Genomic DNA, 115,343 nt, shown 5'->3' on the forward strand with positions numbered 1-115,343 from the left:
GGCAGAAAAAGAGGTAGAGTAAGAGTTCAACCAGGAAACTCCCCTTGGTTTCGAGTTTTGGTTTTGCATTCGTGCCGCACGTTTCACAGATAAAAGGCTTCTTAGGAAACGGAATACCGCGCTTGACGGTCGCAGGCGCAAAGACAACTGGTGGCGCGGAAGGAATCTGGGGAGCCCCGCAACTAGGACAGGCAGTTGCGAGATCACTGATTTGCTTTTTACATTCGCGGCATTGAATGAGAGCCATGATGATTTTTAATAGCTGGTGGTACTGTCTGAGAAGGACCAACTCGGAAAAAGGCTAGTTTTGAGAGCTGTTGTCTCCAGGCGCGAATGGAAGCAATCCTTCCCCACGAATATCAAAGCAGTCGCCACACAGACGAGTAGTTGCCACTGCATCTTTTTCCAACTCTTGACCCACGACCTGATAATCGCGGGTCGGAGTCTCGCCGCACACGGAGCAGACTTCCGTCGAACCAGCGGCCTCAATGACTGCTTTGGTGTGGGCTGCCTGTTGAGGATTGAATCTGGCAAGCGCGGCAAACCATTCCTTAGTGTGGGGCTTCGGATAAAGTGGCATAACAGGGGCTGACTTTAGTCACGCGCTTTCCCAGCGTCAAGAATACTGCGAATTTGCCGAACGGTCAGGCGGCAACGAAACGAATACGTTCAAATTCAAGGTGTTTTTTCCATCACCCGGTGAACTATTACTTGAGCCAGAAGACCCTCTTAGGGATGGACCGTTTCTTTTGAAACTAAGCTCACTCATTGAACGAGATCAACTTTATATAGAGGGAACTTATTTTTTGGATCGTATTCTGTGTAAACTTGACGAAGGTTGCTTTGATACCCGAATACCAGTGGCTGTGCGGCTCCTCCTGCGTTCAACGTAATGGTTTCACTATTGGTAGCCGAAGTATGGAAATCCAGCCCCAAAGCAGCTTTCAGCTTTGGAATCAAATACGAAACGACAGTGGAGGCTGACGTTCCCCCTCCCGTTTTCACTACCATTGTGAAGTTCGTTGAGTAATACAGGCGTTCCGGAATTCTAATGTATATACTATTCTGAAGCTCCTTTTGATTTTTAGACCATCCTGGTTTCTTAAGACCGCTGATCCCATCAATCCTATTTCGATATTCAGGATTGACAATTCGGTAGTTCGTTTCTGGACGGCGAGGCGCAAAGGATGCGATGAAATCAGCATCTGCCATTACCTCAAATCCATCTGCTTTAATATCCACAGAGCTTGCAGTGCTATAGTTTGCACTAAGATTATAACCTGCGTCTGCTGTTATTTTGAAACTCGTTCCAGCGAATTCAGTCCTTGAAATGACAGGGTGCCTAATATCATTAGTTCTTATTTCAAGGTCTTTTGGAATATGAAGCGGAATTAGAGACCAGACATTTCCTGGGCCATCATTGTGGTATGGCCCAGGTTTTGATGGATAGGAGTATGCATCACCGATTCTTAATCCACCTTCAAGTGGAATAACCGGGATAAACTGAAGCTCGTTGCCGACGACCTTCTGAACGTCTGGCGTTCCGCCTGACTTACACCCACTGATCAAAAGGGAAAGAAGCAGAAATGAATACGAAAGTTTTTTCATATTACTTGGCATCAGCACTGAAGTGGGAGAAATCCTTTTGGAGCCATTCAAAGGCTTGCCAATCTGTACGGCGCTGGAATCGTTTGTCGAATTTGTTTATCAAAGTCTTTCGCCACTTTGCGATCAAAAATTCCTCGGCCTCTTTCCTTCCAATTGGGAGTTGAACAAATGATACATGAATACCATTGATCTCCGGACGCTCCAAAATGGAGACGTTGCGTATGGGTGTCTCTCCTTCTTTATCGACGAGCTTCTGAATCGCGTTATGTCTTCCGAGACAGGTCATTTCATAGAGTCGATCCCACAGATTTGAGCTTTCACCAACGTAAATCGGTATCCAATCGCCGACCTGATTGCGCCATAGAACATAAACGCCCCCGAGATACGGCACATGCTTAAGCCAGTCTGGATTCCTGATAATTGGACGTTTCTGGGCCATCGACGCTTGTTGAACGACGAGTTCCCCGTGTGTAAGAAGGATCTGGTTCATCTGCCTAGATGTCGCGCCAGTTCCGCTTTGTTTGGTCTGGCCGGTCGTAGTATCCATCTTGGTAATCCTTGCTCTTCAATTTCGTTAATGTTTTTTCACATTTTTCCGGGTGAAAAAAGGTATTCAGCTAAAAAAGAATTGTTTATTATAGCCTCTGAATCTCTAGCAGGTAGAGGATATGTTCTGCTAGATCGGACTGTCTATGAAATTCTGTAGAGTTCTGGTTTGAAGTTAGGTAAAAAAACGGACGGCAAATGCCGTCCGTAAAACCTTGGGGGCTTCAAGCGTATTCTATAACTCGGCTTCGTGAGGCCGTTTCGTGAAAAAAACTGAAACCTTATCCAAGTTGTTTAACATCAACTGTGGATTACGATCTGTCAACTAGCAGCTTGCAATTTCATCGCAAAGTAGCTGTGGGAAAATTGGCACCCGCTTTTATGCGTTTACGGGTGCAGGCACCACTCCCGTTACTATCAACGGTCGATCATTGGTCGATAGCCTCAAGTGCTGGTTTCCAGTATGTATCGACAACGTGGAAACTGAGAGCAACCCCAGAAGGTTCCACCGGTATTGCAACCCTTTTGTGCTGTCCTGAGCACCATCTCGGCTTCGCACTTAGGGCAGAACTTTCGCGTGTCATTGAAAATGGCAAGCAGATCAAGGTCAAGTCGAGCGTTGGTCTGATCGAGCAGGGTTGATAGGTCACTTTCGTTTAAAATCTCGATGCTATGTTGTTCAGCCAATTGTTTTGCATCACCCGTATAGCCGCGCAAGGTGATGAAGATGCCTCGCTGAATACCTGCATGGGTCAGTGCGCCAAGGAACTCACGTATGCCTCGGACGTTCACATTCCAACTCTTCCAGTGTTTGCACTGAATCGCAGTTTGCTGGCCGTCCTTTTCGATGATGAGATCGATGCCGCCATCAGGATTGGCACCACCGCGCCGTGTCACCTGATAGCCGAGTTTCCAATAAATGACCTCAATAGCTTTCTCAAACTGGAACCAGTCGATGGTCCGCAGTTTTTCAACCAAGTCCTTTGTCGTCAGAGGTGGCGGCGGGGTAGGGGACGCCTTGAGAGTGCTGGTTTGAGTTGCTGTCGTAAGTTGGTTGGGAGCCAACGAATCGCCATCACTTGGGAAGAATCTGGTATTAAGGCGTGCGTCTTCGCGCTGCCTCGAACGCATTATCAACCAGACAAGCAAGGCGACCAAGCCCATGCCTGCCGCGATCAGGGCCAGTCCTTGGAGCATCTGCCTTACCTTTGGCACGAACATGGCTCCAATAATTACTAGTCCAACCAGTTTTGCCACCGGTTCAATCCAGTCATCCTCGCGCTTTCTTCTCCGTCCCATATAGCCTTCTTTGACAGCAAGGAGGGTGCCATGTTTTTCCGACGGCAACTGGCCTTGGAAGATGCCAAAAAGAGATTAGCCTCCTCTTGACCGCCATTTAGGGAGGCCATCAGTTCACTGAGTCCTGAATGGTGACAGCGAAAAGCTTGGGGAAAATGTTGACATCTCCATGCTTTAAACCTCAGATTCGGTCAATTCAGTTCCCAATCAAGATGAAGACATTACGCCTTATCTTAGTCACATGTTTCGGGTTGTCGGCAATCATAGCTCATGCCGCAGATAAGATTGAGGGAGCCTTTGGCAAAAAGCTCGGTGATGTGTTTGATGTATCCACAGCCGTCGGAACCTCAAAACTCACAGATGGCACACCAATGTACGAATTTGCCACCACTAACGGCTTTCGTTCATTCAATCGATATTATGTTTTGGTGACGCCCAGGACAAAGAAGATTTACAGCGTTTGGGGAATTGGTCAGGCCGAGAGTACAGCGGCGGCGCAGAAGGAACAAGCTCTTGTGATGGAGATTCTCCAACAGAAGTACGGCAACAAAGAGAAGGAGGGAATACTTGATGCACTCGGTGATGCCAAGAGGATTGACCAAGGTAGCCGATATATTGTCACCAAAATTAGCGGTTTCACGGACGTTACTCTCGATATTCGTTACCATGACCGCGATTTAGACAAGCTCGCGGAGAGGGAGCGGCTGGAAGATGAGTCTAAAAAGGTGGATAAATCGGGACTTTAAGGAGTTTGAATTCTTGATTTTTATCTCGCATGGTCGCGTAAAATGACCGCTCTTGGCCAGAATTTGCGAATCGAGTCGCTTGGAGTCACGGTTAGCGAGGTTTCTCCGCTTCATTCGGAAAGCATGGCTCCTATAAAAGAAAGTCCATGTGATTACATTGACTGCTGCATTAACCTTGCTGTCCGCCTTCAAAGCAAAGTGGGTTGGAACTTCGTGATTTTCACCGCAAGTTCGCAATGGTTAAGTAGTGCGATTACACCTCCATCATTCTGGATTGCCAAATAGTATGAGCGAAATGACTTCTTGGGCCAGAGGGCAGAAAGCTCATTGTCGCCGCCGCTTACGTTCTGTAGGATGCGCCTCAGGTTAACACATGGATATATTCGAGGTCCATCGCAGGATTGTAAGCGACTACGCGAGTTATATTCGCAGTTTCGTTTCTATTTCTGACGAGGATTTGCGCCAGCACGTCGAACAACACCTCAACGGTGGTCGTCTTTGGCCAGAGCCTCTGTTGTCATTCAACCCAGCATTTGCGTCTGCTGGCCGAATCGAAAACCTCGTTGCTTCAGGGGCGCTCTCCTCACCTTTGGGTGACGCATTTCGTGGCTACGAACTTTTCGAGCATCAATTAAAGGCGATAAAGCTTGGGGCGGCAGGAGTTGATTTCGTGGTTACATCGGGGACAGGGTCTGGCAAGTCACTCACGTACATTGCGGCGATATTCGACCATCTTTTCAAGGCTGGCAACCCCTTGCCATCAGGAGTCACTGCCGTAGTAGTTTACCCGTTAAACGCGCTGGTGAATTCACAGGAGGAGGAATTGCGACGCTATGCAGAGAATTACCGCCAGGCACGTGGCGAAGAATTCCCAATCCGCTTTGCGAAGTTTACTGGTCAGGAAGACCTTAGCCGCAGGCAGGCACTTGAAGCTGACCCGCCGCACATCCTGTTGACTAACTATATGATGCTGGAATTGCTCCTTACGCGCGGCGGCCAGCGAACTCTCCGACAGGCCATTTACGATGGACTGCGTTTTTTGGTCTTCGACGAATTACATACGTACCGTGGTCGCCAGGGAGCGGATGTCGGACTTTTGATTCGACGCATCCGTTCGCGCGCGAAGCATCCGGTGGTCTGCATCGGCACATCGGCGACGATGATTTCCGGAGGAACACTGGCTGACCAAAAGCAACAAGTTGCCAAAGTAGCTGAACAGCTCTTCGGAAAACCGTTCCAGCCGGATGCGGTTATTCGAGAAAAGCTCGTGGGGCGCTTCCCTGGCGCACCTGCAAGCGAAGTGCTCAAATCGGCGGTCGCCACGCCGGTGATTCAAGATGCTCCAGAAGCCGCGTTGTTGTCGCATCCAACGGCAGCTTGGCTTGAAGCGCGTATCGCGCTCGCGGAGCGCGAAGGGGAACTGGTTCGCGGCAAACCGTTAACCTTCTCCGAAGTTGCAGATTTGCTGGCGAAGGAAACTGGGTGCTCGCTGGCCCAATGCGCTACCCATTTGCGTGAAGTATTAATTTGGCTTGGGCGAGTAAACAAGCAACTGCTGGACGCAGGTAAGCATTACACGTTTCTGCCATTCAAGCTCCATCAGTTTTTCTCCCAGACCGGGGCTGTTTATTTGACGCTGGACCGGGGCAAGCAAGAGCACAATATTCTGCAAGCTGGCTACCACATTCCGGGCGAGCCTGATCGCCCATTGTTCCCCGCCGTCTTCAGCCGCTATTCGGGCGAGACGTTCCTTTGTGTGTCAAAAGATCCAGCGGGAAGGAAGTTGATGCCGCGTGAATTCTACCCCTCGGAGGATGAGGAGGATGATCTCACGCGTGGTTATCTCATCACAAACGTGGACGTTTGGAATCAGGAGACGGATCTCGAATTGTTGCCCGATTCCTGGCTCGACGTGAATTCCGCAGGGCAAGTCCGGGTTCAGAAGAAATATCGAGGCCGGATGCCGCAGTGCATTTACTACGACACGCAGGGACATTGTTCTGACGAGCCGCGTGAAGGTTGGATGCAGGGCTGGTTCATGACTGCTCCACTCCTGTTCGATCCAACCTCGGGCTTGATGCCGGATCGGCAGACGAGAGATTCCACCAAGCTCAGCCAACTCGGCACGGAAGGCCGCAGCACGGCTACGAGTATTTCTGCCTTCGCCATTCTCACACGCATGGCGGAAAGCGGCTATCGCTTGCGCGATCAAAAACTCCTGAGCTTCACCGACAATCGCCAGGATGCTGCGCTCCAGGCGGGGCACTTCAACGATTTCATGGATGTCGTTCGACTGCGCTCGGCCATTCGCAAGGCGGTCGAAACTGCCGACGGCCAACAACTCCGACTCACGACGCTTGGTCGGGCGGTGCGCGTGGCCAGTGGTCTTCAGTTCGCGGATTATGCAACGGGGGGCTCAGACCTTCCGGAATTCCGCAAACGTATTTACGAAGAAACGCTCGAAGCCTACTTCGCTTTCCGTTCGATTCACGACCTCCGTCGCGGTTGGCGGGTGGTGTTGCCGAACCTTGAGCAATGCGCCCTGCTTGAAATTGACTATGACCATCTCGCAGAAGTCGCATCATTGGACAACTTGTGGACCGAAGTTCCACTCCTCAGTCAATTAAGCGCAACCGACCGCCGCACAGTGATTCGCGTAACGCTCGATTTCTTCCGACATGAATTCGCGCTTCACAGCGAGACGTATCTAACGGAAGCGAAAATCAAAGAACACTCAACCAGCTTCCGTGAACGACTTCGCGCACCCTGGCGGTATGAAGACGAGGACGACATACCGACGCCCACTTCCGTGCGCACCGAATCCCTCGCTCGATACAGCCGTCGCGAAACGCGCAGCATTGGGCCGCAAAGCGGCTATGGACGATTCGTCCGGCGATTTGTTCAAGAGAAACTGAGTCATGAACTCAAAGCTTCACCCTATCAGGACTTCATTGAGAAACTGCTAGCGGCGCTGGAAAACAAGGCTGGTTATCTAAACAGCGTCGAGGCGCGAAATCGCGACGGTAAACCAACCCGAATCTATCAACTCAAACTCACGGAAATACTGTGGAAGTCCGGCGACGGTATAACCGTGCGCGCCGATGCCGTGAAGTTACGTGCCTACAAAGCACTGGCACTGCGACCGAATCCCTTCTTCCAAGAGGTTTACCGCCGTGACTATGGCACGGGGAAGCTGTTGCTTGCTGCCGACCACACCGGCCAACTCAACTACAAGGACAAGCAGGATCGCGAGGAACGATTCCGAGCCGAATGGAAAACCAAAGATGGTCGCGATGACGAAGCCGAGATCCGCCGCCGCTCCATCAGTTCGCTGTTCTGCTCACCAACGATGGAGTTGGGTATCGACATTGGTGGCCTCAGCGTTGTCCACATGCGCAACGCGCCGCCGAATCCGGCTAACTACGCGCAACGTAGCGGACGTGCTGGCCGCAGTGGACAGCCCGCGCTGGTATTCACATTCTGCGGGTCGCAGTCGAACCACGACCGACACTATTTCAACCAACAAAGCGACTTGGTCGCAGGGCAGGTTGTGCCACCGCGCCTCGACTTATTGAACGAGGAATTGCTTCGCTCCCATCTTCACGCAGTGTTCCTGTCCGAAATTGGGCTGCCAGGATTGAAGGATTCAGTTCCGGACTTGCTGGATTTGAACCAGACCTCACTGCCGTTGCGAGAAGATGTCATCGCCGCGTTGAATCTGAAACCAGCGGAAGTCGCCCGTGTCCGCAACGCCTTTGAGCGCGCGATTGCTGATTTCCGAGATAAGCTTGCCAGCCAGCCGACCGCCTGGTTTTCAAGCGGCTGGATTGAGACCGAACTCGGTTGTCTCCACCAAAGACTCAACGAATCAATCGAGCGTTGGCGCGGTCTCTACCGCAGTGCGCAAACGCAGCTCAACTCCGCCTCGCAGCGCATCAATAGCGGTCTGTATCCGGCCAACAGCCCAGACTTTAAGGATGCACAGCTTGAACAGCGGCTTTCCCAGCGACAGCTTGACCTTCTCAGGAACGAAGTCACCAGCGGTGAAATGTCGGAGTTCTACGTTTATCGCTACCTGGCCGCCGAAGGTTTCCTGCCTGGTTACAATTTCACCCGCCTACCGCTCCGCGTGATGCTCCCCGGCAGTGACGCAAGCGTGGAGTTCATCTCCCGCCCGCGACATATCGCCTTGCGCGAATTCGGTCCGAACAATGTCATTTATCACAAGGGCCAGAAGTTCGAGATTACTCAGCTACTCGGCGATCCACCTGGCAACCGATTCGAGAATGCCGTAGTGAGCGTCAAACCGGGCTATTTCCTGCGTGGGGAAGAAGGCAAACGTGACCGTTGCCCGTTCTCAGGAGAAGATCTCACGACGCAGGTGAACAAGGAACATCTACATTACCTGCTTCAACTCGGCGAAACTCGCGCGACGCTGCGTTCGCGCATAACCTGTGAGGAGGAGGAGCGGGTCACGAAGGGCTATGATGTCAGCACCTACTTCACACTCGACGAGCTTACACAACTCGGCCCGACCGGATTGGTGAAGGCCAGTGGTGAAGTTTTGCTGCGACTACGTTACCTGCCCACAGCGCGGCTTGTCTGGGTGAATCGCAAGTGGCGCATCGCCCGCGAGGATAAGAACGGTTTTGCAATAGACGTGAAAACAGGTGCATTTGTGAGCGACCGGCATCGTGCAGAGCTCAAAGACAAAGGTGAGTCCACGGATCATATTCGGGATGTGATGTTCTACACCACGAACATCTCCGACGCCCTTTACGTTGAGCCTGTGCCCGCTCTCGGTTTGGATGAAGACGGCGTGCTTACGCTTCAGTTTGCATTGAAGCGTGCGATGGAACGAGTTTTCCAAGTCGAACCCGCCGAGCTTGGAGTGACTGCGATTGGCGACCCGGAAAACCCGAACATTCTCTATTACGAGGCCGCTGAGGGAACGCTTGGCGTTTTGAGCCAGTTGGCTGAACAAACTGGCCCGTGGCGGCGTGTTTTGGAGGAGGCTTGGAAAGTTTGCCAGTTCGACACCGATACCACGCTCAGTCCCGCGTCCTATGACAATCTCCTCGACTACTATAACCAGCGTCATCATCCGCGTCTTAATCGGTGGCTTATAAAAGGCGCACTTGAACGTCTCACCGCCTGTTCGTTTGAATCAGTACAGAGCCCACAGTATGCGGATTACGAGGACCACTATCAACGGCTGCTTCGTCAAATTGACGGGAGTTCCTCAACTGAGCGGGAGTTCCTCGACCATCTATACGCTGGGGGCCTGCGTCTGCCGGATGCAGCGCAAAAGCCGTATCCCGGCATTTACGTCCAACCAGATTTCTTCTATGCGCCAAATATTTGGATGTTCTGTGACGGCACGCCCCATGACGATTCATCGGTCCACAAGGACGACGAGGCGAAACGTCAGGCTATCATTAATGCAGGTGGAGAGGTCCTGGTCTGGTATTACCGCGACAGCTTGAACGAACTTGTCCATCGACGCGGCGACATTTTCCGAAAAGTCCGAGAATAGAAATTGCCCCATGCCTTCCACCCTCACATCTCCCGGTCGTCTCGTTAGCCTTCGTGGACGGGAATGGGTCGTGTTGCCTTCCGATGACGCCGAGACCCTGTTGTTGAAACCGCTTGGCGGCTCGGATGATGAAATCACCGGGATATATCTCCCACTGGGTTTCAAGGAAGACCAGCCTGGAGAGGCAAAGTTTCCCGACCCAAAGAAGGAAGATTTGGGCGCGTTCTCCTCAGCACGACTGTTGCTTGAGTCTGCGCGTCTCGCCTTCCGCAACGGCGCGGGCCCGTTCCGTTGCCTAGCGAAACTTTCTTTTCGTGCTCGTGCCTATCAGATGGTCCCGCTCATCATGGCTTTGCGGCACGAGCCCGTTCGTTTGCTTGTGGCAGATGACGTGGGCGTGGGCAAAACAATTGAGGCTTTGCTGATTGTGCGCGAGTTGCTGGAACGTCGCATCATTCGCCGCTTTGCTGTTCTTTGCTTGCCACACCTCTGTGACCAGTGGCAGGAGGAAATCCGTTCTAAGATTGGTATCGAGGCCGTAGTCATCCGCTCAAACACTCAGGCACGTCTCGACCGTGAAATCCACGGTGACGCCAGCGTGTTCCAACACTTCCCATTTCAAGTTCTTAGCATTGATTACATAAAGAGCGATGCCCGTCGCGATGTTTTCGTAAGCCAGTGTCCGGAACTGGTCATTCTGGACGAGGCGCATACCTGCGCCCGTCCCAGCGGAGCAAGTCCAGGCCAACAGCAACGCCATGATCTGGTGCGACGTATCACCGAGAAAGCCGAGCAACATTTCGTGATGCTCACGGCCACGCCCCACAGTGGTAAGCCGGACGAATTTCAGTCGCTGCTCGGGTTGCTTCATCGCGATTTCGCAGCTCTCGATTTGCCTGCCGCCACGCCTGAGCAGCGAAAGCGCCTTGCGAAGCATTTTGTCCAACGTCGGCGTGGTGACGTCTTGAAATGGATGGGCGAGGACACCCCGTTCGCGAAGCGAGAGGCTGGAGAAATTTCCTACGAACTCGGGACGGGTTACGCCACGTTTTTCGACCAAGTTCTGGGTTTCGCGCGAAAACTGGTGGCCGTGCAATCCGGCCCTGAACGGCAAAAGCGCGTCCATTACTGGACCGCACTCGGCCTGCTGCGTGGCATTATGTCTAGCCCGGCTGCCGGAATTGAGATGCTACGAAATCGTTTGGAATCTCCCGAAGTTGAATCTGACAGCCCTGAGTCCGAGGAAAATCCGGTTCTCGATTCATCCGATGGCTTCTTGTTGGATGTAACGCCGAGCCAGATGGTAGGACAAATTTTGTGGAGCGATCCGGAGAAGCGTCAGCTTGCGAACTTCGCCCGTCAACTCGAATCACTCTCTGGTGCTCAGCACGACGGCAAACTTGAAGCCGCTGCCAAGACACTCGCGGAATGGCTTCGAGATGGTTTTCAGCCCGTAGTTTTCTGTCGCTACCTTGCAACCGCGCGCTATGTTGGCGAGCAGCTTCGTTCACTGCTGAAAGCCAAGTTCAAAGACCTGCGAGTTGAGGTTGTGACCAGTGAAGACCCCGACGACGTTCGCCGCCAGCGCGTGAACGACTTGGGCAAAGTCCCGCGCCGCCTGCTGGTTGCTACAGACTGCCTCTCTGAAGGCATCAATCTCCAGGAGTCCTTCACCGCAGTATTGCATTATGATTTGCCGTGGAATCCAAACCGCCTGGAACAGCGCGAAGGCCGCGTTGACCGTTTCGGTCAGACTGCGGAATACGTGAAGGCTTACCTGCTTTTCGGTCGAGATAATCCTGTGGACGGCCTTGTGCTGGGTGTAATCCTGGAAAAGATCCGCCAGATTCGGCGCGACCGTGGAATCACCGTGCCATTCCCGGAAGACAGCAGCACCGTGCTTGATACTGTGGCGAAGGCACTCCTTTTCAACCCCGACCGCACGGTCAAAGCCAGTTCCGACAAAAGCCAACTCAAGCTCGGACTCGAAGATTTTGCTGAGGCCCGTGAAGCCGAACTTCGTATTACCCACAAAATCGAGGATGCTGCGAAGCGCGAGGATGCCACACGCTCACTGTTCGCGCAGCACTCCATCAAATCGGAAGAACTTGAAACCGACCTCCACGAAGCCGATACCGCCATTGGTGACGTATCCGCTGTGGAACGCTTCGTTACAGGAACGCTCACCGAACTGCTCGGCGTGCAGATTGACCGCACCAAAACTGACTGGAGACTCCATGCGGGTAACATTTCAGCCTCACTTCGAGCACATCTCCCAGATGAAGCGTTTCTAGATGTGAGTTTCCGTTCCCCGACGCCTAAGAAGCATGTTTACCTCGGTCGCAATCATCCTTTTGTCGAAGCACTCTGCCAATACGTCATGGCACACGCATTGAGTCGGCAAGTGCGCCCAGGAGAAACACATGCAGCCCGTTCCGCCGTGATGCGTAGCCAAACGGTCAGCACCAAGACCACGCTCCTACTGTTCCGCTGCCGTAATGTCATCGGCGAGAGAAATGGGCCGGCACGAATCGTCGCTGAGGAGATGCTCGTGTGGGGTTATCGCGGCTCACCAATTGATGGCGATTTCCTTAGCAACGATGAGGCAATGAGTCTGCTCAACCAGGCATGTCCTGCTGGCGACATCACACCGCAGTCTCGCGAAAACTTTTTCGACAACGAAATTAAACTTCTAGGCCAGCTTCGCAAACAGTTTGACGCTGCGGCCGAGGAGCGCAACAAGCATCTCGTCGAAGCGCATGAACGGTTCAGCCGTTTCTTCCGAGCGGGACGCTACGAAGTTGTCTATCCAGTCCTGCCAATGGATATCATGGGGCTTTACATTCTCTTGCCGGAGGCCAGCCGATGACATTCCCCTCCATCCGCATCGAAGGCACGATTCTCTCCGGCGAACTGCTGGCGAAGCTCGATTCTGCCGACACGCTCGGTCAGCGGCCTGCTGATTTCGGCTTCGATTCGCAAAGCAAATTGAAGGACGAAATCGTCCGTTCCTGGACGGCGGGACAGGCGTTCTACACAGCATTTCAGCACAAGCTCACCAGTGTCAAGGAAGGCGCAGCCGCCACGTCCGAGACGCGAAATCAATGGATCATCCCGCTTCTCGGTTTACTTGGCTACGCGGAACTTGAATTCCAATCGCAGTCCGAACCCGTTGGCGACAAGCCCTTCCGTATCTCGCACCACCTGCGTAGTCACGGCGGATTTCATGTCCATATTGTCGGTGCACGTGAGTCGCTAGACAAAAAAGCGACCACTGGCCCACGCGTCAGTCCGCACTCGCATTTGCAGGAATACCTTAACCTCACCGAGCACCTATACGGCGTTGTCACCAACGGCAAACTTCTGCGGTTGCTTCGTGATTCCACACGGCTCATCAAACTATCCTACGTCGAGTTCGATCTCGACCGGATGTTCAGTGAGGAACTGTTCGCCGACTTCGCGGTTCTTTACCGCCTCCTGCACGTCACGCGTCTGCCGCGCTCGCCGGAGAAATCCGTCGAGTCCCTGCTCGAACGTTATCATCAGGACGCTCTCGAATCCGGCGCACGTATCCGCGATGGCTTAAGCATAGCCGTTGAGCAAGTCATTCAGGAGCTTGGCTCTGGCTTCCTCGCCCGAAACGAAAGTCTGCAAGCCGCTATTGCCAATAATTCCGTCACCGCCCGCGATCTGTATTACGCGCTGCTCCGGCTCATCTACCGGTTGCTCTTCTTGATGGTAGCGGAAGAACGCGGCCTCCTATTCAGCGAAGCCGCCACGCAGCGCCAGCGCCGCCTTTACACCGACCATTACAGCATCGGTCGCTTGCGCCGTATTGCCGAACGTCGCTCGCTCGCTGATTCCACCAAGCACGACCTCTGGCGCGGACTGCGAAGCAGCTTCCGCCTGTTCGAGACCGACGGCCCTGGCGCTCCACTCGGACTGACTGGACTCGGCGGACAACTTTTCTCCGCCGCCGCGCTCGGTCCGCTCCAAGCCGCCGAGATCGACAACGGAACGCTCCTCTCCGCGCTTGCCAAGCTCTCGCTCTTTCGCCAGCCGGACACCGGGCAGTTTTCGCGCGTGAACTACGGTGCGCTCGCCACGGAAGAGTTCGGCTCGGTGTATGAACGCCTGCTGGAACTCCACCCCGTCATTCATCCCGCCACAAACACGCTCCCGTCGCACTTCGCCTTCAAGCAAGCCGCTGGCAACGAGCGCAAGACCAGCGGCAGCTATTATACGCCCTCCAGCCTGGTCGAATGCTTGCTCGACTCCGCGCTGGACCCAGTGCTCGAAGACCGCCTGAAGAACTTTGCCAGGCTCGGCTTCAAATCCGCCGACCAAGCTGTAATCGCCTTGAAAGTCTGCGACCCAGCCTGCGGTAGCGGCCATTTCCTCATCGCCGCTGCGCAACGAATCGCCCGCCGCCTTGCACTTCTCCGCTCCAATGGCGATGAGCCAAGTGTGAGTGAACTTCGCCACACCCTTCGTGAAGTCATCAGCCATTGCATCTATGGCGTGGACATCAATCCTATGTCCGTCGAGTTGTGCAAAGTCGGCCTCTGGCTCGAAGCGATGGAGGCGGGCAAACCACTCTCCTTCCTCGACCATCACGTCCGGTGCGGCAACAGTCTCCTCGGCGCGACGCCTGCGCTCATTGCCGAAGGCGTTCCCGACGACGCCTTCACCGCCATCGAGGGAGACGACAAGAAAGCATGCGCTGTTCTCAAGAAACTAAACGCCCGCGAACGTCGCGGCTTTGGCGAACTCTTCGCGCTCGAAGACCGCGCCACGTTCGAGCAACTGCAACAAGCCGCCGTGGCCGTCGAAAACCTGCCTGACGATTCCGTACGCGCCGTCGAGCAAAAGTCCGCTGCCTTCGAGCAACTCCAGCACAACTGCGATTTTGAAAAGGCCACGGACCTCGCCAATCTCTGGTGCGCCGCATTCGTCATCCGCAAACGAATGGCCGATGGTGAACCGCCTCTCGCGCCCGCCGCACCCTCCGCCGCCACCGAGGCTCAAACTGCCGCAACGCAAACCGGACTGTTCGGTGAGACGTTTCAGGAATCAGCCGGGAAGGCCAAGACTCCCGCGAAAGCGACCACCCAGCCCTCCGGTCTGGCCGAAGCCGTCGGTATCACCAGCGGCCATCTCCGCGATTTTGCCAAAAGCGTGGCCTTGCCGGATGACATGATGAAGGAAGTCCAGCAACTCGCCAGACAATACAACTTCTTCCATTGGCATCTCGCGTTCCCGGAAGTTTTCCAGCGTGGCGGGTTTGGCGTGATTTTGGGTAATCCACCTTGGGAGCGCGTAAAGTTGCAGGAAAAGGAATGGTTCGCTGAACGCCGACCGGAGATTGCTGAAGCGCCCAATACCGCCGCGCGCAAACGGCTCATTGAATCACTCAAAACGGAAACGCCCGCACTGCACACAGAGTTCCAAAACGCACTCCGCCAGGCTGAGGGCGAAAGTCATGTCATGCGGACCAGCGGCCTCTACCCGCTTTGCGGACGAGGTGACATCAACCTCTATGCAGTGTTCGCCGAACGAATGAGGAACAGTCTTGGAGAAGCAGGCCGGTTGGGCGCGGTTTTGCCCAGCGGTATTGCCACCGATGACACGACTAAGTTCTTCTTTCAGGATGTAGTCGAGCGCCGATCTCTCGTGAGTCTCTTTGACTTCGAGAATCGTCTGGGGCTCTTCGCGGCCGTGGATAGCCGGATGAAGTTCTGCCTTTTTACAAGTGGTAGCCCGGTTGGTGGGCTAGTTCACGCAGCCGAGTTCGTATTCTTCGCCCATGACGTGGCAGACTTGCGCGACCAGCAGCGGCGGTTCTCTCTCACTGCTGAGGACATTGCTCGACTCAATCCCAACACGCGCACTTGCCCCATCTTTCGCTCTCGCCGTGACGCTGATCTGACCAAAGTAATCTACTTTCGCGTGGCCGTGCTGTTCCGCGAAGAACCAAAAGAGGAAAACCCTTGGAGCATCCGTTTCAACACGATGTTTCACATGTCGAGCGATTCACATCTGTTCCGCACACGGGAGCAGTTGGAAGTTGAAGGTTGGAAATTGGAAAAAAACATTTTCTTCCGTGCTGGAGCAGAATATTTACCTCTTTACGAAGCGAAGATGACAGCGCCATTTGACCACCGTGCCGCCGATGTGGTTCTAAGCGAGACAGCGTTAGTTCGGCAAGGACAGAGCGAGGCTTTGGATAAAGCGGCGCACATTAATCCCGCGAGGCTTCCTCTGCCGCGTTACTGGGTAGCGAAGCAAGCAGTCCTTGAGGCGCTGAGCAGCGAAAAACCAAATTCATTGCTCGGTTTCACGGACGTTACCAGCCCAACCAATGAGCGGACGATGCTGGCGACGGTTTTACCGATTGCAGGTGTCGGACACACGAAGCCTCTGATTTTCTCGCCACTACATCCGACGCTGATGGCGTGTCTGATGTCAAACTTGAACAGTTTTGCTTTCGACTATTGCGCGAGACAAAAGGTTGGCGGAATCCATTTCACCTACTTTTATTTGAAGCAGCTTCCTGTTCTCACACCAACCATCTACACCCAACAGTGCGCATGGAGCGGTGGCGCGCGGACCCTCAAGGACTGGCTGATGCCGCGCGTGCTGGAGCTGATCTACACGGCGTGGGACCTGGAGGCGTTCGCGCAGGACTGCGGTTGGTCTGGCCCTCCGTTCCGGTGGGACGAGGAGCGCCGCTTCCGACTCCGGTGCGAACTCGACGCCGCCTTCTTCCACCTCTACGGCCTGAACCGCGACGATACCGCGTACATCCTCGATACCTTCCCCATCGTGAAGCGGATGACGAGAAAAGCACGGCCACTACCGCACCAAGACCGCATCTCGACTCTACGATGCTTCGCCGATAGCCAGCGGCACTGGCAGGCGTTTGTCAGTCGTGGAATCCGCCGCCAGCAGATGCGCAGTGCCTGCCATCCGCCAATGGAAACTGCCTCTGCCAAGCCGCAGACTTCTCCCGAGTTTGCATCGTTCGCAGAAGCCTATCCTTCAAACGCGGCCGACAAGCTTGTTTGTGCCCTCACATTGGAAATCGTCGCATGGCGAGAAAACATACCGAGCAGCGATCATCTCGACGCGCTGATTCTTGCGACTCATCCGGATTTGTGCCGAGTCTTCATGAGCAGTGGTAGCAAATCCCAATTGGATTCATGGACCGCATCCATAAAAGCCGAACTCAAGGCGATCCACTCCAAAGGTTTGAAGTGGGTTCAATGTCTCAGTTATTTGGAGGAGCACCGGAGTGCACTCAAGATCGGAAGAACTGAAACTGGTCGTCCCATTCATCAAGGGGTGCATTTTGATTCGACCCACCAGTCGTTTCCATGTCAGCACGGGGCGCTGGCTGTCTTTGCCCTCAGTCTCCTGGATTCTTTAAGGGAAAGGCGGCAAAAGAATTCGCTGTCCCCAGAACAAACCGCAGCTGTTGAAACCTTTGACCAATTGCACAGCAAATATGCCCTGGCATAAAAATTGGCTATGAACATTCTCAAATCACTGTCAAGGCAACTGACTCGAAGCACACCCGATGTTTGGGTAAGCCGAATTGCGATTTATAGAAAATTGGCAGATGCGCCGATCCGAGACGTTTCCCTGAAGAAAGGGCTGAACATTGTTTGGGCTGAAGAGCCCGAGGGTGAAGATGACAAACGCGACATTGCCGGGCATAGCGCAGGCAAGACAACATTCTGCCGATTGCTCCGATACGTGCTTGGAGAGAAATCATTCGCCAACAAAAGTAATACCGGGTTAATCAAAAAGGCGTTTCCAAATGGCTATGTTGGCGCAGAGCTATTTGTGAAGGGGGTTAAGTGGGCGGTTTTACGTCCGTTGGGTGAGAATCGGAACTCCTACGTGCTCAAGGAATCGACTATCGAAGTACTGATTGAAAAAAAGGGCGATGCCGCATATCAGGATACTTATCCGGCAAAAATTGGACTGGATGCTCTGCTTGACCCGCTTGAATCCGCCACGGTCGTCCGCACGAATGAACCCATCAAATGGGGGCACCTTTTGGCGTGGTGCACCAGGGATCAAGAAGCCCGATTCCAAAATATTCATGACTGGCGGTCTCCGCGAAGTGATTCAGATTGGCCAGCATTCAGATTCCCGAAATCGGACCCGCTTTTCGTCATGCGGGTCGTTCTCGGCCTCTTTCTTCCCGATGAGCTTGTCGGTGAAGAAGCTCTATCTAAACTCCAACAATCGCTAGAGAGGGCGGAGGCCGCGCTGGAAGTGGCCAAAAAGGAACCAGCCTACTGGCGCGAGCACTACGACACCAAGGCTCGGCAACAGCTTAAGCAAATATTACCGAAGGACGGTGGAGCAATCGAGAGTGCCCCGCTATCCTCGGACGAAATGCTTCCAGATCTTAAGCGTTACACAGATAAAGCGAAATATGAGTTGGGCGAGCAGATCGGGAAGTTGGAAAAATCCGAGCTTGCACTCCAAATTGAAATTAACTCCCTGAACGAAACAATTGCCGCCAACAAAACCGAATTGCAGCAATTGGCCGGTCTTTTCACCCTCGAATCCACGGCAGAATGCGAGGCAAGCGCTGGATTGAAAAGAAATGAAGACTTCAGACAAAAGACGCAAGAGAACAAGGATAAAACCTGTCCCTTCGGAGATGTTTTAATCGGTCAGTGCAGTTATGTCTTGGAAAGACAGGAGCTAGTTAAACGCAATGCAGTCCAAGACGCTCACACGCTCGAGCAAATGGAAGCCAAACGAGCCAGTGCACGAGCAAAGGTCGCCTCACAACAAAAGGCTTTGAAGCACGGCATCCAATCCAACGAACTGAAGCGGACGAATCTCACAAAGCAGCAGAGCAAGCTAGTGGTTGATATAGCACAGAAAAAGGTCATCCAAACCGAATTGGATGCTGACTTGGAGAATTTAACATTGTGGAAATTGCGCCACGAAGCTCCAGACAAATATGCAAAATTACAGGAACACTTTGGAATCATCGAAGGTTTGCGGAAACAAGTTGAAGCGAAAGAAACTGATTTGAATCGCCTCCTTGCCGAACACGACACCAATCGCGATCTTCTCAACACCATCTTTTCAGCAGCGGCAAAGAGAGTGCTGCCATCAACAAATTACGACGGCCGGGTTATGTTGGAGGATCGCGAGTTGCATTTTCAAATCACCCACGGCGGAACGATGACGGGCGAGGCGATGGAAACGCTTGCGGTCTTGTTAGCCGACATCAGCTGCCTCATATACAACTCATTTTCGTCGCGGTCCTATCTTCCGGGATTTCTGTTGCACGACAGCCCGCGCGAGGCGGACTTGGGCTTGCGTCTTTATCGTGGCTTTTTCCGATTTGCGGCGCAGTTGGAATCTGACTTCCAAGAGCTTGGAGGCTGTCCGTTTCAATACATCATAACTACAACCACTCCGCCGCCCAAAGTCCTCATCAACGATACCTACGTTGCGCTTCAACTGGACGCATCCAAAGAGGCAGAATTGTTGTTTCGTCGCGATCTTTCAAAATCTCCGGAAAAGGAACAGCTCGACTTAATCCAATGAAAACTCCTCCGAATCACGTTCGATTGAGTGGACATCGTTTTTTGATCCATTCTCAATTCCCAAGACAAGGCCAACAGACTGCGCAATGAGGAACTCATTCCCAATTGACGATGAAAAAGTCTAAGAAAGCGAAACTTAATATCATTCAGCAGGGCGAACTCACAAACATCCGTGGCGAACGAGGTGAGAAAATTGCTTATCTAGCCCTTACCGATTACGCGGGGGGGAACAAACCACTCATTCGTCCGGCGTTCCTCGGCGAGAAGTGGCCAACGCTTGATTACTACGCTGAGCTTGAAGGTGACGGAAAGCAAACGCCCGTAGCATTGTTTCAGGTTAAAACTTCGGGCAAGGGTGTAAACAATGCGAAGAAATCCCTCCCGGTTCAACTCACGAAGAAGGATGTCGAGCGTTTGGCACTGCTTCCAATTCCTGCATATGTAATTGGTGTCTGCGAGTCAACGTGGAGGGTGTTTGTGCGCGCGATTGCGAAAGGGAGCAAGGGCATGGCGACGATACCTGCCCACTACGAGTTGACTCCAACCAATCTCAGAGCCTTGCACGCGGAGATCGCCGCGCACTGGAAGGCGAACACGCCGAAATCCCCTCAATCAAAATTTGTGTGAGCTTACCCGATTACGTTCAGCGACGAGCCGAGATTCTTGCGGAATTGTTCCTCCGCGAATTGAATCCCAAGTTTCTAGCTCAGGCAACTTTCCAAGGTGCCACCTGGGACTACATGGCTGCTTTCCAGACAAAAGCAGGGCGGCTAATCAACATCACGGTGAAAGTCATTGCGACAGAGAAGCCGATTCCTGAAGAAATGATTTTTGTAATGTCCAACAAACAAGCAAATGAGATTCTAAATTCTAACTTACCCATTCTTATCGTTGTCGTGGACGTAAAGACTAACTCAATCGCGTGTAACTGGGTTTCTAAAGCGACAGTTTCACACTCGTCGCGGCTTAACGGAGATGCCCGAATTCGATTCCCAGCTTTGAAGGTGGATCAAGGGACAGTTGGGAAACTCATCTTTGATATTGAGAAGATGTAAACCACAACCTTTGGAATTTCGCGATTAGTTACATGACATGACTACGGGACCCAAATTCAGAATCATTGTCACATGAACACAGTTTCAGACGCTTTGAAAAGCCTCCTAAATCGAATCCAGCCGACTGGCGGGGAGGTTCAGGCAGCGGCAAAACATTTTGAGACGATCAAGACGCGGCTCGAAACGGTTTTCGCGGCGAGGAAATTCCCCAAAGCCGGGAGCTTTAGCCGAGGGACTTTCATCCGGGGACGGAGCGATGTTGATGTGTTCGCCCAAATACCACTCGACGAGGTTTGGTGGGGCAGTGAATGGAAGTCATCCTTCACGATACTCGACAGGTTCCGGAAGGAGATCGCCGCGCGTCTGCCGAGCACCAAGGTTGGGCGAGACGTTCACGCAATCGTCGTTGAGTTCTGGGACATGGATATTGATGTCGTGCCCGCAGCTTGGGGCGGTTTTTCCAAGGAATACAAACGTCCGCTCTATTACGTTCCCGATGGAAATGGGCGTTGGATGCTCACTAGCCCGGATATTCATAACGGCTACATCGCGTTAAAGAATCAGGAGAGTGGCGGGAAACTTCGGGCGGTAGCACAGCTTTTCAAATTCTGGCGCGTCTGCCGTGATCCCGCGATTCCGATTTCATCATTTCACATCGAAATGGTTTTGGCGAGTGAAGGAATTTGCAACGGAGTCAAGAGTTACGCCGAGTGCATGACCGAGTTGCTTCAAAGGATGGCGGAGCGGGATTGCGCTGGCATTCTTGATCCCTATCGCATCAACGGCAACATTGCGGCGACCAAGTCTGAGGCGCAACGCGCGATGGCCTTGGCGTCGGTGAAAAACTCCCGCGATCATGCGAAGGCGGCGCTTATTGCAGAGCGCAACGGAAAAGTGGATGAGGCGCTGGGTCAGTGGAACTACGTTTTCAACTACAAGTTGTTCAGATGAACCAACCTGAAACCCTCTGTGATATTCCCGAAAAGCAGAACATCGAGCGTTCGCTGAAGCACATTGCTGCTTGGTCGCATCTCTACGGGCACGCGAAGGTCGTGGCTGGCTGGCAGTTGATCCTGTCCGTTCCGTGTGCCTTGGTGATGTCGTTGGTTGCTTTACGATGGCCAGAGGCGAAGACCGTGACCACGCCGTTCTCCCTCCTCTTTGGGTGGATTGATGTTTTGTGGCTGGACCGAATCCAAAGCGACCGCAAGAAAGTTGCTGCAAAAATGCAGGAGCAATTCGATTGCGAGTTATTCGGTCTAGGTTGGAATGAAATCCGTTGTTCTAGTCCACCGGAAACGGAGGAACTGAACGAAGCTGCTGACGCTTTCAGACGAAAAGACCCCAAGGCGAATCACCGAGATTGGTATCCCGTGGAAGTTGGTCGCCTTCCGTCTTCTCTCGCACGCCTCATTTGCCAGAGGGCGGCAGTCTGGTGGGACATGTCGCAGCGGCGCAAATATGCTCGCTGGCTTGTTGCTGCCGTCGCCACGCTTGTGGTTGGCGTCGTGGCGATTTCCTTTACCGCTGACCAGCGGGTTCGTGACATGGTGCTTTCAGTTTATGTGCCGATTGCCCCGGCTGTAGTTTGGGCCGTTAGGGAGTGTATTCGACAGAGGGATGCCGTCTCAGCGTTGGAGAAATTGAAAGGTCAGATTGAGAAGGTTTTCGCCAGGGCAATTTCCGGAAAGCAAAATTTCGGCGAAATCGATCGGCTTGCCAGACACATCCAGGATATGATTTGTGACGGCAGATCACGGAATCCATTGTTCTTCAATTTCATTTACCGCCGTCTTCGTCCAGACCACGAGTTGCGAATGAACGAAAAGGCCGAGGAGATGGTTGAGGAAGCTTTGGCAAAGCAGGAGCACTGGAAATGAATCTCCCGATTTTTAGCGATACAATACTTCGTCAGATCGGGAACGTGCTCGAAGGCACGGCCACACATCGCGAATTCTCTTCCTTGTTCTCGGAGTGCAGGATTGTGGAACAAGGGGGAACTCCGAAGTGGGAGCGCATCACGCTCGCGCTAACGGTTCGACAGAAGCAAGACGGTTGCGGGAATAATGTTATGGCATTCATTCAGCGGTTATGAACCCTGTTCGCTTCGTGGGCCAGACAAGCCGGTTTGAGGAAGTTCGTCACCGTCTGAATGTGGTGATTTCATTCGTGGGGCTTCAACTTGGCGAAGATGGGAGAATCCGTGTCGCAACAGCAGCTCGAACTTTGAGCGAAGCAGCCCAGCGAGCCGGTCGGTTGCGGAAGCTTTTGGAGCAAAGGCAGGTTCATGGGGACGTGCTGGCATTCTGTCGGGAAGAACTCTTAAAAGATAATTACTTTCATGCGGTTTTTGAAGCGACCAAGAGTGTTGCAGATAAGATTCGGACCAAGAGCGGACTGTTGTCAGACGGCGCAGAATTGGTGGATCAAGCATTCTCCTTAAAGAATCCAGTATTGGCGATTAATAGCCTGCGCATCGAAACCGAACAATCCGAGCACAAAGGTTTCGCAAATCTACTGAAAGGTGTGTTTGGCACGTTTCGGAATGTGACTGCCCACGCACCCAAGATTCACTGGACGATTGAGGAGCAAGATGCATTGGACCTACTCACGATGGTTTCATATCTGCATCGTCGACTGGACCGTTCAGCCAAGGTGATCAAGTCGTGAGGAGATTCGTTATGCCGCTCGCACCCGAACAGGAGCGTATCAAGAACGCCTTGGCGAAGTGGATGACGGGATTCTCGCATCTGGCCCCACCCAAAGCCATATCACCTATTAGCCAAGCTTTCGATATATGGCTTCAACAATTTTCTCGAACTGAAACCAATTAGCGGTGTGGAGTTTTCAAGCAGGTCCTTGTCGTCAAGGGTGCTGGAGAGGCAGGGGACATGGTCAGATTGCTACCAAGAGCAACAAAGTGACCTGTGAAACTGCCATGGGTATGCACCTGGCGGTATGCACCCTTGGCAAAAATGAAAAGCCAACCATTACGAAACACCCGCAAACATTGGTGAGTTGGGAAAGCCTTTTTGTGAGACAACTTGGTCCCAAACCAAGTGCCCTCAGCCTCCCAAACTCCCTTGAGTTCAGATTTTGTGGACATAACCCTCAGTCGTTCTCGTGCTGCTGTGGCCCATGTCACTGGCGATCTGTGTCAATGATCTGCCTTCCGCATTTGACTCAGTAGCAAAGGTATGCCGCAGGCAATGGAAGGACTTGCCTTTGAGGCCCAGCCGAGCACAGATACGTGTGAAGCTGACCGAGAGATAAGCTCTTCGCGTCGGATCATTGATGATGTCTCGCTCTTCAGGGAAGACATATCTGGCATGAGCAACCGGCTGGAGCGTAGCCGCCTGTGCCAGACCATCACTCATCTTTAGCGACACCCGTTTATCCCGCTTGTCCGTCCAAACAGTGATATACCCCGGTTGCCTGAAACAATCCCATTCCAACTGGCAAATATCACCCAGGCGCAAACCCAGCTCCCGGCTGGCTTGGATGGCGAACCTCCAGAAGCCGTCGGTGGCTTTAACCAGCCCATCATACTCCGCTGCCGTGAAGACGCGCTTAACCGTGGTTTCCTTCTGAACATGGCTCAGAATCTTGTAATTCACACTCACCAGCTTGGACGGGTCATTCGGAGTCCAGCCTTTGCCTGCAATGAAGAAGAAGAAGGAACGGATTGCAGCCAGCATGATGGTACGGCTATTGGCTTTGGTCTGCGACTCCCGGTTATTAATCCAGTCCGAGATGTGTTTCTCCGTGATCGCCGCTGGTGGGAGAGCTTCAACCTGAGCCGCAGTGATCCAGGAGCGGATGTAGTGCACATTGTTCATGATCGTCCGAGGTGACTTGCCCCGCGTCTCCATCCATTCCTGGTAGTCCTCCAGGGCTTTCTGGAGCGTGAGCTTCCTGCCACTGATCAGATACCCGATGGCCTCCTGCGTCAGGCGTCCGGCCCTGGCAGCCAATTCCAGGTCTTTTAATCCGCTTTCCTTGACGACACGCTCGGCATCGGCGCGGTTGGTGCAACGGGTGGTAATGGTCTTGGTTGTGCCTTGGGTGGTTTTGAACTGGGCATGGAATATGCCCTTTTTGTTTACTAGTTTCATAGGATTGTTTCTGAGAAGCACTACACTGACGCTTTATCCGACAAAGCATCCAGGCTGGAGGGCAGGGGAGGTGAAGGTTAATTGCGGGACGGATTGAATCCATCCCCGGCGTTGTTCTGCCAATGGTCTTTGCGGGTTTCGTAAATTGAATCCGCGCTCTTGCTCTGGCCGGTAATTAATTCACTCTGGCTGGAGCATTGGCTGATGCCTGCAATCAGTTGGTGAATGTCACTGTTTACCAACTCCCCGGCTTGTTGTTCTAAGTCGGTGGTGTCCTGATCGGAAATGGGCTTGGCTTTGAAAGCCAGCATTCCTGGTTTGAGTTCTTCGATGGTAATTTGGATTTGATACATAGGTTTGAGGATTTATGACTGAAGGGGTTGGGGAGGGCACCGTGAACGATTTGGGTTGACTAAACTAGCGAAGGGTGAAAACCCGGATTATATGAATGAACACAACTCCTGGAGCTTGGAAGACGGGGTAATCACCATAAGGGTTCGTCAGCGTATTGTTGCAAGGATGAAGTCACAGTTAGAACTGCATCTTCACCAGCAAATACAATTTGAGTGTTTCGGAGGCGGCTGCTATGAGCTAAAGCTGTCAGCTTCGTTTCATTTGGAAATGTTTTGCAGGTATTCGTTTCCACAACTGCTTGGCGGAAGTAGCATTTTATCTATTGAGCAGTAGTGACCAACAAACTGTCCTTGATGGCTGATCTAAGTTTTGGCCAGGCAAGTTCGCACTCTGACTCAGGCGATGCACCACTCACGTCGAAACGGGATATGGAGTTTGCCAATACTTCCGACATGTCAACCGGCTTGAAGCCTCGCGGGACTCGCTTGCCCATGAGGCAGATCGTAGCCGCGTCCTGCTTGGTTGCCACGACATCGAACTGTGTTTCTTCGATGCTGCGAGCGTGAAGGATGACGTAGATGGTTACACCTGGCCTGCTGTTCACACGGTCCACTCGGCCCTTAGCCTGGTCCAATGGTCCGTTGCTGTATTCGAGTGAGCCAATGATTTCGTATTTGCACTGGCTGAACGAATGCGCTGCCGCGCACTTGATACCCATGAGCATCACCTGTGTCTTTCCTTTCTTGAACAGGTTTGCCTGATAGCTGTGCTGGCTGGCTGGCACCTTTGAGTCGATGCGCGAAACCTTGACGCCGGCCTCTGTCAGCAGCCTCATCAAAGTATCCGTCTGACCGACGCGAGCGCTGATGATTACCACTTGCTCGCCTTGTCCCATGATTTCCCTGACCAGCTCCATGATGGCAACGGTCTTGGGATTCATGTTGCTCTTGACCTTCATCCCAGGCGGTGACTTCTCAAACCCAGCAGGGTCCGCACAGATGGCGCGAAGGTAGGCGGTCTGTCTCCTTGCGCGGATCAAAGGATGCCGACCCGGTACGTTGCTCCGGTTCAGGAAGTGACCATACAGACGGGATTGCTCCACACCCATTGGAACACGCACGTCGATTACCTTCGCGTCCTGGTAGTTCGGGTTGCATTCCTTCTTGCTGATGTAGGCCATGATTGGCTTGAGCAGCTTGAGCAGTCGCGCTGGGCTGGAGATGATGGGCGATGTCTTGACGCATTTGCCCTTCCATTTCTTGTCAGCCGCCCTGTTCATTTGCTCCTGTGTCTCGTCGCGTTCCTCGCTCAGGAATGTCTCGTTGAACCTGCCCAGCTCGTGACGTGCATACGGCCATGCCGCGTTACGCCTGTTACCCATGAACCAATGCGACACTGCCAACCAACCGCACAACGAGAACAGGTTGCTCACGATGTTGGGGATGGGTGTGGCAGTGAGTGCGTAGCGATACCTGGGCTGCAAGCGGATCATGATTTGCGTCACGTTCGCAGACAGGTTGGTGCAAAGGTGAGCTTCATCCAGCATCACCATGTCGAACTCATGCCCGATAATGGTGGACAGGGATGGTTGCAGCACGCAACGAATGCCGTGGTGTTCCTTGCCAATGGTATTGCACCAGTGCGCTTCATTGCCACGACCTTCAATCAATGGCAGCTTGGCGTAGCCTTCGTCTGGGAACATCGCGTTCAGCTTCTCATCGTCCCACTTGTCAGCCGCGCTCTCCCTGGCTCCGTTCTGGAACATGGCTTGATAGTAGGTGACATACACGCCGGACGGTAGCTCTCCACCGTTCTGCGCCTTGATCCGCTGGTAATCCTCCAGACAGAAGATTTCCCAGATTTGCAGGAAGGGTGCGAACTGCGCAATCTCGCTCACCCACTGGGAGGCGTTGTATTCCTGGGACTCCTCATCTTCCTCTTCGCCCATTTCGCTTGAGCGCATGGTGCCTTGAGGTGCCACAATGAGCGCACGCTTTGGTCCCTTCATGGCGAGCAGGCTGATTGCCATTAGCGTTTTGCCGGTGTTATGAGTGACTGTGAAATCACCCATCACGTAGCGGCCATCTCCGGTAATGGTGAAGCCGTAATAATCATCACGGCCCAGTCGCTCCACCTTAAAGCCAGTTCGTAGGACGTCCTTTTTTTGCTTTCGCACTGGAGCCTTTCTTCGAGCGATGCGACACGGTATCATATTGCAATTACCAGAAATACTGACTCGGTAATACGTGCCGCAAAATCCACCCTGACAGCTTTTGACGCACGGTTTGATATAAGCGGCCAGACCAACGCTACGGGCAACAAATGCCACGTCTTCAGCAAGTTGCCTAGACTTGGATATGTAGTCGTATCCCCCGCAGGACAAGCTCCCATCTGTGTCCATTAAGCCAGCCAATACTTCCAGGCGCTGATTTATGCTGCATACCTTAAAGACTTCGGGAATGAACTTGTTTCCTGAATGCTTTCCAGCCAACCCCAATCGAAATAGGGAACGACGTAGACTGTCGCATTTGGTGAAGTGAAACGTCGGGTTTCCTGGTCCTCGTTGACTCTTCCTGATACCCCAGCCGTTACGCCTCGAGTGGAGACGAACGAACTGCTCTGTTTCGGGGTCGGGTTTGCTGAAACTGAGTTGCCCTTCTTTTAAGAAACCATCGCCAAGCAACAAGCCGAGGAAATAAGGAGTGATCGGTTGTCTTACTTCCGGCCATTGGACTGGCACTCGAAATAATTTGTGGATGTGTTTCTGGGTTGTATTCCAACTCAGCCAATCCTTCACGCTTACGTCAATTACGGTGGCCTTGCTGGCCTCATTACGGCTTTTGTTTGTGCGAACAAGGGTAAGGATGTGATTAATGTTTACAACGAACGGTTCGCCCTTGGTTGGAACAATACGCATCATTTCATCTTGCCCACGTCGCAATTCCAAAACTCGGCGTGGTGTTCCATCCCAGCCTTGAAGCTCGTCACCAACGCGCACATCTTCCACTTTCTTAACTGAACCGTCTGCAAGAAGAATCATAGCGCCTTTCTCGTGGCACCCTGTTGCACCCGCTACTAAACCGTAATCCTTGGATGCCACTCGCGCCAGATACGGTGTCTGGCCAGCGTAGTAGTTGTAGCCAGCCAACATCTCGCACGACTTGAGGATGGAAAGGTTCTGCTCGTAACGGTCAGGGAACAGCTCAACGACCGTTCTGACTTCCGGCTTCTTGAATATCATCCAGAGGAATGATTCATCGAACTCATCCTGTCCTGCCTTGTCCATGAACTTGCAAGGCTTCTCATTGTCATCGCAAATTGCGATGTAACGATCCGAGCCGGACAGGCTGCATTCGTGCTCCTTGGTGAACATGGTCTTGGACTCCTCATTCCAGTGGACCTTGTTACGTTTGAAGACCGTCCTGAACGTGTAGGTGCCGGTGACAACGGGATACTTCATGCCAGCGGTGAAGTGCATCTTGTCGTTGTGGACGGTGGTGTGACACTCCAGGTGTTCTTCCTCATCAGCGTAGGCCACACGTTCAAAGTCGGTGACTGGCATGATGGGACATTGAACCTTGTGAACATCTGCCAGCGCCTGCTCAATGGCGCTCTTGGCAGCGGGTTCGATGGTGTAGAGTCCGCAGCCCACCAACTCCTTCATCAGGTCGCGGGTTTCCTTTTCGGTGGTGAGGGTGAGGGGATGGCAGTCCTTGACGCGGTGCAGCCGGAGGATTTCATCACGTCCGATCCTGCGCTTCACGGTGGTCCTGACTGACAGATACGTTTGCAGGTAACCAGCGCGGTCCAAGTAGATGTTGAACTTGGGGCGATTCGTTGCCTCTTCGTCGATGATTTCCTTCACTCTCTCCCATGCGGTGTTCAGCTCATGGTAGTGAGTGGCTGAGGATTTGGCTGAATTCTCATACCAGACGATGCCAACCACGACTTCACACTGGTTCCAGACGGAAGCCTTGGTTTCGTATTTATAAACCCATGGGTGTTTGTCGATGCCCAGGCGTTCAATGGTCTTGTGGTTGCTAATGAAGTAACCAGTGTTGCAATGCTCGGTCAGGAACTTCCAGGTCGCGTCTGTGGAGTCAATCATCTTCCCGTCATCATCCTTCCAGCGCTTGCCGAATGGCGGGTTGGCGTTGCCCATGGCCCAGCGCATATTGTAGATGCCGCTCAGGTCTTTGATGACTTCCCAGACCTTCATGAAGTTGCCGGTGATGAGCTTGATGTCCTCGCCTTCGATACGGTTGTCGATGTCGATGCCGTAGCGTGTGGTGCCCCAGCCGCCCAGCCCCTTGACCAGTGCGCCTTCGCCACACTGGGGATCAATGACGGTGACGGGGGACTTGGTTCTGAGGTGACTGACGCAGTAATCCCTCAGCTCATTGGGCGTGAAGTATTGCTGTTGTCCGGCCAGCGTTGCCCACTTGGGCGATGTCTCCGCTGCCAGGACTTCCTCGATGTTCTCTAACGCGATGGTGCTTCTTGTTTGGTTCATAAATAAAAAAGCCGCCATGCTTTAGGCACAGCGGCTCGGTCAAGTTGTGTGGTTGTTTAATTTATAGTTACAATCTGGTGTGACAGCGCAATCAATCCTGCGAATTTTGTGCTTTCCTGTGCGCGGCTGGTTCGTGTATTAGGAGCAAGGTGTTGCTGATTATAAATCACTTCCAATTATCGCAAGCAGTTCAATATACAAACCTGAGGTTGCATATTAATCGTTAGGCCGCTTTCCATGTGTTATGACCACGAAGCCAAAAGATCGCACATTTGCTAGGAAACTTTGTTCCGAGCACGCAGAGCGCAATGACAATCTTAGTTGGTTTGAAGCGCTGTATCATAAGGCGCGGGGAGACGAGACTATCATTCCATGGGCAGACATGGTTCCCAATCCGCAGCTTTGTGACTGGCATCGGCGGACGGGTTTCGATTTTCAAGGCAAGCGTTGCCTGAAGATTGGTTGCGGCTTGGGGGACGATGCCGAGTATCTTGCATCGGCAGGAGGTAGTGTTGTTGCTTTCGACATTTCTCCGACGGCTATTGAGTGGTGTCAACGGCGCTTTCCGGATTCGAGTGTTACTTACATCACGGCTGACTTGTTCGCAGTGCCACCGGCTTGGCATGGTGCATTTGATTTCGTTTTGGAGTCATACACGCTTCAAGTTTTTCCTCCTGAAATGCGCCAGAGAGCCATGCGGTGCATTGGTGACCTTGTTGCACCATCAGGCACGCTCTTGCTCATTTGCCGTGGCCGGGAGGAGTCCGAATCTCCGGGTGCCATGCCATGGCCACTCATGCGTCGGGAGTTGCAGTCTTTACTTGGGTTTGGGCTACTGGAGTTTTCATTCGAGGATTACAGCGATGCGGAGAATCCACCTGTTCGCCGATTTCGTGTTCAGTATGATCGAGCCACCTAACCATGCGCGAGGCTGTGTGAAAACTCCTCCACAGTGCGAGAGAGCAGCACCTCCAGTGGCAACCTCCCACCGCGCCTATGAGGCACCGAATGTTTCAACACCCGAATCACAGGTTGTATATTAATTGTTAGGCGGGTCCGCCATGTCAGCGTCCATACACCATGAAAGTCATCGAAGACAAGGTCACTGTTCATCCGCCTCACGCCATCTGCAAGGCGGATGTTCCGGTCATCTTTTCCGCGTTGCCAGCGGAGTGGACGGCGGGCATTCAGACGGTGAGGCTGAGTTCCTCGCTTGGAGAGAATCCGACGGTTATCGCATTCTTCCATCCACCCGATGGTTCACTGCTGGTCAAGTCGCGAGGATTTACCAAAGAGCGAGTTTTGCGTGGTGTTCTTACCGAGTTGGCAGGACACGCGCTCGGGCTGACCTTTCGCACTTATCGCCGGTTGCAGAAGCGGGACGAGTCGCGAGTGCAGCAAGTCATTGCTCCGCTCGTCGAGGAGATTTTGCCGCAGCTTTCACAGAAGAAGGTTTGGCTGGACAAATGACGATGCCTAACCATGCGCGAGGCCGTGTGAAAACTCCTGGCATGATTGGCGGGTGAGCTGACTATATCGTCTCGAACATTCCTTCCTTGTTGCGGTATTGAATCATGGTGCAGCCCCAGTTGGGCAGACCATAATCATCCAGTGGTCCAAACTCGGTTTCATCGTCTGGCCCCAAATATCTACCTTCTGCCATCAAGTTGTTGTCGTCGTCCAGCAACCTGAACTCTTTGCCTTCGCCAGCCTTGAGCCTTGCCAGAATCTCGTCTGACATGGCGTTCGGTCCAGCGACTGAGCTGGGTTTGTTGTCGAAGTGGTCAAAGGTGAGCATCCAACCATAAGGCTCACCATCATAGGGGAACATCCGTCGTATCAATTCGCTCACATTACCTCCTTTATTTCTGTCAGATCACGTTTCTCTTTCACCCAGTCCAGGTATTCATCCGGCTTGTCACCCTCTGACCAGGCATCCTTGAAGTCGTCCTCTTCGCCAATGTCATTCAGCTCCAGCCCGAACCTTGCTTTAGATTGCATTTCCAAAGCCTGTTTCCACTGATGAAGAGTGATTGTTTTGTTCTCGTCAGCGATTGTGAGTCTGGCCTGTTGCTGCTCATCCAGCTCTCCAGCAAACACCGACCAGTCGCCATACCACATGCCACCGTAGTAAAGGCAATCTTCGTCGATGTGCAGCTCGATCAGGTTACTTCCGTCATTATCTCCGCAGCGAACATCAGCGGCATAGGTGGTATGCACCCAGTCGAATGGTCCGAAGATTGGTCCATCCGGCCCCCAATCGCTGAGTGATTCATCTGGCGTTCTGCGGCCATGGTGAAGTGATAGATATACTTTGCTCATAAGGTTGTCTCCAATGTTGAAAGTGTTCTTGTTGCAGACTGTTTACGTTGATTGCTCCATGGACGCTTTATCCTCCAGTTCCACCAGCCCACTTGCCCTGAGCAGTCGCAACACTTCTTCGCTGGCTAACTCGTATGACCTCCAGCAAGCATTGTCCTCGGTGCTGCTCATGTTCTCAAAAAAGAAGTCATGCTTCCTCGCCTCGGCATACTTGCCTGGTGTCCAGTAATAGCTGCCGATTCCAAATTGGTCCTGGCAGGCTCGGCTCGGGTCCGTTTCACCAACAGCGAATTGCAATCGGCGGAAGATCGATTCATGGGAGAAGATGAAGGACAGCCGGTCCATTTCTGGTTGTTCACTTGCCTTCTTGACCGGGACAGTCATCTGGTAACTGCCCTTGCCTTGACCAGTGCAGCCCATGCACATAGTCAACTCGCAACGATAGCCCAAGGTTTCCAGTGCATCGATCATGGCCACGATGGCAGCACCGCGCATTTGGAACAGCTCGCGGTTGCACCCTGCGCTCACGAAGACGTTGAGTCCGATGCTTACGATGCGTCCACCGCTGGCGTTGTGCTCCTGTGGTGGGAACTCGATCATGTGACTCGGCTCGCCTTCCAGGTAACGGCCTACGCACACTTCATCCCCAGCCTCAGCAAACCTCGGCTCCGGCCTGACGATCTTGCTACAGATCACGGAACGAATGCGGTCGGCCATTTCCTTCACCCGGTCGCGTCCTTCCGCCCAGCCGTGTGTGGCCAGCTTGAAAGCCTCCTCAAATGTTTCGGTGCCAGCCCAGTTTGCGTGTCCAACTCGGCGGCTCATTCGTGATTCAGGGGGCAGGAAGGTGGCATCCTTGGCTGCATACTGCATCCATTCAGCCCAGTCCTCATACCGGCGGATATATGTCCCAGTCGTGGGATTGTCGATTGCTTCCATAGGTTAGAGTGCGTTTTCAATCTTCTGGCGGGTTGCGATGTCCATGCCTTTCCAGATAACCATGTTCTCTACATGGGTCTGGCCAATACCGGCATCGAAGAGTTTCACGCCGTGAACTGTGGCGCGAGGACTGATGACAGCCCGAACCTTGAGTGTTTCAACTGCCTGGCGAATGGCAGTGACTCGTGCGAACCATTGGTCTGGTTCAAGTATGCCACCAAGAGTGTTCTCAAAGGTGGGTGAGGGTTTGGTGAGGCCAATGAGCGAGGCTTCCAGTCCCTCGTCGTAATCCCAGTCAATGACCACAAACCTGTCCAGCGTGGCAGCGTCCAACTGATTGCGCCCAACATACAACCTGTCTGCACCTTGACCAAAGGTATTGGCTCCGGCGATCAGGATGAAATCCTTGTGCTTCTGTTTCATGCCAATTGGCGTGGCGAACTCCTCATTTGCCAGGAGCATGTTGGTATAGGTGGCACAGCCAGCGTGTGCTGCGTCCCATTCATCCAAGAGCATGACGCCGCCTTGCTCCGCGATTTGAGCCAGCAGCGTGGTGTGATACTCACCAGTGGCATCCTTGTAGCCGTAGAAGTCGGCCTTGCTGGTCATTGGCCCAAGCGACATGGCACCAAACTTCATGTCCAGCGCCTTGGCGACCATGGCGGCCCCTGTCGTCTTACCGCCGCCAGCCGGGCCAACTAGCATGACGCAGAGACGCTGGGAGACGCAGGCCATGAGCAAACCGAACTTGTAATGTTGACGTCCCACTTCCTTGACCTCGCCAGTGGGACTGATGATGGCGATACGCTGCACCCCCATGTCCTTGATGGCTTCCGCGATCAGGTTTTTCACACGTTCCACGGGGAACGAACCATTACTCAAGGCTTTCTTCACCTCATCGTGGATGTCCGGCAGGGCAAAAGGCAGTTCACTGCGAACAATCTGCTTCACTGCATCGGCATCGACACCACCCTTCGGCAGCCTGGGAATGATGCGCTTCAAGATGGCTTTGGTCAGGTCATCATCGCTCTCCTTTATCTCGATTACGCTATCGGGGTTGACGGGAGCTGGGACGGTTGGAGCAGGTGGCTCCTGTGGAGCTGAGACGATTGGTGCAGCATCTGATGCGGGAGATTCAACCCGTTTATCCCCAACTCCCACCTGGCCTTTTAACTTGTGCCATTCCCGGTGGACGATGGCACTGACACAGTCCTTGTAGAACGCGATCTTGTCGTCATCGGAGAAGTCAGCGTTGTTGTGAAAGACAGGGAGCGCAATGGTCAGGCCAGTGACGGCTCGGAGGTGAGCCATGACTTTCTTCTGCACATCGGCCTTGGTTGCTGTCTCTGCTGCCCTCTGTGGCTCTGTCATTTTGTCGGTGAACTTGGGAGCCATCAGTCGGCACAGGACTTCGTAGCCCTGTTGTGGTGTTGCTTTGGGTTTGGTTTCGGTTGCTGTCATAATTTTAGCTGTTTAGAAATGCGAGTGCGTCGGAATCGATTGGGTTATCGGTGAAATCGCTGTCTTGGTTTTCGGTGTCGTCGGTTGGTTCTGCTGAGGACGATGCCGATTTGTTCGGCTTTCCTTTGCGTTTGAAGGGCAGGGGCTTGAGGCACGAATGTCCCCACATGCCCAGCTTGCCGCTGCTCAGGTGGTGTCCACCTTTGCGGTGGAAGATGAAGCCATACGACTTGAGCGACTCACGTATCGGCTTGTTGTGTTCGCCCTGGAGGTTGGTAGTGAGCCATATCCAGGCGCGATCAATCTCGGCTCCGGTGTGGAGCTGTGGGTGTTGTTGTTGCAACCACTCTAGCACCTGGCTTTGTGGTATGCGTTCACGGGGTTTCTTGGTCATAAAATACTTTGGGTGGAGAGGTGGGGGCTATTGAGTGGTTTCCGACGACTGCGTGGCATGACCAGAATGCGCTTGGCTTCTGGAATTTTTGGTTGGCGCTACAGTGCGAACAATCTATTCTTCCGAGCAGATAGCCAATGAAGGATTACTACAAGGTCTTGGGTGTGCCTCGAACTGCTACTGCGGAACAAATTAAGCAGGCGTATCGCTATCTTGTTAAGGGGTGCCACCCGGACGTTAATAAGTCTCCTCAAGCCGCAGAGTGGACACGCCAACTGAACGAGGCATACACGATTCTGTCCGACCTCCAATCAAGAGCTTCCCACGACAGGGAATTGCAGGCGGCAGAATCCAAACAGACACAGCGGGAACCACGACCTTCAACCAAGCCTGAAACCCGCACTGAACCACCTAAGGCAGAACCAACTTTTTGTTGTGAGAGCTGCAAAGGAATTAATTCCTCGCTTCGCGTTTCAACTACCTGGCGCGTGTATGGGTTTTTCTCAATGTCACAAAAATCTCCGAAGACAAAGATTTTATGTGGAAGGTGCCGGGTAAAGGAGTCGCTTGCCGCCAGTGCAACCACGATGTTCCTTGGTTGGTGGGGTTACGTGGCTTTTGTGTGGACACTCAAAGCCCTTTACACCAACGCTCATGGAGGGGAGCAACATAGGGAGAATAATCTCATGCTTCTGAACGCTCTCGGATATCAGCTTTTTAAGGCCAAACGGCACGAAGAAGCTTACCGAGCACTCTCTGCTTCCTTTGAATTAAGTCCGACTCCGAAGACAAGGGAAGCACTCGACAGTTTGAAACCACTTTTCCACCCCTCCCAGGAGAAACCTTTTTGGGAGCGTCTTGGCGATTTTGATCTTCATCCCGGTTATTATCATGGACCGGCTGGAGTCGTCGCATTGTGCTTGTTGCTTCTGGGTTTTGCCGTGCTGAAAGCAAATTCAACTTCAGATACTGCAAGCACCGCACCCCGGCCAGCAGTCAGCTACAGTCAGCAGCCAGTTCAGGCATCACCTCCAGCCCAAGAAGTGTCAGATAGGCGCGATGTTCGGCCTGGCATTGATTTCAAGCCGGTCTTTTCTGTGCCAGAAGAACCGCTACCAAACCAAGGAGTTTTAACACTCAGTGATCGGGTTCTCTTTAATAAGAGCACTACAGCGCCACTCGAAGTCACCACAAGATCATCCGATGGGCATTACGTGATGAAGGTGCAAGACTGGGACACGGGAGAGTTCGTGGCAAAATATTTCATAAGGAGGGGGAGCACTCTTTCTATTGAACTCCCGCTTGGTGCTTACAAATTAAAGTTTGCAAGCGGGGACACGTGGTATGGAGCAGAACACCTTTTCGGCCCCACCACAAGTTACAGTTTTGTTGATGAAAAAATGGTGTTTTACCAGTCGGGCGATAGTGCCAGAGGGCATCGCCTGGACCTGATTCCCCAAGTTGGCGGCAATCTGAAAACACCCCGGATGGACGCTGCGGATTGGTGATGTGTTGATATGTAACCATCATCAGTGCGTGCCTTACACTTGACAGTTAACTCCGCAGCACACAGTGTTGGACCCAAGGAAAACTACATGCTCTCTTTTTTCAAAAGATCAATTTCGGCAGCGGACCTCGCACTTGTAATGTGGGAGGGAACTCGTGACTGGCCAACCAAGCATGGCAGTGATTTAAAAGATACTTTCGAGGGTAGTTGCGAGCTAAGCATCGAAGAGGTGTTTGAAGAGTTTGTCTATTTTTTGGCTTTTTCAACTGACTATGCTCTTTGGTGTCAGTTAAAGGAAAGCCCGGCAATACAGAGTGCGGTGAGAGATGCGTTTGCGGTGCATGTTGAGCAGTTTGCGAAACAGCGTAACTGCCGCCCAGTTCCATCAGGGGCGTGGATGGATGACTCATTGATCTGGATTCCAGGCGAGACTACTGACGCTGGACATCCGCTGACAAATCTGAGGAGAAGATTCGATCTTTACGCTCAGTCATTATCAAGACGGCACGACAGATCTGCTGGTGAACGAACAGCCCATTTACTTGCTGCATGGTGCGGAACTCTGGACATCACCTTCATCTTGTGTGTTACGCCATTATTCCTCGGTCGGTGGAATGGGATTCAAGCCATTCTCGGCTCTTTTAAAATTAAGCCTTGAGTATACGCCAACCATGCTCAGCATGCGCCTTACGCATAGAATCCTCCTATCCGCTATGAGCGAGTAAGAGGCGTTTCGGCTTGCTTTTTTGTCAAAATCCCTGTATCCCTGACGGGACTTCTTCAAGCTTAGCTATTACGACTGGCAAGGAATGTCTTCACCGCTTCAACATCCGCCTGAGAGACTCCCAGTGCTGCCAATGCTTCCTCCTGCGTGACCGTTGACTTGACCTTCTTGACGAGCTTGATCGTGCAGACTTCATCCCCATTGCGACGGGTCTTGTTGGCATCGAAGGTCTTGGTTTCAGGATTCCATGCGCCGTCCATTGCCTCCAAGCGATACCCTTGGGATTCTAGCTGTGCAATGATGACATTGGAGTGAGCACGAAGACCAGACGTGCGCTTGGACCGCAAGCCAGACACGAATCCTTTGGGTGCGAGTTGAACCAGACCAGCAGGGACACTCTTGCCACTGTTGACAAGTTCAGTGACGCGAGCAGCTGTTTCAGCATTCCAGATGACAAGAGCAGATGTGGTGGTGGACATAGTGTTTCCTTAGTTATCGTTGGTTAATGTTGGCCGTGCTTCATTGCACGTTTCACCCTTGAGCGACGCTGACGCCTTAACCGATGCAAGGGACACGCGCCGATGGTTCCCCTACGAGCGAACAATCAGGACATGCCGCCCCTACGAGCGCAGCATGGTTGCGTGGTTGGAATTGAAGTGGAGTGATTGCCCGTCCCAGCATAGTCTCGCTACGTGATGTTATCAGAGTGTGCCTCGCCACATGTTGTGGCTACTCCGCGCCTGACCGCCTGACGCGCTCTAGTCCTCTGTCTCGAACCGTGCCGCTTGGGAGCAATCACTGGTAGATTTGCACTACCAGCTTGGTGGAATTTGGGTGTTTTCCGAACACCGGGCGCTTAACCCGTGGCCGATTGTTTTCAGGGAGATGACCCGCTGGATGATGGAGATGGTGTCTGTCACACACTAAGTCCATTTCACCATGCAATCGGTGCGTTGGCCGTTGAGAAAGTTCCCCGTTGGAGTGGAGCTGGAAGCGAAGTGCTACCCATACCATCCACCTTACCGTTTCCCTCGTCTCGCCAGTGATTTTAAAGAGCAACCGTTCAAACGACGAACGGAACACTCAGTAAATCAACTGGTTAGGCAGAAGTTGTTACCTTATTACCATTAAGGTATCAGGCAGGCTGGGGTCGGCTGGAGGAGGGGGGTGGGGGTGTCCGGGGTTTCATTTTCCCCACACTTGCGGATGAGATATTCCGCTTCTCAACTTTCTGAATTTCTCCATGGAAAAAGAGCTGTTCACCTCCTCGGTTTTTGGTGAGCAAAGTATTCTTGGATTTTTTCGATACTGCAGGGGGGGACTGAAGGGGAAGTTACTGCACCCTGGGAGGGCCGGGCTGGAAAAGAAAAACAACTGTTTTACCCTCAGCTCTCGTAAAATATGGATTCGTTTCAATCCATTCCAGCAAGCAATTCTTGAGAGTGGCCAGCCTGTCTATAATGTCTGCCAGATCAACCATTGAGCCACCTGAGAATAACATCGCTTTCTGAGCAAAGCGACACTCATGCGTATCATAGCTACAGGTCGGAGCAGTCACACCGGGGACGAGGTTCCCTGATACAATAGTATAACACTTTGCTCGATCTTCCGAGGAAACCCAAGATAATGCGCCCCACAGAGGATTTGTGTCCTGTGGCAAACTAGGAATACCACTGCGGAAATGTTGGACGTGATGCCGAAGCTTTTCGACCGCCTCAGTCATGCGGAGAAAAATCTGAATGCCTGGCAGCTTTGGCGACAGGCTAGGAGTCTGCTGGACTAGTTCCCTTGCTCGATGACACATGTCCACGATGGTCCAGGCATCCAGTAACGCAGAAATTATTTCGTTCTCACAATCCTCTCCCGTTGTTTGTCGGCTTGCAATCAAGTCAAGCGTCGGTATCAGGCGGCAGAAGGCTACGTCAGCCATCGCAAAGGAGTAACGCAGGCCATCCAAATAAAAAATAGTTCTCCTGGATTGCTCAGGCGTCAAAATGTTATTCCTCATGACTCAGTCCCTATAACTTAACCAGCGTTAAGTCGGCTTCTTTAAGAAACTTCAAAATGGATTTTGCCTGAACAACAAATACCGTCCTCAATTGCCAGAAAGTGAGGTCGGCTACTAGGTCGCCGCGTCTGTGTCTGACGTGGGTCTTCAATGCGAGGTTGTCGTTTGGCCGATAGTTGACTGCACAGAAATCCAGAGGCTTGAGCTGAAGGTCGGTATCGTTGATTGCACCCGTCTCCAAGGGGATTCTATCAACATCAAAATCAGCCTGGAACATTTCGGCGGTCGTTACCACCACGGGGATGACTCTAAAGTCGTTGGGATGTTCAAAGTCAATCACCTTCCCCATCAGGCCGGACTGACCCAAACAAACCTGATAGAATGCCTTCTCAATCGTTTCAGTCGCAGACCAACGGTCGTTTCGGTCCGTGGCTGATTCAACATAATAATTGAATACCGGCATCGCTGCTTTTGAAGCGTCCAAATAACGTCGAGCCTCAAGTTGAGCACAGCCAGGTCCTGGCCTGCGTTCAATCCTGAGCGTCTCCAGGTAAACGTTTTCCGGTGGAGTTCCTTTTATGCTTTGTCCCTGATCGAAAAAAATCCAATTTTTGAACCTGCTATCAGATCGCTTGCACTCCACACACAAGTAAGCCCCACGGAAATCATTGTTCTGTAAAACCAAATCGACCCGTGTCTGTGAACCATCTGCCGCAGTGACAGGATACTCGCTGGCTAGAAGTTGCCATGGAACCCTTCCAGTGCTATGGCCTTTCTGAACAATGGCATCACGAACACGTTGTTGAAACAGAAACCCTTGCTCATTGAGAGCTGCTGCAACCTTCTGCTCAGGTGTTTGCGGCGTTCTTCTGTTGTTTGCTGCAACGTCCTTCTTCTGTTGTGAAGGTTCAGTCATTTGTGGGTCGCTCCATTCAGGTGAGATATGATGAGCTGAAGGGTGCTTTAATGTCGAATATTAAATAGCGGCCTTTCTACTAGGGGTGGAAGTGTGGACTTTTTCATAGCGTTTGGCATAGTCTCGTCATGAACTCCAAGACCGTTTACCTGATTCTACAGAGGGCAAGTAAAGGAGAACTGCCAGAGCAGATTGGCATGAATGAGAGCTTGGAAGAAGTGGGGCTATACACCGCGCTGGTTGATGAAGGCTACTTGGAAGGGCACGTGAGTCTGAACGAGGTTGGTGTGCCTGCAAATGTGTCGGGCATCCGCATCACCTTTCGCGGACATCAATACCTTGAACAGCTCAGGAAGGAGTTTGATTCACAAACTTTGGGTCTAAGATTCAGCAAGAAGGTGATGATCGTCATTGCTCTCATCATTGGGGCGGCCATTACCGGGTTGGTTGGGTTAGTAATCAAGTTTTTGGAGAGGCTCTGAAATGGTCTGAGCGTTATCAAGCCAATCATCAACTTCTCAAGGAAGGTTGTTATTACGGGCCGCGCAGCCTGAAGAACGTTCGCTGGCTGTCTGTATCCAAAGTCACAGTGAACTTATCACCCATGATGACAGGCGAGTTTGTAACTGGAGTCCATCCTGTCGCAGGAAAGTTTGTTGCACACTCCAGGAAGCCCATTGCGTTTGTGGGCCAGGAGACGCGGAACTGTGAGGTTCCCAATCCCGCAATGGTCAAGGAAGGAAACTTTGCTGTGATAAAGCCAATATCATCAAAGCTCATTCCAGGTTGTGCGTCGTTCGTGAAGGTGATGCTTGCAATGGTTTGTCCGTCTGGAGCAGCGAAGCCAAAGAATGTGTCACCCAGTGCAACCGCCTCACTAATGAACCGCTTTGCAGTAGCCTTGCTGCCATCGCTGAATGTGGCCGTGGCGATCACATTTCTGGGATAATAGCTAAAGGAGGGAATGGTAAGACCAAACTTCACTACAGCTTCCCCGCTGGCTTTAGACGGGAAGTTAAAAGTCATTTTGGGTTTGATGCTGACCCATAATCCCAGCCCAGAAATAGACCTGTCCCAGTCGCTGCCCCCCCATGTTACTCCTATCGAATTGTCGGAGCCAGTCACCGTCAGCAGCTTCATCTGGCTTACACCATATGAAAATGTGTATGGGCCAGAGTCTTGGCCGACTTCATCGCATTGATAGACTCCGCCCATGTCATTACTGAAAGCTGTCGCGATATCTTTTTTGAATTGATCGAAGTTCAACGTCGAACCTTCTGCAACGAAGTCCACTGCGTTGGTCTGGTCTGTGCTCTCGTCATAGACGCCTACAGTCGGGAATACTTGGGCTGAAGCTGTGACCGCTAGCAGCACAAGGGCAACAATGAATTGTGCGGTAGTCAATTGTCGGGATAGCAAGGTTTTCAACATGGCGCGAAGAGGCTATGAACCCCTGATTGGACGGTCAACATTTTTGAAGGACACGCGCGGAACTGAGCCGCAGAGTCTGCTTTTCATTCTCTTGACGCAGTTCGCTGGACGGGTTCATCTATGGACTGATGCCTGCTGATTGAGACAAGGTGCAGATTACGCTTGAAATGCGCCGGATATGGAGCGTTACGTCAGACACACAGCAAATCAATCATGACGAGTTGCTGTTCTCGGATTACACCACGGCTCACAGAATGGTTTTGGAAGCATTGCAGGCGGCTCACGAGGATTTGCATGAGAAGCTCAGGCAGGAGAACAAACCGATTAATCCAATTGGGTTGTCCATGATCGTTACGAATTGGCCTCACCACGACCGACACCACATGGAGCAGCCGTTCGATTTTGAGCACGCAGTCAACCGGGTGCTGGTGCTTACTCATTGGGCGCACTTGGATGGACTGGCAACCGTTTACTTTGAAAAGACCAAAGGCAAGTCCCCCCAACATGCTGAGCGGGTTCTGGCTGAAACGTTGGAGGATGCCAGCAATTGCGGTCTAAATCCCAGTTATGTTGAAAAGCTGATAAGAAAACGATTGAATGGAACAACTCTGAACTTGTGACCTGTCACGAGTTGGCTACGATGGTAACGACTTCATCATAGTCAGCCCTGAGTGGGGTTGAGTTCCTTCTAAAGACCAGTTCCAGCAATGGGGCTGGTTTTTTGTTTGACGGTATGGCGACGGTGGCTCAGCTTTCGTCCCTATGGACTACCTCGCACGACTGAAAGAACTCGAGTGCTTTCCGGCGAAATCGCGCGTCGCGATTGCCGACGACGATATCGAGGCTCTGGAGCGCGACATTGGAGCGCGGCTACCGGATGGTTATCGAGAGTTTCTGCAGATTGGCGGTGGCTACGTCGGCACACTTTCCTGCCCTTGCAAGGAGCCATCGCCATTTGGCACCCACATCCTTTCAGGTTTCGACACCGCTTCTGAAATTTCCGGCGTTCTCGATTCGATGATTACGCCTCGCAACATGATTACCATCGCGTCGGGCGACTTTGGCCAGTTCACCTGCTTGTCCTTTGCTGGCATCGACCGTGGCTGTGTTTACGCTCTCGACAGCGAGTTTCGCTGCTACTGGCAGGACGAGGAGTTTCACCAGCGCTTCAAAGCGATGGCCAACGGTATTCGCGAGTATCTTCGGCTGCGGGGGGGCGGAGAGTTAGTTCAGAAGCCGGCAGGCTACGACAGTCTCTACTTGCTTGCCGAGAGCTTCGACGAGTTTCTAGAGTTGTGTAGTTCAGATTGAGATGAGCACGAAGCCGCCTAACCACGCGCGAGCTGTGTGAAAAGTATTTTACTTTTTGTAAATGGCGTAGGGTTGGCGAAGTTTTGACCGGACTTTGAGGTTTTTCTTTTTTGAAGTGTTTTAGCAGGCCAAATTATTGATCTGGGAATGGGAGCGTTCCAGGTGGTTATTGACGTCGCCAGGTCTGTGCTTTTAATCGCCGTTTAGGCCGCATGGCATTGTAAACCTACTCCCAGGTGCCAAATGCTTCTACGGTCGTCCTTTACTTTTTGTCATCACCCGTAAACCATCGTGGGCATGAAGAAGTGCATTTGCTTTGCCATCCTGACTGCTTCCATGTGCATTGTTCCGGTTCGGACGTTCGCCTGGAGTGGAGCAGGGCACATGGTCATTGCAGCCGAAGCTTACCACGAGCTGCCTGAGCGCACCCGCAGCAAGGTGGATGAGATTCTCAAGGCTCACCCTGATTACGCCAAATGGGTGGCTACTCATTCGAAGGAAAAATTTGCCGACCTCAGCCTGAGCGAATATGTGTTCTTGCGAGCCAGCAAATGGCCGGATGAGATTCGCCGTGCCAAAGGGCAGGGCAGCCGAAGCTACGATCATCCTCACTGGCACTACGTCGATTATCCACTCAAGCCAACCAAGTTTCCCCTGGAGCCTGGACCGTCGCCCAAGGATGACTTGCTCTACGGCATTGCCCAATGTGAGAAGAACTTGTGTGACAGCAAGGCATCTCCAGAGGAGAAAGCGGTTTACCTGTCCTACCTGATTCACCTTGTCGGCGACGTTCATCAGCCGTTGCATTGCTGCTCCCTGGTCAATGAAACCTATCCCAATGGTGACAAAGGTGGGAATGACTTCTACGTGAAGCCTGGCAACAAGGGTATCAAGCTCCACAGCTTCTGGGATGGACTCCTGGGAACGTCATCGAAGCCTCAAACCCAGATTTATTACGCCATCGAGCTGTTGCACGATCACCCGCGCAAATCCCTGCCAGAACTCGCCAAAGCCACCACGCCGAAGGACTGGAGTTTGGAAGGCAGACAGATTGCCATCGATAAGGCATATCTTCGTGCAGACATCAACGGCGGGTGCGGGACGAGTGAACAGAATGCCTGTGAATTGCCGAGCAATTATACCAAGGAGGCCAAAGCCGTTGCAGAGAACCGTGCTGCCTTGGCTGGTTACAGGCTGGCAGATGAGATTCAAATGTTGATTAAATGAAATCAACAAGCTGCATTCTGGCAGCTCTCGTATGCCTGTTTGTGGCGGGTTGCAAACATTATATTCGAGACACGACGCCACTCCCCGGACCAAAAACGCAGACTGATCAGAAAACAGGTTAGCAGATTGGCCGGATTTCAGGACTATTGACTATTCCTGTAAATAGTTTTGAATCCCCCCTCGATGAACCTAACACCTAACCAACCATATAGGAAATTGCTGCCCATTCTGTGTTTGTCTGCAACCCTTCTTTTGCAAGGGTGCGTTCCGCTCGCCACCGGCGTAATTACCTACACAGCCGCCGTAAATACTCAGGAGCACGCCGCGTATACCGATTACATCCTGATAACCCAGGAAAAGAACAGGGAGCTTGCCAAGTCCGATCAAAGCCAAATCCCCATTTTGGGCCGGGACAAATGGCTGACGCAAATCTACAAGCCCCGCATGGAATATTCTGATTGGGTCGACGGCTACATCAAAACCAACAAGACCACAGAAACCATCGTTGGATATGAGGATTGGAGGCGGACTGTCTACCCTGCGATCTTGGCGCAGAAGCAGGAGCTTTTCGAAAAGAATGCCAACCAATACAAAATGAACCGGCATTAATGAAGAAGCTCGGAGCTGACCGGCGAGGACCATTCATTCTTGAGAGACGCGGAGCATTGGCAGGTTACCGACCTGTGGATGAGATTGGAAAATATCTTGAAAACTGAGTAACATTTTTCTGAAAATCAAAAAAAGGTTTAATTGTTGGATTTTGCAGTTGATAAATTTATGACTCCTTACGCACCTCCATCATTAAATGATAGCTCGTTTAATTGTCCCCACTGTCAAGCCTTCGCACACCACATTTGGCATGATCTGAGTTTTTACGATGCCGACAACTTGAGCCAGATTGAAATGGACCTTTGGCGTGTCTCTCAATGTGCACATTGTTCTAATTTTACTCTTTGGAACGATGAGGATATGGTTTATCCAGTCAATCCGCTTGGATCATCGCCTAACCCCGACATGCCGCAGGATATCATTGACGATTTTGAAGAAGCTCGCTCCATCGCTCAATATTCTCCGCGTGGTGCTGCCGCCCTGTTCCGTCTGTGTATTCAGAAATTATGTCGGCACTTAGGGGAGCCAGGTAAGAATATAAATGATGATATTCGATCTCTGGTGCAGAAGGGCTTGGACGAGAGGATTCAACAGAGCCTAGATATTGTAAGGGTTATTGGAAATGAGGCTGTTCATCCTGGAGAGATGGACCTTCGAGACAAAACTGAAACAGCAATCCAGTTGGCTACTCTCGTCAACCTGATCGCCAATGAAACCATTACCAAACATAAGCTTATAATAGGCTTATACGACTCTCTGCCCCCAAACAAAGTTGCGGAAATTAAGAAGCGAGACGCGAAGAAATAAACTTGATAAAGAACTGTTCTTAGCGCCTTTGTGCACCCCGTAAGAGGCAGCCGTTTCAAAATCCCGTCCACAACAGTTCCAGATCAGCGTCATTCAGCGCCTTGAGCTTGAGTTCCTTCGGGTCACCCAGTGCGAATGCCTTCCCCAACCAGGACCGTGCTTCTTCCAGCCTGCCAAGCTTGCAGGCGTAACAAGCCAGGTTGTATGGCAACACCCATTCTTTGGGAAACTTGTCTGCCAACGGCAGGAGCAAATCATACGCCTCAAGGGTGCGCTTAAGTTCATGAAGGGCAAACGAACGGTGAACCCAACCGAAGGAGCGCCTTGGGGCTGATATGGTGATTGCCTGCGCGATGTCCAGACAGACTTGCCATTTCTTTGCTGCGGCGTAAATGCCCCAGCGGACCTGGAGCACATCAGGGTGAGCACGCAGGGCGGCTGTAATCTTCTCCAACTCCTCATTGGCTTCAATGTGGTTGCCCAGTTCAAGCCAGCCTTGGGCGGTGGCAAGGTGGTGGGTATCAGGTTCTTTAAGTTGGTGCACTAGCCAGGAGCCTGAAAAAGATTATTTCAGCTGTCAATGGTACAGAGGTTATGTGAACGAGCGGTCGTGGCCAGAAAGTGGTGCTGTTCGGAAGTCGATTGCAACATCGTCTCGCCAAACGTCACTGAGTGACCTTTGGCTGAGATTCCAGGATTGAGGATATTCTTCCCAGATAGGCGCAAGAGACTGTTTGGCAGGCTGACCTTGGGAAAGGGGAGGTCTGGTGCATCAGAGTGTCCCTAATGTCAGGCGCTACGTTTTATCCTGCAAAGACCCGCGTTCTCCCAATGGGCTATAAGCTTTGGCATGTCTTTCCATCGGCCCATGTCTCATAGTCACGAACCAAGGAGACAACGTGGATCAACACAGGGAGGCACTAAACGAAGACCTTCTCCCCCGCATTGGAGTTAACCGAATGAAACTAGCTCGCAGAATTCACGCAGCCGCGCTATGAAGGGTTCGTGTTGGTATGTAGCCGCGTCACCGTGATGCGACATTTTCTCTGCCAGCGTTGAGCCGACAAAATTGGTGGTAAAAATTGTTGGTAGCTTTCGGCAGATGCGTTGCTCGAAGATTTCAAACAGGTCCGCAACGACACGCTCGGTCATCTTGCTCTTGCCCAGATCGTCAATGAAAAGCACGTCCACGGCTATGAGGTGGTCTATCCAGTCGTAGGCAACGTCAGTCTGATATGCCTTGGCGCAACGGCGAGCGAACTCGCCACACGTCATGCCTTCAACCTTCCGGCCTTCATCCACCATGAGGCGCTTAATCAGGAGCCAGACGGCGCGGGTCTTGCCTTTCCTGGTGTCGCCAAAGACCAGCAATCCCTTGGGTCCGTATTTCCATTGCAGGATTTGGTTGAGCTTTGGAGGCGCAGGCATCCCAATGTGATTAGGGTCCGTGTCCTCATAGATCACAGGGCAGGTGGAGCGCCACTTTTCCAGACGCTCCTGGATGATCGACTCCTGGCGTTTCCGGTCGAGCATGTCAGCGCACGAGTTGCAGACCGTGGGGGATTTGAACATGGGCGGTAGTTCAATATCCAGTTCAGGTGCCTCGAACGGATAATCTTTCTTGCAGTAGCGACAGGTGAACGTGGGCATTAGAATCCTTTTTCGTAGTCAGGTTTCTGGTTGAAGAGATCGCCGTTGTTTTCCTGCCAGTTGCGTCTCCAGTTACGCGCAGCCGCTTGCCAATCCTTCATCTGTGCCTTTGGTCCCACCTTCCAATCCTTCGATTGGTAGTAGTCGTGACACTTCTCGCATTCGATTTCCGGCAGGCCGATGGTTGCCCCAAAGGCTTTCATCTCTTCCAATGTGGGCGGAGCAAAGGGCTGTTCCTTTGCCTTGTCTTTGTCCTTTACCAGTTCCTTACCCTTGTCCTTATCCGTATCCTTATCTTGAAGGGTATGGATACCCTTTGGATAACCTTCGGATAGGGTATGGAAACCTTTACTGCATGCATCGATAAGAGGGGAAAGGCCATTGGCTTCAATACTCCTGAAGATAGGAATGTGAGGTTTACATTCCCTCGACAGCTTTGGATATTGGAAGGCGATGAACCCTGAAATCCAATATTTGCCACTGGGCAGTAGATGCACTCGATCACCAAACTCCTTCATGGATGCAGGAGAAACTTTGTCGCCAATCTTATAGCTGGCAAGGCCGAAATTCGGCTCCCAGACTCCTGCGGCGTCACAGTGGTCGCACAGGTAAAGCCAGAAGCATTTCAGCCTCGGTGTTAGCTGCTGGAACCATTCTTTTTCCCATTTCTCGGTGGCTGTGAATCGCTTGCTCATGATTCTCTGAGGAGGTTTGTCTAAGGTGTTATTGCAAGTCATCGGTTCTAATTGCGAAGGATGCGGCAATTTTTGTTCAGGTGTTGTTCAATGTCAGATTTCTTGAAGCGAACCGACCGCTTTCCCAACTTGAAATATGGTAGGATGCCATTCGACATCCATACTTCCACGCAGCGGACGGTCACTTGTAAAAACTCAGCGGTCTGAGTTTTCGTTAGCATTGGCTCGTTGTTTGTCTGTTGTTTCTCTATCATGCTGTAAAGCATATGTGCAATGCGTATGCGTTCGCAAACAGTTGTTGTATATTTAATGCGTATACGCTACGTTTTTGTTCAATGAGACAGTCAAAGCAACAACATCCGCTCGCAGTGCTGCGCGTGGCCGCCGGATTGAGTCAGAAAGAAATGGGGGCACTTCTTAGGCGTTCAACCTCAACCATCCAATCCATTGAACTTGGACGTCTGGCTTTGGGAGCCAACCTTGCTGAAAGGGTTGTTCTGAACACAGCTGTTAGTATGCAGTGGCTGATGGAGGGCGATGTTTCCAAGCCCGTGGTAGACTTCGCTGGCGATCCTTATACTCGCGAAAGTTTTGAAGCAGCTCGGGCGGAGTTGGACCGTCCACGAGGTGGTTTTACGGACGTCCAATCAATCGAAAATGGGTTTGCCGACCATTGCACAAATCTAGCCGCCGTTGTCCTTGCAGGCTTGGAACAAAACCGTCTCCCCTTGCTTTACTGGAAATGTGGACAGTTCCTGACCGAGCTAATCCGTGAATTTGGGGTCGACCAGGGATTCTTGACACAAGCAAATTCCTTGATGGCGAACGAGGTGAAGATACACCGTTTGCCCAAGGTAATGGGATTATTCCCGGAGATGGTGGCGTCTCAGGTCGCGAAGCTTATGAAGAAGCACCCTGCTTGGGAAGAGCAATACAGGAAGAGTGCTGTTGAAAATCTTCAGGCCATGCTCAAAGAATCCGTATCAAAGGGAGGCAAGCCAGTCGTGGACTACACCATTGAGGTCAGGGCGAACAGCGCCGAATCCCAGACTCCAAATCGACGCGCGGCCAGTGGCGAGCATGGTCGAGGAAAACCAAAATCACACCGCAAGAGGGCCAAAAAACGATCACAAAACGTCCGAACAATTCCGAACAAAAAATTTGTGTTTTGAATCGGATTGGTTCGTGATAGCATAACCACGAAACAAGCGATTTGCCCAATAAATACGGGCATGTCCTTATGATTCAGGCACTAAGTGAAAAATCGCGAAGGCGGGTTCGATTCCCGTTAGGGTCGCCATTTTTCCCCCACAAATCCGAGGTTTCCCAGTTTTCTACACACAGCCTACACACAGTCTGTACCCAAACTTTAACATCCCGCACATAGGTGAACTGCGTACATCTATCAACTAACCAGCCATGAGAACCTTAAAATTCCCCTTCCTTGTTAAAAAAGGCAATGTGAGCCTTAAAATCTACCGTTTGGACCGTGGTAACTGTTTTGAATTTCGCGTCCCCTACTATTCGGAAGGTAAACGGAGATTTGATTGCTACTGGGATTTCGACAAAGCCAGGAAGCGGGCAGATGAAGTCTTGGGCGGCATCAATGTTGGTGGCGTGGACAACCTGCGATTGACTGGGGAGGAAAGGCTCATTCTTTCCCGATCTGAGGCAGTCCTTCAGGGGGTAAGGTGTGGACTGCAGGCAGCGACGTCTTCGTGTCAGGAATATTCATTATAAAGGTGCCTTGGCATTGTAGTAGAAGGAGCCTCAGGAACTTTTATTCTGGCCAGTGTAACAATGAGGTTGAGCTTGCTCGAGGCAATCTCTGAAACGAACATCTAACAACAACGGTTGAAAGGAATGCCAGATATGAGTAAAGGCAACTCAGGCAATTCAGGTTCAAAATGCGGAACACCCATGACATCGCAGGCAGCATCACGCATTCAGAGCGCGACTGCCAAGAGCAACGGCGGCCAGGTGCCGAGCGGTAGCTTCGCTTCACGCGCCCAAAGCAGCGTAGCGAAGTCGTCAGGACAGAGTGGCAATGGCGGTAAGTAATACCAGCGGTGGATTGGCTGTAGCGGTTTGCAAGAGCCGCTACAGCCGTTTTTACGGGGATGAAACCTTGTAAAAACGATTGCTTAAACCTGTGTTCTGATCTGAGAAGTAGATTGTGCCGTTGGCGCTACTCATGTTTGTCAGGGATGACCAGTTCTGAAGGTTGGTCGAGCCAAAAATGCTGTATGAGCGGGTTAATTCACCGAGGACAGTCAGCTCAAATCCATTTGTAACGGGACGATAGAAATCAAACACAGGAGCGGTCCCCTGAAAGGCAGTTGTTCGGCAACCACGTCGCAGGTCGCGTCCCATCATCGGCCAGGGTGAATAAGCTGGTCCCGATTCCACTTGTAATGCTGTAAGCCCAGATTCAGTGACAAAATACAGGACTCCTGCGGCGCTCAGCAAAGGAGATGAGGCCATGACAGAATTCGTCAGCGGAAACCGCCATTGTTGGGTTCCAGATGGATTGAGGGCGAAGATATTGATGCCAGCGCCAAAGTAGATCGAACCATCCGCACCCGCCACTGCGGCTGAGTCGATGGAAGCACCGGCTTTGAACTGCCACTTGACGTTGCTGCCGTTGGTCAAGGCGTAAGGGTATCCGTCACTCGCCCCGGCATAAATTATGTTGTTCTTGTCGATGACTGGTGAGTCATTGATGCTGATCGTGTTGTTAGTTGTTTGGAAGGTCCAGAGCGTAGCGCCATTGATTTGGTTGAGGGCGAAGAACTTTTGATATCCGTTCTTAACACCAACGTAAACCGTCCCATCTTGTCCGATGGCGGGTGGACCGCAATCCGAGTTTAGATCGGTTCGCCATTTCAGCTTTCCTTGTGGTGTGAGTGCGAAGAACTCCTGATGGCTGCACCCTCCACTGGCTCCAAAGTAAAGAGTGTCGTCCGGCCCAATGGCAAAGGAAGTGACCATTCCGCATCCAACAGTGCTGCTCGTTTCAAAACTCCACTTTGTTTGACCATCCTCGGGACGACGTGCGACCATCACCCGTGGTCCATAATCCGTATAGATGGTGCCGCCTCTGCCAAGCGCAATTTGATAAGGAGGTAACCCCGATTCAAGGGGGCCGGAGACGTGCCATTTTTCAGTTCCTGCTGAGGTCAGGGCATACAATGTGTTGGTAAGAGGAGTGAAGTTTGGCGTTCCGCTCCAGGAGATACAGTAGATTGTCCCGTCGGGCGCAACTGCGGGAGATGACACCGCTACACCTCCACGGTTGAATTGCCATTTCTGATGGCAGTTCATCCCGCTGTCGGGTGACGCCAGGCATTATCATCGCTTTTACATTGACGATGTCTTATGGTCCTGATTTTCGTTGCGGCTGCTACGGGTTTGGGTATCGTATGCGACGATGAAACAAATTAATTTTGTTGCCACTTTTTAGGTAAAGATTACCGAAACTTTGTGTGGCCATGCAGACCACTTCTGATTGAAGCAGAGTGATCCTTGGAACAGCTCAGGTGCGACTAGCCGCCAATTTTATCCACGCGGTCTGGCAGAGGCCAGCCAAACCCAGCAACCGGCGCATTTGCATGCTTCGTAATCATCTCGGCTGCTTTCTTGCGAGTGATCCGGGTGAGGGGCTCAAGGAATCGCTACGGGAGCGAAGGCTTCAGATATTTCAGCTTGGGATGAACTTTATTCGCGGAGGACTAGTGTTTGCGCTGGCGGTAGGTTGTGCGTTGGTACCTGCCTGCCAGGTTCGCGCGGCCACAGGTGACCCCCTCCGGTCGGAGGGTTTGATCGTCCGGTCGTGGGGGGGCGAAACCGGCCTGCCTCAGAATACCATTAATTCCATTGTACAGACGCGAGACGGCTATTTGTGGCTGGGCACGCGGGAGGGGTTGGCGCGCTTCGATGGCGTTCGGTTCACGGTATTTGGCTTGCGGGAGGGCTTGCAAAGCATTGATGTGCAGAGATTGTACGAAGATCGACAGGGGACGTTGTGGATTGGTACTGGCGGTGGCGGGTTGAGCCGATATGTGGCTGGGCGGATTGAAACCTTGGCGGTGCCATCGGGTCTGGCTACCAGCGATATTATCTCTGCTTTGGCCGAAGATGGCGCCGGGCGCCTCTGGGTGGGCACCCGGTCTGGTCTGATTCAATGGGATAGAGATCAGTTCATCCGCGACGAGGCTCTGGCTGGTCTGAGTCGCACAGCCATAAACGCACTCATGCCCGACCGGCACGGCGGGATGTGGATCGCCACGGCGAGACAGGGATTGTTTGAGTTGCGCAACGGCCAGCTTACTGAAAGCCGGGGACCGCCGGGTGATGAGAAGATTCTGGCCTACTGTCTGCTCGAAGATCAGGCTGGCAACATTTGGGCCAGTATTGGCAATGGAAAAGTGTTGTGCCGGCGGAGCGGCCAGTGGACGAGGTACGACGAAAGCCACGGGTTGCCGTTTGCGTACGTGACGAGTCTGGCCGAGGAGGCTGATGGCACCATCTGGGCGGGGTCGCTCGATAATGGTCTTTATCGCTTCGAGGCGGGTCGGTTTTTTGCGGTCAGGAAAGAAAATGGTCTTTCCGCGAATGACATCCGTTCACTACGCCCTGACCGGGAGGGTAATCTCTGGGTCGGCACACGGACCGCCGGATTGAACCGGTTAAGTCACCGGAAGCTTGTTAGTTACGGCGCAGCAGAAGGGTTGACGAATGATTTTACGCGCTCGGTCGCGGAAACGGCTGATGGCACACTCTGGGTTTGCACTTACGGCAGCGGGCTAAATTTGGGGGGACCCGGAGGATTCAAGCCGAGCCCTGAGGAACGCCAGCACGCCTTCGTGGATTCTGTCCTGGCAACCCAGGACGGCAACCTTTGGTTCGGGGCCGGACGCGGGCTTTTCCATTTGCAGGACGGGAAACTGGTCAACAGTTACACTAATGAATCATGGGTGCATTCAGGGATGGTCACTGCGCTGTGTGATGATCGACAAGGAGGACTCTGGATAGGCACCTCGGAGAGCAGGTTGGTGCATTTTCAAAACGGTGAATTTGTGGAATTCCCCCATCGAGTCGCTCGCGGACCTGTGATTGCGCTGGCGCAGCAAGCCGACGGGTTCCTGTGGGTGGGGTCCGAGGCTGGCGGATTGAAACGGGTGCGGCTGGGGGATGATTCCGTAATTTCGATTACCAACGGTTTGCTCAGCCAGGCGATCCGGACGCTCCATCTGGAGTCTGACAACACTCTTTGGATTGGGACAGCGGGTGGTGGTCTGAGCCGATTCCGCGACGGGCGTATTGCGAGCTTCACGACGCGACAGGGATTGTGGTCGGACACGATCTCCCAGATCGTGGAGGCTGATAATGGTGATTTCTGGTTGGGCTGCAGTCACGGGATTTTCCGGCTCGCAAAAAGTGAGCTGGATGTCCTGGGGAGCCGGAAGACCACTTTTGTTCATCCGAAGGTCTTCGGAGTGGACGACGGGATGCCGGCCGAAGAGTGCTCAAGCGGGTTTTGTCCGGCGGGCCTAAAGACCAAGGCGGGGTTGATTTGCTTCTCCACGGTTAAAGGCCTGGTTTTTGTGGATCCGAAAAAGCAGGAGACCGACAAGCCGCCGCCAAATGTGTTGCTGGAGGAGCTTCTGGTTAATGGCCAAAGGCGAACCGTGGAGTCCAGAACGATGGGCAGATTTGACAACCAGGTTGATTCCGCGTCCACCAATTCCCAGTTGCGCGGACACATATCCATTCCTCCGGGCGGCCGCGAAGTGGAACTGCATTATACGGCAATCAGCTTCGCTGCACCTGCGAACGTGCGCTTCCGCTATCAGTTGAAAGGTTTGGATCGCGACTGGGTTGAGTCCGGGGGACGGCGCGCGGCGAATTACCATCATATTCCTGCGGGGAGTTATATGTTCCGAGTCACCGCGTGCAACGCCGATGGCGTTTGGAGCGAGCCAAGCGCGGGCTTGGCGATCACTGTGGAACCTTATCTCTGGGAAACAACGTGGTTTCAGGTTTTGGCTGGGTTGGCAACTCTCGGCTGGCTCGCGGGAGTGGTGCGTTTGATGGAGCGAAGGCGTTATCGACGCCGACTCGCGTTGCTGGAAATGCAACACGCCATCGAAAGGGAACGTTTGCGCATCTCCCAGGACATGCACGACGACGTCGGCAGCATCCTGACTCAAGTTTCGCAGCTCAGTGATCTGGGCCAGAGCGAAACGGGGGGCAAGTTGGCGGCCAATGTGCAGTTCGAGCGTATCGGCAGCCAGGCGCGTGCCGCCGTACAGGCGCTTGACGAGATTGTATGGGCGACCAATCCCAAAAACGACAATCTTCCCCAGTTCGCCGAGTATGTATGTCGATTTGCCGATGAATTTTTGGAGAACAGTGGCATGCGCTGCTGGCAGGAAGTTCCCACCGATCTGCCAAACCTGCCGCTCCGCGCCGACCTGCGACACAACGTCTTCATGGCCGTCAAAGAGGCCTTCAATAACATCGTGAAGCATTCCGGCGCAACGGAAGTCTGGCTGCGACTTGGGTTGGAGGACACCACAGTTCACCTGGGAATTGAGGACAACGGCCGCGGTTTCCTCCCGGACCAGACCGCACTGCGAGGTAACGGACTGGGCAACATGAAGATGCGCCTGGAGGAGTGCGGCGGGCGCATGGAATTGATCAGCGCGCCAGCGAAACGCACAGGAATCAGGTTCATTTTTCCCCTGCCAAAAGCTGATTAAGGTTCTGCCCGTCTCACATCAATGTGGTATGGTGGCCAGATGCCAAAAAGGTATATGAGTCGTCGAGTGAATAAAACGATCCAAGTGGCCCTCGTGGAGGACGATGCAGGCGTGCGCGCCAACCTCGCCAGCATGATCGACTGCGCGCCTGGCTTTCAGTGCCGTGGAGCGTATCCCGACGCGATGACTGCGCTCAAAGGCATCCCAGCCAACCGCCCCGATGTCGTCCTGATGGACATCAACATGCCTGGCATGCTGGGCACGGAGTGCGTGAGCCGACTTAAGAATGTGGCCCCCACGCTGCCTGTGCTGATGCTCACGGTTTACGACGACAGCGAGCAGATTTTTAAATCCCTCATGGCCGGTGCCACGGGCTACTTGCTTAAGCGGACGCCCAAGGACAAGCTCCTGGAAGCAATTCGTGAGATCGCGAGTGGCGGAGCTCCAATGTCGCGACAAATTGCGCGCCGAGTTGTCCAGTTTTTCCAGGAGATCAAGCAGGAGCCGAAAGAAATTACGCGCGCACCAGAAATAAAGAGTCTGACGGAACGCGAGGAACAGGTCCTGGCGCTGCTGTCCAAGGGGCATGCTTACAAGGAAATTGCAGACCTGCTGAATATCAGCTTCGAAACGGTGCGCACCCATGTGCGCACCATTTATGACAAGCTGCACGTCCATAGCCGGACCGAAGCCACCCTCAAGTATCTCGGCCGATAATCTGGTGCGAGGCTATCCAAATTGAGGGGTACCAAGAATGTGGTATTCACACCAAGCATCACGCCTGCGATAAATGGGGGAAATAATTGAACCCGGCCATGCAGTTCGACTTAAGTCACGCCGGGGCAAAACAGATCTGGGAAAGAGGATTGCGACCGAAAGGTTTCCTGACGCCTTGCTCCGATTAACGCTAACAACCTATCTATGAAACAAAAGTTCATTTCCCCCAAGGTTAAAGACGTTTGCCCTTCGTCCTTGCCACCGGATGCCTTCACCCTGATAGAGTTGCTGGTGGTCATCGCCATCATCGCCATTTTGGCCGGGATGCTCCTGCCGGCGTTGGCAAGCGCCAAGGAGAAGGCGCAACGCACGCAGTGCGTCAACAACAACAAGCAACTCGGCCTCGCCACACACTTGTATGCAAACGACAACCTGGACAAAATGCCTTATCCGAATTGGAACCCGGCGTGGGTCGCGGGCTGGCTTTACGATCCCAAAACTGCGTCCGCACCGCCGAACCTCAGCATTGCCCCTTACAATGTAAATCCAATCTTGGCCTACCAGGACGGCCAGCTTTGGCAGTTCATCAAGAACATGGCAATTTACCGGTGTCCGCTGGATAAAACCAACACGGCTCTCTTCACCCAACGCGCCAACAAGTTGTCCACGTACGTGGAGAACGGCGCGATTTGCGGCTACGGAGGTCTTGCACCTGCTGGAACCACCTACAAACTGACTGATTTCAGGCAGGACGCTTTTATGATGTGGGAACCAGACGACACCACCAGCTCGTTCGGTGCGCAGGTTTACGGCGATGCCGCCAGTTTCCCCAATCCAGCGATCGACGGAGGGTTGGGCAAGCGCCACGGCAAGGCGGGTGGCATAGCGCTCAATGTTAGCGGCAGCGTGCAATTCATCAAGTATGCGGCCTGGCTTGCTGAGTCGAACGATCCCAACAAGAACAGGCTCTACTGCAATCCAGGAACCGACAACGGTCGTTGATCAATGCGCCACCTTATCGCTTTCGCTCTTTTCCTGGTAATCGAGCTTCTTTCCCTGTCCGCCCGGGCGGATTACCACTATTTTACAAGCGTGGCTAGCGGCTCTGACGGCATCGTCCAGGAGCTGCGCTGGCCGGATTGGAACAGCGCCTATTATAACACCTGGCTGAGCGACAACTGGACAAGTTCCGAAGGCGTGAGCGGCTACTTTTACAGTGGATTGGCGCTGCCTTCCGCCGGCTCGCCGCCGGGAACCACGTGCCTGGTCAATTGGAGTTTCTGGCCGCTTAACAACCCGCTCAATAACACCGATACCATCCTGCCGTCCTATACGAGCCCGACCACTTTTTCCGCACCGACAGTCGCCGAAGGAACTATTCTACGGGCTCCGGGCAACTGGCAGGTATTTCAAACCAATGCATGGTATCGGCTCGCTTTCCGCGTCTGGCAACCGGCTAATGGCACACCACACCAGGCTTACGCAGGCCAATGGTTGCGAGACCCCGCCACCAGCAATTGGTATCACGTGGCGACGGTTCAGCTTCCGTTTGCGGCGACGGGGATCGATGGTCTGATGGGATTTCAAGAGGACGCCACCGGCGGGTTGCTGCCGCAACGGACGGACTATCGCAATTGCTATTACCACAAGAGCGGCCAGTGGCAGATGGCCAACCAATTTAAGGCCTACAGTCGTGGCCAAAAGGAGAATGCCGGTCTCATTGAAAACAACACCGCCGCTTTTTACGAAACCTGCTCCGCCTCCAATGCCAGCTACGTGGGCGCCTTGACCAACAACGGGCAGGCCCTCTATCTGACGATCAGCAACCAGCCGCCGACGCCGGCCTTCGATCCGATCGTCGTCAACAACACCAGCGCCAGCATTTCCAGCACGCAACTCGTGGTGCAATGGCAGACGCCAGCCACAAGTTCACCGCAACTGGCTTATCAGATCCAGGTGTTTAATAACCCCGGCTACACTGGCACACCCGCGGTGGTGTTCTACGACCGCGACCCCGAGGCGCGGCAGAAGCTGCTGAACCTGGCCGGCGTCACCACGCCGTACGTTCTCCTGACGATCATGGATATCTTCGACAACACCAACGCGCCGATTGCCATCACTCCGGCCAGTGCCACGCTGAAAGCTGCGAGTAATCTCACCGGTATGGTTAACGGACTGGACTTTGCCTATTATGAATCGGCTCAGAATTATTACCTCAACAGCAGTGGCATCAACTGGTCCACAATGCCCAACTTCGCCGCGTTGACTCCGGTTTTCCAGGGGGCGATCAATAATCTGGACTTGACACCGCGCCGCCGACGCAACGGCTACGCCTTCAACTATGCCGGATACATCAACGTTCCGGTGAGCGGTTTATATGCTTTCACACTGAATTCAGATGCCGGGAGCCAGTTGTCCGTGGACGGGCAGGTGGTCGTAAACCTGGATGGCGATCACAGCCCGACAGACTTGAGCGGATGGATCGGCTTGCAGGCCGGCTACCATTCGATCAACGTGCGGTATTTTTGTGATACCCAGAATAATAACTTCTCCACCGAATTTTTTGATGCGCTTACCCTTTCATACGAGGGACCGGGGATCGCAAGAACGGTGGTGCCGTCCACCTCCTATTACCGAGTGCCAGGTGGGAGCGAGCCGACCATCACTTTGTCCTCCCCCGCGAACGGGACGACTGTTTCAGGGGTGAATGTGCCGTTGAGCGCGTCAGTGAACGCGAACGGAGCGACGATCAACAAAGTGCAATTCTATGTGGGGGACAATTACTGGGCGCAAGATTCGGTGGCACCGTATAGTGCGAATGGATTTTTCTGGGCGACAAACAATAATCCCATCCGCGCCCGGTTGTTGTACAACGGCACCAACCTCCTCGACTCAGCGGTGAACCTGGTCGCGACGACGAACCAGGCGCTGACGCCATGGCAGTTCGGGCAGATTTTTTTTCATAGCCATCCGAACGGTGCAAGCATTCAGGGGGGCACCTACTCGGTGATTGGCGACGGGATGAACCTATTGAGCCGGCAGGTTAGCGGGGATTGCACGCTGATCTCACACCTGGCAAACCTGCCCAGTAGCGCAGCGGGGCCGGATGGGGCTGCACCGAACTCCACCTGGCAGGCGGGCATCATCTTGCGCGGCAACACCAACATGACACCAGGATTTCCGCTGGGCACAGGAAGCTCACGTTATGCCGCGGTGTTTGGCACTGTCAACAACGGCACCCATTTTGAGGACGATACCATGGCCAATGGCGGCGGGGCGTATTCCTCGGCCGATCTTGGCAGCGCCAACCGTTGGTACAAGATTCAACGGGTGGGCGACACCTTCACCACCTCGGTCTCGCCGAACGGCACGACTTGGACGCCGGTGAACACCAACACTCTCACTTCCATCGGAACAACCCTCTACGCCGGCTTCTTTACTTACGCCCAGCCGTCTCATAATCCATACGTTCACTGGGCGAGCTTCGATAACTTCAGCTTGACCGGTAATTTGCTCGGGCCGCCCGGTGTCACAGTGAATCCGCAATCCGTCTCGACCTTTACCGGTCAATCGTCCACCTTCACCGCTGCGGCCAGTGGCAACATGCCATTCGCCTACCAATGGCAATACAACAGCACGAATATTCCCAGTGCTACCAATGCCACGTTGGCGCTGACGAATTTGCAACCTTCCAATTCGGGCCTTTATACGGTTGTGCTCACCAATGCAAACGGCACGGCAGCCGCCACCGCCACGCTCACGGTCCAATCCCCGCCACCTGGTCCGGCACAGCTGCTCGCCAATAACCCGGTGGGCTGTTGGCGATTGAATGAAACCACCGGACCTACCGCTTATGACTCTTTGAACAACTTCAACGGCACGAGTGAGGGCGGACTCATCTTTGGTATGCCCGGCACCGGGGCTCCTACTTTTCCTGGATTTGAGGCCGGCAACCTGGCCGCCCAATTTAATGGGGCGGACTCGGACATCGCCATCCCAGCCTTGAACCTCAACACCAATACGGTGACTGTCAGCGGCTGGGTCAAGCGAAGCGGCTCGCAGATGGCGTGGTCCGGCATGGTCTTCTGCCGTTCTGGTACCACCGCCGCCGGGTTGCACTTTGGCACGGCCAACGAACTGCGTTACACCTGGGACAACTCCCCCAGCACTTACAATTGGAACTCCGGCCTGGTGGTGCCTGACGGGGTGTGGACATTCATGGCACTCGTGATCCAGCCGACACAAGCTGTGATGTACATGGCCACGAATGGGACCCTCTATTCCGCGACCAACACTGCGGCTCACTCCGTGCAAGCCTTTGCGGGTACGACCTATCTTGGTTACGACCCCAACAGTTCGGTTCGCCGTCTCAACGGTCTGTTGAACGAAGTTGCCATTTTCAATCAGGCGCTGACATCACAACAAATCGGGCAGGTCCTTGCCGCGTCCCAGCTGACCGCCCCCTCAATCAACCTGACCGCCCCGAGCGCGGGCTCCGGTTTCGGCGCGCCCGCCACCATCACTTTGGCTGCCAATGTCGTCACAAACGCGCACGCTATTACGAAGGTTCAGTTCTTCAACGGCGCCACGTTGCTCGGCGAATCCACGGCTTCGCCATTCGGTTTCATGTGGACCAATGTTCAGGCCGGCGCATACACGCTTTTGGCACAGGTGGTTTATGATGCCGGTGCCGTGCTGAGCTCGCCTCCGGTGTTCATCAGCGTCAACCCCACCCCTTCAGTGCCGGCAACTGTGATTGCAACTGGCCTGGCCGCCAACCTCATTGCCGTGAGTTGGCCAGCGGCGACGAATGCGACGGGCTACATCGTCAGCCGGGGCGGCACGGCGACCGCCGCCGTTGGCAGCACCAATTACCTCGACCTCGGTCTGGCCCCCGGCACGACCTATTGCTACTCGGTGGTCGCCACGAACAGTTTTGGCAACTCGCCATCCAGCGTGACGAATTGTACGACCACGCCTGGCGCAGGCGGGGCGCTGATGTGGGACACTGACAACTCGACACCCAGCGCCCAGGATGGCAGCGGCAACTGGGGAAACAGCGCTTCCACCTGGTGGAACGGTTCTGCGACGGTTCCGTGGGTGGATAACAACCTGGCGCTGTTCGGAGCAGGGACCTCGACCAACTGCTCAATCACGATCACGAACGATGTCGCGCCGGGCGGTCTCATTTTCAACGCAAACAACGGTGGCACCTACACGCTTTCCAGCAGTGGGGGCGTGCTCAATCTCTCCGGCTCGCCCACGATCACCGCCACCGCCAATGCAACAATCAACGCCTACTTCAAGGGCGGGGGGTGGATCAAGACTGGCCCGGGCGTGCTCACCCTCAGCGCGGCCAACACCAACACCGGCGCCATCACCGTCAATGGCGGGAAAGTGGTCTCAACGGTCAGTTGCTGGTACTCGCCTCGGGGCATAGGTTCGGGTCCGCTAACGATCAACACTGGCGGGACAGCTGAGTTTACCCAGACGCACGGTTTTGGCGCGGACGCCAGCGGGCGCAGTGCCACGATTAACGGCGGCACGTTGCAATTTGACCATGAGAATTACCTGAGTGGCTTGCTCCTGACGGGCGGTTCGCTGACAGGTCCGGGTGAGTTGCGAACCCCCGGCTCGGTCACCTACACGGTCAACACCTCGGCCACCTCATCCTTGATTTCCGTGGCACTTAATCTACTGGCCGGACCGCTTACATTGAACGTTGCCAAAGGTTCCGGAACCGTGGATCTGCTGGTCAGCGGCAATGCCTATGGTAGCTACGGTTTGACGAAGAGCGGGGCGGGGCTGATGCGCTATACCGGGATGGCCACTAACAACGGCCCCGCCAACGTCAGCGGCGGCACGTTGCAGGTGGATGGCTCACTCGGCACGAACACCCTCACTGTGCAGAACACGGCCACCTTGGCGGGGGTGGGTGTCCTCAATGGTGCGACGAGCATTCAAAGCGGCGGCACACTGGCACCTGGCGCTGGCGGCATAGGCACGCTTACCTTTGGCAAGACTCTCAGCCTCGCGGGTAAAATCGAGATGAAAATCAGCAAATCAGCCACTACGTTGACCCATGATCTGGCGGCTGTTTCAGGCACTCTGACATACGGTGGCTCGTTGGTGGTTACCAACATCGGAACCAATGCACTGGCCGTCGGTGATTCTTTCAAGCTCTTTAATGCGGGGATATTTTTCTCCAGTTTCACCAGTTCAAATCTGCCCGCCTTGGCAACAAACTTGACGTGGGACAGTTCCAGGCTGGGCACCGATGGCACGATCACAGTAGTTGCCTTACCCGTTCCGCCGGCCTTTATCAGTTTTGGCACTCTGAACGGAGGTAGCTTTGGCCTTGGCGGTGCCGGGGTGGCTGGTCAGGCTTATATTCTGTTGAGCGCCTCCAATCTGGTTCAGCCCATTTGGTGGAAGCCTCTGGCCACCAACACCGCCGACACCAGCGGCGTATTCAACTTCACCGATACGCAGGCGACCAATTTTTCGCAGCGGTTTTACCGTATTGAGACGCCCTAATCGACACGTATCATTTGGAAATGTGGAGCAGTTTTGGTTAACGACAATGAATTGCATTAAATCATGAAAGCATTGATTAAAAAAGAGTGTAAGCCTGAAGGCGGCAGTATGGAGCACGGCGGCAAAAGTGCCATGCTGAGCGGTCAATCGGGCAAAGCAATTCTAAACTGATGATGAAAATCTGGACTTTTATTTTTCTTCTGGCCCTCACCGGATGCGCAGCGGAGGCCAAAGCGGAACTGCGTGTTCCTGCATTCACCGCTTATCTTGACCCGGATCCCGAAGGCGCGAGCGTCTCGCGTGGCTCCGGCATTACCGCCTGGCAGGACCCGGCGCTCAAGGTGCTCTGGTTTGGCGAGATCAAGCATTCGGGCAAATTGGAATGCTCGCTTACGTTGCGGTTGGCGGCCAGCGCTGAAACTAAATTGCGGCTTACCGTTGCCGGTCAGTCGCGTGAGGCTTCGGTCAAGGGGGCAGGTGAAAAACTGGTTCGCATAAGCTTCGAGCCTTTCGATGTCACGACTCCTGGTTATCAGCGTTTTACACTGGAGTCACTTAATAAAGCTGGCGAGCCTTTCGGTGACCTCGAAGCCCTCATACTCGCGGGCCCGGCCACAGAGGAGGCACATTTCAATCTCGAACCGCGCCGGAATGCGGCCTCGGTACATCTGGTGTATCCGGTGCCGGAGCAGACCAAGGTCGAAGCATTTTATTGCGAGGTAACGGCCCTTGAAGAACCGCTCTGGTCCTACTACATGGCCTGCGGCTGGAACCGCGGTTATTTCGGAATGCAAGTCAACAGCCCAACCGAGCGCCGCATTATTTTCAGCGTTTGGGATAGTGGGAGCAAAGAGATGAACCGCAGCAATGTGGATGCTGAAAACCGGGCGACACTTGTGGCCAAGGGCGAGAAGGTCGATGCCGGAGATTTTGGAAACGAAGGCACTGGTGGCCACAGCCATTTGGTTTATCCCTGGAAGACTGGTGAGAAACAGCGGTTCATCGTTACAGCCAAAGCCGTCGATGCAACCCACACAATTTATTCCGGCTACTTTTTTCATCCAGAGAGGAAGGAATGGCTGCTTATCTCGAGTTGGCGGGCACCAAAGGCCGGCGGCTATTTGCGGGGACTTTACAGCTTCAGTGAGGATTTCAATGGCGTTAATGGACATGTGCGCCGCAAAGCGCTTTATGGCAATCAATGGGTGCGCTCGACTGACGGTCAGTGGCTCGAACTAACCACCGCCACCTTCAGTCACGACTCGACCGGCAAGGCCGATCGCCTTGACCGCTTTATGGGCGTCGAGGATGGCCAGTTTTTCCTAGCACAGGGCGGCTTTGTTCCCGGCTTCACAAAGTTCGGCGAGAAATTCGCCCGCCCGGCCACCGGCAAGGCGCCCTCGGACCTGATGTTGCCGCAGTTGCCATGACGAGACGGAGAACGAACCTGTATATTCCTATGCAAAAACTGATCATCATTACGAGTTGGTGCCTGTGGACCATGGCCTGCGCCGGCGCGGTTGCTCAGGGTGAGGCGGAGGATTCTTGCACGCAGCCTTCACCCGAAGCAATGGCCCAGGCGGCCGGGGTAATACTGCCGCACCAACCGTGGCATGTGGCGAACATCTGGTGGGAATTTCAGAAGCCCATCGAGCATTTTGAATCACTGGAGGTGGATGTGACCATCGACCGTGACGTTCCCTCAACCTATAATCTCTATGTCTCGCCTTGCGGTCTGGCCCGGATTAACGGGAAAGATTTTTACGGCGGTCTCCAGTCAAATATCAACGGGTGGCGCGACGCGACGAATCACTCGCGTATGCATCCCGGCAAGGGTGCCATCTTCTCCCGTTGGTCCAGCGACAAGAAAACGCCCGTTGGTTTGGACAACGTGCGCACTGCCGGGCCAGATTGCCTCGTCGAGAGCGCTGGTTACGAAGGCGAGTTCGCCAGTGTTCGGCGTCCCTTTGCCTGGACTAAGGGCACCTATACGTATCAGATACTCAAGGCCGGGACGGAAGTGACCGATGGTCAGACCAACACGTGGTTCACCTGCAAGCTGAAAGATGCAGCCGGTGAAGTGCATGAGGTTGGGAGCCTTCGTTTCGAGGGCGCCGACTTTACTTACTGGGAGAGACATTCCGCATTCGTCGAAGTGTATAGCACGGAAAAGATCCCGCATTCCGGAATTCCCAAAGTGAATGTGGCGTTCAGCTGGCCGCGTGTGAATGGCCAAAAGCCCGCCCTGAAACGGGCTCATGCCTATTACCCCAGCAAAACCGGCCCGGCTTCGCCCGACTGCGCGTTGATCAAGAGCGACGGAGAAAACGTTCGTGTGGAGGTGGGACCCATCTTCCGCCGGGACGAGGCCCAACGCCGCCATGACTTGTCCCTCAAATTGGGAGGAGTGGAAAATCACCCGTAGGCGCAAGCCATGGCCTGCTCATTTAACAGCATTTGGAAACCCACTCTTCCGCCCCTCCGCGCTCAACCACTCCCGGTGAATGGGAGCGAACGCGCAATCGGCGTTAATGCCAGATGTTCCTTCGTAGATGCCGGTCAGGCATTGTATCCGAACTTTTGGCAATAGGGTGCCAATCGGTCCATGATCGGCGCCAGCGCCTCCGCGTAACGTTCCCACCGCCCCACCGCCCGCTGATAAATTGGCTGGGTCACATCATGGTAGGTAGGCGCGAACAGGAATTTGCGGCGAGCAGTCTCATGGTGTCGCCCCTGGTCGGGGTGCCATGCCAAACCCAGAAACTCGGTAACCTTCCGGCCCTCCGTTTCCAGGCTGCCAACCACGTCCTCGTAACGAGTTTCAATCCAGTCAAAGCCACCCAACTCCCGCATCCGCAGCCAGACATCCATCAGATCGGCATAATGCTTGGCAGTGCGCTCCAGACTCAGAAAGTTTGCGTTTGTGGCGTTGAGCATGATGTTCAGAAAAAAGCAACTGATCACCACATCGCGTGGATCGCGCAACGCAATAATCACTTTCAATTCCGGGAAGACCCGCAGCCAGACTGGCAACATCATGGTTAGTGAAGGATTCTTGTCCAACAATACGGGCGCCGTCGGCTCGCCCGTTACTTCTCGCAACAGGCTCCTGACGTAACGTTGCCGCAGCCCTTCACAACGACCAGCCGGAAACGTATCCAAAACGCCTAACTGGCCTTTGCCCGATGAGGGTGGGAGGGGAATGTGAGTGGCTACCTCCTGATGGAATGCCACCGGTTCATCAAAGGCGAGCACTTCCGGATGTGCATCCAGGATTTGCTCCAGCAATGTGGTGCCGCTGCGTGGATGACCGCCGAGAAACGCGATCTGGTGGCGAATCGTTGAAGCTGGCATCTCCCGACGCCACCGTTGAAGATTGTTGGGTGTCAGGCTCGCCAGCAAGTCACGGCGTCGTTGATCCGCCTGATCGTAATGCCGCTCAAGCAATGCTATGTCTGTGAGCTGCCGCACCTGCGACTTGGCTTCATTCAGCCAGCGCATGGCTTCGGTGAATTGCCCCAATTCGTCCAGCACAACGCCCAGCAGATGACGGCTGGCGTACTTGACGTAAGGATACCGCGGACCGTCCTTGATCAAATCGCGCAGGGCGGTTTCCGCTTCGGCATATTGTTTGCGCCTATGCAGCAAAAAGGCTCGAAAATATCTGGCCTGATCATCGCGCGGATGGCGCGCCAGACATTCGGTGACGGCGTTCCAGGCATCCTCCAACCGGCGTTCCTTCTCCAACCACACGGCGAGGTTGATGCGTGCATCCACTGAATCCGGATCCACCGCCACCGCCCGCTCGTAGCAGGCGCGGGCATCATCCAGTTGCCGCAGCCCCTGGTATTGCTGGCCAACCATGCCCAGCAGGGAGGCGTTGTTCGGCGCCAGTTCGACAGCGCGACGATAGGCCGTGTTGGCGAGTGGAAAATCCAACTCACCTGACGCCGCGTTGCCCAGTTCGAACCAAAGCTCGGCCACGGCGGGAAAACGTTTCACCAGATCACGATAGCCGTTCAAGGCCGGACCGTGGCGGCCTCCGAGCAATTGCTCCTGCGCTTGACGCCAGCGGGCGAGGTCGCGCGGCGAATTTTGTAGCTGTGTCAATGTGCCATGCATATGAATGTCGCATTCGAAATTCATCCCGAATTCCGGCCCGGGACGCCGGAAACCTTTTGACCTTTATACGATCTTTGCTGGTTATGGCGATGATCCGCGACTCTAAACTAGTATCTTAAGTTTGTTCGGCCCAAGGTCAATGATTCAAATGCTCCCATTCACCGCATTCCCGTTTCCTGGGAATGAGAAAGGCCGGGAGTTGCCTCCCGGCCGCGTGTTTTCCTGGCAGGTGTTCTTCGCGTCGAACTAGGGCAGGACGGCGCGGAAAAATTTGGCCGAATCGGTCGGTGCAAACATGAAGGGAGGTGTGCTCGCCGCTGGCGTCCAGACCGCGGAGGGGCCCAGGGTGGGCGAGCTTTCCAGCCTGCCGAATGTCCAGGTTACCGTCTTTCCTACGCCGGTGCCGTCGTCGAAGTTATAGCGCAGTTTCAAGGCGCTCGTATCCACCAGCGCATCGCTGGCAAAGATCTGGCTGATTTCCGTACCGTTCAGGACGCGGTTGTAAATGCGGAAGTCATCCATCTGCCCGTCGAATTTTTTCCAGTAAGAGTCGTGAGAAACACCTATCTCGATTGGCTGTGTCGTCGGCCATGACCAGGCGTTGGTGACTGGAACGGAGTTGGCCAATACGCCGTCCACATAAATGGAGAGTGTGTCGTTGGTGGTCTGGCCATAGGTCACGGCGACGTGATGCCAGTTGTCGTCCGGCAGATACCCGCCGGAAAACGTGTTCCGGCTGGTGCCCTGGCCCTGCCAGTAAATGGAGCCATCAACGTTCAGCGCGATGAAGGTGCCGTTGGTGGTGCGGCGGTCAAAGAGGGTCGCCGCTTCATTGCCCGCTCCGGGCAATGGTGCATTCGCTTTCATCCAGAAGGAAATGGTGCCGCTGGGAGAATCGAAATCTGGATCCGCAGGCACTGTGATTTTGGTGAGGCTGGCAGCGGAAAACTGCTCAACTCCATTGCGGGTAACCGGTGTTCCGGCGGCATCAGTAAGAGAGGTCAGCCAGGTGGCGCCACTATTCTGGCCGTGATGCGGCGTGCCGGAAGGCTTGGTATCTTGAATCATCCCGCCAGTCGTCAGATGAACCTGCAGCGTCACGCCGCTTGCCGCAGTATAGTGCTTCACGATCTGGAGCGACGACAAGGCGGACTCGTAAATCGCCACATCGGCCATCATGCCGGCAAACCATTCGTTGTTGTCACGTTGATTGCGGCCGATGAAAGTGTTGAGCGTGCCGGTCAGATCCTGCACGGCGCCTGACGCGGTACCCGCCTGAACACCGTCCACGTAGATAAGGCCATTCGCCCCGCTACGGACAGTGGCCACATGATGCCAATTGCCGTCATTAACCTTCAATGTGGAATTGAATGAAAATTGAAACCCGCCGGTGCCATAAAGAATGAAATATACGGTGCCGTCAGCATTGATGCCCACTCGGTAGGCGCCGACGTAATTGGCACTGTCGCGTTGATGCACGATCGCCTGTGATGTTGGCGAGGTGGTGTTGACCCAGGCCTCAACCGTAAAGTCCGTCGGACCTGAAAGGGAGGGAGCCGTACCGCAGTTGATATAGCCACTACTGCCATCGAACTGGTAAACGGTGTTTCCTGCGCTGAAACCGGGATAAGTGGGCGGACGGAGGCTGGCGACCCCAAGAGTCAAACCATTGGTCTGAGTCCCGTTATGGCCGAAGCCAGCGTAGTCATAGGCGGTCGGGGTGGTGGTCTCATTCAGTGGCCAGAATGAAGCTGGACCGTCTGAACCCACTTGCATCGTGTAGGCATCCGGCGCGGCCACAACGTTAAGATAGTTGGTCGAGCTTTTGACAGAGCCGAAAGTATTGGTGATGACCACGCTGTAGCCCGCGAGTCCCGTGGTGAGATTGCTGACTGTGAGGGAGGCGTTCGTGGCGCCCGTGATGGCTGTGCCGTTCTTTTTCCATTGGTAGCTCAAAGGAGAGGCACCGCCGGCCACAACCGACATTACTGTTTTGAAGCCCGTGTAAACTGTATTCGTAATCCCGGCAAAATCCGTTGTGATCACCGGCACCTGGATTACACCAACGGTGGCAGTCCCACTGGTTCCTGAACCATAGGGATTGGTGGCCACCAAAGTATAATTGCCGGCATCACTGGGCGCGGCGCTGAGGTTGGTGTAGTTCAGCGATGTCGCCCCTGAAATGTTGGTTCCTGCGTGCTGCCATTGATAGGTGATCGGTGCAATGCCGATCACCCCCGCACTCAATGTGAAGCCAGTTCCCTGGTTCACCGTGAGACCGACCGGCGCTTTGGTCACCACTGGCTTGTCCGTGATGATGAAGGCGGCCAGGGTGGAACGGGTGGAAGAGGTTTTAGGCTGAGGGTTGATGTTGATGCTGTCGCCGGTGAACACGCCACTGGGTGCGCTGAGGCCAACCGTGCCTGTGCCATAGGTGCCGAGCCCGGCTTGATAGGTGGAGTAGGCTGCCGTGTTTGTTGTCACCCCGTCAGTGAACACTACATCCGTGAAAGTCTGAACTCCGCCGTTGGCAGCAATGGTTTGAATAACGTATCCGTTCGGGAAAGTGGCGGCCAGGCCAGCGACAGAGGCAGACGGTGCCTGACCCGTGGCATTGCCGTCGTCGAGATATCCCCAAGTAACCTCGTCATTGCCCGGCGTAACAACCTCTGGAACGAAGCCGGCGTTTAATGCACCAATGCCGGATTGCCATGAATTAGGGGCGGTCAAATTGACCGTGAGTGACCCCGTCACGATGTTGGTGGACACAGCGGCATAAGCGTAGAGTGGCTCGGTATTAACCCAGGCGCCTGCATCAACGCCAAAGGCCTTGGCGGTGACAGGAAAGCCGGTTGTCTGATAGCCGGCGCCGCCATCAGCATAAGTCCAGGCTTGGATGTTGAGTCCGACGGTGGTGCCCGCCTGCGCCGCGCCCAGCATTAATGCGGCGGCGGGGATGGCAAGAAATGATTGTTTCAGGTTTCTAGCTAATAGATTTCGTTTCATAACTGTTTAGGGGAGTGCGATCACGGCTATCTGGCGGAAAGCTTATACATGTGATAAAAAATCCTTGAATACCACATTATGGGGAGGGTGTTGCTCGACTACTGAGCTCGAAGCTCGGTGCCGATTAAAAGAGCTTAAAATGGGCTTCACGAACGATCAATTCTTGTCAACTGCCCTGCCTGCCAACCAGCCGCAGCGTGTGGGCAACCACCCTGCTTCATGGCGATCGACAGTCAACTAGATCGAACATCGCGCCAAATCCCAGATTCCTCCAAATTGGTTTCCGCAGCAATGGCAAAATCCCAGCGGACGCATCTTAATGCCGCCGCAATCCGGCGGAAAAACACTTGGTTTTGCGAATTGGCGCAGCTCCGAAATCCTACCATGGCTAATGCGTCACCAATAGAAACCGCCCTGAGCCAAATAATTAAACGAACTAGTCTGACGCAAAATAAACTATAAAATACCCTCATTGAATTCGAGCGTATGTGTTTAGCGAGCGTATGAGAGTAGTGCAGCTTGGCTGACGAGCTGGGTGAAGGATTCAGCGCGTTGCACGTGGCGGCCAAACTGGTGAGGATTTCCCAAGAGTGAGCCCCCTTTGGTGTTTTATTGCCACAGGAGACTTTGCGGGCAATCACGGCTGGCCACAACTGGCGCTCGGCCAGGTTATTGGTGGCCTCAACCTCCTCCACGTCCAAAAAGGTGAACAGGTGGTCTTTTGTTTTTCCAGGCGGCCACGCACCTTTTCCTCCAGATTGGTCGGGCGCGGCAAGGCCAGCAACTGTCGCATCCGGGCTTCCAATTCTGCCCGGCGGCGGGCCTTTTCGTCGGCCACCAGCGGTTGACGCTTTACTTCCATGGCTTCCAGCAATAGTCCGCGCACTGCGTCCAGCCACGCGCTGGGATGGCCTTCACCGGCCTGTTTGATGGCTTTAAGATGATGGCTGTAGCATTTCTGCTGACGGGGGTTGACGTCTTCGTAGATGGCCAGGCAGTCGCTGACCAAAACGCCGGCAAATGCCTCCCCCAGGGCTTGGGCCACAATGGCGCGTCCCCGGCCTTTGGCCACCTGATACACCGTGGTGTTTTGGTTGGCAAAGACCCACAACCAATACCCCGGGCCGTCCACCCACCAGCTGGTCTCATCACTATGCACACACGGCCCGGCCCGCAGCCGGGCCAGGAGCTTCTCATAGGCTGGTTCCACCTTTCCCGCCACGCGCGCCAATGCCTGGGTCAAACCGCCCGGACTGAGCCGCAACTGGAAGAGTTCCCGCAGCACCGCACAGGTCTTGCGCACCGTCAGCCCATGTTGTTTGTTGAGCTGCGCCGCCACGCCCCAAGCGCGCGGCCCCAATTGCACCCCCGCTGCTCCTTCCGCCAGCGACACCTGCAAGGGGTGGGTGGCTGGTTGGAATCTCCCGTTCCGAGTTCCAGCAAAAACAAAGGGGTTGACTGGAATCTCGTCGCACAAGTGTTCAGTTTAATCCTGATCCTTGAAATCCTTCTAGACCTTGGCCTGATCGCACTCCAACTCAATCCCCTGCAAGTAGACAACACGCGATTGATTGCTCTTCTCATCCATGTTGTAGGCTTTAGCTTTCTGGCGGTGAATACCAGAAACACAAGCTGGAGGAACTTATTGGAGGAACTTATTTGTTCTTGCCTCAGCTCTGTGGTTGGGGGCTGAGACGGTGATTGCCTGAGCAATGTCCAAACACACTTGCCATTTCTTGGCTGCGGCGTAGGGGAGGCTTCATGGCTTTAAACGTGCAAACGGAGTAGCCTAACGGTCGCAATATGCATCAGGGCGGCATTTCAGTTTATCCGGCACTGGTTCAAGGCGGCACGAGGAATGCAGAGACCAGGACGCATTGGGCTGTGAGTGCGGCATCCCTGAATCCAATAAAATCATTTGCTTGTTTCCGCACAATTCCGCACACAGAGCGTTCTTTTTTCTTCGTTTGTTTTCGTGATGAACACAAAGGGAAACGTCAAAGATACCCAATATTATCAAGGAAATGGTAACGATTTGGCTGAAAGTGGAAAAAGTCAAATTCAGGGTTCGATTCCCGTTAGGGTCGCCACTTAGTTTAGCCTGCAAATAAAGGGGCAAACCCACTTTCTCACTTCTCAAAAGCGGTTTTCCGTGACGGGAACGTGACAAAGTCGCATGTTTTATACATGAAAGCACGTCCGAAGCGCAGGGCACGGCACCAAGCCGTTTGCTGTCATCGATCGGGGAAGCGTTACCGTAAAGGTGTATAAATGCCTCGATCGGTTCATGCTGGTCTATTACGAGGGGAACGACCGCAAGCGGGAGACGTTCGCGGATCCGAAGGATGCAAAGACACGGGCCGAGGAAGTGGCCAATAAGCTTTCGACCGGCCAGGCAGCGGCGCTCACCCTGACCGAAAATGACAAGTTCGCCTACGTCGAGGCGGTGAAGGTCTTAAAACCTACCGGAATTCCGCTCCATTTGGCCGCCACTGAGTTTGCCAAGGCCTGGGAGGTACTCGGAGGCCATTCGGTTCTGGATGCCGCCAAATATTTCGCTAAGCGGCATCCTACGAAGCTCCCGTCCAAAATGGTATCAGATGTCGTTCGGGAGTTTATCGACTCCAGGACGAAGAACAAGAAAAGCAAGCGTTATACCGATGACTTGGAGTGTCGGCTTGGGAAGTTCAAAAAGAAGTTTCCTACCTGCTCCGCCTCGATCGAGGCGGAGCAGCTCAAATCATTCCTAGATGGTCTGGATCTGTCAGCGCGCAGTTACAACAATTTTAAATTGGCTCTGATGTCCCTTTTCAACTACGCCAAGCGGAACGAATACCTTGGATGGACTGGAACGCGAAGCATCGGATGAGATCGCCAAACGGCTTGGCAAAGGTGCCCAAGGCTTCTATCTTCCCGGCGACATCACCACGCGCAGCTTTCGAGTCTCTCAGGCCCTTAGCCAATCGGACATGATCGCCATCCTGGCGGAAACCAACCGACTCTTTCAACGAGCCCTGACGGCCGGTTCCGCCTCCGGAGGCGGTTTCACCGTGCAGCAATCTGTCCTCGGAAAATCCATGATTGAGTTGCTGCGCAACCATCCGCTTGTTGCCCAGAGCGGTGCCACAATTTTTGACAACCTGGAGGGAGACGTCGCAGTCCCCCGCCAAAACGGTGCTTCGACTCCTCAGACCCTTTCAGAAAATGGCGTTGCTACTTCCTCAGATCCGTCCTTTGGACAATTGATTCTCACTCCGCACCGCGTCTCAGGTTTTACGACATATTCGAAACAGCTTTTGACTCAGAGCTCGATCGGCATTGAAACCTTCGTTCGGTTGGACCTGACCCGCGTCCAGATCATTGAAAAAGACCGCCAAGCCCTTTTCGGGACCGGCACAGGCGGTGATCCGAGGAGCTCAACCGATGCCGTCCCTTCAATGTGCTCAAGATCAAGAGGAGCATTTTAAGGCAGTTGTCCGCCCGTGTCACTGGGAAGACCCGGCTGAACAAATAAATGAAATTTTTTGAAAGATTCGCTTCTTTCAGAACGTATTAAAAGAAATGCAGTGTAACAGAAACAAACATTGACTTCGAGTGCGAGCCGACCAAACTCTCCCGCTCAAGGTTGTAAATAGAAGTAACCTTATAGACCCAATGAGAATCAGACGGGGAGTAATCTCCATCATAGCAATGCTGGCAGCCGTATCTACGTTCGGCCAAACAAACCTCAACTTCAAAAATGTCACCGTTACCGAAGGCGCTGACCCAGACGCGGCTTACAACATTGATCGCGTTATCATTTTTACGCCGACGCCATGAAGCATTTCGTATTAGCCATAGTGGTGCTGGCAATGAATATTGCCTCCCCTTCGTTTGCCGATTCACCCGGCTGGAGGGGGAGGTATATCATACCAGCGCACCGATCACTTGGGCCGCCACCAACGGGCTTCCCCCAAGCCTGATGGTTTACAAGACGGTTCCACAGAGTTTTTCTAAGGGCGTGGTTTCCAATGCCATGGCACTTGGCTCCTTCAAGCCAACAAACCTAATTCCCGTGACAGATAAGGGAGTAATCCACTTTTAAGACCGTCGGGAGCGTGGAGAGATGACCCGGTTTCTAAAGCTCATATCAGGACCGGGGGTGATCAGCTACTGCAACGGGCGCGCGGAAGGAACTCCCGTTCATGGAGTGCTTACCTTCGAGGAGGCTGACCGATTAGCGGTGGATTACGTCCGCCAACTCGGAGGGGATACCAATCAGCTTGTGGCAAAACCAAGGCCTCGCATCGAAGGAACTACGACGAGCTTTGACAAGAAGGGAGGGCGTCAAATCGGCCAAGTGGTTAATGTACGAGGACTCATTATCCATCGCCAGGTTGATAGTATCCAAATACATGGCAATGATGGATTGACAATTCAATTTGGTAATGATGCCAAAGTTTCTTCGCTCGAACTGAATTGGAAAAACTTGCGGCCCCAAAACCGCTACAAGACCGCCAGTCCCGATACAATCAAAAGCTGGATAAAGGCTGGCCGAGCGGTAAATGCTGGAATCGAAGCCACCTTAAATAATCGCAGAGTTACCCTCCGCTTCGATTACAGCCACTTTGATTCGTGGCGAGGGTGATCGGACGTCTATTTCCAATCCCCCTTGCAATGCTTCAGGTCCAGAAACTGCCGTGCCAATTCCCGAGCCTTGGTTTCCATTTTCAGGGGGGGAGACACTTTACAAAAGCGATTGCTTAATCCGCTGTTGTCGGGGAGGTGGAGGGTGCCGTTGGCGCTGCTGAGTCAATGGAGCTTCCAGCACTGAAAACCCATTTGATCTTGCCGCCGTTCGTAAGCGCATAAAGGTTCCCGTCACTTGCCCTGATATAAAGAGTGTTGTTTCCATCAATCAGGGGGAAGGTGATGACGGTTGTGGTATGAACAAGTTGCGTTCGATCATCCAGCAAAGAGAGGTGTCTAGCGGTTCACACCGCGCAGGAGTATCTCGGAGAGGTTCGGTGCATTGGACGGCTTTGTGTATTAAATTAAAAAGCTACACGTAGGCGAACCATAATTCACGAATGCTTGCATTACTCCAGGGAACGCGTCCAACGGCATCTCCAACCAACGGGCGATTGAAACGCAATGCAGCTGCCATCACGTAAATTTTGGCACTGACGATCAAGTTGGCCAACAGAGACTTGGCTTCTCGACATTTGATTCTCTTCCGCGGGCACAAAAAGAGGGTGACAGATTACTCTTGTGGCAAGAAAACGCTCGCAAATAATTTGAGATTTTTAATGCACTATCCTCGCTTCGGACGATGGACGGCTTGTGCGGGCTGACCTAATGTAAAACGCAGCCCATGAATTGGGAAAGCTTGAACAAGGTTGCATGTTAGTCACGACCAAGGTGCTTTCACTCTCACAGAGGTGTTGTTGGTGGTTGCGGACCAGTTAGGCTGGTGGCGATTAGAGTGGTTGGTTATCTGAATAAAAGATTTTGAAAGAACAAACGTTTCTCAGCTTTTCCAATTTATTCATTTTGTGAACTTCAGAAAAAGTATTTGTTCCTTAGCGTTTGGTGTAATTCTGTTTGGTTTTTTGCATTCCCAGATTCGAGCCGCCGACAAGACTTGGACCGGCGGCGGCGTTAACAACAATTGGAGTGCTCCGGCGAACTGGGGTGGCATGGCGCCAATCAACAATGATAATTTGATTTTCGTCGGTACGACCCGACCGAACAACTCCAACGACATCAGCAATCTCGCGGTTGGCACGGTGCGTTTCGCCGGTGGTGGATTTAACCTCAACGGCAACCTGGTCACATTGAACCCGTCCACTGCAGGCATCCTCACCAATATCGCTGGGACGAACATCGTAGCCAACGATCTCGTCATCACTCCCGCCGCCAAATATTGGTCCATTGCCCCCAATTCTGAACTGCGCCTGACGGGCACTATCACCAATACCGCTCCTACCGGCACAAGCGCCGGCTGGGTAGGCATGACCAACGACGGTGTGTTGCGTTTCACCGGCACGGCAAAAAGCGAACGTGGCATGGATTTGTTTCGCGGCACGGTCATTGTTGACGGTGGCTTCGTGCAGGCGAACAACGATGGTTTCCGTTTCAAGCCTCAAGTGGGATGGACGGCTGCGGTGCAACTCACAAACAACGGCACATTGCGCATCGGCGGGGGCGGAAATTTCCGCATGGGCAACAACGGCACGGGCTTTGGTGCGGCGGGTGCGGCGGGCGGCATCAGCCGGATGGACATGAGTTCCGGCATGCTGGAGTTGTATGGCGCAGCGACCATTTTTGTTGGTGATAACGTGGCCGGTGCAAAAGGGGTATTCAACCAGAATGGCGGCCTGGTATGGGGCAGCGCGGGGAGTGCCAACACTTTGGCAATTGGCGGCGTGGCGAACGGTGATGGCACTTATAATTTCAACGGTGGCACGCTGTGGATTTCCCAGGTGAAACAAGGTAATGCCAATGCAACGAATGCGGTTTTTAATTTTAATGGCGGTGTGCTGAAGCCGACGGCGAGCTCCACCACATTCCTTCAGGGACTTCTAACAGCAAACGTGCAAAGCGGCGGAGCGATCATCGACACGACGAATTTCGACGTTACGATTGGCCAGTCGCTTGCAGGCAATGGAGCCTTGACGAAACTTGGAGCTGGCGCGCTGACTTTGAGTGGAACGAACACTTATGCCGGCACCACAATTGTCAGCGATGGAACGTTGACCATCAATGGAAAGAATAACGGCTCCGGGCTTGTCAATGTGGTTGACGGGGTTCTGGGTGGAACCGGCAGCATCGCCGGACCGGTTACGGTGCTGTCTGGCGCAACTTTTTCTCCGGGAGGTTCAGTCGGGGCCATCACTTTGCAAAATAACCTGATGCTGTCTGGGAACATTTATCTGGAGGTAGACAAATCACAGGCGGCAACGAACGATTTTGTTCAAGTCAACGGCACGCTCACGACTAGTGCCACCAGCATGGTGATGATTACCAATCTAGGACCCGGTTTTGTAGCCGGTGACAGTTTCCAATTCTTTAGCAAGCCATTGTTGAACGGTGAACTGGTTTCGTTTTCCCCATCAAGCCCCGGGGTAGGACTTGGATGGACGAACAGACTTGCGATCGATGGAACAGTTGGAATTATTGCGGTTCCCATCGTGGCGACACCGGCAGATTTGATCGGGCTGACGTTGAGTGCTGGCACGTTATCACCGGCTTTCAGTTCGAACATTCTCAGTTACACTTCAAGCGCGGCTTACAGCAACAGCGCGATCGTGCTTACGTCGATCAGCGCGAATGCGAATGCGACCATTCGTGTGATCTGCAACGAGGTCACGAATTTCGTTTCGTCCGGGGTACCCAGCACCATTGCGCTCAAGTCCGGACTGAACGTGATTGACGTGCAGGTCACCGCGCCGGACAACTCCATAACCAAGGATTACGCGGTCACGTTCACGCGGACTCCGCCAAACATCGTGTTAATTCTCGCGGACGATCAAGGCTTTTCCGATTGGAGCTGTTACGGCAGCGAAATTTCAACACCAAATCTGGACCGACTTGCGTCAGAAGGCTTGCGCTTTCGTCAATTTTACAACTGCGCACGCTGCAGTCCGACGCGTTGTTCCATGCTCACCGGGCTTTACACGCACCAGGTTGCGGTAGATCCATCCCAGGCGTTACCCAATTTGCGGAATGACAATAACGTTACGGTCGCGGAGTTGCTGGGAACCAATGGCTATCGCACTTACATGGCAGGCAAATGGCATCTCGGCAACGGGGCGTTGCTGCCGGGAGTCACGCGGTTTTCAACAAGTCTGGCGATATGTGAGTGGCACCGATCATAGCGAGGATACTTGGAGCACCAATGCTTATACCTTGGCTGCTTCGAATGGTGAAATCACCAATCGCATCTATGGTCCGGGTCAGTTTTACCAGCCGGATGCCATTGGCGATTACAGCCTGGATTTCGTGAACAATGCTCTGCAAGTTCACACGAACGATAAACCCTTCCTGCTTTACATGGCTTTCGGCTCCGCGCATTTCCCGATACAGGCGCCGCAAGACTGGGTAAACACGAATGTGCCCGTTTACTCTGTCGGCTGGGATGCCGTTCGCAACGCACGTTTCACCAACATGCTCGCGCAGGGCGTGCTGGATGGACGTAATCTGCTGTCACCAAACGAAGGAACCGCTCCATGGGGCTCGATCCCAACGGAGGCCATTCCGGATTGGAACACGTTGGCCGCAGACCGACAGGCAGACTTGACCCGGCGCATGGCGATTTACGCGGCGATGGTGCAGAAGATGGATCAGAACATCGGTCGTGTGGTGGAACGGTTGCGCGCGGCTGGCCAGCTTGACAACACACTGATTATTGCACTGTCAGACAATGGTGGGAACTTTGAAGGCAGCGTGTTTGGTGAAACCGGCGGAGTGCCAAATCCAACACCCTTGACGGGCTCCTCATTGGCGAACATGGGGTTGAATGGCCAGCCGATCATTTATTTGGGTGGGGGGTGGGCGCATGTTAACAATACGCCCTTCCGGTTGTTCAAGCACTTCGATCATGAGGGTGGAATTCGCACGCCGATGATTGTTCACTGGCCGGAAGGTCTCTCACGCACGAACCAGTGGGAAGATCAGCCCGGTCATCTCATTGACATCATGTCCACAATTGTGGATGTGACCGGCGTGAGTTATCCGACGCAGTTTAACAGCCACGTCGTCCTGCCGCTGGAAGGAAAAAGTTTAAAACCGCTGTTCAATAGCACCAATGAAATCTCGCGCACACTGGGCTTCGAGCACGAAGGCAATCGTGCGTGGATCAGCGGCAGTTGGAAGTTTGTAACAAAGAATTTTGCCTCCTTTGACGGGAGCACTCCCACCGATGAGTTGGAACTTTACGATTTGAGCAAGGACCCGACTGAACTAACCAACGTGGCCAGTGCTGAGCCGGTATTACTTGGTCAGATGGTGACCAATTGGAACACCTGGGCCGCACGAGTCGGAGTGCCATCCAGTCGCTTTGTCAATCCAAGCCAGTTGTTCGTTCCAGTCGTGCCGGCAACCAATGCGAACGATCTTTTTGTGGATACGTTCAACCGTCCAGACACCACGAACATTGATGCCAGCGCGTCGGGAATGTGGGGTACTCGTGTGCCGCCGATCGGAGCAAATGCGGCCTATTATGAGGGCTTTGAGGGGAGCGGGTTGCCGACCTCCATCCAGATTCTGAACAATACTCTTCAAATGGCGGTGGGCGTGGGCATGAGCGAAAACGGAATCATACACAACTTCGTTGGGCAGGACATTATTGATGCCGGTGGCTTCAGCGTAGAATTGACTGTTCAGGAAATTAACACGGACAGTTCGGATTCGGCGAACCGCTACGTCGGTTTTGGTGTGGGCATGTCTCAGGCAGAGGCTGCTGCTGGAGGGGATGTGGGCGCACTTACCGGCATCATTTTCCGTGGCGAACAAGGCAATTCCAACTTGGGAGTTTCCGATTTCTTCATAGAGCTGGATCTGAATGGCAACATCAAGGTTTGGAACAACGGCACGCTGCTGGACACGGTTTCGGTTGGACAAGCTTACGGAACCTTGACGGCCAGCTTTGCCTGCACGGGATTCACTACGAATGATAGCGTGACGGTCAATGTATTCTTCAACGGCCTGCAGGTGGACATCAACACGGCGGATACCAATTCCATGAGTCGCACATTCAAGTGGGACCGGAATAACAGTGACTATATTGGCTTGAGCGCGCGCGCCTCGAATTACACGCAGATGGACAATCTCGCCATCCGCAAGCTGCCTTTGAGCACCGGTTTACCCATTAATTATGCGATGCAACATGGCCAGTCCGGCACGAACGCAGCTCCCAACGCAGATCCGGATGGCGATGGCGTGACCAACTTTGCGGAGTGGGCATTTGGCGGCGACCCGGCGGCAGCAGATCCGTTCATCGCCAGCCTGAAAGGGGTCCAGGTCACGGCCACGCATGATTTTCAATTTACCTTTCAGCGATTGATCAACGCAGCAAACTACGGTTTGAGATATCGCTATTTCGCATCGCAAGATTTTAGTTCTTGGACGGAAATCACTCCGACTCAAGTCGGCGTATCCACCAACGAAGATTATCCCGGTTACGAAGTTGTGACGTTGCAACTGCCGTCTTCCGCCTTCGTGGGAATAAACAAATTGTTCCTCCGCGTGTTGGCTGAGGTGGCGAACTGATGCCGAATGCCGGGGCGTAATCCTGAGGGACTGCAGGCCCAACCTGATTTAAGGCATCAAATATTCCCTAGGGGGGCCTGAAAAGTTATGACGGTTCCAGTCGAGGGTGCGCTTTGAACTTCTGCGCGTCCTCCAATCTGCTCCAAGCGTCGCTTCATGTTGAACAGACCATTGCCTGTTTGAGAACTCTGGCCGTTTTGAATTTCAAAGCCGTGTCCGTTGTCTTCCACCTGAATGACAAATTCGGACGCGAGAATTTTAACGCGCATACAAACCTGCGTGGCACTGGAATGGCGGGCGACATTATTAATGGCTTCCTTGAAGGCCAGGAACAAATTGTGACGCGATTCAGTGGAGAGAGGCAGGGTGGGCAACTGCGATGGAATATCCATGCGAAAACGGATATCCGTAGGCCGATAAAACTCCTCGGCAAAGTGGCCGAGATAACTGACCAATCCGGGAAGTGAATCGTTTTTAGGGTTCACGGCCCAGACAATTTCGTCCAGTGCGATCACCATTTCACGTGCGCAACCGCGAACCTGCTGGATGAGTTCCTTTGCTTCCTCCGAAGTTGTTTTCTCACGATTGGCGAGTGCGCTTAACATGCTGATTCGTGTCAGGCTGGTGCCGAGATCATCGTGGAGATCGCGTGCGATTCGGGCACGTTCTTGTTCCATTTCACGCTGACGTTGCACACCCTCCAATCTGCGCTGGAATCTTTGGCGCTGGACCAGGGCAACAACGAATCCAAGCGTTGCAAATGTTACCATACCCAGGAAGGCCTTAAACCACCACGTTTCCCAGAAATACGGCATTACCGTGAACGCCAGCGTATCGCCTTCCTCATTCCAGATGCCATCGTTGTTGCAGGCGGCTACACGAAAATGATAGTTCCCGGGTTGCAAAGGGCCGTAACCGATCAGGCGCTGTCCGTCAGTAAGTTGCCATTTATCGTCGCCGCCTTCGAGTTTCACGCGGAAGCGCACACCATCAGGAGCGGCAAAATTCAAGCCAGTGTAGCGAAATTGCACATAGTGCCGGCCGGGCGGTATTATTACGGGGACTGTTGATTTTAGTGTTTTTAGTGGAGCCCCAATGTGAGGGGGAACATCCATCAGTCTGCCGTCCACGAGCATGTCCTCGATGATGACGGTGGGTGGATTTTGATTGGGAACCGATGTCAACGGATCAACCGACGCCACTCCGTTTGCGGTGGAGAACCAGAGCTTGCCATTCGTTGAGCGCCAGCAGGACGGCTGGAATCCGCTGGAACATTCCAACGCTGGCAGGCCGTCAAACTGTCCATACACCCGACAGCGCAAGTTGCTCTCCTTTCCGGCTATCACAGATTCCAAGGCATTCCTACTCACCCTGAAGATGCCGGCATAGGTTCCGCCCCACAAATAGCCATCGTGACTGTCGAGCAGTTGCGAAACGTTGTTGTCAGGCAGTCCGTCGGTCTTAAGGCAGCGCGTAAAGTGTCCGTTACTAAATCGCAGTAATCCCCCTCCGAGCGTGCCGATCCAGACGGCCCCGTTTGTGTCCGGCATGACTGCCGAGAATCGAACAGCCGGCCAATCTGTCGGCGGTGTAAATCGGGTGAATTTGCCCTCAAAGTATTTCCAAAGTTCGCCAGGACCTGTGCCGATCCAGAGGGCACCTGAGGCATCTTCCGCAATGTCGCCAACCGCATGCAGATCGACGAATCCTTCGGCTGAACCGTATTGCTTGACTGTGCCATGGTCAAAGCAATAGAGGCCGGTCAATTGGCCGATCCATAACCGTTCGTGGCTATCGTTGAATAAAACCCGGATGTTTCCGAACGATGCTTGAGGACGGCTAATTTTGCCATCTCGAAATTGCATAAGGCCGTGATTCAGAGTTCCGATCCAAACACCCCCGTCGGTGGCCGGGAAAACGGTGACGCTCTCATTCGGATCATTTTCCGAGGCGGGCAAAAAGGCTTTCACGAACCTGCCATTTTTCCACCGAGCCAATTCACCCGACATGGTGCCTGTCCAGAGAGCACCATCTGCATCCACACAAACCGAACTGACCACTTTATCTGGCAAGCCATCCCCCTGGCCCAAGGCGCGGAAGAAGCGTTCGCGGATTTGCGCAATACCGCCACCATGCAGCCCGATCCAGATATCACCCTCTGCGTCCTGAAACCAGCAAGTGATAAACCTGCTGGGCAGGCCAGATCTTTCAGTCAACAAATGTGCAGTGCCGTCGGATTTGCAATGCAACAAGCCACGTCCGTTGGCCACCAGCCACGCATTGCCCCGGGCATCGCCGTGGAGGCTGAAGGTGCCGGAGGTGATGCTGTCCAGCAATTCTTCTGATTGGATTTCAACTGCCCATCGGTCATTGAGAAATTTGCGCAACCGTTTTTTTTCCAGAACCCAAAGTCCACCATCACGGCTGAATGAGATTTGGAGGATTTTCTCCGGCGTAGGACCGTTTGTAGGCGTGCGATCAACAAAGTCATTTCCATCTCGAGTCATTAGATGATGAGGGGTGGCAACCCAGATTTGACGGGTGGCATCCCTTGCCAATGCGACTGCAGATGTCTCGGGCAATCCTTGAGAAACGAAATCAAAATGATTGCTGGAAAAGCATCCGAGACGTTTGCCCTGGGTGATGAACCACACAGCCCCATCATGATCCAGCGAAAAGGTTAGGGGATCAGGTTCCATCATGGGCCTTGGATCAAGCAACTCCCATCGGCTGCCTGTCGAGAGATCGAGTTTTCCTAAATATGCCTGCTCTCCCGCGAACAATATGGAATTGGAGCGCACGCAAAGAGCCTCTGCCAGGCGCAGATGCGGCTCGATTCGGGGGGGGCGAAACAATTGGAAGCGGCCATGCTGAAAGGCCGTCACGGATTCGTTGCCCATGAGGATCCAGAGACGCCCGCTTTCATCCACGCTTAGATGTTCCACCTGAACATCTCTCAATTCCTCGGTATTTTGCTGGTTGAACGAAACAAAGCGCGCGCCATCGAAGCGGGCGAGACCACCATAACGCGTACCTACCCAGAGATAGCCGTCTGGTGTCTGTGCGATGCTGGAAACCCAGTTTTGGGGCAGTCCTTTGTCGGTCTGCCAGGCGTGGATCAGGTAATCGTGCTTCGTTTCAACATCGCCCGGTTCCGCCAAGACAACAGTTTGTGTAAACAAACCGCAAAGCAGCAGGGTGAAAATGAGCAGACGGTTCGTCACGATTACAACAATTAAGTTTTATAATGGCAGATTTTGAGGGGGCAAGGCAACGAGCATTTCGATAAGGCAAGCAAAAGAAGGTTCGAAGCGGAAGCAAGCCATCCTTGGTTGTCCTCCCAAGCACCTGTATCCTCGCTTTGGACGATATTCAGGAGGGGGCATTTCAGGCATGATTCAGACTCGAACCCAAGCCAGTTGAGCATGCGTTTGTGAGAAGCATTTGTCTGTTAATGGCGGGAGAGCATGAAGTGAAGAATTGAAGTCAACAACCCAGAAACCTGTGGACATGAAACAAAAAAAACAATTACGTGCTGTTGTGGCCGTAACCGCCCTGAACGCCTGCCTCTTTCTCCCGCAGGCCCAGGCTGCCAACAAAACGTGGTCCGGGGCTGGCAGTGATGCCAACTGGAGTACCGGTGCCAATTGGGGTGGCACGGCACCTGCGAACAATGACAACCTGATATTCAGCGATACGACACAGCAAAACAACACCAACAATATCAGCAATTTGACGCTTGGATTTGCCAATTTCAACAACGGCGGATTTGTTCTCAACGGCAACCTTCTCACCCTAAACGGATCGACGACCGCTTTCTTCACCAATTCTGCGGGAACCAATATCATCTCCTCCCCATTGATCACCGGTGCCCCTGGTGGCAGATACTGGTTTATCTCTCCCAATTCTGAACTGCGATTGACGGCTGCGTTGACGAACAATGTCGCCACGGGAGCATCTGTTGGCTGGCTGAACCTGACCAACGGTGGAACGGTGCGAATCATGAACAGCGCCAAGAGCACGCGGGGCATGGATTTATTTCAAGGCACGGTGATTGTGGATGGAAGTTCAGCTTTGGTGGATGCTGCAAATGACGGTTTCCGTTTCAAACCACCAACGGGATCCACGGCAGCAGTGCAACTTACCAACAATGGCACGATTCGAATTGGGACCGGTGGTAATTTTCGCATGGGCCACAACGGAAACGGCATTGGTGGCATTGCTGGCGCGGGCAGCATCAGCCGGATGGATATGAGTTCAGGCACACTTGAACTCTATGGCCCTGCAGTCAATGTCCTGGTAGGTGACCTTGTAGCTGGAGCAACGGGCATATTCAATCAAAACGGCGGCCTGGTCTGGGGCAGTGGGGGCAGCGGAAATGCCGTGACCATTGGCAACTCGGTGAATGCGGATGGCACTTATAATCTTAACGGTGGGGTGTTGTGGATTGCCAAAGTGCAACAGGGCAACCCTGGGGCCACCAACGTGGTGTTTAATTTCAACGGCGGCACTTTGAAACCGACGGCAAGTTCAACGACTTTCATGCAGGGATTGCTCACGGCGAAGATTTTGAGTGGTGGTGCATTTATTGACACGACCAACTTAAACATCACGATTGGACAATCTCTGGCGGGCATCGGCAACCTGACCAAGCTCGGCACGGGCACTTTAATGCTCACCGGGGCCAGTTCTTATAGCGGTTCAACGGTGGTGAGTAACGGCACGCTGTCGCTTGGCACGGATTGGATAAACGGCGGCGGTGGCCTTGTGGTCGCCGACGGGGCTACTCTGAGCCTCACCAATACCGGCAGCACCCTCTCAGTTTCCTCACTGAACATGGGATCTGTTGGGGCAAGCACACTGCAATTGAACTTCACGAATGGCAACCCTGTTTCTGCCTCAATCGTTGCGGGGACTTTGACGGGCCATGGATCAGTGTTCGTCAATATCGCTGGCACCGGTTTGACTGCGGGAGCCTTTCCATTGGTGAACTTTACCAGCGGGAGTGGCTTGGCAAGTTTCCATCTTGGATATGTGCCGCCTGGGGTTTCTGCGAGCCTTGTAACGACGCCTACCAGCATTCAGTTGAATATATCGAGCGTGGGCAAGAGCCTTGCCTGGACCGGCGCGGCGAACAATCAATGGGATACGAGTTCAATCAACTGGTATGACCTGGGGAACGGCAACAATCCGGCCACTTACTCACAATCCGGCGGCTTCGGCGACATGGTGACTTTCGACGACACGCTGACAGGCAGCCCTGCCATCAACCTGACGTTTGCCGTGGTGCCAGTTACAATGAGCTTTAACAACAATGGTGCGGCCTACAGTTTCACAGGGGCTGGTAAGATCAGTGGCGTGGGCAGCCTTACCAAAAACGGGTTTCAGGCTTTGACACTCGGAACGGTCAATGATTATGCCGGCGGAACGTTTTTGAACTCAGGCTCCATTTATCTTGGCGCGAACCAGGCGTTAGGCACTGGAGCGGCCACACTGAATCTTGGCACGCTTGCCAGTGACAGCACGACCGCGCGCACGTTGCCAAACACTCTTATCCAAAATGCCGACACGGGCATCATTTTAGGCGATACAGCTAACACCGGTACGCTGACCTTGGCAGGCGGGCTCAACCTTGGCGGTGGTGCAACCAGGACATTGAACTTCAATAGCGATGTGGTGGTTACTGGTTCATTGACCAATGGCGGTATCAGCACCAAGGCTGGATCGGGAACACTGACCATTAAGGGTAATTCCGCTCAAACCGGTCTCGTGGCCCAACAGCAAGGTGACGTCATCGTTGATGGCGCCCAGTTTACCAATGCTGACGGCTGGCGATTGCAAAACACATTCCCCGGTTCCACGATGCGTTTAGTGGTCACCAACGGCGGTGTTCTGAACGTCGCAGTTGCTGGCAACACAGGCAATCTGCGCGTAGGTCTCGCTGGCGGCGATAATTCAGCGGACAACATCCTGGACATTTCCGGGACCGTTGATCTGACTCCATCAATCGCAGTAGCTGGCAACAACGCGGTGAACCTTGGCGCGTCGGGCGTCAACGATATCCTGTATTTGCGCTCAGGCGGCCTTTTGAAGACCCGCGCTGTTCTCGGCAGTGCGCCAGCCAATGCAGAAGTTCATTTTATGGGCGGCACGCTCACGGCCATCGTCAACGACACAGGTTTCATCCAGGGCTTGACCAATACGTTCATGGATAACGGCGGCCTGACGGTCGACACGAGTAACTTTACCGTTACTGTACCTCAACCTTTGCTGGCTGCGGGTAATGGCGGCCTGATCAAGGTGGGCACAGGCGCGCTCACTTTGACGGGAGCCAGCACTTACACGGGACCAACGGTAGTGAATGCTGGAAAACTGGTGCTCGGACCGGCCTTTATTTCCCCCAGTGCCATCACGGTGAATGCCAATTCTACTCTGGCGTTCCTGCAATCTTCGTCAACCAACATCGTGCAAGTATCCAGTGTTCTCGTAGGTGGCGGCACCAACTCCGCTCTCGAAGCCGAACTTGCTGCAACGAATGCGCCTGCAGGCTATATGACAAATCTGATCTTGAATGGTTCGGTGGTGGTGAATGTGACCGGACCAGCAACAGTGGGACGGTTTCCGTTATTCGGTTACGGGACGATCAGCGGGGCGGGTAACTTGACGATCGGCCAGTTGCCGCTCGGAACGGTGGCCACGATTGCCACAAATACCACGGCTCATACGGTTGACCTGGTGGTCAGCGGATTTGCATCAGAGATTTGGATTGGAAACATCAATGCGAACTGGGACACGATCACGACCAATTGGGTGTTGAGTGGAGTTCCATTGGCTTTCTCGCAGGCGGCCAATGTGGTTCTTAATGATTCTGCGAGCAATTCAGTGGTAAATTTGGCTACGACCTTGTCGCCCAGCAGCGTGGGGGTGAGTAACTCGGCTTTGAGCTATCAGTTCTCCGGACCGGGCAACTTGAGCGGCAGCATGACCTTGACGAAGGAGGGAACAAATAGCCTTACCATTAGCAGCACGAACAGCTTCGTCGGCCGTGTGAGCATAAATGCAGGAACCGTGGTGCTTGGTTCTGCCACAGGGCTGGGGGCAACGGCAAACAGTGTCTACATCACGAACAGCGGCGCGCTCGACGTGGGTGGCAATAATTTAGGGTTGCAGCCCATCATCGCGTCCGGGAGTGGAGTGAATGGCAGCGGAGCGATCGTCAATTCCGGGGCCGCCCAGAATGATGCCCTCCGCAACCTGACTCTCGCTGGTGACACAACAGTTAGTGCAGCGATTGGCCTACGCACCATTGCAGATAGCGATCCTGGTCTGGTTGGCAATGGACATAAACTGATCAAAGTGGGGCCCAGTCAATTCAACATCAATGGTGGAACCACCGTGGCTGGATTGACGAACGTTTGGACCACTGATCTCGGTGACGTTGACATTCGACAAGGGATACTTTCGTTTGAACGACGCACAGCATTGGGACGGACGAATAATACGATTACGATCGAAGCCGGAGCAACACTCCTGCTTTTCAGTCTGAATCAAACGCTTTCTCAACCTGTAAACAAGATCGTCATGACGAACGCAATCCTTCAGGGCTCGGGTGCGACAGCAGGGGATGTCAACGCGTTGGCTGGTCTGATTACACTCAATGGTTCAACTAACGCCATCAACTCAACCGCCGGCACGGTTCTTAGCCTGAACGGCCCGATTACTGGGACAGGTGGTGCGACTTACGACGGTTCGGTCACATTGGCAGGAGCAAACACTTACACCGGTCCAACGATAGTGTCCGGTGGCACATTGACCCTGGCTTCCGGCGCGCTGTTGGGCGGGACGACCAGCATCATCGCCAGCAGCAACGGCACTCTCGACATCTCGGCTGTATCTCCTTTGACTTTGGGAGCAGGGCAGACACTTGGTGGCTCGGGTGTCGTGAATGGCAGTGTCGTGGCGAACGGCCCGGTGGCTCCGGGCGATTCCATTGGCACACTTACCATCAATGGAGATTTGACCTTGGCCGGCAATCTTTTAATCGAGGTGAACAGGTCTCTGCCGCAGCCGAACGACTCCATAACGGTTTCTGGAATCTTGAACAATACCGGGGCTCATTCCGTCGTTGTGACAAATTTGGGGACTGCACTGGTCGCGGGTGACAAGTTCACACTGTTCAACCAACCCATCCCCAACGGTGGTGCGCTGACTGTCACCGGCGGAAATGCGACCTGGACGAACAATCTGGCGGTTGATGGTAGTATTTCGGTGTTATCTGTCGGGAGTCCAGTGAACCCAAATCCAACGCCCATCACATTCTCGTATGCTGGGGGCAATATCAACTTGAGTTGGCCAGCCGATCACACGGGTTGGCATTTGCAGGTCCAGACGAATTCGCTGACCACGGGGTTGAGCACCAATTGGTTTACGGTGCCTGGATCGACGACGACCAATGCCATGAGCATTCCGGTGAGTGCCGGCAATCCATGTGTGTTCTTCCGCCTGGTGTATCCATAATATTTATGCAAAACTTAAGTGCGCAGCCCCTCACGGTGCTGCGCACTTTGAGCATCCGGGCTTGAAGTTTATTTACCTAACCGAGAGTGTTCGCGGTTGCGTGGTACGTTATGGGATTGTTGAAGAGCGCAGAACCCCTTCAATAGGCGTAATGGTAGTTGCGTCGAGGCCCGTCATTTCAGGTACTTCACGATTGCCTCCGAGCGCGAACGGATGTGAAGTTTTTCATAAATGTGACGTAGATGCGTGCGGACGGTGGTAACGCTGATTTGCATTTTGTCGGCGATTTCCTTGTTGGCAAACCCTTGCGTGAGAAGGTCGAGAATTTCTTTCTCCCTGTCGGTCAATGCCGCGGTATCAACAGTCGGAGAGGCCGGTTCATGAAAGGAATGCACTACCCGGTGGGCAACCTGGCTGCTCATGGGAGCGCCCCCTTCGCGTGCCGTGGTGATGGCTTCCATCACTTCTTCCGGCTCCGAGCGTTTCAGCAAATAACCGCTCGCTCCGGACTTGAGCGCCCGAAAAATGTGCTCGCTGTCCTCATAGACGGTCAGGACGATGACCTGCGTAGTGGGAAGCAATTCCTTCAGCCGACGGATACATTCCGTGCCGGGCATTTGCGGCAGGTTGAGATCCATGAGCACCACATGTGGCTTGGCCGGGGGCAGCTTCTGCAAGGCCTCCTCGCCAGATGCGCAAGCGATTACATTTTGCGTTCCGTAGGTCTCACCCACCAGCCGTGCGAGCGATCTGCGCAGGACGGCATCATCTTCGACGATTCCAACAATCATATTCGTTTGCACCGGGGGCATCCTAAAAATATTGCAAATATATGACGACCGCGCCAGTGGCAAAATGACTGGGCATGCCGACCTGCATTTGAGTTGCAGTGATTCCTTTGTTATTTTGAAACCGATTGCGACGCGGTGTTCGTAACGCTGGTTGGAATTATCGGACGCTCACGCGGAAGTTGACTGAAAGGCAGGACATTGCAGCGTTTGGCCCAGGCATCATACAGCGCCGCCATCTCCTTGACCTTTGCCGTGTGAGTGGATGCTAGGTTGTTTTGTTCGGTTCGGTCCGTCATGGTGTCGTAAAGTTCCCACTCATGTCCTTGGTGGGCGAGGAGCTTCCACTGTTGTAGCCGAACAGCGCGGTTCCCTTCATGTTCCCAGAAGATGGGGGAGGGGTGCGGGCGCTTTTCTCCTTCGAAGATGGGGATCAGGCTGTTGCCCTCGAGTGGTTGAATTGAGCGGCCTTCGTAATTATTAGGATGTTTGGCGCCAGCCATTTCAACCAGTGTTGGCACGATGTCGGTAACGTGCGCGAGTTGGGCTGACACAGTGCCGGAATGTTTGATTCCTGCCGGCCAACGCGCAATGAATGGCGAGGCGATGCCGCCTTCATGCGTGAAGTGTTTATAAAGCACAAAAGGCGTGTCGCTGACGTTTGCCCATGGGAGTCCGTAGCTTTGCCACGCATTGTCGGGCCCAGCGAAAATCGAATGATTGTTGTTGCCTACGGCAATGGGCCTTCCATCGCGTGTACGACTGGGGACATTATACCAATTTGGCTCAATCGGCTCTGCGCAGGCTCCATTGTCAGAGAAAAAAATCACCAGCGTGTTTTGTTCAACTCCCTTCTGCTTTAGCGCGTCGAGAATATCTCCCACACCGTTATCGAGGTTTTCGACCATGGCAGCATAGGTGGCCATTCGGTTGGCCTCCCATGATTTATCAATCACATTAGTCCACGCGGGCACATGCGGATCGCGAGGGGACAATGGCCAGTTTTTATCAATCAGACTCATTCGATTTGGCGCTGATAACGATTGGAGCGGATCGTATCCCAACCGGCGAGATAGCGTCGCCGATATTTGTTCGCCGAACCTGGAAGAAATTATTCCTGCTGTCAATTTTTCACGCCCTAAAACAAAGAAAGGGCAACGGACGTGGCAGGAGGAAAGCGCGGCGAAATCCACATCGGCTATGCGCCATCATTGACGGTCGAACTTCTGCCGCTCGCATTGAGATACTTCCGGGAGTCCAACCCCGGTGTGCGTGTGCAGCTTCACGACTTGTCGACGCAGGAGATGTTGCGCGGAGTCACCAATGGAAAGTCAACGCGGCGCTGCTGGTGCAGGTGCCTCCCCAAGCCCTGGCAGGATTGGTTTTCCAGGAATTGCAGCATCATCCGGTTTGCGTCGCCATCCACCGGGCACACCCGTTGGCGCGGGCGCGCAGAGTGGGGCTGGAACGAGTCGCCAGGGAACGTCTCGTTGCTTTCACGCTTGCAGAGTATCCGGAGCATCAGGGTTGGATTGCTGAATTATTTGCGCCTCTGAACCGCCATCCGCAGATCGTTGATGAACACGACAGCTTCACCAGCCTCATCGCGGCAGTCGAATCGGGCAAGGGCCTCGCTTTGATTGCGCAACCGCTCAAGGGCCTGGCAAGCCCGAGATTAAGAATCCGCCCATTGCAACCTGCTCCACCGCCGCTCGGAGTCGGCATTGTGTACAACAAAAAATTCAGGTCAACTTTGACGGACAACTTTATTGCCGCAGCCAGGCGGAATTCTTAATTCTGTAATGTTTCTTCAATGCCCAATCAGGACTTGACGGCTGCAGCTCCCGCCCCGGCTGGTTGCACGGGGGATGCAACACGTGCCTGAACATCCTTCATCAACCCGGCAAAGGCTTCGCGGTAACGCCAGACCAGAAACAGCGCGAGGACTGATACCACAGTCGCCATCGGAAATCCCTCCGGGGCCATCAGGATGTGGAAACAAAGGATGTTGACGATCACTGGTCCCAACAGCGTCAACCCCAGCGGCTTCTGCCGAGGCCATCGAGACTCATATAGATGGCGATTACGAGGGCTGGTCCGGTGAGACAATCTGGAAGCTGGATAACGGACAGGTCTGGCAGCAGGCGTCCTACGCATACCATTATCACTATGCCTACGATCCGAAGGTCCTCATTTACCAAACAAGCGGAGGCTGGATGATGAAGGTGGACGGAGACGAGGAGGTTTCGGTCAAACGAATCAAATGAAGACAGTGCCTAACCAGGCTCGAGCCTCTGTGAAAACTCCCGGACTTCAAAACTTCGCACGCCTTTGACGCATTTTGATGAAGCGCCGGGGCAGATTTGATGGTCCAAAAATGGGTTTTCACACAAGGCTCGCTCTGCAACGAACCACACTTCCCACGCTTGGGTTACGGTTGCCTGTAATGAGGGTCAACAGGTGGTGATACTCACCGACCCGCGTGTTGATGTCGATAGTCCTTAAACCCGTTAACAATCGTTACAGATCAGGCTCAGTCAGCCCCGTACTCCACTGTTGGCCGGTTATCTCCTTTTCTTGACGCAGTTTACTGAAGGAGGTCATTTATAGACTGATGCCTGCTGACTGGGACAATGTGCAGATTATGCTCGAAATGCGCCGTATCTGGAGCGTTACGTCGGACACGCACCGTTAGAGCCAGCCCGTGCAGGGTGATTTATTTCTTACCAGTCCGTGCGAGCCATGCTGGAGATAGTGTTGGGATTGTTGTGCAAATCCGCGCGGTGTGCGTATTCGAATCCATACCCATGGCCTTCGCCATAGCCATACTCACCATAATTGCCGCCGCGACCTTGGCCATGATCCGCTACGCAGCTCGTCAACAAGGGGAATGTAATCGCTCCCAAGAGGAACCAGATCCATCTTTGATTTGTTTTCATAAAATTTTGGTTCATAAACTGGCTCGGAGATCAGGCGTTTTCCCTATTGAAACAAAATGCAGCTATCGCGGGCACACAATGGGGTATATCACACACCATCCCGTCACCCCGTTGAAGCCGCAGTTATCAATGTGTGGGAGAACCGCCTTGATGAGGGCCGATTACAGCGAAATGTTAGATTCACGGCGACATTCTGAAGTCGGGGGGAGACTTCAGCAACTCCCCATCCGTCCATTGATCAGTTGTCTAAGCTGGAGCGTTTACCCAAATAGCATTGTGGTATAGGTGGAATGAAGAGGTATCAGCCAAGTAATCCACCATGTTGGAATTGTAAAAGGAACGTTTCGGAAGACTTTGGCATCGTTATAGGAAAGCGGTTACCAAGGTGGGTGTAGCTTTGTGAGCAGAATGAATATTATCAGCCAGTTAATGTGCGGTTTTTTGAATCACATCTGTTGTTTCAGTTCCAACAAACAACTTTTAAATAAAAAGTTTTCATAAAAAGCGAAGGTTTCCAGAGAATCATAATTTCGCGCTGCAATGCACGCACTTTTGGCATGTGTCGTGCTTGAGGCGTGGCATGACATTAGAATGCCGTTCATCCCAAGCAAAGGTCGGAGTTTTTGACCGCTGCTTGTTTGAGTGGCAAACTTTGATTATCATTTGCTGCGGTCCTCCCTCTCTCTCTTAATTCTCTCTCCTATTCGGGACAGTACGCCTGGAGGCGTACGAAAGTAATTACCTTGTTAATTGTGATGTAAATTAGAGTTCGCCTGGATTGTGCGAACTACAATGTTGTGCCGTGCTCCCATGAGTTCTGCAGTTCCGCGCATTAAAAAACAAAGTCGCGTACTGGCGAAACCTTGCACCGAAGAAGTGCATGGTGCCCATATTACCCCGCAATACCATTTTGAAATCTCGTTGCCAACCCTGACCAAGCCTACAAACCAAAACTAAACTGACTATGAAATTGAAACTGTTGATTACATCCCTCCTTATCGGCCTTGCCATATCGGCAGGGGTTCAAGCGGCTCCGCTGAAAATCGCCTACAGCGACTGGCCCGGTTATACGGTGCTGGAAATTGCCAAGCAGAAGGGCTGGTTCAAAGACGCCGGCCTGGATGTGGAACTCGACTGGTTCGAGTACCTGCCTTCCATTGACGCCTACTCGGCGGGCAAGGTTGATTCGGTTCTGATTGTGGCGACGGATGCCATGGTTACCGGTTCCACCGCTGGAAAAGGCAAAATCATCGCACTTTTGGATTATAGCGAGGGCAGCGATATGATCGTTGGCGCTCCCGGTATAGAATCCATCAAGGACCTTAAGGGGAAGGACATTGGTATTGAACTCACGCTGGTGGAACATTTACTTCTGCTTAAGGCACTGGAAGTAAACGGTATGAAGCAGTCCGATGTGAATCTTGTCAACACTGCCACGGACAAGACTCCCCAAACTCTCGCGTCGGGCAAGGTCGCAGCCATCGGCGCTTGGTACCCGATTTCCGGGCAGGCATTGAAACAGGTTCCTGGTGCCAAGAAACTTTTCACCAGTGCCGAGGCCAAGGGTTTGATCTATGACGTGATGAACGTCAACCCCTCCAGCTATGCGCACCATAAGGAAGAATGGACCAAAATTGTTGCGATTTATTACAAGTGCGTGGATTACCTGAACGATCCGGCCACGAAAGACGATGCCATTAAGATTATGTCCGCCAAAGTGGGGGCAGATCCGGTTGCCTACGCAAAAAACGTTCCTGGAACGCACTTTCTGACGCTGGCTGAAGCGAAGGAACGGTTCAAGGTTGGCGCGGGCATGGATTCCATTTATGGCTCCATGGACATTGGAAACAAGTTCAATCTCGACAATGCCGTTTACAAGATTTCGCAAAAGCCTGCGAAATACCTGGTGCCAGAAGTTGTCATGGGCTTGAAGTAACTCGCACCCTCACCGGCGCTCCAAACAGGCCAGCTTATGAAACACCACGATTGGTTGGGATTAAAGTCTGAACTGCCCCGCAAGAGGCAGCTAAAGCTTCTCATTCTTTCTTTTCTAGTGCCCCTGGTCATTTGGAGCGCCGTTAGTTACATACCCTGGCTGTGGCATCCATTGGTAAGGGTAACGGAGCCTGGCAGTGTGGATTATTTTACCGAAGACATGGATGTCAAACGCTCGGACTTCGACCATGAATTAGCCAAAGCACGTGCAGCAGGGCAGCCATTGCCGCAAGGGTATGCGGTCAATCCCATTTACTTTCCGCCACCGGACCGGGTTGCGCGCGCCTTTTATACAGCATTTAAGACGCCGCCGCGGTTGCCTAATGAACCCTGGCTTCATGAAAGCCTTGGCCACAGCATTCGCACCATTGTCCTTGGCTTTTTAGTGTCGTCCTTGCTGGGGGTTCCCCTGGGGATTCTTTGCGGCACCTATCGCTTCTTTGCGAAACTACAGGAGCCTTTCATCGAATTCTTCAGGTACTTGCCCGCCCCTGCATTTGGCGCGCTGTGCGTTGCGGTCCTTGGAATTGATGATCCCCCGAAGGTCGCAATCATCGTTATTGGAACGTTTTTTCAGCAAGTCCTGATCATTGCCAATACAGTGCGCAAGGTGGATCCGGCTTTGTTGGAAGCCGCCCAGACGTTGGGCGCATCGGGCTGGAAACTGGTGCGGCGGATCATTATTCCGGCAGCCATCACGGACATTTACACCGACATGCGGATTCTGCTGGGTTGGGCGTGGACCTACCTGATCGTGGCCGAAGTGGTGGGCACCATGTCGGGCATCACTTACTTCATTAATCAGCAGGCCCGCTATCGAAACTTCGACAATGTTTATGCGGCAATCGGCATGATTGGAATCATTGGATTTTCCACGGACTTGGTGCTTGCCTGGCTTGGAACAATCCTTTTCCCGTGGAAAAGAAAGACCCGCACCGCGGCACGCCGTTTTGCCTTGCTTGCATGGCTCGCACCGCGACCGGTCAAGACTGCTGAAATCGCCACCCCAATCAACCCTCAATAATGTCGCTGCACGAATTACAACTGCCAGATTATCGCGAGCAAGCTCCGGAAGTCTCGGCTCGTTTTAAACGCATCGGAGCCCGCCCCGTAATTCTTCATGTGCGTGATTTGGAAAAGGCCTTCGGGAAGGATGAAAGCAGACACGTGGCCTTTGAGCATGTCTCCTTGGATATTCATCGGCGGGAATTCATTTGTGTAGTCGGGCCTTCGGGCTGCGGAAAATCGACGTTTGCCCGCATCGTGGCCGGGTTGGATGAAGCTACCGGTGGCGAATTGCTGCTGGACGGACGTCCGGTCGGCAGCCCGGGACCTGACCGCGGCATGGTTTTTCAAGGATATACATTGTTTCCATGGCTGACGGTCAAACGGAACGTAATGTTCGGTTTGGAGATGCAGGGCGAAAGTCCGAGTATTGCAGAAACAGAAGCCCGCCAGTGGCTGAGCATGGTTGGGCTTTCCAAATTCGAGGAGGCTTATCCTCACGAGCTATCCGGGGGAATGAAGCAACGCGTGGCGATTGCCCGTGCCCTGGCAAACAAACCTCGCATTCTCATCATGGATGAGCCGTTCGCCGCCCTGGATGCGCAGACCCGCTGCCAGATGCAGGAGTACTTGATTCAGATCTGGAAACAGGTTGACGTCACCATCCTCTTTATTACGCACGACCTGGATGAGGCGGCTTACCTGGCTGACCGCATTCTTGTTATGGGCGCGAATCCCGGGCGCGTGGTGGAGTTCATTGAGAACGCGGTTCCGCGGCCTCGCAGTGCGCAGCAATTCATTTCCCCCGAATTTCTTGCCTTAAAAAAGCGGCTGGAGGAACACATTCATCCGCCGACGGAAGTGCCGGAAAAATTGCGGCTGATCAAACTTACCCAGGCAGGTGATGAAGTCGAATAACCAATCCAAATTACACCAGCGCTTCATGCCCGCCGCGCGTTTTTCGTGGCCGGGAAAAAATCGATGCGCGGCAATGATTTGTTTCGACGTGGACGGTGAAACCACCGTCTTGTCCGAGGACCCATCACTGGCGAGGCGGCGCACCTTGATGTCGCAGTGCGAATACGGTCCTCGCATTGGAGTGCCCCGGTTGCTTGGGCTTTTGAATCATCTCTGGGTGCCCGCCACTTTTTTTGTGCCCGGTTACATTGCGGAGCAGCATCCCAGAATGGTTCAAGCGATAGCGGCAGAGGGGCATGAAATCGGCCTTCATGGTTATCTGCATGAAAAGCTCGCCTACCTGACTGAGGCCGAAGAGGAAGCAATTCTGATTCGCTCGATTGAAATTTTAACGAAACTGACGGGCAAGAGGCCGGTCGGATACCGTGCCCCATGGTTTGAGATCAACTCGTGGACTCCCGATTTGCTCCAGCGCCACGCCATCCAATATTGCGCGAGCGAAATGGGAGACGACGTGCCGTATTGTCATCCGAACGGTTTGATCGAAATCCCTGGACAATGGATGCTCGAGGACTGGGAGCAATTTGCCTTCAATGCGGATCCGGCATGGGGTTCGGTTCCGGAGAATTGCGGGAAAGTTTATGATCTTTGGTGGAGGGAGTTCGAAGCCATGCATGATTTTGGCTGTTGCTTCGTTCTCACCCTGCATCCCTGGCTCAGTGGCCGGCCTTCACGGGTGCGCTTGTTGGAGGATCTTATTTCAGCGATGCGCGAAAAAGGCGGAGTCTGGTTTGCCCGGGGCTCGGAAATAGCCCAATACTTTTCACAAAACCCACTAGCGCGCAGGGCGGTTGATTATGACGCCCAGCCTGCGCCTGCCTTGAACCAGGTTTTTGAACCAACAAAGCTATGAAAGCCTCAACTCCCAATTGGAAATCCACACATGAGCCAATGGCATTTGCGGGGTTAAGCAGCAAACGCACAGCTCAAAGGCCGATGTCTCTGTTGGAAATTCAGGATGGTATCCGCCGGGCGGCCGCGTTGCCATTGGATCGCGCCACGACCATTCCCGCGCAGGCGTACACGAGTGAGGAGTTCTTTGAGTGGGAAGTGGAGCACGTGCTTCGCGCCGGCTGGCAATCTCTCGCTCACATTTCTCAAATTCCCGCTCCGGGCGATTTTCTTAATGTGGATTTGCTCGGCGAGCCGCTCATCGTCGTTCACGCAAAGGACGGTTCAATCCGTGTTCTCTCACGGGTGTGTCCGCATCGCTCGATGGATATAATGCCTGCGGATTTTGGCTACCCAGGCCATAGCCATAACTCAGACGAGTCCTCCGATGGCAATCCCAAGTGTGGCAATACACGATTGTTTCTCTGTCCTTACCATTCCTGGACGTTTGAATTGGATGGCCGGTTGAAGGCCTGTCCCGAGATGCACGAGGCGAGCGACTTCTGCCGCGATGAATATTCTCTTAAAACATTCCGGTGCGAAATCTGGCAGGGATTTGTTTTTGTGAATCTTGACGGAAGCGCGACACCCTTGACGGCGGAATTGTCCGAAATGGCCACGGATCTGGAAGCATTTCGGCTGAGCGAATTAAAAGTGGTGATTGCGCGGGAGTGGGCTTGTCCATTCAACTGGAAGGTGCTCGCTGAGAATTTCATGGAGAGCTATCACCATTTGGGGATTCATCATAAAACTCTCCAGCCGCTGATGCCTGCCCGCGACACCTGGACGGAACAGGAGCGTCGGCGGTATGTGCGCGCTCATCTGCCATACAAGGACACCGTCCGCGAAGATTTTCGCGCCTTTGAAAAGAAGGCTGATTTTTCGGAAGCGCTGCCGCCGCTGCCGTTACTAAATCCCGAACAAAAATCTGAATGGGGACTTTTCCTGGTGCATCCCACGTTCCTGCTGGCCACCGCGCCGGATCGGGTCATTTGGTACCGGCTGTTGCCTTTGGGGCCAAATCGCCTCGATCTAATGACGACCACGCTTGTGGCTCCCGATACGACGCGCCTGAAGAACTTTGAAAAACTTCGTTCGCTGGCGACGGAACAATTGACCGCCTTTCATGTGGAAGACATGGAAGTTTGCACGGCGGTTCAGCGTGGATTGTATGCCAGCGGCTGGCAACCGGGCCGGTTGAGCCACTTGGAAATGCCAGTCTGGCTTTTTCATCGTTATCTGGCCGCTCGCATCAGCGGGAAATGGCCGACGGATGATTATCAACCCGCGCCCAGCCAGCGCTCTGAAAACTGCGTGACCTCATGTTCTCGTTGAACCATAAAATTGCCATTGTAACTGGAAGCGCCTCGGGCATTGGCCACGCCATCGCCCGCCCGCCAATGTTCGTGACGGGAGGTGGGCGATGAACCTTGAGGTTTCCAGAGCATCCCAAATCGTCGCGCTGAAATTATGGCGGGACAATCCCAACACTCCGGTGATGGTCGAGTTGCCTTCAGGCAGTTTTCTCATGGGTGAAAACGAGGGTGACAAGTTCGCCAACGACACGGAGCGCCCTGCGCACCCGGTTAACATTCCGGCGGGAATATCCATCAGCAGGGATCCAGTGACCGTTGGAGAATTCCGTCAATTTGTTCCCGGTCATGCGCCGGATGAAGAGGATGATCTTCCAGTGGTAAACGTGAGTTGGAATGACGCGGGCGCATACTGCGTCTGGTTAAGCGAAGTGACAGAACGGGCTTACCGTCTTCCCAGCGAGGCAGAATGGGAGTTTTCGTGCCGAGCCAATTCGCGGACCGCATTCGCGTGGGGCGATGAGATTACACCGAACAAAGCGAATTACCTTTACGATGAGAGCGGCATCAAGGTTGGCGCAGGCCATAGAATGGTTGCTGGAACGTACCAGGCGAATGACTTTGGCTTGCACGATTTTCACGGGAACGTGTGTGAATGGGTGGAGGATACCTGGCACTCGAGTTACGTGGACGCGCCAAACGACGGCAGCGCCTGGGTGAAGCCGATGGACCTTAGGAGGGCGGTGCGTGGCGGTGCCTGGGATTATTTGCCGCGTTTATTGCGCAGTCCGTGGCGGGATTGGGATTTCGCTGATGAAAAACGGGACAACCTTGGTTTCCGTGTGGCGACGAACTGCCGGCTTTCCGCATAGAAGATCAATATGGAAATTCGCCTGTTTAAAACTCTCTGGGGACACAAGGGCGGCCTTGAAGAGGCAATTGCCGAATGCGATTCAGGCGGATTTGACGGCATTGAAGGCCAGGCTCCAGCCAAAGCAAATGAACGGCGTGATTTGAAAGCCAGGCTGGACGATGCGGCCCTGGATTACATCGCGGAAATTTGCACTTGCGGTAGTTATGTCCCGGACCGGCAAGCCACCGTGGAAGAGCACTTGAAGTCTCTCATGGAGCAGGCTGCCGCGGCTTTGGAGTGTGAGCCTTTATTCGTCACCGTTATTGCGGGTTGCGATGCCTGGGGAGTGATTAAAAGCGTGGAGTTTTTTGGAGAGGCCATGGAAATTGGGAAGAAGCTGGGTGTCCAATTGAGTTTCGAAACGCATCGCAGCCGCTCCTTGTTCAATCCATGGACAGCCCGGGAAATTCTGCTCCAACTTCCGGAAATGAAGCTTACTTGTGATTTTTCCCACTGGTGCGTCGTCTGTGAGCGGTTGATTGACACCGAACCGGAGATCATCAGTCTGTGTGCAGAACATGCCCGTCACATTCACGCGCGGGTGGGTTACGACCAGGGTCCACAGGTGCCACACCCGACCGCGCCGGAATATGCCGGGGCATTGACTGCCCATGAAAAGTGGTGGCGAGAAATTTGGGGAAGCCAGTTCAGGCGCGGTATGGGAATTAGTACCATGACCCCGGAATTTGGCCCCGATGGGTACTTGCATTGTTTGCCGTTCACAAGCGCTCCAGTGGCCGATTTGCGCCAGATCAATGAGTGGATGGCAGAGCGACAACGAGGCTGTTTTGCTGAGTTCTCAGCCGCAGAATTGAAGGGCGCTGAAGCCGGAAAGGCGGGCGTATGAAGGCGGTCTTTCGCAGCCTTTGCTTATTGTTTCTTGCCGTGGCACTGGTCTCGGTTGCGGGACTGCTGGTGTTCGACGGGCTGAATCATTTGCGGATGACTTCACTTCATCAGCACATTGGGGCAATTGCAGTCATGTTGATTGGTTGTTCCCTGATTTGGGAGCAATTGAGCTCCAAGGACCCCTGGAAAGAAAAACTCAAGCTAACGCTTCTAGGCATTGCTTTTGTTTTGTGGGGAGGCGAACAGTTTCTGTCTCCCTGCCCACTGCTGACCGCCATGGATAGCATGGTTGTGCTCATTTTCGTTTCCGACCTGAGTCTGGTCATTTTATCACGCCTGAGGCGCCAGCGGCGCATGTCTTTAAATAATGATGTCTGTGTTTCGCCGGAAGGCGAGTTGACTTCTCCAATATCTGAATGTGCGCGGATAACTGGAGATAGCAGTAAACGCATAAACCACTAAACAACCTAACTTGCATGAAAAATATTAGTTTGAATCGTAGAACCGCGGCCCTGATCGCACTTGGTGTGGTTAGCTTCGCCTCGGCGGCCACGGCTGAAGAGAAACCCAGTGCCGTGCTAACGGCGTTGGAGTCAACCACCCTGAGTGGCTATGTAGACACGTCGGCGCAATGGAACCTTGGCACTGGAAACGCCAATGCCCCGGCTTATATTTTTGGCGGTTCCGGCAAAGCGGACGGCTTCAACCTGAATGTCGTCAAGCTGGTGCTTGAGAAACCGGCTTCTCTCTCTGACGGATGGGGTGCTGGTTACAAGGTGGACCTGCTGTTCGGGCCGGACGCGGTTGCTTATGGCACGCAGTCCACCGGCGTGACCGGTGACTTTGCGGTCAAGCAGGCTTATGTCGACTTAAAGGTGCCGCTAGCCAATGGTCTTGAATTTAAAGTTGGCGTTTGGGACACAATCCTTGGATATGAAGTGTTTGAGACTCCGCTGAATGCGAATTTCACAAGATCCTATGGCTATACAATTGAACCAGCCACATTCACCGGCATTCAAAGCACGTATAATATCAACGAGTTTATTGCTGTGATGGGCGGCGTAGCCGATTCGCTGTCATCAACGATCAACAAGCGATCCAACCCGCCTTATGCTGAAAGCACCAAGGCCGTCCTCGGTGATATCTCACTCACCGCGCCGACGACCCCCAACTGGGGATGGTTTGGCGGTTCATCCTTGTTTGGTGCTGTCGTACATGGATTCTCACCGACTGCGACTGCCGTAGGCTTGACTCCAGCCAATCAAACCAGCTTGTACGTGGGCTCGACCCTCATGACTCCGCTTAAGTCCCTGAAGATCGGTTTGTCCTATGATTACGCGGGAGCGAGCAAACAAACAATTGCCGGCTCGCTGGGGCGGGCGGGATATGCCAATGCGGCAGGGTTTTATGGCCTGTATCAGGCCACGGAGAAATTGGCATTCAACACCCGTGCGGAATGGTTCACGCAAACTCCGGCAAATTACGCAGCGGGTTTGCCCACCAAGATATTCGCGCTCACCGAAACCGTCCAATATACCCTCTGGAAGAATGTGATCAGCCGGGCTGAATTCCGCTGGGACCATCAGGCGGATGGGCTGCCGGATGCCTTCGGCGGTACTGTGCCCGGCGTCGGAACGCGCCGTAATTCCTATGAGATCATCGGCAATATCATTTACAAATTCTGATCGGGTCTGGAAATAATGAGCGTCTGATTCAATCCCAGGGCATGCGTGTGTATGCCTTGGGATTTTCGAGTTTGGAAAGCCTTGTGGCAATCAATGACTCCCGCGCATATTGATGTGCACCAAAGAGGAAACCTTTAATTCAACCATGGCAGTTAAGCTGTTGACACCACTGGGGACAATGTTACGATTCTGCAAGTTCGTAACATTTACAAAATGACTTCAAAATCGAAAGAATTGGTTCGCTTCAGCATTTCAATGCCCGGGGATGCCGCGCGGGGGTTGGATGAAATGGTGCAGCAGCGCGGCTTTGCCAACCGTTCCCAGTGTCTCACCTCGATGGTGAGGGATCAGTTGGTGGTCCATGCCGGGGACATGGGAGACGCTGTGATGATGGGGTTGATCACTTTTGTTTACAATCATCGCAAGCGCAATTTGCAAAACCGCCTCACGGACATTCAACATCTCCATCTGAAAGAAATTATCAGCATACAATTGGTGCACCTCGAAAATGAGCAGAGTTTGCAGTTGATGCTCGTACAGGGGCCGGCGAAAAGCTTGCGCGCAATTGCAGCAGAAATTTTCTGCCTCAAGGGCGTGTGCCATGGCAATCTGCAACTCAACGCGGAAATATTGCCTCCCTTGCATTCGGTTTCACGAAAATGAAGCGTTCCCAATCGTAAACATCACTCAATCCTTCTTCTTGCATGAATGACATGAATACTCTCCGCCCGGAAAAGCCCGCTGGAACCGTGCGTTTTAGTGAAGTAGTCCCTGGTGGTGCGGGTTGGTCGCACGTTTTAAAACGGGGCACCACCTTGCGTTTGGTTGATTTGGAAGGGGGAGCCAATGTGTCCGCGCTGTTTTACAATGCAGACCAGACTACAGAACGCTATAACATGGCCGATACGCTCAAAGCCCAACATGTGGGCTTTTTGAAAAAGGGGTGTGCCCTCTACTCGGACATGGGAAGAATCCTGGTGTCCGTCACTGATGATACCAGCGGGTGGCACGACACAATTTGTGGCTGTTCAAACGCGGATTTGGTTCAGTCAAAGTATGGAGTTGCCCGGTATCAAGAGCACCGAAATCAGTTTCATCGCAATGGGCGTGACTGCTTTCTTATAGAGTTGGGCAAGCATGGCCTCGACCGTCGCGACCTGGTGGCCAATGTCAATTTCTTCAGCAAGGTGGTGGTGGAAAACGATGGCTCGACTGTGTTTGACACCGGACACGCCAAAGTCGGCGCATTTGTGGACTTGCGTGCGGAAATGAACACGCTAGTCGTCCTGAACACCTGTGTCCATCCGCTTGCTCCGGCGGGAAAATACGAACCTAAACCAGTTGAACTGATCGTCCGGACATCGCCTCCGCCGGGAGCGGATGACCTGGTCCGCAAGTTTCGCCCGGAGAATGAGCGGGGATTTTTAATCACTGAAAGGTACTTCCTTTAATCATCCAAGCACCCATGAGCACCAGACCTTTAACAGAAAGCCAGATGAACTCCGAGTTGGCAGCCTACGATCATACCATTCCTGCCGGGGAAGGGTGGATGTGGAAGATTAAGGCGGGATCCACTTTTCGCTTTGTGGACCTGGAGGGAAATCAGGCAGTTGACACCCTGTTCTACAACGCTGTGGATCCGACCGAACGCTACAGCGCCACGGATACCATCTGCACCCAAGGTAACATATACCTCACTGTGGGCACGAAGTTGATGTCCACCTTGGGCAGGGTGCTTTTAACAATCACTGCCGATACTTGCGGCAGGCACGACACGCTGGGCGGCGCTTGTGCGGCCGAAAGCAACATGGTTCGGTATGCCATTGAGAAACGGCATATGCACAGTTGCCGGGATACTTTTATGAAAGCGATCTCCAGATTCGGCGAACCTTTCGGCAAGCGGGATATCACAAGCAACATCAACTTTTTCATGAATGTTCCCGTCACGCGCGAGGGGAAGCTCACGTTTGAGGACGGCATTTCAGAGCCCGGCAAATACGTCGAAATGCGGGCGGAAATGGACGTCATCTGTTTGATTTCAAACTGCCCGCAATTGAACAATCCTTGCAACGCGTATAATCCGACGCCCGTCCGCGTGCTCATCTGGGAATAATCCGCAGACAATTATCACATGAAAACCCTCATTGCCAATCGCGGAGCCATTGCGTGTCGTATAATCCGGACGCTGGACCGTTTGGGATTTGCCTCCGTGGCCGTGTTTTCCGAGGCGGACATTGCTTCCCGCCACGTGGAGATGGCGGGACAGGCGATCGAACTCGGCGCCGCGCCGCCGCGCGAAAGTTACCTCAACATCCAGAAAATACTTGCTGCCGCGAAAGAGACCGGAGCGGAAGCGATACATCCAGGTTACGGCTTTCTAAGCGAGAACGCTGATTTTGCGCGGGCTTGCGAAGACGCGGGAATTCGTTTTATTGGACCAACGCCTTCGCAAATGGAGGATTTTGGCCTCAAACATCGGGCGCGGGAATTGGCGGGTGAGTGCAACGTGCCGCTGCTGCCGGGCACGCAACTATTAAGTTCGGTGGATGAAGCGGTTCAACGCGCGAGCGGCATCGGCTACCCGGTGATGTTGAAGAGCACTGCAGGCGGCGGCGGGATCGGAATGCGTGTCTGCAATAACGAAGCGGATTTGCGTGAACATTTCGATTCGGTAACGCGATTGAGTCAGACGAATTTTAAAAACGGCGGGCTATTTCTCGAAAAATTTGTCCGGCACGCGCGGCATATCGAGGTCCAAATATTTGGCGATGGCCAAGGCAGAGTGCTTGCGTTGGGTGAACGCGATTGCTCGCTGCAACGGCGCAACCAAAAAGTGGTCGAGGAGACACCCGCGCCAAATCTCCCGCCGGAAGTGCGCGAGCAATTGTTCGCGTGTGCGCGGCGACTGGGCGAACGAGTCAAGTATCGTTCCGCAGGCACGGTTGAATTTGTCTATGACGCGGAAGCAGGGGCGTTTTATTTTCTGGAAGTGAACACTCGCCTCCAAGTGGAGCACGGCGTGACGGAGGAAGTGCTGGGGATTGATCTTGTCGAGTGGATGGTCCGGCTGGCGGCTGGCGATCTGGGCTTCTGGCCAAAGGAACCACTGCTGCCGCGAGGCCATTCCGTTCAGGTCCGCGTTTATGCGGAGGATCCGCTACGAAATTTTCAACCTAGCACTGGCATGTTGACAGAAGTTCGCTGGCCAGCGGACACTCGTATCGAAACCTGGGTTGTGCCAGGGAATAACGTCACGCCCTTTTACGATCCGCTCGTAGCCAAATTAATTGTCCACCGGGAAACGAGAGCAGCAGCTTTGCAGGCAATGCGCACCGCGTTGGATGATACGGCAATTTCGGGCATTGAAACCAATCGCGATTACCTTCGCGCCATCATGGACCAGGCTGATTTTGTCGCCGGCCACCCGACGACATCGCTCCTTGGCCAGTTCAAATTTGTTTCCGCAGCCATTGAAGTTGTGGAACCGGGGGCGATTTCAACAGTGCAGGATTATCCGGGTCGAATGGGCTACTGGGCAGTGGGCGTGCCGCCTTCGGGTCCCATGGATGATTGTTCGTTCCGCCTGGCAAACCGGATCGTTGGAAATCCAGAGGCTGTCGCGGCGCTCGAATTGACCATGGTTGGTCCCGTTCTTAGGTTTCACGGGCCGGCAAAGATATGCCTGACTGGCGCGCGTGTTGAAGCGCTGCTCAATGGCCGTTCCGTTCCCATGGAAGAATGTGTTGAGGTGCCGACCGGAGCTGTATTGAAGGTGGGTCGCTGTTCTGGCGGCGGCTGTCGAACGTATCTCGCTTTTGCTGGCGGCTTGAGAGTGCCTGACTATCTCGGCAGTAAATCCACATTCACACTTGGTAAATTCGGCGGCCCAACGGGTCGCGCCTTGCAAACTGGAGATATGCTCCACCTGGCCGATTCCGCGACAGATTCTCCGTCAACCGCCATCATAAATCCCCCGCGATGGGGAGAGCATTGGAACGTGCGTGTGCTTTACGGCCCTCATGGAGCACCCGATTTTTTCACAAACGAAGACATCGAGGTCTTTTTTTCGACCCGTTGGAAGGTGCATTATAATTCAAATCCGACGGGCATCCGCCTCATCGGCCCGAAGCCGAGGTGGGCGCGTTCCGATGGCGGCGAGGCCGGGCTGCATCCTTCAAATATTCATGACAATGCCTACGCGGTTGGCACCGTGGATTTCACCGGGGACATGCCGATCATTCTTGGGCTGGACGGTCCAAGCCTGGGCGGATTCGTTTGTCCCGCAACCATCATTCGCGCGGATCGTTGGATGATGGGGCAGTTCAAGCCGGGCGACACGGTGCGATTTGTGCCGGTTACCCTGGCGGCGGCTGAAGCGGCTGAAGCAGAACTCACACATTGCATCGACAACCTGCGCTATCCGAGCCCGGGTGCGGAAACGGTTGGAAAGGTGATCGCGACACATCTGCCGTCGCCTGTGTTGCGCCATTTGCCACCCAGAAAAAAGCAAGTGGAGGTGAAGTATCGGCAATCGGGGGATAAATATCTGCTTATCGAATACGGCCAGCCGATCCTGGACCTTGATTTGCGGTTTCGAGTCCACGCACTGATGAATTGGCTGCTCGAAAAGAAGCTGCCGGGGGTTATTGACCTGACGCCTGGCATCCGGTCTTTGCAGATTCATTATAACAACCTCATGCTTCCGGCGAAGAAACTGCTGGATCTTCTGGAACATGCGGAAGAGGAATTGGCTGATCTGGAGCATTTGGATGTACCGTCCCGCATTATCCACCTGCCACTATCATGGGACGATCCCGCAACGCGCCTGGCCATTGAAAAGTATACGCAATCCGTACGTGCGGATGCTCCATGGTGTCCAAGTAATATTGAATTCATTCGCCGAATCAACGGATTAAGCAACACCGAGGAAGTGCGTCGAATTGTTTTTGACGCCAGCTATCTCGTGCTGGGGCTGGGGGACGTTTATCTTGGGGCGCCGGTGGCGACGCCGCTTGATCCCCGTCATCGCCTCGTCACGACCAAATATAATCCGGCCCGAACCTGGACGCCTGAGAATGCGGTTGGAATTGGCGGCGCTTATCTTTGCATTTACGGAATGGAAGGTCCCGGGGGCTACCAATTTGTCGGACGGACGATACAGGTATGGAATACCTGGCGACAGACGCGAGACTTCACGGATGGTAAGCCGTGGTTGCTCCGTTTCTTCGATCAAATTCGCTTTTATCCTGTTTCCGCCGAGGAATTGTTGCGTTTGCGTGAAGATTTCCCATTGGGCCGCTTCAAACTAAAAGTTGAGGAAACCACCTTCTCGTACCGCAAATACCACGAATTCCTTCATAAGGAAGCCGACGACATTGCGGCTTTTCGGAAGTCCCAACGCGAAGCTTTTGGCCAGGAAAGAGAACGCTGGAAGGCGCAGGGGCAGGAGATCGTCGCAAGCGAGCCGGTGGACGAAGTGCCCGCGATTCTCGGCGAAGAACTTCCTGGCGGATGTGAAGCCGTACGCGCGCCTCTCACGGGCAATGTCTGGAAGGTGCTGGTCAAGCCCGGCCAGGTCATTGAGCGGGGGCAGCCCGTGGTGATTGTGGAGGCGATGAAAATGGAAGCCAAGATTGACAGTCCATGCGCTGGCCGCATTCGGGAAATCAAGTGCGTGGAAGGAAGACAAGTCTCGGCTGGACAACTACTCGTGATAGTTGAATTGCAATCCGAATGACCCACGCAACGATGTGCATAATACTCGCAATACCTGATTACAGTTCATCCTATGAATGACAACACTTCAGCCAACGACTGGTCGAAAAGAGTGCATGAAAAATGGCAATCACTCCAAGCCTCTGCCGACGGCCGTGTCTGGATCTGCATGACTTCAGCCGCTCAACTCGAAAACCAATTGACGGCGCTGGAAAAGCGGCGGCTGGTCGGTGAAAAGCTCCCATTACTGGGCCTGACGTTTGCGGCAAAAGACAATATTGATGCGCTTGGCTTTCCCACCACGGCAGGATGTCCGGCCTACAGTTATCAACCTGCCGAAAACGCCAGTGTTGTTCAAAATTTGGAAGCAGCAGGCGCCGTAATTCTCGGGAAGACCGCAATGGACCAATTCGCCACCGGGTTGGTTGGGGTTCGTTCCCCTCAAGGACCTTGTCCCAATGCATTCAACCCGGAATACATTTCGGGCGGTTCGAGCTCGGGTTCGGCAGTGGCCGTGGCGCGTGGTCAGGTTGACTTTTCGCTGGGAACTGATACCGCGGGCTCAGGTCGCGTGCCGGCTGCATTTAATGGTTTGATTGGATACAAGCCGACGCTCGGAATCATCAGCGGCTATGGTGTTGTTCCCGCCTGCCGTTCGCTTGATACCGTTTCGATCTTCTCGAAATCCGTTTCCATGGCGGCGTTGGTTGCTGCTGTGGCCCGCAGGTTTGACCCCCGAGATGCCTATTCGCGGCATTGTTCGGGCAAACCGATCGGTTCCGCATCCGGCGGCTTCAAGTTTGGCGTTCCATCCGAAAAACAGCTCGAGTTTTTTGGCGATGCTGAGGCACCCAAATTGTTTGCTGCGGCGGTGCAACATTTGGAATCCATCGGCGGTGAAAAGGTTTCGATTGATTATGGGCCACTCGCGGAAGCTGCGTCGCTCCTTTATCAGGGGCCCTGGGTTGCTGAACGTTTCGCGGCCGTTGGTGAATGGATTGAGGCCAATTCTGATGCCTGTGATCCAACCGTCGCGAAGATAATACTTGGTGCAAAGAACAAATCCGCATTGGAAACTTTCCGTGCCATGTATCGGCTGAAGGATTTGCAGCAAGTCGCCGCGAAACTCTGGAGTCAATGCGATTTTCTCATGGTGCCAACAGCGCCTGCGTCGTATCGCATCGCGGAGGTTCTCGCCAGCCCGATCGAACTGAACACCCGTCTCGGCTATTACAACAACTTTGTCAACCTGCTTGATCTCGCTGCGGTGGCCGTGCCAACCGGTTTTTGGTCCAGCGGAGTATCTTTTGGAGTGAACTTGATTGGACCGGCATTCACTGATGACGCGCTGCTCCATTTTGCATCGAGATACATGAATGAGCAGCCACCCGTTGCCACTAATGATGAAAGAATCTCCCTGGCAGTGGTCGGAGCGCATCTTCGCGGACAGCCACTCCACCATCAACTGACCACGTTGAATGCCGAGTTTGTGAAGCAAACTACCACCGCGCCCAGCTATCGGCTTCATGCTCTGCCGGGAACGGTTCCACCCAAGCCGGGCCTGGAGCGGGTGAGCGACGGCGGTTCAGCCATCGAGTTGGAAGTCTATCGCCTGAACCCGGATGCCTTTGGAAATTTTGTTGGTAATGTCCCCCCGCCACTTTGCATTGGTTCGGTGGAACTCGCGGACAAAACCTGGGTCAAGGGTTTCTTATGCGAATCCGTGGCGTTGCAAGGCGCACTTGATATCAGCCGGTTTGGAGGGTGGCGTGCCTATCGGCAATGTAGCACGACACAGTAGACATTTGGCACTCTTGAGTTTTAGGCGGAGATGAACAGATGATTGCGAGCCGCCTTGGAGATATTTTGAGCCGTTTGCAAAATGCGGTGGTAAAACGTTAACTTGAGTTGAAGCCGTTTTCCAATGCACTTTGGTATTAAGCGGGTTTTTGTCTTCATGCAGTTGCTTGTAGCGACCAACCCTGGCGGAACAAGCAACCTTTTAAAGCTCAACATTCTATCAACAAGGCTCTCCGCGCTCTCCTGCGTCGGCTCATCATAAAGCCCGGAGCGGTGCAGCACTTGGATTTGGCATCGGATACCCACACACGGCACAGAACCCGTCGAGGATTTTGGTCTTATGTTCGCGGCCACTCCGTTGATGACGTCCGTGAATGTTGGCTAAATACTCCCGCCTGGCAGCTAAACTTATATTCTCTGGCTCGGTAACCATGATTATGTGTCAACGAATGGTTCAGCCTTCTGGCAAAACTCCTTCCCGGTATCCTTTTTCTTGAGGCAACTCGGTCCTCCTGAACACCTGAATCGTCTCCGGATTATGAACTGAGGATGGTCTAGGATCCTTGCCGATGGCAAAAATGGCGTTCAAAGAATTTGAGTTTATTTCCGCACAATTCCGCACACGGAGCGTTCGTTTTTCTTCGTTTGTTTTCGGGATGAGAATAAAGCGGAACATCAAATATAACCAACAATAGCAAGCAAATGGTAACGATTCGGCCAGAAGTGAAAAAATTCAAAAACAGGGTTCGATTCCCGTTAGGGTCGCCATTTTTTCTTGGGCGGTTCTTCACTTGCTCGACATTTCCGACATCGATTACGACGACGACGACTGGCTTTCCTGATAAGATTCCAAAAACTTTTCCGTTTAAGGCCGGACATGGAATGCTGTTGTGATCAAGCACCCGTTTTTGAGACAATTGTTCGAGGTTAAAATGAAGCCTTCGGTCGTGCATCATATCTGGGGGATGCTTTTAAACTGGCCCGGAGCAAATCAAATGTTAGGCTGGAAACGTGACAGGTCTTGTAATTACACGGATTGCCAGTCGGCACAGCTGTCCTGGCCTGTTATACCGAATGCCAAAATTAATTTCCGAAATGGGGAAAAGAAACAGAATGAATGAAGGAAATAAATTTGAGGAAAATGGAGACTGAAAAGTCATGGCTTTGGGGACAAGAAAATTCATTAGTCGTTGGCTGCAGGGTGCTTTTGATTTGAGGCGGCGTTGTCGCCCTGGTCGCTATCTACTGATAGCGCCTGCGGGCTCCGCCTTGCCTCAAACCAAAATCCCTCCTGCCATTCGGAAATTTCTTTCGGCATTCGGTATAGAATATGCAGCTTAAAAATCTTTCTTCTGCGATTGGGAAATCCTTTTCCGACGAAGAATTACTGTCTGAATTGAAGCGAGTCCTTTCAGAATATCCTGACGCCTTTCCCGTTCCCGGACTTTGTTCGCCCGGTTGGTCATTGAAATTCAGCATGGCACCCGGGATTTTATCCCTTCAGTGTCACCGCATCGGTAACAATATTTTGAAAGGTTATATTCAGGTCCGATTCACGGAATTCTTACAAAGGGATTGCCAGGACGTAATGATTGAAGACGAGCGTTCCGGCACGCTTAAATTTGTGTTAAACTGCACAAATGGGGAAATAGAATTCAGTGCAGAACCATATTCGGTTCGCGAGTATGATCCGGAAGAGTTTTGAGTGAACCCCGCGTAATGTGCGGTTCCGAGTCGATTATTCTCCCCAATTTATTTGATCACAGACGGAGTTCCATAAAAATTGGTTGTCCCGGTCTCGTTGAAATTTTGGAATTGGCGGTCTTTACCTCCGATCCAGGCCTCTCTTAAAACCATTCCGTACGGGGTAAACTTTTCACCGGTGTCGCGAGTAAACTCATTCAATGTAATGGAAACCGTGTCACCAGGGGTGACCATGCCAATATGGTGGCTATAACCAGCCGGGGGCGCATCGCCAACATAAACAACCATGTCGTTGTCCCAGGAATAACTGTTCTCGTTTCTTAGAGCAACGATGGGCCCTTCAAAGTGCACTTCCGCACGAATAGGTTCTAAAGGCTTCGAGGAACTCATCACCTGAGACTTACCCTCTCGGGCGTAGAAAAAAGCTCCCATCATAATGCCACCGCAGAGTACGACTAAGAAAATCAGGGCAAGATAGAAATTGCCTTTGTGATCCGTTTCTAAAGGAGGAGGTGGTGGCATGTGAACTTATTCAACCGGGTCAATTTTTTTCGAGATTAGACAGGCTTTTTGGAAGCAAGTAAAGCCGCCATTTACATTGGAGACCAATGACGGAACAGCCATTTCGTAGAACGGGTGAATGGTGGAGAAAACAGTCTGGATTTCAATCCAACCGCATCTCTTGCACTTGCACCTCGCTCGTTTATCGAGTAACCATGGTTTCACATGAACTACCCCAGTCAAAGAAGCGGCAATACCCGGGGATGGTGTTTTTCGATTCCTTCACGGGCATTCACTTTGATTGAACTCCTGGTGGTTATTGCCATCATTGCCATTTTAGCGGCCATGCTCCTGCCAAGTTTGGCGAAGTCGAAGGGCAAGGCTGAATCAATAGCGTGTAACAGCAACATCAAGCAACTCTCACTTGCCTGGTTTCTTTACGCTGATGATAACTATGATTTGCTGGTGAATAACCACGGCAAGCCGGAAACCACTGCCCGCCGCGATACCTGGGCCAATAATGTGGAGGATTGGGATAATAGTGATGATAACACCAATACGATCTATCTGACTGAGACCAAATTCGGGCCATACGACAATCGTTCCCCAAAGATTTACAAATGCCCATCAGATCGCGAACCGGCCGCAAATGGTCAGCGCATACGTAGTATGTCAATGAACGCGATGGTGGGTGATCCCGGAGAGTTGACCAATAGATTCAACTCCTTGTATCAGCAGTTCTTCAAAATGCCCGAGATTCAGAGCCCGTCCGGCGTTTTCGTGTTTCTGGATGAACATCCCGATACGATCAACGATGGTTTCTTCGTCAACGGCCTTGATGATTATCAGTGGGGCAACCTGCCGGCCTCCTATCACAATGGTGGCGCAAACTTCTCCTTCGCTGACGGACATACCGAGCAGCATCACTGGTTGGTGGCGGATACCATGCGTCCACCCACAAAAGGAGCAGTTGGTGGAATTATTCCAGCTTCTCCCGTTACGGATTTTGAGTGGTTAAAGCAGAGAACGACCTATAAGCGATAGGGACTGCAAGTATAAATTTTGAAAGCTCGTACTTCCCATTTGCATTCCGATTATGCTACTCTCGCGCCGAACAAAGTTTTCCGTGTGGGCCGACGCCCTGTTTGGCGTCGGCCATTTTTTTGGACTCACAATCTATAGATGGCAAGGGAGGAATGATTGGTCAAATCAGTCCTTGAGCATTTTGAAGCTTTCCTTCACAGCGCTGGCGGCAAATAAGTTTTCACCCGTGAAATCTCCGCTAAGATCGTTGGCGGTCTGGAGCTTTTCCAGGAGAAGTTACAAATTTCGTCGGTTTAGCAAGAGTTGGGTAAGAGAATGATACCAGACTTGAAATTTGTTCGGGAGTCTGATTAGCTTGGGTCGATCAAGATTCCAAATCGACGCATTACCAATCGATATTTTTACCATGAATAGACGTGAAATGATTTTTCGTACTGGAGCTGCTGCCCTGGGGCTCGGTTTGGCGGGTTGGACTACATCCGCTGGCGCAAAGCCCAAGGTAAAGAAGGTCCTCTTCTTCACAAAATCCTCAGGCTATGAGCACTCAGTCATCAAACGCGTCGATGGCAAGCCCAGTTTTGCTGAGAATATTCTCTCCGAGCTTGGTCCAAAGCACGGCATCGAATTCACCTTTTCCAAGGATGGCAGTCTTTTCAATCCGGAATACCTTGCTCAATTTGACGCTTATTTCTTCTATACCACTGGCGACCTCACGAGTGCGGGAACCGATGGCAATCCACCGATGACTCCGGAAGGCAAAGCCGCCTTCCTGAACGCCATTAAGAATGGCAAAGGATTCATCGGCACTCACGCTGCCTCCGACACCTTTCACACGGATGAATCCGGCCCTACAAATGTCCAGGATAGGTCACCGAGATACCACAACTACGGAGAGAATGCCGATCCTTATGTGCGCATGCTGGGGGCTGAGTTTATTATTCACGGTAAACAGCAAAGTTCCAAAATGCATATCGTAGATTCGAAATTCCCGGGTTTAAAAAAGCGTTCTGAGGATTTTGAGTTAACAGAGGAGTGGTATTCGCTGAAAGATTTTGCTGATAACCTCCACGTTCTGCTGGTGCAGGAGACTGGAGGGATGACTGGCGAACCTTACGAACGCGCTCCTTATCCAGCAACCTGGGCACGCATGCACGGCAAGGGGCGTGTTTTTTATACTTCAATGGGACATCGTGAGGATGTGTGGACAAACCCTATTTTTCAGGAAATCCTGTTTGGCGGGATTGATTGGAGTGTTCGGAATTTAGACGCCAACGTAAAACCCAATATCCACAAAGTCACGCCCCAAGCCATGGAACTGCCACCGCAATCGAAACCTGTTTCCGGAGAACCAAAGAAATCCAAGGCCGATAAGAAGAAAGCTTAAATGGAAATCAGATTTGGAGAGCCTTTGGAAGTTCCATACCGATTCTACTTATAGCGGTAGGGCCGGATTTTACCTATTGGGACTCGAGGCTTGTGGGATAAAGAGGAGACGGGTTGGTTCAATGACGTCTGTCGCGCATTCGAGCCTTATGCCGTGACCGGTTTTGAAGTTCTTCCTTCAACCCTTCGATATTGTGTCGTATCCGCTTGATCATTCTCGAAACAGGATTGCCATCGCGGTTACCGCGTGAAGACCTTCCTCGCCCATGGCTCTTTCCCCGCCGGAACGCATCAAAAATTAGGATACAAATGAAGGCAAGTGCGATGGCGCCAGCAATAAATAATACCAGCTGGGTATCTTGGCTGCTTAATGAATAGCCTGAATTTTCCATTTGGTTGGCTAGTAGTCTAAAAGGCTTAAAACTATCAGGAAACTAATATGAAAAAGACCAGCTTCTGAAAAGACGCCGGCCCCGTTTCGATCAATTAGTATTCAACCGCAAACCGTTGCTACTGTCAAGAAATAGGCAATTCTTTTGGGAGGTATTCACAGTGGCTCCGCTCAGGGGACCAGTTGGATACGGTAAAATCGTTCGAGTGAAAGTCCGGAATTATCACACTTTTGGGCCATGGGACTGGCTGCTGTTACCAGCCCGGGCAAATCCAGCCAGGCCCCATAAATCGTATTCTTGGATTGGACGCGGTAGGTCATTCCAGGAATTGCAGTCCAACTGATGCAAAAACCGGCGCCATTGAGGGCGAAGGAATTAATTTGAGGGCGGGGAGCCACAACCACGGTGAAGGTTCGCGAGGCGGTTAGATTCGGTGATCCATCATCCGTGACGAGGACTGTAATCGAATTTGTCCCTTCATTGGCTTCACTCGTCAGCCATGAAAAAAATCCATTCGTTGCCCCGATGCCTGCTCCCGATGGTGCCCCAGCACCCAGGCTGAAAATGAGGTGATTGGTCGGAATGTCGCCATCCACCGCAGTGGCTGTGAAGCTGACCAGGCTTCCAGCGTGGACGGTTAGATTGGAGATTATTCCGAGACTGGGAGCGCTGTTCACTTCATTTACAGTAATGGAAAATGTCTTCGCATCACTTCTTGGCGGAGAACTGTTCTCACTTACCCGGACAGTGATGGCATACAACCCGGGGCCTTGGGCTTCGGTGGGTGTCCAGGTAAAAATGCCAGTTTGAGAATTTATCTGTGCTCCGGCGGGCGCGCCTGCATCCAGTGAGTAGGACAATGGCACGTCAGAAAAACTCGAACCAGTGGCTGAATTGGTATATACAAAAGCAGTGAGTTCATTGATTACCGCATTGGGAATTCCCGCCAGGATAGGCTGCTTGAGATCATCATTGAGAATGATTCCGGTTGCCTGTGCCCTTGCAAGCACAGCATTGGTGGGATTGGACAGCACGATAAAGAAAGTTTCATCCGGTTCATTGTTGGTATCTCCCTTGACCCGTACGGAAAACGTCTTGCTGGTCTCGCCCGGGTTGAATGTAAGCGTGCCATTGGTGGTGGTATAATCGGCAGGCGCATTTGCGGTTCCATCCAGCGTGGAAAAGCTTACGGAGACAATCTGGCCATTATTTCCAGCCAGAGTAACGGTAAATGTCGCGTTGGTTGTTCCCGAGTTGCCCTCCCTCAAACTCACGTCATTTATGAGGAGAGTGGGGAGGCAGCTGAAGCTCCATATCGGCCCGGGTGTCTCAGAAGCTCTTCTGGCCACGATTTGCCAATAATAATTTTGAAAGGCATTTAAATTCGAGAGAGTGCAAAAAGTATTGGTAGTGCTCCCGAACAAATCAGGGGCTCCCGGCAGCGAATTTGTACTGAGGTATATATCGTATGTAGTTAGAGGAGGGTTCGCGGCACGAATACTAATTTCATCCAGATGGAGATCAAAAAAATCCTGGCTGGCATCGACCACAAAGGCCACACGGATGGCCTGGCCTTTATAGGGTGTGAGATCAGCGCTCCTCTGCGTCCATTCAGCCAATGCGAGGTCACCGGCCTCGGTTTTGAAGGGGACGGCTAGAATCACATTGTTCGTGTTTCGAATCTCGACGCGGAATTGCTGGTTCGTATCAAAGGAGCCGTTAAAATTTCTAATCATATCAACCCAGCTCAGGGTCACAGACGGAACATTGGTTGGCAACCATATGTCCTGGGAAAGCTCTAAAAATCCTGGAACAGTGGACTGTTCTCCCAGCAGGCTGTAGCCCCCTGAAAATGGTGCACTGACAATATCACCACTGGCAGGAGGGATCGTGCCATCTTCGACCAAAAAGGCTGCGTTGGTGTTACCGGTGGTTGACCAGCCTGTGAGATCGCCCAATTCAAATGTGCCATTAACCAGTTGTTCAACACCTTCACCCACTCCGGGGCGCCAGCTTAATTGCACGAAGACAGGGTTGTTGGTCGTGAGATTTGGTGGATTTAGATAAATCGGAAGAGGCGGGGTTTGGCTATCGATGATGGATACTGAAGCACCGACCGTGGCAAAGCCCATGGCGCTGGCGGTAACCTGCACAGATTGGGTCCCGTTGGTCTGAAT

86 protein-coding genes and 2 pseudogenes (1 of these 88 cut by a window edge) are annotated in these 115,343 nt (G+C 53.3%); 54 read left to right on the forward strand and 34 right to left on the reverse strand.

The features are described from left to right. Positions 1–301 precede the first annotated feature (301 nt). From CFLAV_RS00640 to CFLAV_RS00655, 4 genes are all read right to left on the reverse strand, one after another. Positions 302–580 (reverse strand): hypothetical protein, encoded by a 279-nt coding sequence (locus CFLAV_RS00640; protein WP_007412636.1) that lies wholly within the window; start codon positions 578–580, stop codon positions 302–304. Between the two features lie 185 nt (positions 581–765). Beyond that, positions 766–1,608: a hypothetical protein gene (locus tag CFLAV_RS00645; protein WP_007412637.1), complete on the reverse strand. Its 843-nt coding sequence runs from the start codon at positions 1,606–1,608 to the stop codon at positions 766–768. A 1-nt stretch (position 1,609) separates the two neighbouring features. Beyond that, complete coding sequence (locus CFLAV_RS00650) at positions 1,610–2,155, reverse strand: GIY-YIG nuclease family protein (RefSeq protein WP_007412638.1); 546 nt, start codon at positions 2,153–2,155, stop codon at positions 1,610–1,612. A 443-nt stretch (positions 2,156–2,598) separates the two neighbouring features. Next, the gene (locus CFLAV_RS00655; protein ID WP_007412639.1) at positions 2,599–3,453 is read right to left on the reverse strand and encodes a restriction endonuclease; all 855 of its coding nucleotides are present in this window, start codon (positions 3,451–3,453) and stop codon (positions 2,599–2,601) included. Between the two features lie 212 nt (positions 3,454–3,665). Between CFLAV_RS00655 and CFLAV_RS00660 the strand changes: the two genes are divergently transcribed. From CFLAV_RS00660 to CFLAV_RS00715, 11 genes are all read left to right on the forward strand, one after another. Continuing rightward, positions 3,666–4,199: a hypothetical protein gene (locus CFLAV_RS00660; protein ID WP_040546342.1), complete on the forward strand. Its 534-nt coding sequence runs from the start codon at positions 3,666–3,668 to the stop codon at positions 4,197–4,199. A 373-nt stretch (positions 4,200–4,572) separates the two neighbouring features. Next, complete coding sequence (locus CFLAV_RS00670; RefSeq protein ID WP_007412642.1) at positions 4,573–9,735, forward strand: DEAD/DEAH box helicase; 5,163 nt, start codon at positions 4,573–4,575, stop codon at positions 9,733–9,735. A gap of 10 nt (positions 9,736–9,745) precedes the next feature. Then, complete coding sequence (locus CFLAV_RS00675; RefSeq protein WP_007412643.1) at positions 9,746–12,604, forward strand: DUF8741 domain-containing protein; 2,859 nt, start codon at positions 9,746–9,748, stop codon at positions 12,602–12,604. Then, positions 12,601–17,256, forward strand: coding sequence for an Eco57I restriction-modification methylase domain-containing protein (locus CFLAV_RS00680; protein ID WP_007412644.1), 4,656 nt, complete (start codon positions 12,601–12,603; stop codon positions 17,254–17,256). The genes CFLAV_RS00675 and CFLAV_RS00680 overlap by 4 nt, the downstream gene beginning before the upstream one ends. Positions 17,257–17,265: 9 nt before the next feature. Beyond that, positions 17,266–19,320, forward strand: coding sequence for a coiled-coil domain-containing protein (locus CFLAV_RS00690; protein ID WP_007412645.1), 2,055 nt, complete (start codon positions 17,266–17,268; stop codon positions 19,318–19,320). Positions 19,321–19,430: 110 nt separating this feature from the next. Then, a complete protein-coding gene (locus tag CFLAV_RS00695; RefSeq protein ID WP_007412646.1) occupies positions 19,431–19,946 on the forward strand; it encodes a hypothetical protein in 516 nt (171 codons plus the stop codon). Positions 19,947–20,005: 59 nt separating this feature from the next. After that, positions 20,006–20,374 carry a DUF4365 domain-containing protein gene (locus CFLAV_RS00700; protein ID WP_150107196.1) on the forward strand — a complete coding sequence of 123 codons (369 nt, stop codon included), beginning with the start codon at positions 20,006–20,008 and terminating at the stop codon, positions 20,372–20,374. 72 nt (positions 20,375–20,446) lie between these two features. After that, complete coding sequence (locus CFLAV_RS00705) at positions 20,447–21,325, forward strand: SMODS domain-containing nucleotidyltransferase (RefSeq protein WP_007412648.1); 879 nt, start codon at positions 20,447–20,449, stop codon at positions 21,323–21,325. Then, entirely contained in the window at positions 21,322–22,254 is a 933-nt protein-coding gene (locus CFLAV_RS00710) for an S-4TM family putative pore-forming effector (protein WP_007412649.1), read from the forward strand. Before CFLAV_RS00705 ends, CFLAV_RS00710 begins: the two co-directional genes overlap by 4 nt. Continuing rightward, a complete protein-coding gene (locus tag CFLAV_RS36025; RefSeq protein WP_007412650.1) occupies positions 22,251–22,469 on the forward strand; it encodes a hypothetical protein in 219 nt (72 codons plus the stop codon). Before CFLAV_RS00710 ends, CFLAV_RS36025 begins: the two co-directional genes overlap by 4 nt. Further along, positions 22,466–23,044 carry a TIGR02391 family protein gene (locus CFLAV_RS00715; protein ID WP_007412651.1) on the forward strand — a complete coding sequence of 193 codons (579 nt, stop codon included), beginning with the start codon at positions 22,466–22,468 and terminating at the stop codon, positions 23,042–23,044. Before CFLAV_RS36025 ends, CFLAV_RS00715 begins: the two co-directional genes overlap by 4 nt. A 419-nt stretch (positions 23,045–23,463) precedes the next feature. Here the strand turns inward: CFLAV_RS00715 and CFLAV_RS00720 are convergent, their stop codons facing one another. The 3 genes from CFLAV_RS00720 to CFLAV_RS31515 form a co-directional block, all read right to left on the reverse strand. After that, positions 23,464–24,489: a tyrosine-type recombinase/integrase gene (locus CFLAV_RS00720; protein WP_007412654.1), complete on the reverse strand. Its 1,026-nt coding sequence runs from the start codon at positions 24,487–24,489 to the stop codon at positions 23,464–23,466. A 77-nt stretch (positions 24,490–24,566) separates the two neighbouring features. After that, a complete protein-coding gene (locus CFLAV_RS00725; protein ID WP_007412655.1) occupies positions 24,567–24,842 on the reverse strand; it encodes a hypothetical protein in 276 nt (91 codons plus the stop codon). Between the two features lie 320 nt (positions 24,843–25,162). Further along, a complete protein-coding gene (locus CFLAV_RS31515) occupies positions 25,163–29,356 on the reverse strand; it encodes a Hint domain-containing homing endonuclease (RefSeq protein WP_160164438.1) in 4,194 nt (1,397 codons plus the stop codon). A gap of 244 nt (positions 29,357–29,600) precedes the next feature. On the opposite strand from CFLAV_RS31515, the gene CFLAV_RS00740 reads away from it, so the two are divergent. Together CFLAV_RS00740 and CFLAV_RS00745 are read left to right on the forward strand one after the other, a co-directional pair. Next, the gene (locus CFLAV_RS00740) at positions 29,601–30,275 is read left to right on the forward strand and encodes a class I SAM-dependent methyltransferase (RefSeq protein ID WP_007412657.1); all 675 of its coding nucleotides are present in this window, start codon (positions 29,601–29,603) and stop codon (positions 30,273–30,275) included. Between the two features lie 161 nt (positions 30,276–30,436). Then, on the forward strand, positions 30,437–30,826 hold the full coding sequence (locus CFLAV_RS00745) for a hypothetical protein (protein WP_007412658.1): 390 nt from the start codon (positions 30,437–30,439) through the stop codon (positions 30,824–30,826). Positions 30,827–30,887: 61 nt separating this feature from the next. Here the strand turns inward: CFLAV_RS00745 and CFLAV_RS00750 are convergent, their stop codons facing one another. From CFLAV_RS00750 to CFLAV_RS00770, 5 genes are read right to left on the reverse strand one after another with little or no spacing between them, the layout of a single operon-like run. Next, a complete protein-coding gene (locus CFLAV_RS00750; protein ID WP_150107197.1) occupies positions 30,888–31,208 on the reverse strand; it encodes a hypothetical protein in 321 nt (106 codons plus the stop codon). Further along, positions 31,205–31,678: a hypothetical protein gene (locus tag CFLAV_RS00755; RefSeq protein WP_007412660.1), complete on the reverse strand. Its 474-nt coding sequence runs from the start codon at positions 31,676–31,678 to the stop codon at positions 31,205–31,207. The genes CFLAV_RS00750 and CFLAV_RS00755 overlap by 4 nt, the downstream gene beginning before the upstream one ends. A gap of 42 nt (positions 31,679–31,720) precedes the next feature. Beyond that, a complete protein-coding gene (locus CFLAV_RS00760; RefSeq protein WP_007412661.1) occupies positions 31,721–32,617 on the reverse strand; it encodes a DUF7192 family protein in 897 nt (298 codons plus the stop codon). Between the two features lie 3 nt (positions 32,618–32,620). Then, positions 32,621–34,078, reverse strand: coding sequence for an AAA family ATPase (locus CFLAV_RS31520; RefSeq protein WP_007412662.1), 1,458 nt, complete (start codon positions 34,076–34,078; stop codon positions 32,621–32,623). Between the two features lie 4 nt (positions 34,079–34,082). Continuing rightward, a complete protein-coding gene (locus CFLAV_RS00770) occupies positions 34,083–34,472 on the reverse strand; it encodes a hypothetical protein (RefSeq protein ID WP_007412663.1) in 390 nt (129 codons plus the stop codon). Between the two features lie 137 nt (positions 34,473–34,609). Between CFLAV_RS00770 and CFLAV_RS37510 the strand changes: the two are divergent. The 3 genes and pseudogenes from CFLAV_RS37510 to CFLAV_RS00780 form a co-directional block, all read left to right on the forward strand. Then, positions 34,610–34,789: pseudogene (locus CFLAV_RS37510) on the forward strand (DnaJ domain-containing protein); the annotation flags it as partial. A gap of 189 nt (positions 34,790–34,978) precedes the next feature. Continuing rightward, positions 34,979–35,980 (forward strand): DUF4493 domain-containing protein, encoded by a 1,002-nt coding sequence (locus tag CFLAV_RS31525; protein WP_237712343.1) that lies wholly within the window; start codon positions 34,979–34,981, stop codon positions 35,978–35,980. An 87-nt stretch (positions 35,981–36,067) separates the two neighbouring features. After that, positions 36,068–36,637 carry a hypothetical protein gene (locus CFLAV_RS00780; RefSeq protein ID WP_007412665.1) on the forward strand — a complete coding sequence of 190 codons (570 nt, stop codon included), beginning with the start codon at positions 36,068–36,070 and terminating at the stop codon, positions 36,635–36,637. A gap of 128 nt (positions 36,638–36,765) precedes the next feature. Here the strand turns inward: CFLAV_RS00780 and CFLAV_RS00785 are convergent, their stop codons facing one another. From CFLAV_RS00785 to CFLAV_RS00795, 3 genes are all read right to left on the reverse strand, one after another. After that, positions 36,766–37,182, reverse strand: coding sequence for a hypothetical protein (locus CFLAV_RS00785; RefSeq protein WP_007412666.1), 417 nt, complete (start codon positions 37,180–37,182; stop codon positions 36,766–36,768). A gap of 854 nt (positions 37,183–38,036) precedes the next feature. Continuing rightward, positions 38,037–38,711: a hypothetical protein gene (locus tag CFLAV_RS00790; RefSeq protein WP_007412667.1), complete on the reverse strand. Its 675-nt coding sequence runs from the start codon at positions 38,709–38,711 to the stop codon at positions 38,037–38,039. 10 nt (positions 38,712–38,721) lie between these two features. Then, positions 38,722–39,627 (reverse strand): hypothetical protein, encoded by a 906-nt coding sequence (locus tag CFLAV_RS00795; RefSeq protein WP_007412668.1) that lies wholly within the window; start codon positions 39,625–39,627, stop codon positions 38,722–38,724. A 128-nt stretch (positions 39,628–39,755) separates the two neighbouring features. On the opposite strand from CFLAV_RS00795, the gene CFLAV_RS00800 reads away from it, so the two are divergent. After that, positions 39,756–40,109: a hypothetical protein gene (locus CFLAV_RS00800; protein WP_007412669.1), complete on the forward strand. Its 354-nt coding sequence runs from the start codon at positions 39,756–39,758 to the stop codon at positions 40,107–40,109. Between the two features lie 52 nt (positions 40,110–40,161). Here CFLAV_RS00800 and CFLAV_RS00805 read toward each other — a convergent pair whose 3' ends face one another. Continuing rightward, entirely contained in the window at positions 40,162–41,058 is an 897-nt protein-coding gene (locus tag CFLAV_RS00805; RefSeq protein ID WP_007412670.1) for a hypothetical protein, read from the reverse strand. A gap of 149 nt (positions 41,059–41,207) precedes the next feature. Here CFLAV_RS00805 and CFLAV_RS00810 point away from each other — a divergent pair, with 149 nt between their 5' ends. The 5 genes from CFLAV_RS00810 to CFLAV_RS00830 all read left to right on the forward strand — a co-directional run bounded on the left by CFLAV_RS00810 (position 41,208) and on the right by CFLAV_RS00830 (position 45,012). After that, entirely contained in the window at positions 41,208–41,678 is a 471-nt protein-coding gene (locus tag CFLAV_RS00810) for a hypothetical protein (RefSeq protein ID WP_150107198.1), read from the forward strand. A 142-nt stretch (positions 41,679–41,820) separates the two neighbouring features. Next, positions 41,821–42,369, forward strand: a complete 549-nt coding sequence (locus CFLAV_RS00815; RefSeq protein ID WP_007412672.1) for an SMI1/KNR4 family protein — start codon at positions 41,821–41,823, stop codon at positions 42,367–42,369. A gap of 297 nt (positions 42,370–42,666) precedes the next feature. After that, complete coding sequence (locus tag CFLAV_RS00820; protein WP_007412673.1) at positions 42,667–43,596, forward strand: S1/P1 nuclease; 930 nt, start codon at positions 42,667–42,669, stop codon at positions 43,594–43,596. A 183-nt stretch (positions 43,597–43,779) separates the two neighbouring features. Next, positions 43,780–44,205 (forward strand): hypothetical protein, encoded by a 426-nt coding sequence (locus CFLAV_RS00825; protein ID WP_007412674.1) that lies wholly within the window; start codon positions 43,780–43,782, stop codon positions 44,203–44,205. Between the two features lie 144 nt (positions 44,206–44,349). Continuing rightward, the gene (locus CFLAV_RS00830; protein ID WP_202796812.1) at positions 44,350–45,012 is read left to right on the forward strand and encodes a DUF4145 domain-containing protein; all 663 of its coding nucleotides are present in this window, start codon (positions 44,350–44,352) and stop codon (positions 45,010–45,012) included. A gap of 55 nt (positions 45,013–45,067) precedes the next feature. Here CFLAV_RS00830 and CFLAV_RS00835 read toward each other — a convergent pair whose 3' ends face one another. The 4 genes from CFLAV_RS00835 to CFLAV_RS37770 form a co-directional block, all read right to left on the reverse strand. Continuing rightward, on the reverse strand, positions 45,068–45,556 hold the full coding sequence (locus tag CFLAV_RS00835; RefSeq protein WP_007412676.1) for a tetratricopeptide repeat protein: 489 nt from the start codon (positions 45,554–45,556) through the stop codon (positions 45,068–45,070). A gap of 407 nt (positions 45,557–45,963) precedes the next feature. Beyond that, positions 45,964–46,662 carry a DnaA ATPase domain-containing protein gene (locus tag CFLAV_RS00840; protein WP_007412677.1) on the reverse strand — a complete coding sequence of 233 codons (699 nt, stop codon included), beginning with the start codon at positions 46,660–46,662 and terminating at the stop codon, positions 45,964–45,966. Continuing rightward, positions 46,662–47,357 (reverse strand): hypothetical protein, encoded by a 696-nt coding sequence (locus CFLAV_RS31530; protein WP_050785585.1) that lies wholly within the window; start codon positions 47,355–47,357, stop codon positions 46,662–46,664. The genes CFLAV_RS00840 and CFLAV_RS31530 overlap by 1 nt, the downstream gene beginning before the upstream one ends. Before the next feature lie 47 nt (positions 47,358–47,404). Next, positions 47,405–47,623, reverse strand: a complete 219-nt coding sequence (locus CFLAV_RS37770; RefSeq protein WP_007412679.1) for a helix-turn-helix transcriptional regulator — start codon at positions 47,621–47,623, stop codon at positions 47,405–47,407. A 69-nt stretch (positions 47,624–47,692) separates the two neighbouring features. Between CFLAV_RS37770 and CFLAV_RS00855 the strand changes: the two genes are divergently transcribed. The 3 genes from CFLAV_RS00855 to CFLAV_RS00865 all read left to right on the forward strand — a co-directional run bounded on the left by CFLAV_RS00855 (position 47,693) and on the right by CFLAV_RS00865 (position 49,418). Then, the gene (locus tag CFLAV_RS00855) at positions 47,693–48,529 is read left to right on the forward strand and encodes a helix-turn-helix domain-containing protein (protein ID WP_007412680.1); all 837 of its coding nucleotides are present in this window, start codon (positions 47,693–47,695) and stop codon (positions 48,527–48,529) included. A gap of 247 nt (positions 48,530–48,776) precedes the next feature. Beyond that, a complete protein-coding gene (locus CFLAV_RS00860) occupies positions 48,777–49,097 on the forward strand; it encodes a hypothetical protein (RefSeq protein ID WP_007412681.1) in 321 nt (106 codons plus the stop codon). A gap of 180 nt (positions 49,098–49,277) precedes the next feature. Then, positions 49,278–49,418 carry a hypothetical protein gene (locus CFLAV_RS00865; RefSeq protein WP_237712344.1) on the forward strand — a complete coding sequence of 47 codons (141 nt, stop codon included), beginning with the start codon at positions 49,278–49,280 and terminating at the stop codon, positions 49,416–49,418. Positions 49,419–49,469: 51 nt separating this feature from the next. On the opposite strand, the gene CFLAV_RS00870 is transcribed toward CFLAV_RS00865, so the two are convergent. After that, on the reverse strand, positions 49,470–50,681 hold the full coding sequence (locus CFLAV_RS00870; RefSeq protein WP_007412683.1) for an outer membrane protein assembly factor BamB family protein: 1,212 nt from the start codon (positions 50,679–50,681) through the stop codon (positions 49,470–49,472). 287 nt (positions 50,682–50,968) lie between these two features. Between CFLAV_RS00870 and CFLAV_RS00875 the strand changes: the two genes are divergently transcribed. The 6 genes from CFLAV_RS00875 (at position 50,969) to CFLAV_RS00900 (ending at position 63,800) form a co-directional block, all read left to right on the forward strand. After that, positions 50,969–54,121 carry a sensor histidine kinase gene (locus CFLAV_RS00875; RefSeq protein WP_007412684.1) on the forward strand — a complete coding sequence of 1,051 codons (3,153 nt, stop codon included), beginning with the start codon at positions 50,969–50,971 and terminating at the stop codon, positions 54,119–54,121. A 54-nt stretch (positions 54,122–54,175) separates the two neighbouring features. After that, positions 54,176–54,838, forward strand: coding sequence for a response regulator transcription factor (locus tag CFLAV_RS00880; RefSeq protein WP_040546353.1), 663 nt, complete (start codon positions 54,176–54,178; stop codon positions 54,836–54,838). A gap of 204 nt (positions 54,839–55,042) precedes the next feature. Then, positions 55,043–55,840: a DUF1559 family PulG-like putative transporter gene (locus CFLAV_RS31535; RefSeq protein WP_007412686.1), complete on the forward strand. Its 798-nt coding sequence runs from the start codon at positions 55,043–55,045 to the stop codon at positions 55,838–55,840. Between the two features lie 3 nt (positions 55,841–55,843). Further along, the gene (locus CFLAV_RS00890) at positions 55,844–61,375 is read left to right on the forward strand and encodes an Ig-like domain-containing protein (RefSeq protein ID WP_007412687.1); all 5,532 of its coding nucleotides are present in this window, start codon (positions 55,844–55,846) and stop codon (positions 61,373–61,375) included. 170 nt (positions 61,376–61,545) lie between these two features. After that, positions 61,546–62,805: a DUF3472 domain-containing protein gene (locus tag CFLAV_RS00895; protein WP_007412689.1), complete on the forward strand. Its 1,260-nt coding sequence runs from the start codon at positions 61,546–61,548 to the stop codon at positions 62,803–62,805. 29 nt (positions 62,806–62,834) lie between these two features. Then, complete coding sequence (locus CFLAV_RS00900) at positions 62,835–63,800, forward strand: DUF3472 domain-containing protein (protein ID WP_150107199.1); 966 nt, start codon at positions 62,835–62,837, stop codon at positions 63,798–63,800. A 134-nt stretch (positions 63,801–63,934) separates the two neighbouring features. Here CFLAV_RS00900 and CFLAV_RS00905 read toward each other — a convergent pair whose 3' ends face one another. From CFLAV_RS00905 to CFLAV_RS00915, 4 genes are all read right to left on the reverse strand, one after another. Then, a complete protein-coding gene (locus CFLAV_RS00905) occupies positions 63,935–65,521 on the reverse strand; it encodes a tetratricopeptide repeat-containing sulfotransferase family protein (RefSeq protein ID WP_007412691.1) in 1,587 nt (528 codons plus the stop codon). Positions 65,522–65,743: 222 nt separating this feature from the next. Further along, positions 65,744–68,503, reverse strand: a complete 2,760-nt coding sequence (locus CFLAV_RS00910) for a LamG-like jellyroll fold domain-containing protein (RefSeq protein ID WP_007412692.1) — start codon at positions 68,501–68,503, stop codon at positions 65,744–65,746. Between the two features lie 233 nt (positions 68,504–68,736). Continuing rightward, the gene (locus CFLAV_RS37775; protein WP_160164440.1) at positions 68,737–69,198 is read right to left on the reverse strand and encodes a transposase; all 462 of its coding nucleotides are present in this window, start codon (positions 69,196–69,198) and stop codon (positions 68,737–68,739) included. Further along, positions 69,141–69,980, reverse strand: coding sequence for an IS66 family transposase (locus CFLAV_RS00915; RefSeq protein WP_083808711.1), 840 nt, complete (start codon positions 69,978–69,980; stop codon positions 69,141–69,143). Before CFLAV_RS00915 ends, CFLAV_RS37775 begins: the two co-directional genes overlap by 58 nt. Before the next feature lie 786 nt (positions 69,981–70,766). Here CFLAV_RS00915 and CFLAV_RS00925 point away from each other — a divergent pair. The 4 genes from CFLAV_RS00925 to CFLAV_RS00935 all read left to right on the forward strand — a co-directional run bounded on the left by CFLAV_RS00925 (position 70,767) and on the right by CFLAV_RS00935 (position 73,130). Further along, positions 70,767–71,372 carry a site-specific integrase gene (locus tag CFLAV_RS00925; RefSeq protein WP_150107200.1) on the forward strand — a complete coding sequence of 202 codons (606 nt, stop codon included), beginning with the start codon at positions 70,767–70,769 and terminating at the stop codon, positions 71,370–71,372. After that, positions 71,341–71,970 carry a phage major capsid protein gene (locus CFLAV_RS00930; protein WP_007412696.1) on the forward strand — a complete coding sequence of 210 codons (630 nt, stop codon included), beginning with the start codon at positions 71,341–71,343 and terminating at the stop codon, positions 71,968–71,970. Before CFLAV_RS00925 ends, CFLAV_RS00930 begins: the two co-directional genes overlap by 32 nt. 187 nt (positions 71,971–72,157) lie before the next feature. Beyond that, positions 72,158–72,322 (forward strand): hypothetical protein, encoded by a 165-nt coding sequence (locus tag CFLAV_RS35340; protein WP_160164441.1) that lies wholly within the window; start codon positions 72,158–72,160, stop codon positions 72,320–72,322. A 286-nt stretch (positions 72,323–72,608) separates the two neighbouring features. Continuing rightward, complete coding sequence (locus CFLAV_RS00935; protein WP_007412698.1) at positions 72,609–73,130, forward strand: hypothetical protein; 522 nt, start codon at positions 72,609–72,611, stop codon at positions 73,128–73,130. A gap of 115 nt (positions 73,131–73,245) precedes the next feature. Here CFLAV_RS00935 and CFLAV_RS00940 read toward each other — a convergent pair whose 3' ends face one another. After that, entirely contained in the window at positions 73,246–73,458 is a 213-nt protein-coding gene (locus tag CFLAV_RS00940; RefSeq protein WP_040546361.1) for a PQQ-binding-like beta-propeller repeat protein, read from the reverse strand. Between the two features lie 1,320 nt (positions 73,459–74,778). Between CFLAV_RS00940 and CFLAV_RS37780 the strand changes: the two are divergent. Next, a pseudogene (locus tag CFLAV_RS37780) lies at positions 74,779–78,754 on the forward strand (sulfatase-like hydrolase/transferase). 56 nt (positions 78,755–78,810) lie between these two features. On the opposite strand, the gene CFLAV_RS00950 reads toward CFLAV_RS37780, so the two are convergent. Then, positions 78,811–81,978 (reverse strand): sensor histidine kinase, encoded by a 3,168-nt coding sequence (locus CFLAV_RS00950; protein ID WP_007412701.1) that lies wholly within the window; start codon positions 81,976–81,978, stop codon positions 78,811–78,813. 286 nt (positions 81,979–82,264) lie between these two features. Between CFLAV_RS00950 and CFLAV_RS00955 the strand changes: the two genes are divergently transcribed. After that, positions 82,265–87,271 (forward strand): beta strand repeat-containing protein, encoded by a 5,007-nt coding sequence (locus CFLAV_RS00955; RefSeq protein WP_007412702.1) that lies wholly within the window; start codon positions 82,265–82,267, stop codon positions 87,269–87,271. Positions 87,272–87,444: 173 nt separating this feature from the next. On the opposite strand, the gene CFLAV_RS00960 is transcribed toward CFLAV_RS00955, so the two are convergent. Both CFLAV_RS00960 and CFLAV_RS00965 read right to left on the reverse strand, forming a co-directional pair. Continuing rightward, the gene (locus CFLAV_RS00960; protein ID WP_007412703.1) at positions 87,445–88,083 is read right to left on the reverse strand and encodes a response regulator; all 639 of its coding nucleotides are present in this window, start codon (positions 88,081–88,083) and stop codon (positions 87,445–87,447) included. An 89-nt stretch (positions 88,084–88,172) separates the two neighbouring features. Further along, positions 88,173–89,081, reverse strand: coding sequence for a sulfatase-like hydrolase/transferase (locus CFLAV_RS00965; protein WP_050785586.1), 909 nt, complete (start codon positions 89,079–89,081; stop codon positions 88,173–88,175). Between CFLAV_RS00965 and CFLAV_RS36285 the strand changes: the two genes are divergently transcribed. Then, complete coding sequence (locus tag CFLAV_RS36285; protein ID WP_007412705.1) at positions 89,054–89,854, forward strand: LysR family substrate-binding domain-containing protein; 801 nt, start codon at positions 89,054–89,056, stop codon at positions 89,852–89,854. The two genes, CFLAV_RS00965 and CFLAV_RS36285, sit on opposite strands and share 28 nt — an antisense overlap. A gap of 26 nt (positions 89,855–89,880) precedes the next feature. Here CFLAV_RS36285 and CFLAV_RS36290 read toward each other — a convergent pair whose 3' ends face one another. Both CFLAV_RS36290 and CFLAV_RS00980 read right to left on the reverse strand, forming a co-directional pair. Beyond that, positions 89,881–90,024: a hypothetical protein gene (locus CFLAV_RS36290; RefSeq protein WP_237712345.1), complete on the reverse strand. Its 144-nt coding sequence runs from the start codon at positions 90,022–90,024 to the stop codon at positions 89,881–89,883. Positions 90,025–90,782: 758 nt separating this feature from the next. After that, positions 90,783–90,998, reverse strand: coding sequence for a hypothetical protein (locus CFLAV_RS00980; protein ID WP_150107203.1), 216 nt, complete (start codon positions 90,996–90,998; stop codon positions 90,783–90,785). 964 nt (positions 90,999–91,962) lie between these two features. Between CFLAV_RS00980 and CFLAV_RS00985 the strand changes: the two genes are divergently transcribed. From CFLAV_RS00985 to atzF, 14 genes are all read left to right on the forward strand, one after another. Next, entirely contained in the window at positions 91,963–92,934 is a 972-nt protein-coding gene (locus tag CFLAV_RS00985) for an ABC transporter substrate-binding protein (RefSeq protein WP_007412708.1), read from the forward strand. 36 nt (positions 92,935–92,970) lie between these two features. Then, positions 92,971–94,017 (forward strand): ABC transporter permease, encoded by a 1,047-nt coding sequence (locus CFLAV_RS00990; protein WP_007412709.1) that lies wholly within the window; start codon positions 92,971–92,973, stop codon positions 94,015–94,017. Further along, positions 94,017–94,916, forward strand: a complete 900-nt coding sequence (locus CFLAV_RS00995) for an ABC transporter ATP-binding protein (protein ID WP_007412710.1) — start codon at positions 94,017–94,019, stop codon at positions 94,914–94,916. The genes CFLAV_RS00990 and CFLAV_RS00995 overlap by 1 nt, the downstream gene beginning before the upstream one ends. A 73-nt stretch (positions 94,917–94,989) precedes the next feature. Further along, positions 94,990–95,829: a polysaccharide deacetylase family protein gene (locus CFLAV_RS01000; protein WP_202796813.1), complete on the forward strand. Its 840-nt coding sequence runs from the start codon at positions 94,990–94,992 to the stop codon at positions 95,827–95,829. Then, positions 95,826–97,202 carry an aromatic ring-hydroxylating oxygenase subunit alpha gene (locus CFLAV_RS01005; RefSeq protein ID WP_007412712.1) on the forward strand — a complete coding sequence of 459 codons (1,377 nt, stop codon included), beginning with the start codon at positions 95,826–95,828 and terminating at the stop codon, positions 97,200–97,202. Before CFLAV_RS01000 ends, CFLAV_RS01005 begins: the two co-directional genes overlap by 4 nt. Before the next feature lie 88 nt (positions 97,203–97,290). Further along, entirely contained in the window at positions 97,291–98,052 is a 762-nt protein-coding gene (locus CFLAV_RS01010) for a formylglycine-generating enzyme family protein (protein ID WP_007412713.1), read from the forward strand. 9 nt (positions 98,053–98,061) lie between these two features. Continuing rightward, complete coding sequence (locus tag CFLAV_RS01015; RefSeq protein WP_007412714.1) at positions 98,062–98,940, forward strand: sugar phosphate isomerase/epimerase family protein; 879 nt, start codon at positions 98,062–98,064, stop codon at positions 98,938–98,940. Further along, positions 98,937–99,404 (forward strand): hypothetical protein, encoded by a 468-nt coding sequence (locus CFLAV_RS01020; RefSeq protein WP_007412715.1) that lies wholly within the window; start codon positions 98,937–98,939, stop codon positions 99,402–99,404. The genes CFLAV_RS01015 and CFLAV_RS01020 overlap by 4 nt, the downstream gene beginning before the upstream one ends. Before the next feature lie 14 nt (positions 99,405–99,418). Then, positions 99,419–100,627 (forward strand): outer membrane beta-barrel protein, encoded by a 1,209-nt coding sequence (locus CFLAV_RS01025; protein ID WP_007412716.1) that lies wholly within the window; start codon positions 99,419–99,421, stop codon positions 100,625–100,627. Positions 100,628–100,840: 213 nt separating this feature from the next. Continuing rightward, entirely contained in the window at positions 100,841–101,290 is a 450-nt protein-coding gene (gene nikR / locus CFLAV_RS01030; RefSeq protein ID WP_007412717.1) for a nickel-responsive transcriptional regulator NikR, read from the forward strand. Positions 101,291–101,331: 41 nt separating this feature from the next. Further along, positions 101,332–102,078, forward strand: a complete 747-nt coding sequence (locus tag CFLAV_RS01035; protein WP_007412718.1) for an urea amidolyase associated protein UAAP1 — start codon at positions 101,332–101,334, stop codon at positions 102,076–102,078. Between the two features lie 14 nt (positions 102,079–102,092). Continuing rightward, positions 102,093–102,740 carry an urea amidolyase associated protein UAAP2 gene (locus CFLAV_RS01040; protein WP_007412719.1) on the forward strand — a complete coding sequence of 216 codons (648 nt, stop codon included), beginning with the start codon at positions 102,093–102,095 and terminating at the stop codon, positions 102,738–102,740. Positions 102,741–102,758: 18 nt separating this feature from the next. Further along, entirely contained in the window at positions 102,759–106,364 is a 3,606-nt protein-coding gene (gene uca, locus CFLAV_RS01045; protein WP_007412720.1) for an urea carboxylase, read from the forward strand. Positions 106,365–106,415: 51 nt separating this feature from the next. After that, positions 106,416–108,143: an allophanate hydrolase gene (atzF, locus tag CFLAV_RS01050; protein ID WP_007412721.1), complete on the forward strand. Its 1,728-nt coding sequence runs from the start codon at positions 106,416–106,418 to the stop codon at positions 108,141–108,143. 1,182 nt (positions 108,144–109,325) lie between these two features. Here the strand turns inward: atzF and CFLAV_RS36785 are convergent. Together CFLAV_RS36785 and CFLAV_RS01075 are read right to left on the reverse strand one after the other, a co-directional pair. Continuing rightward, on the reverse strand, positions 109,326–109,460 hold the full coding sequence (locus CFLAV_RS36785) for a hypothetical protein (RefSeq protein WP_272941462.1): 135 nt from the start codon (positions 109,458–109,460) through the stop codon (positions 109,326–109,328). Positions 109,461–109,894: 434 nt separating this feature from the next. Further along, positions 109,895–110,368, reverse strand: coding sequence for a hypothetical protein (locus CFLAV_RS01075; protein ID WP_007412724.1), 474 nt, complete (start codon positions 110,366–110,368; stop codon positions 109,895–109,897). Between the two features lie 204 nt (positions 110,369–110,572). Here CFLAV_RS01075 and CFLAV_RS01080 point away from each other — a divergent pair, with 204 nt between their 5' ends. Together CFLAV_RS01080 and CFLAV_RS01090 are read left to right on the forward strand one after the other, a co-directional pair. After that, a complete protein-coding gene (locus CFLAV_RS01080; protein ID WP_007412725.1) occupies positions 110,573–111,391 on the forward strand; it encodes a prepilin-type N-terminal cleavage/methylation domain-containing protein in 819 nt (272 codons plus the stop codon). 406 nt (positions 111,392–111,797) lie between these two features. Beyond that, a complete protein-coding gene (locus tag CFLAV_RS01090) occupies positions 111,798–112,775 on the forward strand; it encodes a ThuA domain-containing protein (protein ID WP_007412727.1) in 978 nt (325 codons plus the stop codon). 561 nt (positions 112,776–113,336) lie between these two features. On the opposite strand, the gene CFLAV_RS01095 is transcribed toward CFLAV_RS01090, so the two are convergent. Next, positions 113,337–115,343: the 3' portion of a Calx-beta domain-containing protein gene (locus tag CFLAV_RS01095; RefSeq protein ID WP_007412728.1), read on the reverse strand. The gene runs 534 nt beyond the window's last position; only the last 2,007 of its 2,541 coding nucleotides appear in the window; the start codon falls outside the window, past its right edge; it ends in the stop codon at positions 113,337–113,339.

The organism is Pedosphaera parvula Ellin514 (genome assembly GCF_000172555.1).
GTDB lineage: Bacteria > Verrucomicrobiota > Verrucomicrobiia > Limisphaerales > Pedosphaeraceae > Pedosphaera.

What these genes read in the sequence shown, in the direction of transcription:
- CFLAV_RS35340 (WP_160164441.1), top strand. Translation starts at nt 72,158, where the DNA reads ATGAGAATCAGACGGGGAGTAATCTCCATCATAGCAATGCTGGCAGCC.
- CFLAV_RS00980 (WP_150107203.1), bottom strand. Translation starts at nt 90,998, where the DNA reads ATGAAAACAAATCAAAGATGGATCTGGTTCCTCTTGGGAGCGATTACA.
- CFLAV_RS00800 (WP_007412669.1), top strand. Translation starts at nt 39,756, where the DNA reads ATGAACTCCAAGACCGTTTACCTGATTCTACAGAGGGCAAGTAAAGGA.
- CFLAV_RS00760 (WP_007412661.1), bottom strand. Translation starts at nt 32,617, where the DNA reads ATGGAAGCAATCGACAATCCCACGACTGGGACATATATCCGCCGGTAT.
- CFLAV_RS00855 (WP_007412680.1), top strand. Translation starts at nt 47,693, where the DNA reads ATGAGACAGTCAAAGCAACAACATCCGCTCGCAGTGCTGCGCGTGGCC.
- CFLAV_RS00645 (WP_007412637.1), bottom strand. Translation starts at nt 1,608, where the DNA reads ATGAAAAAACTTTCGTATTCATTTCTGCTTCTTTCCCTTTTGATCAGT.
- CFLAV_RS01015 (WP_007412714.1), top strand. Translation starts at nt 98,062, where the DNA reads ATGGAAATTCGCCTGTTTAAAACTCTCTGGGGACACAAGGGCGGCCTT.
- CFLAV_RS00640 (WP_007412636.1), bottom strand. Translation starts at nt 580, where the DNA reads ATGCCACTTTATCCGAAGCCCCACACTAAGGAATGGTTTGCCGCGCTT.
- CFLAV_RS00705 (WP_007412648.1), top strand. Translation starts at nt 20,447, where the DNA reads ATGAACACAGTTTCAGACGCTTTGAAAAGCCTCCTAAATCGAATCCAG.
- CFLAV_RS00725 (WP_007412655.1), bottom strand. Translation starts at nt 24,842, where the DNA reads ATGTATCAAATCCAAATTACCATCGAAGAACTCAAACCAGGAATGCTG.
- CFLAV_RS00960 (WP_007412703.1), bottom strand. Translation starts at nt 88,083, where the DNA reads ATGCCCCCGGTGCAAACGAATATGATTGTTGGAATCGTCGAAGATGAT.
- CFLAV_RS00995 (WP_007412710.1), top strand. Translation starts at nt 94,017, where the DNA reads ATGTCGCTGCACGAATTACAACTGCCAGATTATCGCGAGCAAGCTCCG.
- CFLAV_RS00715 (WP_007412651.1), top strand. Translation starts at nt 22,466, where the DNA reads ATGAACCCTGTTCGCTTCGTGGGCCAGACAAGCCGGTTTGAGGAAGTT.
- CFLAV_RS01040 (WP_007412719.1), top strand. Translation starts at nt 102,093, where the DNA reads ATGAGCACCAGACCTTTAACAGAAAGCCAGATGAACTCCGAGTTGGCA.
- CFLAV_RS00890 (WP_007412687.1), top strand. Translation starts at nt 55,844, where the DNA reads ATGCGCCACCTTATCGCTTTCGCTCTTTTCCTGGTAATCGAGCTTCTT.
- CFLAV_RS00790 (WP_007412667.1), bottom strand. Translation starts at nt 38,711, where the DNA reads ATGAGGAATAACATTTTGACGCCTGAGCAATCCAGGAGAACTATTTTT.
- CFLAV_RS00740 (WP_007412657.1), top strand. Translation starts at nt 29,601, where the DNA reads ATGACCACGAAGCCAAAAGATCGCACATTTGCTAGGAAACTTTGTTCC.
- CFLAV_RS00935 (WP_007412698.1), top strand. Translation starts at nt 72,609, where the DNA reads ATGACCCGGTTTCTAAAGCTCATATCAGGACCGGGGGTGATCAGCTAC.
- CFLAV_RS00965 (WP_050785586.1), bottom strand. Translation starts at nt 89,081, where the DNA reads ATGAGTCTGATTGATAAAAACTGGCCATTGTCCCCTCGCGATCCGCAT.
- CFLAV_RS01020 (WP_007412715.1), top strand. Translation starts at nt 98,937, where the DNA reads ATGAAGGCGGTCTTTCGCAGCCTTTGCTTATTGTTTCTTGCCGTGGCA.
- CFLAV_RS00745 (WP_007412658.1), top strand. Translation starts at nt 30,437, where the DNA reads ATGAAAGTCATCGAAGACAAGGTCACTGTTCATCCGCCTCACGCCATC.
- CFLAV_RS00985 (WP_007412708.1), top strand. Translation starts at nt 91,963, where the DNA reads ATGAAATTGAAACTGTTGATTACATCCCTCCTTATCGGCCTTGCCATA.
- CFLAV_RS00795 (WP_007412668.1), bottom strand. Translation starts at nt 39,627, where the DNA reads ATGACTGAACCTTCACAACAGAAGAAGGACGTTGCAGCAAACAACAGA.
- CFLAV_RS00910 (WP_007412692.1), bottom strand. Translation starts at nt 68,503, where the DNA reads ATGAAACGAAATCTATTAGCTAGAAACCTGAAACAATCATTTCTTGCC.
- CFLAV_RS00720 (WP_007412654.1), bottom strand. Translation starts at nt 24,489, where the DNA reads ATGAAACTAGTAAACAAAAAGGGCATATTCCATGCCCAGTTCAAAACC.
- CFLAV_RS01035 (WP_007412718.1), top strand. Translation starts at nt 101,332, where the DNA reads ATGAATGACATGAATACTCTCCGCCCGGAAAAGCCCGCTGGAACCGTG.
- CFLAV_RS00860 (WP_007412681.1), top strand. Translation starts at nt 48,777, where the DNA reads ATGAGAACCTTAAAATTCCCCTTCCTTGTTAAAAAAGGCAATGTGAGC.
- CFLAV_RS31535 (WP_007412686.1), top strand. Translation starts at nt 55,043, where the DNA reads ATGAAACAAAAGTTCATTTCCCCCAAGGTTAAAGACGTTTGCCCTTCG.
- CFLAV_RS00825 (WP_007412674.1), top strand. Translation starts at nt 43,780, where the DNA reads ATGAACCTAACACCTAACCAACCATATAGGAAATTGCTGCCCATTCTG.
- CFLAV_RS00900 (WP_150107199.1), top strand. Translation starts at nt 62,835, where the DNA reads ATGCAAAAACTGATCATCATTACGAGTTGGTGCCTGTGGACCATGGCC.
- CFLAV_RS00695 (WP_007412646.1), top strand. Translation starts at nt 19,431, where the DNA reads ATGAAAAAGTCTAAGAAAGCGAAACTTAATATCATTCAGCAGGGCGAA.
- CFLAV_RS00680 (WP_007412644.1), top strand. Translation starts at nt 12,601, where the DNA reads ATGACATTCCCCTCCATCCGCATCGAAGGCACGATTCTCTCCGGCGAA.
- CFLAV_RS00755 (WP_007412660.1), bottom strand. Translation starts at nt 31,678, where the DNA reads ATGAGCAAAGTATATCTATCACTTCACCATGGCCGCAGAACGCCAGAT.
- CFLAV_RS00670 (WP_007412642.1), top strand. Translation starts at nt 4,573, where the DNA reads ATGGATATATTCGAGGTCCATCGCAGGATTGTAAGCGACTACGCGAGT.
- CFLAV_RS00990 (WP_007412709.1), top strand. Translation starts at nt 92,971, where the DNA reads ATGAAACACCACGATTGGTTGGGATTAAAGTCTGAACTGCCCCGCAAG.
- CFLAV_RS00770 (WP_007412663.1), bottom strand. Translation starts at nt 34,472, where the DNA reads ATGACCAAGAAACCCCGTGAACGCATACCACAAAGCCAGGTGCTAGAG.
- CFLAV_RS00820 (WP_007412673.1), top strand. Translation starts at nt 42,667, where the DNA reads ATGAAGAAGTGCATTTGCTTTGCCATCCTGACTGCTTCCATGTGCATT.
- CFLAV_RS00870 (WP_007412683.1), bottom strand. Translation starts at nt 50,681, where the DNA reads ATGAACTGCCATCAGAAATGGCAATTCAACCGTGGAGGTGTAGCGGTG.
- CFLAV_RS00675 (WP_007412643.1), top strand. Translation starts at nt 9,746, where the DNA reads ATGCCTTCCACCCTCACATCTCCCGGTCGTCTCGTTAGCCTTCGTGGA.
- CFLAV_RS01080 (WP_007412725.1), top strand. Translation starts at nt 110,573, where the DNA reads ATGAACTACCCCAGTCAAAGAAGCGGCAATACCCGGGGATGGTGTTTT.
- CFLAV_RS00805 (WP_007412670.1), bottom strand. Translation starts at nt 41,058, where the DNA reads ATGTTGAAAACCTTGCTATCCCGACAATTGACTACCGCACAATTCATT.
- CFLAV_RS36025 (WP_007412650.1), top strand. Translation starts at nt 22,251, where the DNA reads ATGAATCTCCCGATTTTTAGCGATACAATACTTCGTCAGATCGGGAAC.
- CFLAV_RS37770 (WP_007412679.1), bottom strand. Translation starts at nt 47,623, where the DNA reads ATGCTTTACAGCATGATAGAGAAACAACAGACAAACAACGAGCCAATG.
- CFLAV_RS31525 (WP_237712343.1), top strand. Translation starts at nt 34,979, where the DNA reads ATGTCACAAAAATCTCCGAAGACAAAGATTTTATGTGGAAGGTGCCGG.
- CFLAV_RS36785 (WP_272941462.1), bottom strand. Translation starts at nt 109,460, where the DNA reads ATGCCGAAAGAAATTTCCGAATGGCAGGAGGGATTTTGGTTTGAGGCA.
- CFLAV_RS00660 (WP_040546342.1), top strand. Translation starts at nt 3,666, where the DNA reads ATGAAGACATTACGCCTTATCTTAGTCACATGTTTCGGGTTGTCGGCA.
- CFLAV_RS36285 (WP_007412705.1), top strand. Translation starts at nt 89,054, where the DNA reads ATGGCCAGTTTTTATCAATCAGACTCATTCGATTTGGCGCTGATAACG.
- nikR (WP_007412717.1), top strand. Translation starts at nt 100,841, where the DNA reads ATGACTTCAAAATCGAAAGAATTGGTTCGCTTCAGCATTTCAATGCCC.
- CFLAV_RS01075 (WP_007412724.1), bottom strand. Translation starts at nt 110,368, where the DNA reads ATGCCACCACCTCCTCCTTTAGAAACGGATCACAAAGGCAATTTCTAT.
- CFLAV_RS01025 (WP_007412716.1), top strand. Translation starts at nt 99,419, where the DNA reads ATGAAAAATATTAGTTTGAATCGTAGAACCGCGGCCCTGATCGCACTT.
- CFLAV_RS01090 (WP_007412727.1), top strand. Translation starts at nt 111,798, where the DNA reads ATGAATAGACGTGAAATGATTTTTCGTACTGGAGCTGCTGCCCTGGGG.
- CFLAV_RS00880 (WP_040546353.1), top strand. Translation starts at nt 54,176, where the DNA reads ATGAGTCGTCGAGTGAATAAAACGATCCAAGTGGCCCTCGTGGAGGAC.
- CFLAV_RS00840 (WP_007412677.1), bottom strand. Translation starts at nt 46,662, where the DNA reads ATGCCCACGTTCACCTGTCGCTACTGCAAGAAAGATTATCCGTTCGAG.
- CFLAV_RS31515 (WP_160164438.1), bottom strand. Translation starts at nt 29,356, where the DNA reads ATGAACCAAACAAGAAGCACCATCGCGTTAGAGAACATCGAGGAAGTC.
- CFLAV_RS00655 (WP_007412639.1), bottom strand. Translation starts at nt 3,453, where the DNA reads ATGGGACGGAGAAGAAAGCGCGAGGATGACTGGATTGAACCGGTGGCA.
- CFLAV_RS00785 (WP_007412666.1), bottom strand. Translation starts at nt 37,182, where the DNA reads ATGTCCACCACCACATCTGCTCTTGTCATCTGGAATGCTGAAACAGCT.
- CFLAV_RS00815 (WP_007412672.1), top strand. Translation starts at nt 41,821, where the DNA reads ATGGACTACCTCGCACGACTGAAAGAACTCGAGTGCTTTCCGGCGAAA.
- CFLAV_RS00895 (WP_007412689.1), top strand. Translation starts at nt 61,546, where the DNA reads ATGATGAAAATCTGGACTTTTATTTTTCTTCTGGCCCTCACCGGATGC.
- CFLAV_RS00905 (WP_007412691.1), bottom strand. Translation starts at nt 65,521, where the DNA reads ATGAATTTCGAATGCGACATTCATATGCATGGCACATTGACACAGCTA.
- uca (WP_007412720.1), top strand. Translation starts at nt 102,759, where the DNA reads ATGAAAACCCTCATTGCCAATCGCGGAGCCATTGCGTGTCGTATAATC.
- CFLAV_RS01000 (WP_202796813.1), top strand. Translation starts at nt 94,990, where the DNA reads ATGATTTGTTTCGACGTGGACGGTGAAACCACCGTCTTGTCCGAGGAC.
- CFLAV_RS00650 (WP_007412638.1), bottom strand. Translation starts at nt 2,155, where the DNA reads ATGGATACTACGACCGGCCAGACCAAACAAAGCGGAACTGGCGCGACA.
- CFLAV_RS00780 (WP_007412665.1), top strand. Translation starts at nt 36,068, where the DNA reads ATGCTCTCTTTTTTCAAAAGATCAATTTCGGCAGCGGACCTCGCACTT.
- CFLAV_RS00710 (WP_007412649.1), top strand. Translation starts at nt 21,322, where the DNA reads ATGAACCAACCTGAAACCCTCTGTGATATTCCCGAAAAGCAGAACATC.
- CFLAV_RS36290 (WP_237712345.1), bottom strand. Translation starts at nt 90,024, where the DNA reads ATGGCGACTGTGGTATCAGTCCTCGCGCTGTTTCTGGTCTGGCGTTAC.
- CFLAV_RS00690 (WP_007412645.1), top strand. Translation starts at nt 17,266, where the DNA reads ATGAACATTCTCAAATCACTGTCAAGGCAACTGACTCGAAGCACACCC.
- CFLAV_RS00875 (WP_007412684.1), top strand. Translation starts at nt 50,969, where the DNA reads ATGCTTCGTAATCATCTCGGCTGCTTTCTTGCGAGTGATCCGGGTGAG.
- atzF (WP_007412721.1), top strand. Translation starts at nt 106,416, where the DNA reads ATGAATGACAACACTTCAGCCAACGACTGGTCGAAAAGAGTGCATGAA.
- CFLAV_RS31520 (WP_007412662.1), bottom strand. Translation starts at nt 34,078, where the DNA reads ATGACAGCAACCGAAACCAAACCCAAAGCAACACCACAACAGGGCTAC.
- CFLAV_RS01010 (WP_007412713.1), top strand. Translation starts at nt 97,291, where the DNA reads ATGAACCTTGAGGTTTCCAGAGCATCCCAAATCGTCGCGCTGAAATTA.
- CFLAV_RS01005 (WP_007412712.1), top strand. Translation starts at nt 95,826, where the DNA reads ATGAAAGCCTCAACTCCCAATTGGAAATCCACACATGAGCCAATGGCA.
- CFLAV_RS00955 (WP_007412702.1), top strand. Translation starts at nt 82,265, where the DNA reads ATGAAACAAAAAAAACAATTACGTGCTGTTGTGGCCGTAACCGCCCTG.
- CFLAV_RS00865 (WP_237712344.1), top strand. Translation starts at nt 49,278, where the DNA reads ATGACATCGCAGGCAGCATCACGCATTCAGAGCGCGACTGCCAAGAGC.
- CFLAV_RS31530 (WP_050785585.1), bottom strand. Translation starts at nt 47,357, where the DNA reads ATGAGCAAGCGATTCACAGCCACCGAGAAATGGGAAAAAGAATGGTTC.